We start from the raw sequence: 105,549 nt of genomic DNA, 5'->3' as shown, positions 1-105,549 counted from the left end.
CTAAATGATGATTTATCTTTTTATTATTTTCAATTTTATCATCAATTACACTCAAAATTCTGCCAATTTGAATTTGCTCCTCTAATGGAGGACATAGAATTTCATAATTCTTAACAACATCTAGCTGAACTCTTTGTCTTCCAGAAGTTCCTACCATTGATTTGATAGCAACTTCTCTAACCTTTGGGTCAAGCATTAGATAATAAACAAAATTTTCATCACTAATACCTTTTTTGGCTCTTGCTACGATAAATTCTGTTGAACCAAACCCTATTTCATCTTCATCCAGTAAGTTTACCTTAGCTGTTTTCCCATTTTCAAGACTGGGCGTAATACGGGCTATTAAAGTATCGCCATTTCTAAATTTTGTACCTCCTTTAAATTCTAATCTCTCAAACTCAGAAATATCACGAGTGAATGGTTCTATTTTTTCCATTGCTATTTTTTTAGAAATGCTTCCCTTAAGCAACTGTTCTTTTGGATTAAAATCTATGATTTCTGAAAGCTTTACCCATTTCCAATCGTTCAATTATCACTCCTCCTTATCCTATGTATTTACGATGCGAATTTTTGACATTCACTTGGTTGACCATGGCATAGTGCATAGTCGTGTCTATCTTGACATGACCTAGTAGGTGCTGAACTTGCTCGATGGGCATGCCTTTATCTATTGCTCTTGTTGCTAGTGTTCGTCTGAATTTATGTGGGTGAACTTTTTGAAGGTTAGCCCGTTTTCCAATCTCTCTCAATCTCGTCTCAACACCACCTATCATCAATCGGTCGTAGGGATAAGCTAATGACACAAAGAGTGCAGAGCTGTCATCTTTCCGACTATCGAGATAATTGATTAAGTGTATCTTTGTTCTTGCATCAAAATAAACAATCCGTTCACTATTTCCTTTACCAAACACCAAACACTCACGCTCATAAAAGTTGATGTCCTCACGATTAAGTCGAACCAGCTCTCCAACACGCATGCCAGTTGAAGCAAGCAAATCAATCATGGCTAAGTCACGAATATTGTCACAAGTATCTCTAAGCAGCTCTAGACTTTCATCCGATAGCGTTTCCTTGATAACCTTATCCGTCTTAATCTTGTGAATACGTCTCACTGGGCTTTTTAAAATGTAATCTTCATCTTCTAGCCAGCTAAAGAAACTACTAAAAATACGTCGCATGTTATCAATCGTTACTTTGCTAGATTGGCGTTCTTTTTGGTAGTTGGCAAGGTAAGTTCTTAAATCACTGGTGCTTATCTGCCTGATTGGTTTATCCAACTCGGCTACCATTTTCTCAATAACCATTTTATAGTATTTTAATGACTTTTCACTGCACCCCTCAATCCTCTTAGCAGAGATAAAAAGGTGCAGTAATTTTGGGTTAGATGTTTCATCAACCTTTGAAACATTCTCCGTCATTACGACATTAGCCAAGTTAGCCGCTAACACTCTCTCCAACTGCTCTAGTTGCTCCATTGTCAGATGTTCTTCCATAATACTGACTACTTGTGTGATTATTTTGTCCTTCATACCTTACCTACCTTTCATTTACATTGTAGTACAGATAAGGTGAGCGGTAAATCATCATTTAGCAGAACAAATTTCACTGATATATAATTTGGCTATTACCACTCAAAAAGTTACAACAAAAACTATTGATGAGGTTACAGTAAAAAATGAAGATATAATTGCTGTATCTAAAATAAATTCTAATAACTACGTTTCCACAACAAATATGATTTCTGATAAGTCTGGTATAAATAATAATATCACGCTTCCATCAACTCAATACGTTAAAGCATTTCACCCAAAAGATATATTGATTTCAAATATTAGACCATATTTCAAAAAAATTTGGTATTCAAATAAATCGGGTGGTCATTCCGCTGACGTCTTGAATTTTAGAGCTAATACAGCAATAATTAGTCCCGAAATACTTTGGGCATATTTATATCAAGATAGTTTCTTTGACGCGGTTACTAAATCAGCAAAAGGGACTAAAATGCCGCGTGGTGATAAAAACGCAATAATGAAATTTAAAATAAGTATACCTGCTAACTCTAAAGAATTGACTACAACTATTCGTCCCATATTGTCTCTTATTGCGGAAAATAATAGACAAAACTACAACTTAGAAAATTTAAAAAGTTCTTTATTACCTAAACTTCTATCAGGCGAACTTTCTGTTAATCAAGCTACTAAATGATGATTTATCTGTCATCTTAACTATATTTTAAAGGATATTGAAAAATGAAAGTAAGTATTTTTGATAAGGATATTTTAAAGCAGTTTTCTAATATATGTGCTACGATTACTGCGATTTTATCGGCCGTATTGATTTTTTTTGATATTCCTAATCAATGGAGGATTACTTCTGGCGTTGTATACGTTGTATTTCTTAGTGTTATCTATATCTTTTTATGGATAAGGGCAAATAGATTGAGACAAATTGATATTAGAATAGGTATTACAACCGTTGTTATAAAATCAGGCGATATTTTTAAAGAAGATGGGCTAAAAGCAATCGCTTTCAATGAATATTTTGATACGAGAGTTGATGATAAAATAATTGCTAAGAAATCTTTGAACGGACAGTTTATTTTAAATCATATTGATGATGTTGATAAATTAAATTCCGACATTGAAAGTGATGATGATTTAAAAAATAGTATTATAGGGAAGAAAGTAAAACGAAAGCAAGGAAAAACGACTAAATACAAGTTAGGAAGTTCCATTTTGATAGATGATGAATATATTTTAACTGCTTTTAGCCGATTTAATAAAAATAATCAAGCAGAACTGACTATTCAGGAATACGTCAATTTTCTTTTAACGTTTTGGAATGAGATTAATAGATTGTATGCTCAAAGGTCAGTTACAGTTCCAGTATTTGGTGCAGGAATAACGAGATTTAAAAATGGTTTTGAAGATATTGATATTAATGAACTACTGCGTATCATGGTTTGGACTTTCAAAATCAGCAAAATAAAATTTGCGTATCCTGCGAAGTTAACTATTATTGTACATGATGACTTACTTAGTCAAGTGAATTTATATGAATTAAAGGAGAATGAATAATGACTTATCGGAATAAAACTTATGTTGCTTTTGATGGTGATAATGATATGCGCTATTACCAGTTAATGAAAGCTTGGAAACAAAATGACAATACGTCATTTAATTTTTATGATGCTCACGATATTAATAACTCTAGGGATTCTAGTCAGGAAGAATCCATTAAACGACAACTTCGTGAAAGAATGGCTAATAGTAAGGTTTTTGTCCTATTGATTGGTGAACATACCAAATATTTAAGAAAATTTGTAAAATGGGAAATAGAACTTGCTATTAAAAAAGGCTTACCAATTATCTGTGTCAATCTGAATGGGAATAGAAGTAAAGATTCATTATGCCCATCAAGTTTAGATGGACAGTTAGCTATATTTATTCCTTTTGGAAGTAAAATTATGCAGTATACTCTTGAAGACTGGCCGAGTTCACATGAGCAATATCGAAAAGAAGGCAAAACAGGAGCTTATTCTTATAAAGATATAGTTTACCAACGATTAGGCATTTAAATTTAGAATTTATCTAGGAGACAGATCTTATGGGATTCACTGAAAACAACTACGAAAATGCGGTTATGGAGCTTTTTCGTGATAGTTTAGGGTATTCATCTTTTTATGGTCCTGATGTCGGGAGGGACTACCGCGATAGTCTTTTTCGTGATGTGCTTTATGTAGCCTTGGAGAAACTAAATCCCTACTTACCGAGCTCTGCTATTGATTTTGCTATCAATAAGTTGCGTGATTTTGAGAGCGGCACACTGTTGCAGAAAAATAAAACTTTCATGGATTATCTCCAAAATGGGGTGCCTGTCACTTATGTTAAAAATGGCGAAGAGGTTTCGGACATTGCTTACCTCGTTGACTATGATAATACTGACGCTAATAGCTTTATTGTCGCTAATCAATGGACAATCGAGGAACATAGTGAGAAACGACCAGACATTATTGTTTTTCTCAATGGTCTACCTATTGTGGTCTTTGAGTTGAAAAGCCCGTCACGTGAGGAAACGGAAGTTTCAGAAGCTTACAGTCAGCTCCGCAACTACATGAAGGAAATTCCATCTTTATTTTATTACAATGCCTTTTTGGTCATGAGTGACATGGCAACATCAAAGGCAGGGACTATCACAGCTGGTGAAGATCGTTTCATGGAGTGGAAGACGACTGATGGCAATTATGAGGATACACAGTTAGCAAACTTTACAACCTTGATTGAAGGCATGTTTGCCAAAGAACGTTTGTTGGATATCCTTAAAAACTTTATCTGTTTTTCAGGTGATGCCAAAATTTTAGCGGCTTATCATCAGTATTTTGCCGTGAAAAAAGCAGTTCGTTCTACCTTAAAAGCTACGCAGACTGACGGGCGTGGTGGTGTCTTCTGGCATACGCAAGGCAGCGGCAAGTCCCTTTCGATGGTTTTCTATGCTCATTTGTTAGATAAGATATTACGGTCGCCAACAATCGTTGTCCTGACGGATAGAAATGATTTAGATAATCAGTTGTTTAAGCAATTTGACCGCTGTTCTCAATTTTTACGCCAAACACCAGTACAAGCGACAAGTCGTAAACATCTTAAAGAACTATTATCTGGTAGGCAAGCGAACGGGATTATTTTCACAACCATGCAGAAGTTTGAAGAATCATCGGAAGCCTTGTCAGAACGACATAATATCGTCGTTATGGCTGACGAGGCACATCGTGGTCAGTATGGTTTAGAAGAAAAGATTGATCCCGCAACTGGTAAGTTTAAAATCGGGACAGCGCGCATCATCCGTGATAATCTCCCCAATGCGACCTATATTGGTTTCACTGGAACACCTATTTCAAGTAAAGACAAATCAACAACAGAAGTATTTGGGGATTATATCGATATTTATGATATGACACAGGCTGTTGAGGACGGTGCAACTAGACCTGTCTACTATGAGAGTCGTGTCATACATCTCAACCTTGATGAAAAAATCTTGCAGGAGATTGATGCCGAATATGACGTGTTGGCAGAGCAAGCCGAAGATTCTGCCATCAATAGAAGTAAAAGAGAACTTAGTCGACTGGATAGTGTTTTAGGTGCTGACCAGACCATTTCGGCGCTAGTGACAGATATTATCACCCACTACGAAGATAATCGTGAAAATGAATTGACGGGGAAGGCGATGATTGTCGCATATTCGAGACCTATTGCGATGAAGATTTATCATAAGATACTTGACTTGCGTCCTGATTGGGGTGATAAGGTTGGTGTTGTGATGACTTCTAGTAACAAAGATCCCGAAGAATGGCATGATCTTATAGGCAATAAAAAGCATAAAGAAGAACTGGCTAAAAAATTTAAGGATGATAATAGTCCTTTCAAGATTGCTATCGTTGTTGATATGTGGCTAACTGGTTTTGATGTTCCAAGTCTTGCGACCATGTATGTCTATAAGCCGATGTCTGGTCATAATCTCATGCAGGCTATTGCGCGTGTTAACCGTGTCTATAAGGATAAAGAAGGTGGTTTGGTCGTTGATTATGTTGGTATCGCCTCAGCTTTAAAACAAGCTATGAACGATTATACCAATCGCGATAAAGGCAATTTTGGAGACACCAATATTGCTGCGACAGCTTACCCTAAATTTCAAGAAAAGCTTGAAGTTTGTCAAGATATGTTCTTTGGCTTTGATTACACCGCTTTTAAAGATGAAAATGCAACGAATCTGATGCGTGCTAATGTCATCACGGGTGGTGTCAACTTTATCACTAGTAGAGACAAGGATAAGGAGAGTTTTTTACGGGAGGCTACTCTCTTAAAGCAAGCCCTGCAGCTCTGTCGTTCCTTACTAACGCCAGAGGAACGCTATGAAGCAGCTTATTTTGAAGCTGTTCGAACAATATTAACGCGTATTGTTAATCCTCGAAAACCTCTATCGGTCAAAGAAATTAATGCTAAAATCAGTGAGTTGCTAAAATCAAGTATTAAGAGCGAAGGTGTTATCAATCTATTTGCAGATTCTGAAAGAGATTTTTCATTGTTTGATCCTAAATTCTTGGACGAAATTGCAAAGATGAAAGAAAGGAACATTGCGGTTGAATTGTTGAAGAGGTTGATAAGAGAACAAGTTCATATTTATAAGCGAACAAATGTTGTTCAATCTGAGAAATTTTCAGAGATGCTTTCCAGAGCTATGAAAGCCTACTTAAATGGTATGTTGACAAATGAGGAAGTTATCGAAGAATTAAAACGCATGGCGTCGGAAATGCAAGCAGCAAGTGATGAAGGAAATGAACTAGGACTTAGTCCAGAGGAAATAGCTTTTTATGATGCGATTACCAAACCTGCTGCTGTTAAAGATTTTTATGATAATGACCAGTTAGTTGCCCTGACGCGGGAGCTGACAAACGAATTGCGGAGAAGTCGCACGATTGATTGGCAGAAAAAGGAATCTGCTCGCGCTAATATGCGACGGATCGTTAAGAGACTTTTGAGAAAATACAAGTATCCTCCAGAAGGGCTTGAAGATGCCTTGTCAACAGTTATCACACAATGTGAGTTATGGGCGGATAGTTAATAGAATTCAGGAGAAATACATGAATCGAACCTTACACTACTACCAATTTTCACCAGAAACTCAATACTTGGATAGAAAATCAGCACGCAAGAAGCCACAGGAATTACTCAAGCATCTGATTGCCTTTGCCAATGCGGACGGCGGTCAGTTGGTGGTTGGTATTGAAGATGAGAAACAGGACAACATTATCACTGGTTTCAAGGATGGCAGAGCTTATCCAATAGACGATTTCAAAAAGATTGACCGTGAGATGCGTGACACTCCTCTGGACTTATCTTTTGAAGAAATCCCTGTGGTTAATCACAAGGGAGAAGATGATTTAATTTTGGTTATATCAGTTGAATTGTCATCAAATCGAGTGATTGCTGCGCCTAATGACGAGGTCTATCTGCGTCAGGGAGATGAAACTGTTAAACTAAGTTATGAGCAACGTACTCAGCTTAGCTATGATAGGGGACAACGTTTTTTTGAAGATGAAACTATTCCTGATGCGACCCTGGAAGACATCGATGACAACTTGGTTCAGGATTTTAAAAATCGGTTTGATATTTCAAACCGTTCGACAGAAGAAATCCTTAAAGCACGGCGTTTTCTCGTGAATGGTAAACTGACCAAGGCAGCAATTCTACTCTTTGGTAAATATCCGTCAGCGTTTTTCCCACAAGCTCGTGTTCGCTTTCAACGTTTTGATGGGACAGATGTGGGAACGGGCAGTAGTTTCAATGTCATCAAGGAAGTGACTTTTGATGATGCACTTCCGACTTTGATTACCAAGGCGCGTGATTTTATTCGAACTCAGCTTAGAGAATTTCAGTATCTGAATGATGAGGGGCAATTTCAAATCTTGCCTGAATATCCTGAGTTTGCTTGGTTCGAAGGTGTTGTCAATGCAGTAACTCACCGTGATTATTCTGTCTACGGAGATCACATTAGGGTGATGATGTTTGATGACCGATTGGAAATTCATAGTCCAGGAAAGCTCCCAAATATTGTTACCGTTGAGAATATCAAACACGAACGCTTTTCAAGAAATCCGAGAATTTCCAGGACTTTGACTGAATTTGGTTGGGTTCGTGAGATGAACGAGGGTGTCAAGCGTATCTATTCTGAAATGGAATCAGCTTTTCTTCATGAGCCTAAATACTCAGAACCAGGAAACAAAGTGGTCCTAACTCTTGAAAATAATATTGTCAGTCGTCATCTTCGTACACGTGACAGCCTAGAAAAACAGTTCTCTGATTTTAGTAATTTAAACGCAGATGAGCAGGTTATTGTCCACTATATGTACAATTCTGGCGAGAAAATGACAACAGCAAAGGCGATTGAAATTACTGGTAGAAGCCGTAAATTTATTGTAAAAACTATGAAAAACTTACAAGAATTGGGCATCCTTAATTGGTACGGCGCAAACAAAAATGATAGACATCAGTACTATACTTTAGTTGACAGATAGTTTATCCTTTATGAAGTAGGATACAGTAGGATACAGTAGGATACAGTAGGATACAGTAGGATACAGTAGGATACAGTAGGATACAGTAGGATACAGTAGGATACAGTAGGATACATTGTTGCTAGGGCACCAAATTATTCAATATGTTGGATAATTTTGATTTAAGTTAAAAGTATCTAGATGAGAAAGGGGAAGAGGAAGAGATGATTTTTATTAGTTATAATCACGGAGATCAAGATGTAGTAGATATGATTGCTAAACGATTAGAGATTGAGTTTGGACGAGATAATATTTTCTATGATAAATGGTCTATGCAACCAGGAGATAGTATTATAGGCAAAATGGATGAAGGACTTGAAAAAGTTACAACATTTTTTTATTTTCTATCATCAAATAGCTTGAATAGCAATATGGTCAAAAAAGAATGGCAAGCGGCTCTAACTAAGTCGCTCTATGAGGGAGTTAAATTTGTCCCAATAAAGGTTTCTGATTGCAAGATACCAGCTATTTTAACAGATGTATACTATATTGATTTATTTGGTCAAGGATTAGATAATACTATTGAACAAATGCGAAGTGTGATAAGTGGCAGTTCGATATATACACCCTTACCTGATATAGAGAATTTACAAGTTTCTATTAAATATATATCAACTTATGAGGTTGAGTTTAAAATTTTTACTACACATTTTGTGGAAAGTGATGCATCTTTTGGTTTTGTTTGCAAAAATCCAATTGAGTCATATGAAGTTCGTCCCTTAACAGAAACGATATATCGGAGTATGCAAGGGGAAACATATAAGAAATTAAGTGATGGTAGAGAGAAAGCGTTTAAAATGCAAATTGGAATTCTGCAGCGTTCTATTACGCCAAATCAACCTTTTATAGGCAAGTTGGTCTCTAAGCAATTACCATTACAGCTAGAAGGTATTTTGCATATAAAGTCATTTGAACCGGTAAATTTTAGGGAATTAAAGATAAATATTGAGCAGTGACTAGTATCTAAAATAACTCGAGTCAGGGAATAAAAAAACAAGTCATTCTATGACGACTTGCTTATCCATTTCTCAACTACATAAGCTCCGAAAACGAGATTTTGGTAATCTAATGGTAATCCATTGTTTGTAGGATTAGGTTATAAGTGTTTATTTTCAATGAAAATAAAGTTTGAAAACTTAATTTAATAAGCTTTTACAGATATTTAATTTTTGTTACCCAAAACCAGGTCTTAAGAAAGCACGTAAAGCTTCACAATTCTCAAAACGTTAATCAAAACCTTATTATACCAACGATTACAGCTACTTTTTGGTGTCAGTTGGTGTTAATTATAATGATAAGTCGTTTAAGAGACTTAAAGCATCGGCATCTTGCTGATGCTTTTTTTCTGGCATCAGCTCAAGATAATAGTTCTGAGTTGTCAGAATACTATTGTGTCCGAGTCTACGAGAAATATAATCTAAACTAATATCTTTTGAAAAAAGGAAAGAAGCGTGAGTGTCACGCAAACCATGAAAAGTTGTTTTGCTCAGGTCTAGTTTCTTCAAAAGTTGTTGGAGTTGGCTTGCTTGTCTGAATCCGTTCCAGTCGAAGATATAATTCTCTTTTTTATCTGCTAGAGACATTAGAGCGAAGTAAACATCTTGGTTGATAGAAATATCCCGTTTTGAGTGTTTCGTTTTTAGTTGAGTATCATCACTAATAGGACTGATTGACCTGCGTATATTGATACCATACTTAAAAATATCTTCTTTCTTCAATCCAAGTAATTCTCCTCGCCTTGCCCCAGTTTCTAGGGCAAGAAGTACAAGGATGTTGAACTCGTCATCTTCTTGGTGGTCAAGGCAATATGTTCGGAGTGTCTTAAACTCTGTTACAGATAAGGGAACATTTCGCTTAGGTTGTTCTTGTCCTCTCGCTTTTAGGAGTGAGGCAAAGTCATTTGTAATCAATCCTTTAGCATAGGCATATTTGAGTGAACCTCTGATTTTTAAGACAAGTTCTTTGGTTGTCTTTTTGGAGTGAGTTTCAGCGTATTTATCAAGCTTCTTTTGCATGACTAAATCATCTAAGTGTTTTAGTCGCATTCCCTCAAATAGTTCGTCCACGATTACAAGAGTTCGCTTATAATTGACGAAAGTAGCTTCACGAACCTCATTCTGTTTTACAGAGTTAACCCAGTTACGATAAAAGTCAGTAAATAGGGTAGAGCGTTCAGCAATATCTTTCCCTCGTCCTTTTTCCAACTCCATTTCAAGAGCCCATAGTTCAGCATCTTGTTTGTTAGAGAAAGTCTTGGTTTCTCTTTTGTATTGTCCTTTCTTGTAGAGTGATACAGTTGCACGGAAAGAATTTCCACGTTTAGTAATTGTTGCCATTTTATCAGCCTTTCTATATGAAAAATGATTGATAAAATAGACTAGTCACATATAGGATATATGAAAAATCTTATTTTATCAATCGTTATCCGTTAATCACAGTGATTTTCGATAAATTTTACAAGCTTAGATTTTAGGTATCGCTCCTGCTTCCCAACCATAAAACATTGAAAGTCTGGGTGATTTCTGATGTATTTGTCGAATGATTTAGGGTCGATTCCAAGTAGTTCAGAAGCTTGTTGCCTAGTTAGTAGAAGTGGTCGAGTGTTTTGAATCATCAGTTTAACTTCCTTTCTTTGTTTGATTTCGTTGTGGATTGCAACGCCGTGAATCAAGATACTTTGCAAAGAAGTAGGTACGTTCAATGATGAGTCCAAGAAGTGGTGTGTGATTAGCACGAGCATACCAAACCAATTCTTCAAACTCAGTGAAGTCATTCTGCTCAATAATATCCACGACTTCGTGCATGAACTCATCTGAGTTCATTTCTACAAGAAATTTATTAAGGTTGAAGCCACAACCCACCTCAATGCCATTCACATCATACTGGGTTTTGTCTTTATTTTCAGCATGAGTGAAATAATCGAAGAGACCCTTAGGAGATTGGACAACCTCCACATGGGCAGGACCATTCAATTTATCCTTGATTAACTCAGATACTTGCTTGTAGCTCTTGAGTGAATCAAAGAAGAATGCTCCGTGTTTGTGAGCTTTTTTCAGTTCTCCTGTTTGTCGATTGATGTCTTTGTCGTGCCAAGGGCTCAGAATGAAGGGGATGTGCAATTCTTCTAATACCTCAAGATAGTCAGTAGGGCAACTCTCTTTGTAGAACAGGAATGTCCACTTGCTTGAGCGTTGTTCTTTTGCCATATATTTACATGCCTTTCTAATTTTGATTACTGATTATTGGATAATTGGGGGTCGTAGTAACCCCCAATTATCTTGTTCAATGGAAAAGAGGGAGCTATTTGGCTACTGCTTAACGCAAGCCATAGCCCCCTCTTTTACCGTCTTTTCCCAACTAACCAAAGGCTATTGCGAACCCGATTAGGTGCAGAGAAATAGTAGTCAGGATGCTGGCTAGAGACTTCTTCTTTCAACTGGGAAGTCATATCTCCCAAGACTTTTTGCCCTTGCTGGTCTCTAGGGACTTTGATAAAGACGGTAACTTCATCTTTTCGGATGTCTACCACGCTCTTATGAGCACAGCGATTGAAACTACCATTGATTGGATTGTAGGTGGTAATGGTCTGGTTGTCTATGGTGGTGACCTTCTCTGACTTTTCTCGTTGAGTCAGGAAGTTACGGAGCTTGAAGGTGTGGTAGATAGATTTGAAATAGTTGAAAAGATTATCGAATCGGATACGATTCAAAACTTCAAGCGTAACGGATGCAAACAAAGTACCGAGTAAGTAACTCATAGCCATATAAGCGTAATGGCTACCCATTGCTAGATAGCTATTGATTTGAGAGAGGTCAAGTGCGATAGGAAGTGTTAAGTCAAGAGTGCTTGCTAGAAAGCTTAATGACCATCCAAGGAAACCTGTTAGGAGTGAAAACAGCATCAAGTAGATATTGAAGTTGTAAGTCCTCATAAAGAATGATTTTTTCATCATTAGTGAATGCCCTCCGTTGTGTAGTATGTTGGACAAAGTAAAGGAAGCACTTGATAGGGATGTTCATTATCAATCACCTGAATCAACCCAGTGCCGTGTCCAGTAGGAATGACAATGCCTTCGGGGTCGAGGTCAGGGAATAAGAATTGGGTTGTTTTCTTATTGATATTGCCAATCTGGATGAGAACATTGAGTTGCTCACGAACAGAAATTGGGATAGTTGTGTGGTCGAAACGCTGGCTAACAAGGAGTAAGTGAATCTTGGTAGCTCGTCCCAGTAGAGCAATTTGCGATAAGAGGGAGAAGAAGGACTCTTTGATGGTCTTATTGACACCCTCTGAGAGAGCCAGCACCTCGTCCATGACGATAGTGAGATGGGTGAACTTATGGCGGGGGTTGTCATATAGAATTGCCTGACGTTGTTGAATCAGATTCAGGCATTGACTCAAACGCTCATTGACCTCAGATACAAAATCAGACTTAGAGCGATTTTCCACGGGGTGAATGACTGCAATTTTGTGTTTACGTGCCCAACGGCTTGGACTATCGAATTTGGGGTCTACGATAATTAAATCAGACTGATTTTTTAGCACAGACAGCAGATAGGTGAGTGCGTAAGACTTACCTGAGCCACTATTGCCACAGATTGCCATATGGTTGACCTTATCAAGATTGAGAGAAAAGTTTTCCATAATTGGAATTTGATTTTTTGGAAGTTCAGCCGTATATTTGTCAAGGTCAGGAATGACCAAGCGTTTTGAGATGCCTACCTTCCACGGAAAGTAGAGTCCACGCTGAACATGAATATCATCTGTCTTGAGTGGAACAAAGTAAGTTGCGTTCTGCTTCAAAAGCGTATAGTGGGGGTACAAGGATGCGTTGGCAATCAAGAAGATTTTGTTATAGAGTTCATCATCTAGGATATAGGCACAAGGAAGCCTAGGGATGAAGATGAAGCCATCCTCTTGAATGACGATATTGAAGCTATTAGTATAGCTCGTTTCTCCTTGTATCAAAGCCCCCAGACACATGTTCAGACTCTGTAGCAAGTAGGATTGCAGGGCGGTATCTGCTTTTGTTGTCATTATTTGACCTCCTTGATACAGGTAGCTCTAAAATATACATTGTAGTGAACTTCAATAGCTTCAAAATTTTCAAATTCAACCAAGCTTAGAAACTCAGGAAGTTTGACCTTGTCTTCAAATTTAACTTGGAAGGGTTCGAGCCCCTCTTGGACAAAGGTTGCTTTGTAGGCGATAATTTCGCCAGTAGGCTTTCCATCCTCAAAAAGTTGTTGGGGTTCAAGTTTTGTGCTCAGGCTGTGAATTGGCTTTGTAGGTTTCACGTAGTCAGTTGCAGTTGTGGTAGAGTAGCCACCCTTCTTGTGTTTTGTTTTAATTGCCATATTATTTACCTCCATATGGTCTTTGAAAGTTGTTAAAGTGATTTGCTCAGTTTGAGTCGTGAGCTGGACTGTCTTAGCTAAGTACACCTCTATGGTACGTTATTTTGAGAAGTCACACTTTCAAGAATTTTGAAAGTGTAACATTTAAAGTTGTGCTACGAGTACTACAAATTCAATTAACCATTCAGCCAAGCTATCAGCGATTTGGTAAGAGCTTTCTTCCTCAGGAAAATCAGGGACGAAATCATATAGGGCATCTGCTAAGGCTGAGAGATTCTGTTGAATATCCTTCTCTTTTACTTGGAAGAGTTGTTTTGTAGAGCTGAATCCATCACTAAGAATTAGTTTTGTAAGTTGGATAATGAGTAACTCACAGAAGTCAAGATTAGGAAAGAATACACTTTTTACATTGGGAAGACCTAGCGTTTCTTGCAGAGCATCCGCAGTATCTAAGGAGAGGTTTCGTTTCCCTTTTAGGATTTGGCTAATTGCAGGGGCAGAAATCAATCGGATGTCATCATCAAAATAGTAAGACACTTCGTTTTGAGGGATTTCTTGTTCAATCAATTGTTGCTTGATAGATTCTCCGAGCGATTCACAATAGAGGGTTTTAACTTTAGCTTTTAGCATAAGTTGTCCTTTCCAGACCTCAGACGGAAAGAAACATACGAGCTATTACAGTTATCGAGTGAGTGTAAAAAAGCACACCAAAGACACGGTGAAACAGTAATATGCAGAATCAACCTGTTATTGGCTGATTTTCATATTGTTTCATTCCGTCCTTTGGTGGCCACCATTTGGACTATTTATATTTATAAGCTAATCTTAACTCTTTGCAGGATATAAATATATAACTTGTCAAGTCACTATCATCAAGCTTGATATAACGGAATTTCTTGCTGTTTTTCTCTGAAATATTGAACTAAAATACCCCGAAAAAGGACTTGTCAGGTCATTTTTTTCTTTTAGCAGTATTAAATTTTTTTCTCAAGTCCTTCGTGGTATAATAGAACAGTAAAGAAATCAGTTGACAAGGAGATTGAGAACTTGATACCATTAGCAACAAGCAACAAGCAACAAGCAACAAGCAACAAGCAACAAGCAACAAGGTAGTTTTCTACCTCTTTTCTGCGTGTACGAAAACACCCTCTTTTTTGAGAAAGGGGGTGTTTTGTAATGTCTAAAGATTTTATCGAACGCCCTCGCAAGAACGAGAAAGATAGAGCTATCACCTATGTACAGGAACTTCTGAAACAGGCTCGTGAAGATAGACGAAATGAGGATGTTGATAAACTGGAAAATCTTATCCGCTTGCTCAATACTAAGAAATATGGTTTGGTCTGGGAGGAACATGCCGAATTGGTCGAGGAGGAAATGAAAACAAAGATTCCTGTCTTCATTGAGGACGAGACCAAGAAAATTGTGGGGAATCCTGAATCGGAGGACTATAACTTCCTGCTTGAAGGGGATAACCTTCATAGTCTACATCTCTTGAAAAAAACGCACACAGGAAAAATTGATGTGATCTATATTGACCCGCCTTATAATACAGGAAATAAAGATTTTATTTATAATGACAAAATTGTAGATAAAAACGATGGCTATTCTCATTCAAAATGGTTGAGTTTTATGAGTAAGAGGTTGGAAATTGCTAGGGAACTACTCAGCGATGAGGGGGTTATATTCATAAGTATAGACGATAATGAACAAGCACAACTAAAACTACTTTGTGATGAAGTGTTAGGGGCGGAGAATTTTGTAGGAGAATATATAAAACAATCAAAAGTAGGAGGTGGTAATGACAGTAAGTTTATTGTAAAAGAACATGAGTATTGTTTGTGCTATGCAAAAAATATCAAAGTGACTGCTCCTATGAATATTGAACATGATGATTCATATTTAAAAAGATATAAGGAAGAGGACGAATATGGGCGATATTTTTGGGATACATTTGCTAGACCAGGATTAAAAAATCCAATCATCTACAATATAATTGCGCCGGATGGAACCAAGATCAATAATGGATGGATACGCTCGGAGGAGCGTTTTAAGAAAGAATATTCGGAAGGAAAAATAAGGATTACAAAGAAAAAGAATGGGGAATGGAGTGTTCAATTCAAACAATATTTAAATCCAAATGGAAAAAGACCGAGAAGTATGACAATGGATTTTGGGGGTACAACTGAAGGAGATAAAGAAATTAAAAGTATTTTTGGCAGAAAAGTATTTAGTTACCCTAAGTCAGTCAAATTTTTGTTAACGCTTATTTCTACAGTTAAAGATAATAATATTTATATTTTAGACTTCTTCGCTGGCTCTGGCACCACCGGTCACGCAGTTATGCAACTAAACAAAGAAGACGGAGGAAATCGTAAGTATATTCTTTGCACAAACAATGAAAACAAAATCGCTGAAGAAATTACCTACAAACGACTATCGAATATCCAAGAAGAATTACCACACAATCTCAAGTACTTCAAGACGGATTTTGTAGTTAAGGAAGACTTTCCTGATGTCACCCTTGAGTATGAGTTGCTTAACTATATTACTCCTCTAGTGGAGTTAGAGTTCGGAATCGATATTTCAAATCCTAAGGTGCAAATTATCCTATCCGAAGAACAGTTAGATGCGATGCACGAGACCGATTTTATTGAAGACTCAACTCTCTTCTTCCATCCCGAGATCTTCTTTGATGCCGATCAGGAACGAATCCTTCGTGAGAAAAATATTACAAAACAGGAAATTCCACATTACTACTTCGGAAAGGAGATGTGGTCATGATTGGATTAAAACAATTCCAACAAAAACTAGTTGATAAACTCTTGAGATTTACAGCACCTGAGTATGAGTTTGATGAGATGGTCATTAAGTCGCCAACAGGATCGGGTAAGACGATTACCCTTCTTGATTGGGTCAATACCTATATTTCAAGTACACATGATAACGTAGCATTTGTATGGTTTACGCCTGGAGCAGGAGAACTTGAAGAACAGAGTCAGGATAAGGCGAAGCATTTCTCATCTATTAAGGCACAGTCAGTGGATGATGCCTTACTGCAAGGATTTGATAAGGAAAGTGTTACCTTTATTAACTATGAGCGTGTTATCGGTAAGAAGTCGAAAGCCATGCTTTCGGATAGCGAGCGTGATAATCTTGAAGATAAGATTGAAAAGGCTGTCGCAGCAGGTCGTCATTTTATTCTTGTCATTGATGAAGCACATCGTAATGATACCAAACAGGCGAGAGATATTATTGCACGCTTTAATGCTTCAAAAACTGTCAAGGTTTCTGCTACCATTGAAGCCCCCAATATGCCTGACAAGATAGAGTTCTATGAGGTGATGGAAGAAGAAGTTATTGCATCAGGATTGATTACAAAATCGGTTGTCGTCAACGAAGGACTTGAAAACTATCTTGACGAGAGTCAGCATATTAGTGAGGAATTTGAACTTCTCTTTGAAAGTGCTGAGCTGAAGCGTAAAGAAATTGTTCAGGGTTATGCTGAACATGGCGTAACAGGAGTCAATCCCTTGGTGTTGGTTCAGTTACCTGATAAATCGGATTCAGAACCTGAGTTAGTAAGTCGTATTGAAACCTATATCCAAGAAAAACTTCACAAAACTTATGAGGATGGAAAACTTGGTATTTGGTTGGCAGACCAGAAACGAAACTATCTCAATGTACAAGAACTAGATAATGAAGTAGAATATCTTATTATCAAACAGGCAATTGCCACAGGTTGGGATGCTCCACGAGCTAAGATTCTGATTAAGATTCGTGAAAACATGGGTGAAGCCTTTACTATTCAGACTATTGGTCGTATCCGTAGGATGCCCGAACCTTTCAAAGGGCATTATGATGTTGATGTATTGGATAATGCTTATCTTTATACTTTTGATGTGGACTTCTTGAATGGTGCATTTACTCAAAAAGGAGTAGGAGCACCTACGCCACTTCTGAATCGAAAAGATATAGCTAAAGATTTCCATTTAATCAGCGAGCGAGTACTTGATTTGCATGAAGGACAAAATGAAAAAGCTATACGTGAAAATCTCTATCAAGGTATGGTTCGTGAATGGAATCTGACAGAAGATGTTGAATCAAATAAGCAAAAGTTAGAAAATCAAGGACTTCAATTTGGAAGTTCCATTGTTAACACCTATAAACAAGGTCGTTTTGATACGTTGGAACATTCTGACCGCCTTCAAGATAGAGAAAGACGAGTAGAAGCAGACTATCGTGCTAATCGTCTTGACTTGCTTCATGCTTACCATGAACTTGACCGAGTTACTCACTTGAAAGTAAGTCAGGTTGAAGCTCTTCTGAAACGCTTCTTCATGGATGATAAGCGACCAAACCAGCAAAAACTTTTGACGTTGGAACCTAGCGAATGGACAGCCTTTATCTTAAATAATTGGCGTGCTCTGCGTGAAGTCTTTAGACAAGCTGATATTCAGCCAACCATCAGTATGGGACTTGTAGTACCTCAGGAGAATGATTTCTATATTCCGATGACAGAACGTTATTCCTATAATCCAAAATTGGAACATATTGATACAATAACCAATATCTATGAAGGTTATACAAATAGCGTTCTCAAAGGAAGTGAAGCTGAACGTCTTTTTGAAGAGTACATTGAATCACACGAAGATGCTGTTGAGTTTGTCTATAAGAACGGTGATAAAGGAAGTCAATATTTTTCAATTGTCTATTATACAGCCAGCTCTTCCCATCATTTCTATCCTGATTATATTGTCAAAATGAAGAAAGGCGATGTCTATATTGTAGAAACCAAGGGTGGAGAAAGTGCTAAAGGTGAAGATAAGAATATTGACGAGTATGCACCATTGAAATACGAAGCCTTGAAAGCTTACCTTGAAAAATATAATTTAAAAGGGGCATTTATCCGTGATATTTCAGGCACTCTTCGCTATTTGAATGAAGGAGCATGGAAAGATGATATGACAGATTGGCATTCCATTGACGAGCTATTTGGATTTTAGGAGGAAACTTGATTTCTTTTAGCAAATATATAGAAAAAACATTCTATAATGAAATTTATGACGCAAGTGAGAAATATTTCCTAGGCAATCTTGAAGAACTAGGTATTACCTATGATTATGACGGTGAAGTAGAAGTTACAGATGTAGACTTCAAGTATGTTTATGCTGGACATCATGGAGATGGCGAAATTGATATAGATATTTTGACGGATGTCTATGCAGTAGTAACTGAACGTACCAATCATTATGAGAATACCATCGAAAAGAATCGTTGGCTTCGTGTATCTGCTATTGGAAAGCCTGATGCAGGAATCAAAAATTTTAAAATTGTAAAAGTTGATACCTATGAGAGGGGGACATATAGTACCTTTAAATATCCTCTCTCTGATAAACTTGTTCCATTTATTTGGAAGGATGATTTGGATAAGGTGGCAGAAGCAATTTTGAATAAATATGACCGAAATGCCTTGCTGACACCTACAAGAGTTGAACCTGAATATATTGTTCAACAAATGGGGCTTCAATTAAAGTATGATTCCATTACGGAAGATACTTCAATTTTTGGACAAATCTATTTTCAAGATAATCCTGAAAATGGTATCTCTGCAGGAACAGTGGTTATTGATGAAAAGCTTCCTCAGATACGAAATCTTGGAGTTGTGAGAAATACGATTCTTCATGAATGTGTACACTGGGAGTTGCACCGTTATGCTTTAGAATTAGCAAGAGCTGAGGAAGAGGAACTTTCTGTTCTATCTACAACAAATGACATTAAGGATGAAAAAGCTTATGATATGATTGGTTGGATGGAATGGCACGCTGAATCAATTGCACCTAAAATCTTGATGCCTAAAGAGATGTTTATTCAAGAAGCAAGGAGTAGACAGCAACGGTTACTAGAGTTGAGTCAAACCCAAGATATTCTTGATATTCTTAAAAAATGGATTGATGAATTAGCTCAGTTTTTCGGAGTTTCTCGTCTATCTGCTAAAGTTCGCTTGGCAGAATGTGGTTTTGAAGAGGTGAAAGGTGCATTTATTTATATAGATGATGCCTATGTTCCAACTCATACATGGAAGCAGGGATATTTAGAGGATAATCAAACTTTTTCAGTAAATCTGATTCAGCTTGGTCTTCAATTATTATCTCAGCCAGTCTTGAAAGAGCGTGTTGAGAAAGGTGAATTACTCTATGTAGAATCCCACCTCTGTATCAATGATGCCAAGTATCTTTCATATGATATTGCAGGAACTCCATTCCTAACGCCTTATGCAAGGCATCATATGGATGAATGTTGTATTGTCTTTGAAATTTCGTCAAGCACTCGAATAGGTCGCTCTACTTCTTTAACCTTGTTACTCAATCGTGATGCAGATTCTGATATTCAATTTACGATTAGTTATCCGAAGGATAAGAATAATTGGCTCGAACAAGTTGATGTTCACATTGATGATACACTGGAAATTATGTTAAAGCTTAGTGGGATGAATAGTTTTGCTCCTGCATTAGTAGAAGTGATGAAATGGCGAGATGTTCGAAATCAGGAACTGGCTGATGAAACCAATCTCGGATTGAAGGCTATTTCCAACTTGAGGAATGGAAAGACTGAACCCAAACTTGAAACGGTGATTGCCATTTGTATTGGTATGAAATTACCACCAAGTATCAGTAAAATGCTAGTTGAACTATCAGGAAGAACACTTCGTGTAGGAAATCAGCAAGAAATGTTGTATGAGTTCATTCTTAATTGCACAGCAAGCTGGGATGTGAATATGTGTAATACACTATTGGTCAACAAAGGCTTCAAAGAGCTTGTTCCTGATAGAAGTGGCTTATAAAATAAATTAGAGAGGCCTTACATTATGGTAGCACAAAGTAAATATTTGCAGACTCTTATCAAAGATGTTATGGATAACTCTGATTCCAATGACTGGGACTCAGCAGTCTTAGAGTGGGAGATTTTAGATGTAGAAGAGGATGAACGATTAGAAGAATCATGTATATGTGGTAAAGAACATCTTCGTTACCTTTTTACAATTGAAAATCAATTGAATGGTAATGTACTTTATCCTATTGGTAGTTCTTGCATTAAGAAGTTTGAGCGTGATGATTTGAAATATGAAGTGGATGTCAAAGAACAATTATTTAAGTTGTTACACGCAGTAGAAGATAATGAATTTCTTCAATTATCATCAGAATTTTTCAGTCGTAAATTATTGCGTTATTTATTTGAAGTTGGAGCATTTAAAGCAACGAAATGGAATAACTTTGAACCAGAAAAAGATTATGAATTCATGATTGATATGTTCAATAAACGTAATCGAACTGAGAATCAAAATAAAAAAGCCGTGGCTATTATTCTGACATCAATAAAACCATTTCTACAAGAAGAATTAGCTCATAAGGTAAAAAAATAGATAAAGGCAGGTGCGAACCTGCCTTTTGGATTCCTCTGCTCAATCGGAAAGACTACGCTTTTCCGACAGTTTAGAGGAATGAAATTTGATGAAGTGACTAGTCTATTTTATGGTGTTAATTGGTGTTAATGCTATCCATTTTTATGGATTTTAAAGGGTTTGGGAGAAGCATCCTTCCTATTAAATGTTGATATAAAGAGATTTGTTTGGTGCTGCTCTCCGTAAAAAATTAAAGTTTTGTTCTCAAAACGTTAATTATCAGCGATATATCAACGTTTTAGAGCACTCAAGAGTTTACCTCATGGGTGCTTTTTTCGTAATTTTTTGAAAAGTTCACCTTAAAATTTACCCTAAATTTTTTTAAGGTTTCGGTAGGCGATTTCTCCCATTGCTACTGGGACTACGTTAGATGTATTATATACGTTTTTGTAGTTGATGTATCGCTATGAGTTAGAGCTTCGAAAATTATTTCAATGGAAGTACCTGCTTGTTTAGCGAGCGTTATACCTGTATGTTTCGTCACTTACAGTATAGTCCATTTGGCCTTTTTATTGTATGTTGAAATTAACTAGCACCACGGGTTAAAAATATTTATAGTTAAAAAGTATTTAGTCAAGACGTTGATATAAAATTATGGTAGAATAAATGTACGTACAAAAAGAAAAAGAGATAGCAAATGGAGACAAAGTATCAGAAAGTAGCAGATGATTTATTAAGAAAAATATTAGATGATAGCTATGCGATTGGACAGGTGATACCAACGGAGCATCAGTTATGTGATATTTACCAAGTTAGTCGTCACACAGTAAGGCAGGCGCTTAGATTGTTGATTCAGCAAGGCTATTTGAGAGCGGAAAAAGGTTCAGGAACGTTTGTTTTGGACTATAGAAATGCTCAGATAGAAAGACCTACATCAACAAAAACGATTGGTGTTATTACAACTTATCTATCAGATTATATTTTTCCGAATATCATTGAAGGAATAGAAGAGGTTCTGAGAAAAAACGGCTATTCGCTCATGTTGGGTGCAACTAACAATAATCCAGCACTAGAGGAAGAGAGCTTAAAACAAATGATTACACAGGGAGTCGAAGGATTCTTAATTGAACCAACATCTAGTAATGAGTATAATCCCAATATAGCCTATTATGCTCAATTAAAGGAAGCTGGAATTCCTGTTTATTTTTTAAATGCTTATTATGATATTCTAGATTTACCTTATGCTAGTTTAGATGATTTTTCGGCAGGATATGAGGCAACGAAATTTTTAATTGACCGTGGGCATCGAAAAATTGGTTTGATTACTAAACTAGATGATATGCAGGGGAAATTGAGAATGAAAGGATTTGTCAAAATGCATGAAGTTGCAAAGCTCTCCTTTCAGTCAGATGATATTGCTACTTTTACCACGCAAACACAGACATCAAATATCAATGAGTATGTTAATCGAGTCTTGCAATCAGATAATCCACCGACAGCATTTGTCTGTTATAATGATCAAGTAGCCAGTCAATTCATTCAATTAATGGAGGAGAGGGGAAAAAAGATGTTCTGGGATTTCTCAGTGGTGAGTTATGATAATTCTTATCTCGCTGAGGCTCATCAGCTCACAAGTGTCAGTCACCCTAAGAAAATTTTAGGAAGAGATGCCACAAAACAATTACTTGGTGCCATTGAGAAGAAAAAACAGATGAAGATTATTCAATATCCAGCGGAAGTTATTGAAAGACGCTCAGTAAGGGCACTCTAAACTAAAATGTATAGTAAGTATAAAGTCAAAGGCAAAATAGCACTTTGGCTTTTTTGAATACTTAAACTTATTAAGTAATAACGCATCTCAAAAAAATGTTCGAACAAATTTACGTAAACGGTTTACATGTACGAACATAAGTGATATAATCAATTCGAAAATGAAAACGAATTCAATTAAGGAGGATTTTATGGGAAGCATTATTGATGATTTGATGAATGGTCGAACATCTTTAGGGGTTGAGTTCGGTTCAACTCGCATCAAAGCAGTCTTGATTGATAGTCAGAAGCAACCAATTGCCTCTGGTAGTCATGATTGGGAAAATCAACTAGTAGATGGTGTTTGGACTTATTCATTGGACAATATTTGGAAAGGGTTGCAATCTTCTTACCGTGAACTTGTTCAAAATGTTAAAAAAACTTATCACGTTGATTTAACGCGGATTGGGCAAATTGGCTTTAGTGCTATGATGCACGGTTATCTAGCGTTTGATGAAGAAGACGATTTATTAGTACCATTTCGGACTTGGCGAAATACAATTACTGGCCAAGCAGCACAGGAACTGAGTCAATTATTTGACTTTAATATTCCAGAGCGTTGGAGTATCGCTCACCTATATCAAGCAATTTTAAACCAAGAGGCTCATGTTTCTCAAATAGCATATCTCACTACGTTAGCAGGCTACATCCACTGGCAACTGACAGGTGAAAAAGTTTTGGGAGTTGGAGATGCTTCTGGGATGTTTCCAATTGATTCGACAACTGGCGATTATAACAGCATTTTTCTCAATCAATTTGCTGAATTGACGCAACAGTATCAACTCCCTTGGGATTTGAAAGCTATTTTGCCGAAAGTGCTATCCGCTGGAACAGTGGCTGGAACATTGACAGATAGGGGTGCCAAATTATTAGACCCAACAGGTCAACTCCAAGCGGGAAGTCAGTTATGCCCGCCAGAAGGTGATGCTGGGACAGGAATGGTAGCGACAAATAGTATCAGACAGCGGACAGGAAATGTATCTGCTGGGACATCTATTTTCGCCATGATTGTCCTTGAAAAAGAATTACAAAACCGTTATTCAGAAATTGATATTGTAACGACACCAGTTGGTGACGCCGTAGCGATGGTACATGCGAATAACTGTAGTTCAGATATCAATGCTTGGGTTAAATTATTTAAAGAGTTTTCAGCTTTGTCAGGGCAAGAAATATCAGATGATGAGCTGTACCCATTACTCTTTAATGCAGCCTTAAAGGGTGAGAAAGATTGTGGCGGTCTATTAAGTTATGGTTATTATTCAGGCGAAAGTATTACTGGATTGACTGAAGGACGTCCACTTCTTGTCAGAACTCCAGAAAGTCGTTTTACAGTGCCTAACCTTATGAGAAGCCATATCCTGTCTGCTTTCACAACTTTAGCGATTGGCATGGAGATTCTTGTGGACAAAGAGGCAGTTGCAATTGATAAACTGTTAGGTCACGGTGGTATTTTCAAAACCCCTCAGGTTGCCCAACAATTGTTGGCGGGAGCTATGTCAACTCCGGTTTCTGTTATGGAAACAGCTGGAGAAGGTGGTGCTTGGGGAATTGCACTCTTAGCAGATTATCTAACGGCAACTGAAACTTCATTGGAATTTTATCTTGATGATGTCGTATTTGTCAATGCTGCTGTTCAAACGGTTCAACCAGAAGTAACTGATGTTGAAGGATTTAAAGCGTATCTTGAGACTTATAAAAATGGCTTGCCAGTGGAAAAATTAGCAGTTGAAAAAATATAGGAGGCTATATGCTAGAAGAATTAAAAGAAAAGGTATTTCAAGCAAACTTAGAACTACCCAAGCGAGATCTTATCAAATACACTTGGGGAAATGTCAGCCAAGTTGATCGTGAATCAGGTCTCTTTGTGATTAAACCATCTGGAGTTGATTATGATGTCATGACAGCAGATGATATGGTTGTTTGTGACTTTGATGGTAACGTAGTGGAAGGGAACTTACGCCCATCATCTGATATGCCAACTCATGCTGTACTCTATAAAACATATCCTGAAATTGGTGGTATTGTACATACCCATTCGCCTTGGGCAGCCAGCTGGGCGCAGTCAGGTTTGGATGTTCCAGCGATGGGAACAACTCACGCAGATACTTTCTATGGGACAGTACCTTGTGCGCGTTTCCTAAGCAAGGAAGAATTAGATGCTGGTTATGAGCATGAGACAGGTAACGTCATTGTTGAAACATTCACTAAACGTGGCTTGGATCCAGTGGCTGTACCAGGAATTTTATTGCAAGGACACGGTCCATTTACTTGGGGGAAAGATGCTGATGATGCGGTCATGCATGCTGTTGTTTTAGAAGAAGTTTGTCGTATGAATGCCATCACTCGCTTTTTGAACCCATTTGCACCTGAGTTACCACAATATGTGTTAGATAAACACTATCTCAGAAAGCATGGGAAAAATGCTTACTATGGTCAAAAATAATATTATCTAAAAAGAAAAAAGGAGTTTATTATGCTAGAAGCAAAAAAAGAATTTTGGTTTGTTGTAGGGTCACAACATTTGTATGGTGAAGAGGCTCTTGAAGAAGTTAAAAAGCATGCGCGTGAAATGGTTGCAATGTTAAATGCCAGCGGTAACTTGCCATACCCACTTGTTTTCCAAGAAGAATTGGCTGTATCAGCTGATACTATCACAAAATTGATGAAAGAAATTAACTATCGTGATGAAGTTGCGGGTGTTGTGACTTGGATGCACACTTTCTCACCTGCAAAAATGTGGATTCGTGGGACAAAATTGCTCCAAAAACCACTCTTGCACTTAGCAACGCAATATAATGAATCTATTCCATGGGCAACCATTGATATGGACTTTATGAATTTGAATCAGGCAGCTCATGGTGACCGTGAATATGGCTTCATCAATGCTCGTCTTAAGAAAAATAACAAGGTTGTTGTCGGCTACTGGAAAAATGAACCAGTCCAAAAACAAATTGGTCAATGGATGGATGTTGCAGTTGCTTACAATGCTGGTTTTGAAATCAAAGTTGCCCGCTTTGGAGATAACATGCGTAATGTCGGTGTGACTGAAGGGGATAAGGTAGAAGCACAAATCCAGTTTGGTTGGACTGTAGATTACTTTGGCATTGGTGATTTAGTTGAAGTGATTAATCAAGTGACCGATGAAGAAGTGGAAGGGCTTTTTACTGAATACAAGGAACTTTATGACTTTGATTACGGCAACTATGATGTTGACACTTGGGAACACCACGTGAAAGTACAAGCACGTTATGAAATTGCTCTAAAACGCTTCTTGGATGCGGGGGGTTACACTGCATTCTCTGATAACTTTGAAGATTTACACGGTATGGAACAATTACCTGGTTTAGCGACTCAACGTTTGATGGCGCAAGGATATGGATTTGCAGGTGAAGGTGACTGGAAAACAGCGGCTCTTGATCGTTTTATGAAAGTCATGTCTCATAATCAAAATACAGGATTTATGGAAGATTACACTTATGAGTTGGCTCTTGGTAAAGAGGCTGCGCTTCAATCACATATGCTTGAAGTTGATCCATCCTTAGCTGTTAATAAACCTAAAATTGTCGTATCTCCACTAGGAATTGGTGGTAAAGCAGACCCAGCACGTCTCGTTTTCGATGGTAAAGCTGGTGACGGTGTCGTTGTGTCAATGGCAGATTTTGGAACGCATTATAAATTATTGATTAATGAAGTAAAAGCATTTGAACCAACGGAGCCTGCTCCAAACTTACCAGTAGCACGCGTCCTATGGGAAGTGATGCCCAACTTCCAAGATGGAGTCAAAGCATGGATTGAAGCTGGTGGAGGCCACCATACAGTTGTCTCACTTAATTTAACATCAGATCAAATCATTGCCTGGGCAAAATTAGTCGGTCTAGAATATGTGTTGATTAAGTAAAGGAACGTAGGTTTGTTAACAATAGCAAAATTGGCTGAAGCTTCAGCCAATTTCTTTAGAAAAACACGTGATAAAACTCACAAAAAATAAAAAGGAAGACAAACATGACAGATTTTAATTCAACAGAATACCTTTCAAAAGTTGATGCATGGTGGCGTGCAGCCAACTACATCTCAGTAGCACAGATGTATATGAAAGACAATCCCCTACTTCGTCGTGAAGTTACAGCAGAGGACGTTAAAGTACACCCCATCGGACACTGGGGAACAATCTCAGGACAAAACTTTATCTATGCACACCTTAATCGTGTCATCAATAAATATGACCTTGATATGTTCTATATCGAGGGACCAGGACACGGTGGTCAGGTTATGGTGTCAAACTCATACATTGATGGTTCTTACACCGAGCGTTACCCACAAATCACTCAAGATGAAGAAGGATTGAAACAACTTTGTAAAATATTCTCTTTCCCAGGCGGTATTGCCTCTCATGCCGCACCTGAAACACCAGGCTCTATCCATGAAGGTGGTGAACTTGGATACGCTCTTTCTCACGCGACAGGCGCAATCTTAGATAACCCAGATGTCATTGCAGCAACTGTTATTGGTGACGGGGAAGCTGAAACTGGCCCGTTGGCTGCTGGTTGGTTCTCAAATACCTTTATCAACCCAGTAAATGATGGTGCTGTTCTACCAATTCTTTACCTCAATGGTGGTAAAATCCACAATCCAACCATTATGGCTCGTAAGACGGATGAAGAATTAACACAACTCTTTAATGGTTTTGGTTGGAAACCTTATTTTGTCGAAGGAACAAATCCAGATCTTGTTCATGTTCAAATGGCAGAGACCCTTGATAAGGTGATTGAAGAAATCAAAGCCATTCAAACAGAAGCTCGCAAGCACCCAGCAGAAGAAGCTAGTCAACCAGCTTGGCCAGTATTGATTGTCCGTATTCCAAAAGGTTGGACAGGGCCAAAAGAATGGAATGACGAACCAATTGAAGGTGGTTTCCGCGCTCACCAAGTTCCAATTCCAGTAGAAGCTGGTCATATGGAACACATTAACCATTTGACTGGTTGGCTTAATTCTTATCGGCCAGAGGAATTATTTGATGAAAAAGGTTATGTGAAAGAAGAGATTCGTGCTATTTCACCAAAAGGTGATCGTCGTATGTCCATGAACCCAATTACTAATGCGGGTGTTGTGAAAAAACTTGACTTAGCGGACTGGCGTAAACATGCCATCGATACCTCAACTCCAGGGGCTGTCATGAAACAAGACATGATTGAATTTGGTAATTATGTGGCTGACCTAGTAGAAGCTAACCCAGATAACTTCCGTATCTTTGGCCCAGATGAAACCAAATCAAATCGTCTCAATAATGTCTTTAAAGTGACTAATCGTCAATGGCTTGGTCGTCGTGATGAATCTTACGATGAGTGGATTTCACCAGTGGGGCGCGTTATTGATTCACAGCTTTCAGAACACCAAGCAGAAGGTTTCTTAGAAGGCTATATCTTGACAGGTCGCCATGGCTTCTTTGCGTCATATGAATCCTTCCTACGTGTCGTTGATTCAATGATTACGCAACATTTCAAATGGATACGTAAGTCTAAGACACACACCAACTGGCGTAAGAATTACCCAGCCCTCAACTTGATTGCGACTTCGACGGTCTTCCAACAAGACCATAATGGTTACACTCACCAAGATCCAGGCCTTTTGACTCACTTAGCAGAGAAGACACCGGAGTACATCCGTGAATACTTACCAGCAGATAGTAATTCACTTTTTGCGGTTATGGAAAAAGCTCTCGCAGACGAAGATAAGGTTAATGTGATTGTCACTTCTAAGCATCCGCGACCACAGTTCTACTCAGTCGCAGAAGCAGAAGAATTAGTTCGTGAAGGCTATAAAGTCATTGACTGGGCATCAAATGTCTCACCAGATGAAGAGCCAGATGTTGTCTTTGTGGCAGCAGGAACAGAACCAAACTTGGAAGTTTTGGCAGGTATTTCTATCCTTCATAAAGCCTTCCCAAAACTTAAGATTCGCTTTATCAATGTGGTTGATATTCTGAAACTGCGTTCACCAAAAGTGGATCCACGAGGCTTGTCAGATGAAGTCTTTAACAAACTCTTCACGACTGATAAACCAGTTATCTTTGGATTCCACGGCTATGAAGGCATGATTCGTGACCTCTTCTTTGACCGTGCCAACCATAACGTTTATATCCATGGATACCGTGAAAATGGTGATATCACAACCCCATTTGACATGCGTGTAATGTCAGAGATGGACCGCTTCCATATTGCTAAAGAGGCGGCACAAGCTGTACTAGGAGACAAGGCGTCAGCCTTTGCCCAAAAAATGGATGACAAAGTTGCTTACCATACCGCATATATCCGTGAAAACGGAGATGATATCCCAGAAGTCCGTGATTGGAAGTGGGAGAATATCGGTAACTAGTGAGTTAGTGCTACTAGGCGAATGAGTTTATAATCTAATAAAGAGAGGCGAATGTTAGTCGTTAATATTATCGAGTCTCATCTTTCTTTATACTAGCATTTTCTGACAATCATTAAGGAGAAAATGTGATGAGAGAGGTTCTGTTAAAAAATGTAACCGTTGAATCTGAATTCTGGAAAAACTATTTAGAGCTCATTAAACAGGAAACCATCCCGTATCAATTAAGTGTATTAAAGGATGCTATTGATGTGGATGTCCAAGCCGAATGAAAAGATGAAACGTTACCATTTGGAAAGAGTCATGCCATTGAAAACTTCAAAATAGCAGCAGGAATATCACAAGGAGAACATTTTGGATGGTTTTTTCAAGATAGCGATGTCTATAAATGGCTGGAGTCGGTAGGGCTATTGCTCCAGAACACAGAAGATTCTCAGCTAGAAGCTCAGGCTGATGATGTTATTGCTATTATCGAGAAAGCTCAAGAAAAAGATGGTTATCTTAACACTTATTTTCAGTTGAAATTTCCACAGCTAAAATATCGTCAGCTGTATTTTAGTCATGAATTGTATTGTGCAGGGCATCTAATAGAGGCTGGGATAGCTTACGATAAGGGAACTGGAAAATCTAAGCTGTTAGATATTGCCAAACGCTTTGTGAAGCATATTGAAGATCACTTTGGTTATGAAAATGGAAAAATTCAAGGTGCAGACGGTCATCAAGAAATTGAGTTAGCACTGGTTAAATTATATGATTACACAGGTGATAATGCTTACCTTAGGTTAAGTCAATTTTTTATTAATGTGCGTGGTGAAGATCCAGAGTTTTATCAGAAAGAAATTGAATCCAATCTTAAATTAGGTCTCTCTACGGACAGTTCTCGTGTAGATTTGACTTATTTACAGGCTTTTACACAGCCAAAATATCAAACAAAAGCAGTGGGGCATGCTGTTAGGTTGCTTATATGGCTACTGGAATGGCGAAAATTGTGAATCGAGACTTTGATAATGAGCTTTACCAAGCCTGCTTAGCTATTTGGGATGATATTGTTAATCGTAAAATGTATATAACTGGTGGCGTAGGCTCAACAGTTTTTGGAGAGGCTTTTATAGGTGCTTATGATTTGCCAAATGATACAATGTATTGTGAAACTTGTGCGGCAATTGCACTGTTAAATTTTGCTTATGAATTATTCCAACAGTCTCCAAAAGCTGAATATCTAGATGTTATTGACCGCTTAATTTATAACGGGATTTTATCGGGAGCCTCGCTAAATGGGAAACAATTCTTCTATGTGGATCCTTTAGAGGTTGATGTTGATTCTTGCCATCATAATCCAGGGAAAGGTCATGTCAAAACTCAAAGACCAGACTGGCTAGGATGTGCTTGCTGTCCACCTAATTTTACCAGGACAGTTGCATCGATAGGACGCTATGTTTATCTAGAAGATGATAATAGAATATTTGTTAATCTTTTTATGGCAAGTCGATTATTAGGAGAAGACTATACTATCGAACAAAAAACGGGATTCCCGTTCGAAAATAGAGTTGATATTTCCTATCATGGGCCAGAAAAAATAGACTTTTGATATTTTCAAAACTTTTTCAATAAATGATTTTCTTCATACGTTTGTCCTGTGAATGAGCAAGAAAACTTGCAAAAGCTTCAAAATGTGCTATAATACTCTATGGAGCAACAGTCGTGCGTGAAGTGGGTCAGGGGAGGAATCCAGCAGCCCTAAGCGAGGTCGATTGTGTGCTCTTTTTATTTTGATAAAATGAAAAGAAGATGTGTCCATGTGAACGCATCTTCTTCTTTTTCTAATTTTCAATGTTAAGGGCATTAGCAACATTGTATTTTTTCTGTAAATAATAACGAGCTCCAAAAGCTAGGGCACCAATGATAGCGAGTGCAGGAATGGATAGGATAGGATTAATGCTAGCTGGGATAAAAACACTTGCTAGTGTAAAAATTACTAGCCAAAGGGTTGTCACCCCAAAGAGAATGCCCATACTTTTGGCCCAGTGAGGTCGATTTCCTGCAGCAATATGGCGGTAGATGAAGTAGTAAATGGCATACATGGCTGCTCCACCAGTCATTGTCAGGATGAGGAGGGTCAAAATGCCGTAGCCAGTTGCTGATTTATTGAAAGATTGTAAAACAGCATTTAACAAAGAGAATGCCCCGAGGAAGAGAAGGGTTGTGTCCAGCCACATGAGCCAGGGGTTGGTATTTTTTGTAGCCTTAGCAGCTTTCTCCTGCCCTGCTTTTGGGGTGAAAGAGGCAGCCCAGACAGTAGGAGCACCCAAGAGAGTACGAGCAGGGATGCCTTTTTTCTGATTTTCTTCAATTTGTGGCAAGACGTCTTCTAGGATGGTTTTTATCTCGGCATCAGATTTTCCGTCTTGAATCAGCTGATGGGTAGCAATTTTTATAAATTCTTGATTTTTTTTGGTTAAGTTTTCTAGTTGCATAAGAACCTTTCTAAAGAGATGGGAGAGTAATAACTAAACTAATGGGTTAGAACCATTTTTTTCTGAAGAAGTAAATAACCACGCAGGATGAGCCTAGAGCAGCGATGGAAGCAATAATCCAAAAGGCATTAGGGAGTCCGTTAAGTGGCATGGTATTGTCCTTAAAGTTCATTCCGTAAGCTGAGAAGATAACGGTTGGAATGTCTAGGGCCATGGTCATCAAGGCCAGCGTCTTCATGATGGTGTTCTGATTATTACCGATGATGGAAGCAGAGGTTTCGGTCATGACATTGAGGACGTTTTCGTAAATGCTAGCCATCTCGATGGCCTGTTGGGTCTCGATGAGAGTATCTTCAAGCAGGTCTTCATCTTCAGCATATTTTTTCAAGCTGGAGGCATTCCCGGTTAATTTTTTGACGATTCGTTCATTGATTTTCAGAGAAGCTTTCAGATAAATGATAGACTTCTCCAATTCCATCATGTCAATCAGTTCTTCATTTTTTGTTGCTTTTTCAAGTTCAGCTTCGATTTTATCAGACTGCCTGTCAATGGAACGCAGGGCTGTTAGAAAGATTTCAGCATTTCGATACAGTAGCTGAAAGACAAATCGTGTTTTCATATAGGTATAGAAGTTCCGCACCCGCCGATTTTTGAAATGATCAAAAAGGGGAATATCCTCTAAGCAAGTAGTGATGACTGCATCTGGCGCTACGATGATACCAAGAGGGATGGTCACGTAATAGTTGCGACCGTTGCGTTCTTCCTGCATTGGTACGTCTACGATAATCAGGGTGTAGTTATCTTCCACGGAAATACGGGAGCTTTCTTCCGCATCGAGTGGTGCTCGCAAGTCGGTGATGTCGATATTGAAGCGTTCTGCAATTCTTACCGAATCTTCCTGGGAAGGATTGACCAAATTGATCCAAGCACCCGGCTCAAATGTGTCAATTTCTTTGAATTCGTTCATCGTTGACAAAAATATTTGTTTCATCAAGACCCCTCCTTTGGATAGATTTGGCCCAGTGGGCATACAGTTTATTATACTATAAAATAAGTCTTTTGTGGGAACTCTTTTGGGAAATTTGTTATAATGGAAAGATAGACGATGCTTCAAGGCTTGATACAAAGAGAGGGTTGAATATGGTTTACCTCTTTCTTTGAGGACAATTAAAACTCTCTAGACTGTTAAAGTCTTCCTTGTTTTTTAGAAAGGAATGAACCCTGCCCTAAAGCTTGTGTGAAAAGGATAACTGAACGGGTATAGGCAACCTGTTTGAAGTTTCTATGTTCACATTGTATTTTACGGGCTCGGTATCTTAGATATGCAAGATAAGTTAGTTATTCATGGGGCTCGTGCCCATAATTTAAAGAATATTGATGTGGAGATTCCGCGTGATAAGCTAGTTGTGGTGACGGGTTTATCGGGTTCGGGGAAATCTTCTCTGGCTTTTGATACGATTTATGCGGAAGGGCAACGCCGGTATGTGGAATCCTTATCGGCTTATGCTCGTCAGTTTTTGGGAAATATGGAAAAACCAGATGTGGATTCTATTGATGGTCTCAGCCCTGCCATTTCCATTGACCAAAAAACGACTAGTAAAAATCCGCGCTCGACGGTTGGAACAGCAACAGAAATTAATGATTATTTGCGCCTGCTTTACGCTCGTGTTGGTATTCCTTACTGTATCAATGGGCATGGAGCCATCGCTGCTTCCTCGGTAGAACAAATTGTGGATGAGGTTTTGGAGTTGCCTGAACGGACTCGGATGCAGGTTTTGGCACCTATTGTTCGTCGCAAAAAAGGGCAACACAAAACGATTTTTGAAAAGATTCAAAAAGATGGCTATGTGCGTGTGCGCGTGGATGGTGACATTTATGACGTGACTGAAGTTCCTGAACTATCTAAAAGTCAGATGCACAATATTGAGGTTGTTGTTGACCGTTTGGTCAATAAGGAGGGTATTCGTTCTCGTCTCTTTGATTCGATTGAGTCTGCCCTGCGGTTGGCGGACGGCTACTTGGTCATCGATACCATGGACGGAAACGAGCTCTTGTATTCAGAACATTATTCCTGTCCTGTTTGTGGCTTCACGGTACCTGAACTTGAGCCTCGCCTTTTCTCATTCAATGCGCCCTTTGGTTCTTGTCCGACCTGTGATGGTCTTGGCATGAAGCTAGAAGTCGATCTTGATTTGGTGATTCCTTTCCCTGAAAAAACGCTGCGCCAAGGAGCGATTGAGCCTTGGAATCCTATCTCATCTAATTATTATCCGATGATGTTGGAGCAGGCCATGACACAATTTGGGGTGGATATGGATACCCCGTGGGAAGACTTATCTGAAGAGGATCGAGAACTGGTCCTCTATGGTTCGGGTGAGCGTGAATTTCACTTTCACTATGAAAATGACTTTGGGGGAATTCGAGACATCGATATTGTCTTTGAAGGAGTGATCACGAACATCAATCGACGTTATCACGAGACAAGCAGTGACTACACCCGAAATGTCATGCGAGCTTATATGAACGAGCTCAAATGTCAAACCTGTCACGGTCACCGACTCAACGAGGCCGCCCTTTCGGTACGTGTTGGCGGGGAAAAGGGACTAAACATCGCAGAAGTTTCTGACTTGTCTATTGAAGATCACCTATCTATTGTAAAAAATCTCAAATTGGAAGGAAATGATAAGCAGATTGCTGGGCCGATTCTCAAAGAAGTGACTGATCGCCTGACCTTCCTCAATAATGTGGGGCTTAACTACTTGACTTTATCTCGTACGGCGGGAACCTTATCTGGAGGAGAGAGTCAGCGGATTCGTTTGGCAACGCAAATTGGTTCTAATTTGAGTGGTGTCCTTTATGTCTTAGACGAGCCATCTATTGGACTTCATCAGCGAGATAATGACCGTCTCATTTCCAGTCTTAAAAAAATGCGTGATTTAGGAAATACCTTGATTGTCGTTGAGCATGATGAAGACACCATGATGCAGGCTGATTGGCTGATTGATATTGGACCAGGTGCAGGTCAATTTGGTGGTGAGGTTATTGCTTCTGGAACACCGGAACAAGTAGCTAAAAATAAAAAATCAATTACAGGTCAATACTTATCGGGCAAGAAAACCATTCCAGTTCCCCTTGAGCGTCGAGGTGGGAATGGGCGCTTTATTGAAATCAAAGGTGCCAGCGAAAATAATTTGAAAAATATAGATGTTAAGTTTCCGCTGGGTAAATTTGTAGCTGTGACGGGGGTTTCCGGTTCAGGAAAATCAACCTTGGTAAACGGTATTTTGAAGAAAGTCATTGCTCAAAAAATCAATCGCAATTCCGACAAACCAGGGAAGTATAAGTCTGTTGAAGGAATTGAACATATCGAGCGCTTGATTGACATTGACCAGAGTCCAATCGGACGGACACCGCGGTCAAATCCTGCGACCTACACCGGTGTTTTTGACGACATTCGTGATTTATTTGCCCAAACCAATGAGGCCAAAATCCGTGGTTACAAAAAAGGTCGTTTCTCTTTCAATGTCAAAGGCGGACGCTGTGAAGCTTGTTCGGGAGACGGCATTATCAAGATTGAAATGCACTTCTTACCTGACGTTTATGTTCCCTGTGAGGTTTGCCATGGTACGCGCTACAATTCAGAAACCTTGGAAGTCCGTTATAAGGACAAGAATATTGCTGAAATTCTGGACATGACGGTTGATGACGCGGTGGACTTCTTTGCAGCTATTCCAAAGATTGCTCGCAAAGTTCAAACGATTAAGGATGTGGGGCTTGGTTACGTCACTTTGGGGCAACCGGCAACGACGCTTTCAGGTGGAGAGGCTCAGCGCATGAAATTGGCTAGTGAACTCCACAAACGTTCAACCGGTAAATCTTTCTACATTTTGGATGAACCAACGACGGGACTGCATACGGATGATATTGCTCGGCTTCTTAAAGTCTTGGAACGCTTTGTCAACGAAGGAAATACAGTTCTTGTCATCGAGCATAATTTGGATGTCATTAAGACGGCAGACCATATCATTGACCTTGGTCCAGAAGGAGGTGTCGGTGGCGGAACTATCATTGCTACCGGCACTCCAGAAGAAGTCGCAAAAGTTTCTGAAAGCTACACGGGCCAATACTTGAAAATGAAATTATAAAAAAAATTCCTTCTCAAAATGAACTGCTCCCCAAGTTAGATTTTTTCTGTCTAACTTGGGGAACACGGTTCAAATGAGAGGGAATTTTATCATGTTCCTATAAAGTCTTCCTTAAATGGGTGTCATCATAAAAAAGATAGCCGTGTTTGGGATAAAAGGAATAGGAAGCTATCCAGTCTTTCTTGGGTTGTCCCAGATGGACATGGACGATAGTTTTTCCTATTTCTCTCAAATAATCTTCAGCAAAAGTTAGTAATTGACCACCAATGCCTTGTCGTTTAAGGTTAGCTTTGACAAAGAGCCTGTGCAGAATTACCTGAGACGACTGTGGTATATAAGAATAGGCAACCGATCCGATAACCCTATCTCGTTCATCCAGAGCGATCCAGAATTTATCGCCTTTTTCCAGATAGGTTACCTCAATATTCAGCAAATCGGGATTGATACTAGGAATTCGTCCTAGCGCATCCTTGGCTTCTAATATCATAAAAATCAAGTCGTCACGATATTTCGCTTGATAGTCAATAATCTTCATAAAAGAACTCCATCAACAAGAAAAAACCTTCTGTCGAAGGCTTTTTCCACATTATCTACCCCCTACAACGATTTCCTACAATTTTTTGTGTTAAAAATAGTCAAGAATGCTGATTTTAAAGGCTTTTTGTTTTGCTAAATTTTTGAAAAATTATTGTTAGAAAAATAATGTGGGACAAAAAGGGGACAAGGAACTTAACTCCCAGACTTAATTTTCTTTCCAACTTTCTCCAAATAACTCATTGCCGTTTCGAGATAGAAACAATACTTCATTATCATTTATTATTTTTATAACTTCATCATCATCAAAACTAATTTTATCAGTAAGAGCAATAAAAATTTGTCCTTTATTATATTATCTGTTAAAAGAAAATGGTGACCAAAGGGTGACCGTTTTCTTTTTGACAGTAGTAATGAATTATTTGGGATCCTATAACCATATTTTCGAATTAAATTACGTCCTATGACAGATGTCCTACAATTTAACGATAATGTATTAATATGATGTGCTATATCAAATATTATTAAAGTGTATTGTCAAGCTTGAAAAAAGAATACTGGAAGGATACAATGGAATAAAACAGTTCTTGAAATGGGAAAAATTCCGAAATGAAAACGATCTAGAGGATATTCTTAGCGATGAGAACTTTTTAATCTGATAATGTTTTAATAATTTATAAAGCTATAGACTTTTGAGGAGGATAAAAGTGGAACATATTTTAATTAGAGAGCAAGTAATGCCAAGTTTGGATAGTCTTCTCAACCTATACAATGATGTTTCATGGACTGCGTATACTTCCAATCCAAATCAGTTAGAACTTGCATTGAAAAACTCTTTAAAAGTATGGACTGCTTGGGATGGAGATCTGTTAGTAGGATTAGCACGAGTTATTGGAGATGGTAGTACAATTATTTATATTCAAGATATTCTTGTTTTGAAAGCTTATCAAGGAAGAGGAATAGGAAGTCATTTTATTACAACAATTTTAGATGAGTATGAAGACATAAGACAGATTATTTTATTAACTGAAGATAATCAAATAACAAAAAAGTTTTATGAGAAGAATGGACTTAATCAAGTAGGTAAATATGATTGTGTTGCGTATATGAAATAAGACAGCACAAAATTATGTAACTGGTTTAAAATAAGAGGTGATATTAAGTAAAGTAGGAGATAGTCATTATGAGGGATGAGCAAGAAATATATAATTTGGTTTTAAACATAGCAAATCGAGATAAAAGAATCGAAGCTGTACTATTGAATGGATCTCGGGCTAACCCAGATGTACCGAATTTCAAAATAGAGGACTAGGAACACAAGTCATTAATATACTAGAAAATAAAGTAAAACAATATTCGGAATCTTTGTATCTAGAAGTGGCTTCAAGAAGTTTGAAAGCAATGAAATTATATAGAGAGTTAGGCTTTGATTGTCTAAACTCAATTACTATTCGTAAAGATTTTCAAAAAGAAAATTTTGAAGTAATTGAACGTCAGAAAATTTCAGATTTTCAATTTGACATCAAAAAATATAATAAATAATTTCGGGGGCAAATGATGGGACAAAACAACCTTAGACAAGCAAAAAATCCTTTAAATAAAGGCTTTTTTATGTATAGTATGATACCCCCTACAGGGCTCGAACCTGTGACCCATGGATTAAGAGTCCACTGCTCTACCAACTGAGCTAAGGAGGCATGAAAGCTGTATTGGCACCGGTGATTCACGTTTTGTATTGAACCCGCGCAATAAAGCAGGTGGGCAACTCGCTCCTCCTTAGTTGTTTCCGCGTGAAACGGCCTACATACTGGAGTAAGACTTTTGTTTCCCGAAAAATACAAAAAATAGTCGGTCAACACATTGATGTGAATTCGTATGCCACAGCAATTATTTCTGTACCCTTATGATACCACTTTCTCAAAAAAATTCAAGGGTATTTTTTAACTTTTTGCAACCGCTTGTTACAAGCCTGTCGAGGTGACTGATTTGGGTGATTAGCTTTGCACCTATACTATAGAGTTTGTCAAGGAAGTGACCAAGTATAGTGATTCAGTAGATGCTGATAGCTGGCAATGACAGAATCAAGCCGAGAAGCGTCCAACGATTAGTCGAAAGAAAACCGTGCTTTGTCGCGGTTTTTAGTGTATAATCTTAACTATGAAAAGAGATTTTAAAAATGTCAAAAGACTTGTGATTAAAATTGGGACCAGTTCACTGGTGTTGCCAAATGGAAAGATAAACCTTGAAAAAATTGACCAACTGGCCTTTGTCATCTCTAGCCTGATGAATAAGGGATTAGAGGTGGTCTTAGTGTCCTCTGGTGCCATGGGCTTTGGTTTAGATGTCTTGGGGCTTACTAAGCGACCTAGTAAGATGGCAGAGCAGCAGGCAGTATCAAGTGTAGGTCAGGTGGCAATGATGAGTCTTTATTCGCAAATTTTTGCTCATTATCAGACCAATGTCAGTCAAATTCTCTTGACCCGTGATGTCGTTGAATTTCCAGAGAGCTTGGAAAATGTAACCAACGCTTTTGAAAGTTTGCTGGGTATGGGGATTGTCCCTATCGTTAACGAAAATGATGCGGTTTCTATTGATGAAATGGATCACCAAACCAAGTTTGGTGATAATGATCGCTTATCTGCTATCGTTACGAAGATTACTAAGGCAGACCTATTGATTATGTTGTCTGATATTGATGGGCTGTTTGATAAAAATCCGACCATCTACGATGATGCCAAACTGCGCAGCCATGTGCCTGAAATCACCCAAGAAATTTTAGGGTCGGCAGGTGGTGCTGGTTCAAAATTTGGCACGGGAGGGATGTTGTCGAAAATTCAATCAGCGCAAATCATCTTTGACAGCAAAGGTCAGATGGTACTGATGAACGGAGCCAATCCACGTGATATTCTGCGTGTGTTAAATGGAGAAAATTTGGGAACTCTTTTTAGCCAGAAATGAGGTAAGTATGACTTATATTGACATTCTAGGAAAAAATGCCAAGGAAGCGGCACGCGATTTAGCAAATTTGTCAACTGCGGAGAAAAACACAGTTCTATTAGCTGTGGCCAAGGCCTTGGTTGAAAAGGCGCCAGTTATCTTAGCTGAAAATGAAAAAGATATTGTTGTCGCAAAAGAACATGGCATTTCTGACATTATGATGGATCGCTTGAGATTGACGGCGGATCGCATTGAGGGAATTGCTGAGGGTGTTCGCCAAGTAGCAGACCTTTCTGACCCAATCGGTCAAGTTGTTCGTGGCTACACCAATCTGGATGGATTGAAAATTGTTCAAAAACGCGTACCTCTAGGCGTTATTGCCATGATTTTTGAGAGCCGTCCAAATGTCTCAGTTGATGCTTTCTCATTGGCTTTTAAGACCAACAATGCCATCATTCTACGTGGCGGACGTGATGCTCTTAACTCAAACAAAGCTCTGGTTGGTGTTATTCGTCAGCTTTTGGCGGAGAAAAACATCAATCCAGACGTGGTTCAGTTGGTGGAGGATACCTCTCACGCCGTTGCAGAAGAACTGATGCAGGCGGTAGATTATGTTGATCTCCTCATTCCACGTGGTGGGGCCCGCCTTATTCAGACGGTTAAGGCAAAGTCCAAGGTGCCAGTCATCGAGACGGGTGTCGGAAATTGCCACATTTATGTGGATGAATTGGCCGATTTAGATATGGCGGTCAAGATAGTCCTTAATGCCAAAACCCAGCGCCCAAGCGTTTGTAATGCGGCCGAATCTTTAGTTGTTCATAAAAACGTAGCAGAGCGCTTTTTGCCACTTTTGGAAGAAAGCGCCAATCGAACTCAGCCAATAGAATTCCGTGCTGATGATGCTGCGCTAGCCATTTTCAAAACTGCTGTGCCTGCAAGTGAAGAAGACTATGCGACTGAATTTTTAGACTACATTATGTCAGTCAAAGTGGTAGCTTCGCTTGAAGAGGCCATTGACTGGATCAATACTTATACTAGCCATCACTCAGAGGCTATTGTAACAAGAGATATTGTAGCGGCAGAAAGATTCCAAGATCAGATAGATGCAGCAGCAGTTTATGTTAATGCTTCGACTCGTTTTACTGACGGTTTTGTCTTTGGACTTGGAGCTGAAATTGGCATTTCTACTCAAAAAATGCACGCTCGTGGACCAATGGGACTCGAGGCTTTGACCTCTACAAAATTTTACATCAATGGTCAGGGGCAAATTAGAGAATAAGTAGTAGTTTGTGTCAATCAATGCTATCAGGAAAGACATTTAAAGGAAAATTTAGAAAGTGAGGTCTGATGAACTGGCAAGATTATTTTTCCAGTGCTCAAAAAAGTCAGCAACCCTCTCTGGAGGATGGTGTTCAGAATATACCGCTTGAGACGGGCTGGCTACAGGTTCCAAAGGCGGATTTGACAGAACGTGAGCTGTTTTTACTGGATTTGTTATCTCAAAACCTCCCGTCAGAAAATCAGGCTAGCGATCCTTGGCTTAATTTTTTGATGGGTAAGGATTCCCAGATTCCTGAAAGTTACCAAAGTTATCAATTTCTTTATTTGGAGCACTCTCAGGCTTTCACAGAGGACTTGCTTAATCTGCTGGATCAGCTTCTTTTAGGACGGGTAGCGACTTTATCACTAGGACAACATCGTACAGCCCTGCTTTTGACCCAGGAACAAGACAACGATGTCACCAGTCTTTTGCAGGAACTCTTGGTGACTATTGAAAGCGACTTTGGTCTGTCGCTCAGCCTTTTTCTGGGTAATAGCTGGACGCGGCTTGATAGTGCGAGTCTGAGGCAACTTTTTCAGGCGGAAAACGCCCTCTTCAGCGACTATCTGCAAGGGCATTCGTCGGAAAAAATGCAGAGCTTTGCCAAAATCTTACTGTGGGCTTTGAGCAATGGGCTGGAAGTCGGAGTGTTTAAAGAGACTCTGAATTATTATTTGACACTGCAAAATGATGTTCCAGATATAGTAGTAGCCTTGTGGGAAAGTCATGGCAATCAGGTGCAGGCTGCCCAAAAACTTTATCTGCACCGCAACAGCCTCCAGTATAAATTGGACAAGTTTCAAACCTTATCCGGGCTCAACCTGAAAAAATTGGACGACTTGGCTCTGTGCTACTGGTTATTGTTAGAAAATTGAGGGTCTAGGTTAGGCTCTTTTTTTCTTATTTGGTAAAAACATTTTCTTAAGACTATTATTTTTTACAAAACAAAAGAACGAAAATTGTATAAATATTTGACATACAGCTTTTAAAACTGTATAATGAAAGCGGAAACAAGTTGGTATAGATGAAATGAAAGGAGGATAAAGACGGAAACGATAATAGTTCTATATTGACTTGGAGACATATTGCTGACTAACCAAGATTTGTTCGAAAAGTTGACTAACTCTTCAACGCTACGGTTTTAGTCTGTAGTTGAAGTTTTCGCCTCGTTTTTCGACCAAGTCACGTTTCAAATTAGTGAGAAGAAAAGAAATGAAAAACTACACAAAAATACTTTCTGTATTTTAGTTCTACTGCTTACGCAAATCATTTTGAGATTAATATTGAACAAAATGGCAATTCTTATGACTTGAAGGCACCTATCAAGGTTCCTAAGCAGAATATTTTGCAAGATACTGATGATTCTCTCATCTATTAAAATTGATGAAATGGCAATACTGACAAGTGATAATGGTGATTCTTATTCAGTAGATGGTATTGTAGATAGCAGGATTATTAAAGAAGAAGCCTCTAGTATGACAGGTATTACTGACTATCAAGTGGACTTATCTAGTGCGACAAAGATGGAAGGGGATGACGAGGGAATGCTAGACGATCTCTATTCATTTTTTTCAAATAAAGTGTATACAGACAGTAATAATACATCAAGTAATGAAATATGGGATTCAACCATAAGTGTTAAACTTAAGATGACTGTACATTGGCGTAAATATGATTCTGGACATATGAATATCACAAAAGTCACTGGAGGGTATACTATATCGGATCGTACGGTATCAGTCACTGATTCAAAGGTTTTTGTTACTCAAGGGCAGTGGTCGGAAGGTCAGACTAGAACTTATCGTCCAGGCACTAAGAGTAGTTGGAGCTATTCAACAGGACTTTCAAAGGTAGCTAACCACGGTTGGACGACCCCTAAGAGTGTAGAATATACGGCTTATCTCAAGCGTAATCAATCAACTTGGTCGGTGGAATTGTATAGCGCCTTATAGCATAGTTTAGCTTTTCAAAAGAATAGGAGGATTATTATGACATATTTTAAAAAGTATTATCCTGAACTCCTTTTTCTAATGAGTTATTGCCTGCCCTTCTATAAAGTGATTTCCATCAATGACGGCGTGAAAAGTGTCTATTTTCTTTATGGTTTTAATCTCATTGCTAGATATTATCCTGCTTTTCTAGTATCGGTGATGTGCTACCTTCTTTTTAAAAAATATAAGAAGCCTTATCTGAAAAAATTAGCTATTATTTCCTATCTATTCTTTATTGCCTTAGGGATTACGGGTGGAGATATATTAAATGTACCGCCGCTACAGTATTATTCTTTATTCACTTATATTGTTTTTAATTATTCTTTAATAGGTTTTCATATCAATTTCTTACTCTATCTGTTGCTATCTTATCGATTGCTCTTTGTAAGGGGAGATGTATAGAATATCATTAGCAGTGATTTATTGTGAAAAAGAGGGACATTTGACCTTTGTAATGCTCCTCTTTTTACTTTGGGGGCATCTTCTTTTGTGCACCTTGCCCAAAAAACTGTTGTAGCTGACCATAGTCCTATGAAAGCGTTTTTGCTATACTTAAATCATCATAAAATAAGGAATAGGAAAGATCTTATGACAACTCTTAAACTCAATAACATCTACAAAAAATATCCAAAAAGCACTCACTACTCTGTTGAAAATTTCAATCTTGACATCAAAGACAAAGAATTTATTGTCTTTGTAGGGCCTTCAGGTTGCGGTAAATCAACAACTCTTCGTATGATTGCTGGTCTTGAGGATATCACTGAAGGTGAATTTTACATTGATGACAAACTCATGAACGATGAAGCGCCAAAAGACCGAGACATCGCCATGGTTTTCCAAAACTACGCCCTCTACCCACACATGACTGTTTACGATAATATGGCTTTCGGTCTTAAACTGCGTAAATATTCTAAGGATGACATTGATAAACGCGTGCGCGAAGCGGCTGAAATTCTTGGTTTGACTGAGTTTTTGACTCGTAAGCCAGCTGACCTTTCTGGTGGTCAACGTCAACGTGTTGCCATGGGACGTGCCATTGTCCGTGATGCCAAAGTATTCTTGATGGACGAACCATTGTCAAACTTGGATGCCAAACTTCGTGTGTCAATGCGTGCTGAAATTGCCAAAATCCACCGCCGTATCGGAGCAACTACTATCTATGTTACCCATGACCAAACAGAAGCGATGACACTTGCTGACCGTATCGTTATCATGAGTTCAACTAAAAACCCAGAAGGTTCAGGAACTATTGGACGTGTTGAACAAATCGGTACGCCACAAGAGCTTTACAACGAACCAGCTAACAAATTTGTAGCAGGATTTATCGGAAGCCCAGCAATGAACTTCTTCACAGTAACATTTGACGGTGGAGTGCTTCGTAGCGAGGATGGTATCGAACTTGCTCTTCCTGAAGGACAAGCTAAGAGATTGGAAGCAGCAGGTTACAAAGGTAAAAAAGTTATCTTTGGTATCCGTCCAGAAGATATTTCAGGAAATCCACTTGTAAAAGATACTTATCCAAATGCAACCGTTAAAGCAGAAGTTATGGTATCAGAACTTCTTGGAAGCGAAACAATGCTTTATGTTAAAGTCGGTTCAGCTGAGTTTGCTTCTCGTGTTGATGCTCGTGATTTCCACAATCCAGGTGAACAAGTCGAGTTGACTTTCAATGTATCTAAAGGACACTTCTTCGACGCGACAACTGAAAAACGTATCAAATAAGACACTCCTAAATCCAACCCGCAGGCAACTGCGGGTTTTTCAGTTTCTCGAAAGAGGTTAGGAAAGTCGATTTCAGGACAATCCTAGATTATATCAGGTCTAGTTGTTTAATATAACATAATACCCATTGTGCTAGTTAATTCTAGCCAAATAAAAAAACTTTGCGTATCATAAACTCAAAACAACCACGAAATGAGGGAATGATATGCAAAGCCAACATTATTATCTCGCAAATCCCAATCAAACACAAGTTATTTTTTCAAAAATCTTGACCCAAGTTCTCGCTTTATATGAGCGATTTGTTCCCTATGAGGTTCGAAATCGGCGAAACATCCACCTACAAAAACAGTCTGATGTCGTTGTTATCGCTAGTTATCTTTGGGCAATTCAAGAGGGCTGCAGGACGGCAAGTGCTATTTACCGTGCCATTCGTCATAATCTCTTCCCTGACAACTTCCCAGAACGCTCACGATTTTGCCGTATCTGTCAAAATCTTGCTCAAAGTATTCAGCGTATGCGCTATTTTATGGTCTTAGATCTTTGTCAAACCTGCTCGTTCGGCTTGATTGACAGCTTTCCTTGTGCCCTATGTTACCCCATTCGCAACATGAGAGCTACATTGTTATCAGAGGTGGCAGATATTGGCTATAATGCGACTAAGAAAATCCATTATTATGGCTTGAAATTTTCAGTTCTTGTCAGCGATAGTGGGTTCCCTATTGATTATGTTGTCACACCCGCATCTATTTATGATGGCGATGTTGCTTTGGAGCTACTTGAAAATAGCCCATTTCCAATCGTTTATGGAGATAAAGGATATGTGGATAGACAGACAAAGGCAGCGTTAGCAGACCGTGGTATCCAGTTAATTTCTCAACTCAGAAAAAACATGGTGGGTTATTCATGGCTAGAAAATTACAAAATAAGTCGATTGAGAAAATCAGTGGAGACTGTATTTTCTAGTTTAGAGCAGTTTGGAATGGAGGCTTTACGTTGCCGAAACATTCAGGCGCTCAAATTTAAGACAGAGGCAATATTACTTATCTATTCTCTTTTGCTTAAAAGCAGTCATACTGAATTTGGTATCAGTTTAAAATATTCCCTTGCTTACGCTTGATTAACTAGCACAATGGGTAACATAATATCACTGGCGCTGTACCCCAATAGTGGGATAGGAGAAAACCACATTTATGAGACCGTTTTTTTGTAATCTAAAGGAGACTGGCTCTTTAATCTCTGTTGACTTCCAGTTTCATTATAAATGTGTTACGGATGTCTAGAGTTAAGCCGTATTTATTTAGCTGGTGATGTTTTTCTGGGAAAATCAAATTTTGATACCTGTCATTGGACAAATAAAAACGTCAATAGATTTTCTTATAACCTAATGTAATTATAGGTATCACAGGCTTATTCTAAGTGACTACTCCAATTCAAGAAATATTGTATAAGCAGGAACTGGGTAATAGTGACATACTTTCTGAAATGCACATCATATTGCGTCACCCAAATTTTAGACAGAAACTTCTCCTTTATGCTATAATAAAGGCTATGACTAATGACTTTTATCATGTGACAGTGCTTTTGCATGAGACGGTAGATATGCTTGATATCAAGCCAGATGGTATCTATGTTGATGCAACTCTTGGAGGAGCGGGGCACTCGTCTTATCTACTTTCAAAACTCAGCGATAAGGGGCACCTTTACTGTTTCGACCAGGATCAGAAAGCTATTGATAATGCCCAGGTTAAGCTCAAAAACTACATTGACCGAGGTATGGTTACTTTTATTAAGGATAATTTTCGATGTCTGAAAAGCAACCTTAATCAGCATGGTGTCACAACCATTGATGGAATTCTTTATGATTTAGGTGTTTCCAGTCCTCAACTTGATGAGCGTGAGCGTGGTTTTTCCTATAAGAAGGATGCTCCGCTTGATATGCGTATGAATCGGGAGGCGAGCTTGACCGCTTATGATGTGGTCAATAGTTACTCATACAACGACTTGGTGCGTATTTTCTTCAAGTATGGTGAGGATAAATTTTCTAAACAAATTGCTCGAAAGATTGAGCAAGCTCGTGCTGTAAAACCGATTGAAACCACCACCGAGTTGGCTGAGTTGATTAAGTCAGCTAAGCCTGCCAAGGAACTAAAGAAAAAAGGCCATCCAGCCAAACAGATTTTTCAAGCCATTCGTATTGAGGTAAATGACGAGCTAGGCGCAGCGGACGAATCCATTCAGCAAGCCATGGACTTGCTTGCGGTTGATGGGCGAATCTCGGTTATCACCTTTCATTCTTTGGAAGATCGCTTGACCAAGCAATTATTCAAAGAGGCTTCCACCGTAGATGTGCCAAAAGGCTTGCCTTTTATTCCAGATGACCTGAAGCCAAAGTTTGAATTGGTGTCGCGTAAGCCTATTTTACCTAGCCAAGAGGAACTGATTGCCAATAATCGGGCTCACTCGGCCAAACTACGTGTGGCTAAAAAAATACATGAATAAGGACAAAACTTATGCCAGAAGATAAGAGACAAGAAGCGCTGAGTCAGATTCTCCAGAGACGAATACGTCAATTCACCAGACTTGAAAAGGCCTTCTATGGCACGGTCATTTTGACAGCCATTGTGATGGCGATTAGCCTCATCTACCTTCAGAGCCGTAATCTTCAACTCCAGCAAACTATTTCAGAGCTCAATGGAGAGCTTAATCTTAAGCAAACAGAGTACAACAACGCCAAACAAGAAGTCAATGAACTGTTGCAACGCGAACGAATTATCAAGGCAGCTGAAGAAGCAGGGCTTGTTCCAAGGTCAGAGAATATTCAAAAGGTTGACTAGCTTATGAAAAAATTGATACAACTCTTTTTGAATTACGTTGTCGGAGACCGAAAAAATCCAGCTACCAATCGAAAACGAGTGGGTCAAAATCTGATGATTTTGAGCGTTTTCGTCTTTTTTGTCTTTTTGATTAACTTTGCTATCATTATCGGCACCGATAGTAAATTTGGTACAGATTTATCAGAAGGTGCGGCGCAAGTTTACCAATTACAGGTTACCCAGCAAGCCAAACGGGGCACGATCTATGACCGGCACGGGAATGTTATTGCAGAGGACTCAACTACCTATTCAGTTTATGCTGTCATGGATACTTCTTATGTGGATGTTTATGGCAATAAACTCTATGTTAAAAAATCTCAGTTTAAAGAAGTAGCTGATATTTTTAACAAACACTTGGGAATGGACAAGGATTATGTCATTGGACAACTAGAGCAAGATAATCTTTCGCAAACAGCTTTTGGTGTACAGGGAAATAATTTGAGCTATAGCACCATGTCAGCCGTAGCTGAAGAAGTTAAAAAAGCAGGAATTAAGGGTGTGGATTTTTATACCAATCCAGGACGCATGTATCCAAACGGAACCTTTGCTTCTCACTTTATCGGGCTTGCTCAGTTGGTTGAGGACGAAAAGACTGGAAGTAAGTCTTTTGCCGGTGTTACAGGCATGGAATCAGCCCTAAACGAAGCATTATCTGGAACGGATGGCATTATCAGTTATCAAAAAGATAAAAATGGTAATGTTCTTCTGGGGTCATCAACACCAGTCAAGGCAGCAATCAATGGAAAAGATGTCTACACGACCCTCTCCCAACCCTTGCAGGTAACTTTAGAGACTCAGATGGATATTTTGGCAGAAAAAGCTAGCGCAAAATACATTAGCGCGACCCTCGTCAATGCTAAGACAGGAGAGATTCTAGCAACCAGCCAACGCCCAACCTTTAATGCCAATACACTGGAAGGATTAGATGAAAAAAATCTAAGAACATGGAATAGCCTTCTCCATCAAGCGAGCTTTGAGCCAGGATCAACTATGAAAGTTTTCACTCTGGCCTCTGCTATTGATAACGGCAGTTTTGACCCCAACCAGACCTACTTCAGCGATAAGTATGAAATTGCAGATGCGGTTATCAAGGACTGGGATGTCAATATGGGGCTTTCTGAAGGGAATTATTTGACGATAGCTCAAGGTTTTGCTCATTCTAGTAATGTTGGGATAGTTTACCTACAACAAAAAATGGGTCAAAAAACTTGGACTGACTACTTATCAAAATTTCGTTTTGGGACTAGAACTCGCTTTGGTATGGCTGGTGAGGAAGTCGGAAGCCTACCTGAAGATAATGAGGTGACCGTAGCCATGTCAGCATTTGGTCAAGGGCTCAACGTGACTCAGATACAAATGCTCCGAGCCTTTACATCTATTTCTAATAATGGTATCATGCTGGAACCTCATGTCATCAGTCAGATCTACGACCCTAATAGTGAGTCAAGTCGTACTGTTTCTACTGAGGTAGTCGGAAATCCTATTTCTGAAAAGGCGGCCAAAGATACCCTTAACTACATGGTGACTGTCGGGACGGACCCCGTTTGGGGAACCTTGTATTCTTCTCTTTTGGGAGGTCCTGCCATCACAGTAAACAATGAGACCGTAGCGGCCAAATCAGGAACCGCTCAGATTGCTGATGAAAAGCATGGTGGCTATTTAACGGGAGAAACTGATCTGATTAACTCAGTTATTGCTATGGTACCGTCAGACGATCCCCAATTCATGATGTATGTGACAGTGCAACAGCCTGAGACCTGGGGAGGTATGGGATTTTGGAGAGACGTTTTCACGCCAGTTCTCGAAGAAGCCATGCTGATGCAAGAAGATTTAACGAAGCCCATCACACCCGTTAGTGACAAAGTGACAACTTACAAGCTTCCTAATTTTGTCGGAGAGCCCTCGGGAGATTCAGCCGACATTCTACGCCGGAACATCGTTCAGCCTATAATTGTCGGAAATGGGGAGACGATTACTAAGATGTCTGCAGAAAAAGGCACTAAATTAACTGAAAATGCTCAACTTCTGCTCCTGACCGACTCAGTCAAAACCGTACCAGACTTGTATGGATGGACCAAGGAAAATATGGATATTTTTGCTGAATGGCAGGGCATAACTGTAACTTATAAAGGCTCAGGAAGCACTGTCGTCAAACAGAGCGTCAAAGCGGGTGAAGATATTTCTAAGATTAATAAACTTACGATTACGTTAGGAGACTAATATGTTATTAAGCATCGTAGCAGGATTCGTTGCCTTCGGGTTGACGGTTCTTGCCATGCCACATTTTATCCGATTTTTCCAAATCAAAAAAATCGGTGGTCAACAAATGCACGAGGATGTCAAACAACATCTAGAGAAAGCAGGAACCCCAACCATGGGAGGAACCGTTTTTCTTGTGGTGGCTGTACTAGTCATTGCCATTTTCTTTGTCATTTCAAACCTGACTGCTGACACAGCAACACCCTGGACTGCTGTTACTGGGATTTTAGCTGTTTTAGCCATCTATGGAACCATCGGTTTCTTAGATGATTTCTTAAAAATCTTCAAACAAATTAACGAAGGTCTGACTTCCAAGCAGAAAATGGCTGCGCAGATTATCGGTGGTCTCTTGTTCTACTTCGTGCACGTTCAAGCTAGTGGCCATGATAGTCTAAATGTCTTTGGTTACCAGCTTCACCTTGGAGTTTTTTACCTAGCCTTTGTTCTGTTTTGGATTGTTGGTTTCTCAAATGCGGTCAATTTGACAGATGGAATCGATGGTCTAGCTTCAATTTCTGTTGTGATTAGTCTCTTAGCCTATGCAGTGATTGCACATATGCAAGGTCAATTAGATATTTTTCTGGTTATTATCACTATGATTGGTGCTCTTCTCGGCTTTTTCACATTCAATAAAAAACCAGCCAAAGTTTTCATGGGTGATGTCGGATCCTTAGCTCTGGGAGCAATGTTGGCAGCTCTGTCTATCGCTCTGCATCAGGAGTGGACTCTGCTAGTTATCGGAATTGTTTACGTTTTTGAGACCAGTTCGGTTATGCTGCAGGTATCTTACTTCAAGTACACCAAGAAAAAATATGGTGAAGGTCGTCGGATTTTCCGCATGACACCATTCCATCATCATTTGGAACTTGGTGGACTTTCTGGAAAAGCTGAGCAGTGGAGCGAGTGGAAGGTTGATGCCTTCTTATGGGCCGTTGGCGCACTTGCTAGCCTGGTCACACTAGCTATTTTATATCTATAAAGTCAAAGTCAGCTGGCAAAAGCTGGCTTTTTTTACTTACAATGCCAGCCTAGCTCTGCTATTTTGCAATTAAAAAATCAAAATAATTATTCTTTACGAATGATATAAGTGAAGCAGTAATGTTGATAATGTTGACAGAAAGCGATAAAAGGTGGATAATGAAAGCACTGAGGAGGAATATCAATGAAAAAGAAAATGTACAAAGTCAAGAAACGCTGGGTTGTTGCTAGCATTGCAACAGCGGCTTTTTTAGCGCCAGCTAGTTTGATTCAAGCCGATGAAACGACGACAGTCAAGCAAGAAACAAGCCTTGCTAGCCCTGTTTCATCAGAAAGCACCAGCACAGAAAGCCCTTCAGCTACTCCAGAAACCAGTCAGGTAAGTACCGAAGCTATCACAGTTAGCCCTGAAGCAGCTCAGTCAGCCCCAACCTCAACTTCAACCGAAAGCACAGAGGTAGAAACAAAAGCAGAAGTTTCAACGGAAGCTCAAACTACTGTCACTTCAGAAGCTAAGGAGTCAGAAACTCCCAAAACTAGCGAAGCTAGCACCGAAAGAGTAGCTCCAAAGGCTTTAAAGGCTCCAAAAGTGGTCGAGACCTCCCCTCTCTCAGCCACTCCAAAAGCGCAAGATATGACAGTGACCTACACAGGAGAGGTTCCCAAAACCAGTGAAGTCCGTGTTGCTGTCTGGTCGCAGATTGGTGGCCAAGATGACCTCAAATGGTACACCCTTCAAAACGGTCAGGCTACCGTTCCCTACAACAATCACTGGGAGTATGGACTCTATCACCTCCATGCCTACCTTCGCGATAAGGCGACAGGCAAGATGACTTTCGCCAAATCAGAAACCATCACCCTAGCGCAACCTGCCCTAAAAACCACAATCACAGCCACCAGTCAAACCAGCTTTGAAGTGACCGTGTCAAATGTTCCGGCCTATTTCCACAAACTCTACATTCCCATCTGGTCAGCCACCAATGGTCAAGATGACCTCAAGTGGTACGAGGGACAAAAGCAGAGCAATGGCACTTACAAGGTCTCTGTAGATATAGATAATCACAAGTCTTCAACAGGCCTCTACCACATCCATTACTACGAAGGAAAACCAAATGGCAAGAAAACCTATGTTGGTCAGGCTAGCTATAATCAGCCTGTTCCCAAAGCGCCAGCCTTGTCTGTCAAGGTCCTCAATGATCGTAGCTTTGAAGTGACTATTACCAATGTCCCAGCCAAATACAGCAAGGTGCTCCTGCCAACTTGGACGTCAAAAAACGGTCAGGATGACCTCAAGTGGTACCAAGCTCAAAAACAAAGCAACGGTAGCTATAAGGTGACCGTATCCTTAGATCATCACAAATTTGAGACAGAGAACTATCAGCTCCACCTTTACGGGGAAGTTGCTGGCAAGAAAACTTTCCTGGCTGGCAGGACGCATAGCCAACCTAAAATGGCTGTGCAGACGACGGTCTCCAAAGTCACAGACGGTCAATTCACCGTCAGCGTCACAAATGTGCCGAGCTACATAGATCAGGTTCGTATTCCGACTTGGACGGACAAGAATGGTCAAGACGACATCAAGTGGTATGTGGCAACCAAACAAGCCGACGGCACATACAGCTTGACGGTCAACATCAAAGACCACAAGTACGAGACAGGCCTCTACCACATTCACGTCTATGGCAATGCTGGACAGGTTAAGTGTTTTTTTTTAAATCATCATTTAGAAGAGATGATAGATGCAATCTTTTTAAGGTATATTGAAAGTAGTAAGCAATTAGAAGTAAAGAAACTTGGTGAGTTGTTTGATACCAAAACAGCTACCTTTAATCCAGCTAAAGCAAGTGAAGAAAAGGTAAACCACTTTAGCTTACCCGCATTTGATGCCAGTCAATACCCATTAGTTGATGAAACGAATAATATTAAAAGCAATAAAAATATTATTAAAGAGTATTCGGTTTTATTTTCAAAGCTAAATCCATCAACAAAGAGGGTATGGGTGCCATTTACAAACCAAGACTTAATTAGTGTTTGTTCGACAGAATTTGTTTCTTTAGCAGGAAAAGATAAAATTGAGCAGGCTATTTTATTCGCCATAATCAATAGTCAAATTTTTCAGGACTACTTTGTAGCTCATGCTACTGGGACGACTAATAGTAGACAACGAACGAAACCAAGTGTAGCTTATGAATTTGAGATCCCATATAATAAAAATCTGCTTTATCAGTTGGGAAGAACACTCTCCCCATTATTAACACAGTTAGAAGATAATTTACATCAAATTCACAAAATTACTCAAATAAGGAATGAACTTCTTCCCAAGCTCTTATCAGGCGAACTTTCTGTTAATCAAGCTACTAAATGATGATTTATCTGTTTATTAAGTTGAATTTTTTTGTCATATGAGTTCAAAATATTCGCTATTTCCCGTTGTTCTTCTATCGGTGGAACTGGAACTAGCATTTTACGAAACTCAGTCTTATTAAATTTGGGTTGGGCACTCCCAGATATAATGGCAGAAATCATATGTTGCCCATACCTACTCTTTAGCCAATGAAAATAAAAATCATCACAATACTTTGTTCTTAGCATTACAGAATTGGGAGCCAAAGCCATTTTCATATTCAAATTAGGAGTCTTAAATACAGTTCCCACATTTGCACCAACATTAGAAATAATAATTTCACCACCAAATAACTGACTTTTCTTTAAAAAATCATACGATGATTTATTTATATAAACAAAGTCACCCGAAAAACTTTTATTAAAATCTACTAGCCGAATTAGAACAGCATAATCAGGCTCTGAAAGATATTGGACATTATTTTTTAAAGATGCAAAACTTCCATTAGCAACATAGTCTGTCACTACTTCAGCAATTTCTTCTATGCTCTTTATCTGCCAATGGCTAGGTATTTCTCCAAAAGGAGCTGTCTTATATCTCAAACCCAATCTCCTCCAATCGTTGTTTGATTTCTTCTTCTAGGACATGAGACTGTTTAAACAGTTCAGACAGTTCTGTGGTTAAGCGTTCCATTTTCTCTTCAAAGGGTTCGCTATCTTCCTCCTTGTCTTCAATTCCAACATAACGTCCTGGTGTTAAGATATAGTCTTGATCAGCAATGGCCTTGGTCTCAACGACAGCACAAAAGCCTTTTTCATTTTTCAATGTCCCTTCTTGAAAATACTCAAATGTCTTAGCAATCTTTTGGATGTCATCGGCCGTAAAATCCCTATGTTTACGATCAACCATGTGACCTAGATTTCTAGCATCGATAAAGACTGTTTTGCCTTTTTGTTTTTTATTTTTAGAAATAAACCAGAGGCAAGCTGGAATCGTCACGCTGTAAAAGAGTTGGGCAGGGAGTGCTACAATACCCTCAACTAAATCATCCTCGATAATTGCTTTTCGGATGTCTCCCTCGCCACTCTGTGTTGATGACAGCGACCCATTTGCCAAAACAAGACCAATTTTCCCATTAGGAGCCAAGTGGTGGATCATGTGTTGTATCCACGCATAGTTGGCATTACTATCAGGAGGTGTGCCGTATTTCCAACGAACGTCATCTGCTAGCTTATCTGCTCCCCACTTCTTCAAATTAAACGGAGGATTTGCCATGATATAGTCCGCCTTGAGTGTCGGGTGTAAATCGTTGGTAAAGGTATCTGCTTGATGAGGTCCAAAATTGGGTTCAATACCGCGAATAGCCATGTTGATTTTTGCCATTTTCCACGTATCAGCATTGGCTTCTTGACCATAAATGGAGAGGTTGTTAATATTGCCGCTATGATTTTCAACAAATGTCTCTGATTGGACAAACATACCACCAGAACCACAGGCTGGGTCATATACACGACCGTTAAAAGGTTTTAAAATCTCAACAATTGTTTTAACAATGCTTGTTGGTGTGTAAAATTCCCCACCATTCTTACCTTCATAGGCAGCGAACTGTTCCAAACAGTATTCATACGTTCGACCGAGCAAGTCTTTTTCATTACCATGATCATACATGTTGATATTTGTAAAAATATCAACAACTTCACCCAGTACACGCTGATCCAAATCAGGCGAGGCATAGACTTTAGGTAGAACACCACTCAGCGATTTGTTTTCACGCTCAATCTCACGCATGGCATCATCAATCGCAAGACCAATTTCAGGGGTGTGTGCTTTTTCCGCAATGTAAGCCCATCTTGATTTTGGTGGGATAAAGAAGATGTTTTCAGAAACGTATTCATCGCGGTCTTCTTCAAATCCTTCATCTTCTTTGAGAAGATAATTATATTTAATTGTAAACGAATCGGAAACGTACTTTAAGAAAATCAAACCAATTATCACTTTTCGATAATCAGCTGCTGAAATATGACCACGTAAAGAATCTGCCGCATCCCAGAGCTCCTTTTCGAAGCCAATATTAGCACTCGTATTTGTATTTGCCATTTTACACTCCCAAATTGTTTTGTTTTCTCTATTATACCATTTTCAAACCCTTATCTCGAACTATTTCTCAAGGGGCCTGGGGATTCTCCCCAGATATAAAAAACGAACATCACCTCAAAAGGGTCACACTGACCTTTGCTGATGTTTGTTTTTTACGATAGTGTGTATACACTATCTGAGCTCGCAAAGACCTTTTAACATTCTAAGGACATAACCGTACTTTATACGGTGCCGCACATTGTCCGTACAAGGATTTTTTATGACGACATAATAAAAAACACTGACCACCATCAGCGTTTTTGCTATCTTATTTTAAAACTATGCTGCCAAAATTACTGGAGTACTATCACTTCTTAGCTACTCGTTGCTTATCTTCCCTGATTTGCTTCTCTACATGTTCAACAAGTTCCTCCATCAGCTGACCTAATTCCATCAAGTCTTGCGGAGAGATTTTCCCAAACTGGGTCGCACTCTTGGCAATAGAATTAATTGTTCTGCCAATAAATAGCAATCTATTCGTCAGAGTCTGATATTCCGGAAAGCTTACTAGCCATGTTTCAAAATCAGGTTTCAACAATTGCTTTCTAGCAAAAATAGAAAAGTTTGAAAAGCCATCTTGCTTCATTCGCTTTAACAATTTTTGATTTTCTTCTTCAGACAAAAAGACTTGTTTAACAACATTTCTAATTCTATTTTTATCCATTAAGCTCCCTTAGATAATAATTTCCGTTTCTTTTTATTGTGGTAACGAGTTAACTCCTTTTCATAATGTGAAACTAACCTTCTGCTATAGTCCATAGCTCTGTAGACTTGACTATCTTGAGACTGCTCTGCAATTTTAGATAATTGCCTTAAATTATTTTGAATACGTCTTAGAGAATAAATCAATTCATCAAACTGAGATTCATCAAATTGAATAAAGAGTGACGTTTCCTTAAAAAGCACCCGACGAGCGTAATTAGAGAATGTTTGTAAGCCTGTATCATTTACTAGTTGATTAAGTACTTCATTCTGCAATTCCGTCACATAAAACTTCTTTAATATAGTTCTAATACGTTCAGACATGACGAACCATCCCTAAATACCTGTCTGCCTGATTAGTATCATATCGTTTCAACTCTCCTACCAGTTCTAAATAATCAATCATTAATGCTTCTGATAAGTTCGGAAAATCATTCTCTGAGGTCTGACAAATGATTTCAATCTGATTGGTGATTTCTCTAATAGAAAAGCTGTAGTCTTCTGACTCCCCTTCATAGTCTCTCTTGAGAGCCTGATAGCGGTCGTACTCCTCTTGTGACTTAAATCCAGCCACTAACATATTTTCTAATTGATAATATACTGTCATCACTAGTTATCCTTCTAATCTTTCCATATATCCATAGCTGCTATGAAATCTTCAGATACTTCCACATTTGAAATTTCTAATGGACGGTAGTCTTTTTCAGACGCTATCACTTGGTCAGCAGTTATAAACCCTCTAGCTTCCCAATTCATTAGTATCCCTTTGACATAACTCATGTTTTGTTTTTTTGGCTCAAGCTCAGCTGTTTTGTGAATAGCTAACTGCAATAAAGAATCACTAACTGTTAATCCTTCTAGTAATACTTTTTCCTGTCGGGTTAATTCTCGATGCCATAGTGTTTCCATTAACCAGATGTCATCAGTCAGTCGTGATGAGATTGGATCATTATCTAATCCTATCTTATCTTGACTTAACTTATCTTTCCCTATCCTATCTTTACTTATCTTATCTTTAATTATATTGCGGTTCCCATCTGGATCCAGACTGGCTCCAACTTGGAGCCTAGTATTTTGAAGATAATTAATCAAGCGTGGACCTAAATTTAAATTCTCCAACAACTGATTATCCTTCAGATAATCTATAAGAAGTTGACGATGACTACTCGGTGTGTAACGATCTGCTTTGATGGTATTCTGCTCAAAGAAATCCTTGATAAAGTAAACCATTTCATTGTTTAACAAGAGTAAATACTGCTTAAGAGTTAATAAATTCAAACTGTCCTCATTAGCGTTGATCATTCGCATAACAGGAAAAGCTTCAACAATACCATCATCATCTGCATTGACTACCAAGTGACAGTAAAGCGCCTGCGCTTCAAGTGGTAGGCGTAAAAATCGTTGTGTCTGTACTACCGTTTTACTCAACATTCGTCTATTAGCCATCCTTTACCTCATCTTTCATATTGCTTCAACTAACGTGTAACCGCACGTTTATCGTACAGAGTCACACCATCAATAACCATTGTAGGCATTCCTTCACGCGTCCACTTTTGAAGGGTTGTCGTTGACACATCAAGCCATCTAGAAAGGGCTGCCATCCGAACCATAGGTTTATATAATTCTTTATCCTCTAGCGCTCTTTCAATAGCTGTAGAAACCATTTCATCATAATGTGCCCTTAATTGTTTTTCCAAAACCTTGGGAAGTTGAACAACTAAAGTCGCTTCTTCAGACATATTATTACCTCGTTTCTATTTCTCAATTAAATAAACTCCGAAATTTGTATATTTTATTATACATTTTAAATTATAAATACTTTTTGTATTCTTGTCAAGTGGCATTATACTTTTTGTATTAAATGTGTTAAAATATCAACTAGGAGGTAACTATGACTAATAATATAGCTAAACTTATCGAAGAAAGTGGCAAAAAAATAAAAAGTATCAGTGAAACACTAGATATATCCTATCCAACATTATCTAGCTATAACCAAGGAATACGAAAGCCAAAAAAAGAAAATGCTCAAAAACTGGCTGACTATTTTGGTGTCTCAGTAGCATACATCCTTGGGATTGATGATGAGAAACACGCTCCATCAAAACTGAAGATAGTCGCTGATAGTTTTAAAATATCCGAAATTACTTCTGTAACGCCTTTTAAGAGTGATATGGAAAAACTTAAGAAAAGTATCGAGCTTGGAGAAATTCATTTGTCTATGCCCTTAAACGAGGTTTTCTCAGATGACTTTAGACGTATTCTTTCTAACTACTTGGTGGATTATGAAGAAACGTTTATCAATGACTTAATTAAGTTTATGAATAACCAAGGCCAAAAATCGGATATTTGGAAAACGTGGATACAAACTGAAGAGTTTCAAATTAGACGAGCAGATCGCGACAGAAAATAGACTAATATTTCTCAATTACATAAGCTCCGAAAACTTAGAAACGGAGAACTGTTATGTCTGTACACAAGTACCAATCTACAAAAGGAATCACCTATTTTGTTAAAGTTTACCTTGGTCTAAACGACTACGGTAAGAAAAAATATTATACTAAACGAGGGTTCAAGACGCGTAAAGCTGCCAAAGCTCATGAAACTGCTGTTAATCATCAGTTGAATAGTGGAACTTTTGTCCATATTACTGCTCAAACAACCTACACTTACCAAGAGCTTTATCAAAGATGGTATGAAGCTTATAAAGATACTGTTGAAGCAACTACTGCAGTCAAAACTGCCGACCTTTATCGCCTACATATTCTTCCTGTTTTTGGAGAAAAGAAAATTTCAAAAATCAGTCCTTTAGACTGTCAAACCTTCATCACTGACAAAGCCAAGACATTCAAAAACATGAAGCAAATCAAATCTTATACTTCTAAAATATTTGAATTTGCCATTAATATGAATTATATTGAACGAAATCCCATGAGCAAGGTTATTATGCCTAAACTCAAAAAAACTGTCAGTGAGAACTATTGGACAGTTAACGAATTGCATCAATTTTTGACAATTATTTTGGAAAATGAACCCTATAAACATTATGCGCTATTCCGATTATTAGCTTATAGCGGATTACGCAAGGGAGAACTATATGCTCTCAAGTGGGAAGATTTTGATTCTGAAAATCAACTATTAACAGTTAGCAAAAGTTTAGGAAGAATAGATGGTCATGCCATTGAAAAAGGAACTAAAAATACATTCTCTGTACGCTCTATATATCTTGATGATGAAACCTGTTCTATCCTCAACAAATGGAAACAGGAAACTAGCAGAGAAAAGTGGCAATTATCAGTACAGCCTCTTTCTCTCGACAAAGAATTTATGTTTACATACTGCAACCGAGATGGTGAGATAGAACCCTTACACGCTGACTATATCAACAATATTCTAAAACGTATTATACGTAAGCATAATCTTAAAAAGATTAGCCCACATGGGTTTAGACACACTCACGCAACCTTGATGATTGAAATGGGAATTGACCCAGTCAATACTGCTAAACGCTTAGGCCATGCAAGCAGCCAGATGACTTTAGACACTTATAGCCATGCTACAAAAGCTGGTGAAAAACAGTCAATTACAAAATTTGCAGAGTATCTTAATAAGGCTAAATGAACTAGATTTATTGCTCAGCCTCATATTGACCAAAAACCAAGTCTCGAAAGATTACCAAAAGGATTACCAAAGTACTTTTTTCATCAAAAAAACACCCAAGAAATAAACTCTTGAGTGTCCATAAACGTTGATTTGTAGCCGTTTCTTAACGTTTAGAGAACTGGCTAGCTTTACGTGCTTTCTTAAGACCTGGTTTGGCTAACCTAGTAACTAAACTAGCTCAAATAGCTTTAATCAAGCCATTTTTGACTACCAAAGACTTACTAGTTCTCAACTAATTTCAAGTAATTTCATCTAAATAGGGCAAATTTATTCTACAAAATAAACCAATACGAGTCAGGTATATCAGTAATTTGCCTAACAAAAAAGAAGTTATGACTTGCTTTTTAGAGTAAAAATGGTACAATGAAATAGAAAAGGGTGTCGCAAAGAACAACACCCAATGTAAAGCCGTTTAAGACGGTGGTTACAATCTTTATTCTATATAAGATAGCTCGTCAGACTGCCCAAAGTACAGACGGCTATTTTTTTGTCGTTTTAACAAGTTCAAGTATCAACTTTACAAGCGAGATAACGAAGTTACCAGCTACAAACATAAGCGTCAATACTTCAAAAGTCGACAAAATGTTGGTCGCTCCTTTCTAATAGGATTTTACTGGTTATGCACATAGGCACCACCTACCTTTCGAAATAGCAACCACCGTCTTTACTTCTTTACGATACTAGTATAGCATTTTGCAATATTATTTCAATCATAACATTAGTAAATTTGCTATTATTGAATTTTAATTGTACAATTTATATAAAAAGGAGAAAAAAATGAGCAAATTTCAAGTACGAATTTCAGCAGAATCAGCATTTTACATTCGCGAACTACGTAAAATTTATGAACAAGAATCTGACACACACATTACTAAAGCAATTATTATTGCCAAAGCCTTTGATTCAACACAAAACGTTACTAACTGGAAAAAAGTTGTACAGGATAATTCAATTCCTCTAAACAATATTTATCCTGTTGAAGAAAAAGAGTTAAAAATAAACGTGGATATCAGTGATAGAGTAGCCTCAGGGATTAAGCAGTATAAAAACATTCTCCCCTCTGCTACAAATACTAGAAGTGTTACACTTGGGGTCTGCCTAAAGTATATCTTAAAAGCTGCACTACTTTCATATCAAACACAAAATGATGAACTGATATCTGAAGACGCATTTGAGAAACAATTTATAGAACTTCAAAAGAATCTATCGGAAATTGTCGCTCCTGTTAACTACGATACTTTGACAAATCTTCTTTGGGATTTTAAGAATAAATTTATTAAGTATTAATTTCACCACAATCAATTGAAATTTTTAAATAAAAAATGTACAAAAAAAATGTATTTTTGTGTTGCGTTTTTGTGTTTTTGTGTTATAATAGTTTACAAATAGAACACTCAATCGTATTTTTTACATTGAGATTCTTGATTATAAAAAAATATACGGAGGCCGAAGATGAAAATAGGCACATTTAATTTTGAAAATTATAGAAATTCAAATTTAGTAGATAGCAATACTGGCAACGCAAAAAAACTTTTGGAAAGTGATTTAGACATTATTGCTATATCAGAAATCTACAATCACCAAATCAAATATCTAGAAAGTGAAAAATATAAGGTATTTTCTCCTTTACACTTACTAGAACTTAATAAGCCACAGTTGACCACTGTAATCATGGTAAAGTCAGAAATTCTAACAAAATACAATCTAAAACAAGTTGCTCCCCTTTTGACAGAGCACCCACTTCAATATCGAAATTTAAGATTGGTTGGGGACAAAATCGATATTAATAGCTTTTATCTCCCTACTGGTGCACCTAACCAACGGTCAAAAGAATATGGGATTAACACGATTCTCGATTATATAAAAGATTGGTCTAATTCAGATAATATCAATCTTGCGTTTGGTGATTGGAATATTAACGACGGAACAGAATCATTAAAAAACTATTTCGATTCGTACAAAAATAAATTCTCAAGTGACGAAAAATACAATCAGTTAAAAAATTCATGGACAGAGCTATCGAATAAATATAATGGATGGAATATAGCCAAAGAAAAAGTAGGAGATAAAATTACATGTATTGATAAAAAATCTCATGTTGATTTTATTTATTCAAATAGACCTATTTCAAAGATAGAACACCTTGAAAACTATATAAAATCAGACCACAAAGCAGTAATTGCTGAACTAAAATTATAAATCGAAAATACATGCTTCCCTTATAGCGGACGATAAAAAGACAAAATTTTCATTAGAAACTATGGGGAATCTTTGTCACTTCTAAAAATAATCCTACTTTATATGCAACTTACTACTTAAACTAAGTGAAAAGATATGATAAGCCCTAAAATTTAGGGTTTATTTTTTTATTTTTTTAAAAAAATGTACATTTTTGGAATTTTTTTTGTAAAAACTATTGAATTTTTTAAATTTTGTTGTATAATGTATTTTGTAGAAAGGAAATGTACAAAAAATTGACCTTTGAAAATTTAATAGTTCGAAGCCCTTTTAATTTTTAATACTGGAGGAAAAAATATGAAATTTGAACAATGCATTCACACTTTTAAAAAAGGCGATATCTTCTTTGAGGATAACCAAATTCCAATCAATAACTTTTGGCAAATCATTGATATCAAGCAAGTGGTTACGACCACATTAAGCGGTTCAGAGATATTAGAAAAAAAGAAAATTACGTTAACAATGGCACACATTGGCTTTGAGACTATCGATTCTCATGAGAATTTTGGAAAACGAACAATCGAGCCAATTCCGAATGGTTTTACCGATACTACTAGTTATGACCAACAAAGAAAACAAGTAATCTCAGAAAAGCCATTAAAGAAATTTTCTAAAACGTTAGATTTTGAGAATAGCACCTCAGACCAGCCAAAGTTCTCTACTGCACATCTCAAACTTGTCCGATACACTGATGGGATAACTTTAACCCAAGATGAGGAATGGTTCGAAAACCGATACAACCTAAAATAAGGAGAAGATGATGACTCAATTAGCTTTTACACACAATCCCAATGCCCTGATAGTATCACTTGATGATACTATCCCTACGGCTAAAAGTATTATCCTCGATTATTCAGAACAAGATATCATTTTTCCTGTTCTAGATGAGTACTCAAACAAAAACAAAGACTTTGAATTTATTTTCGGAAATGATATTCTTCTCATCCCTGACCCAAGAGAGACCCTTGGAAAAAAATTTCAAGCCTTTTTTAATAATGATATGATTCCAACAGAATCCCTCGGTAGTTGGTTTGTTTGTTTTGGAATTATTGAAAAGAATGACCAATTTATCGTTGCTGGAGATATGACATTACAACATATTTTAAATGCCAAAAAACACCTTACTTTAAGGTACGGTAATAAAACTATCCACCCGAAATTTATCTAAGGAGATATCATGAAATTTATTCACAATCGAAATCCTACAATTTCTCTTACAAAACGCAACATCAACTGGATATTCTACTCAAAAATAGCTAAATATATAGCTTATATCATGCTAATAATTAGAATAAACATACTATTCAACAATCTCAGCCCTTTGAATATAATCATGTTGCTATTTTCTGTTGGACTAATTTATATCTTACAAAAACTTTCTTTGCGAATTTACAAGCGATATAAACCCAGAGATACCTTACTTTACTTCTTAAAAGCAAATAATTTATTCACAGAAAAAAAGATAGATGGCAAAACCTATATCGCTACCTCTGCTATTTTAGGCTGGAAAGAAACCGAAAATAAAATTATTATTACTGCTTATAAACAAGGTGACGCCTATTCCAAGCGTTTAGAGAACATAGATATAGAACTATCTGCTTTAATTGGACTTCCGCTTGAGAATAAAATCATCCGACCTTCGACAGTCGAATACCACTACTACACTATTAAACCTACTAGACTTCGGACTAACACTTTTTCAACGATAGCAAATAATGACCTTACTATTCCACTAGGATATGGAGTTACTTATAACCCTAGTGAATGCCCGCATATAATGATAGCTGGCGGAACTGGCTCTGGAAAATCTATTCTAATTTCATATTTCATTTTAGAAATATTAAAAAGACACTCCGAATTATTCATAGCTGACCCCAAAAATTCTGACCTCGGAAGTTTATCACACTATCTAGGTTCGGAAAGAGTTGCTACTTCTCCTAGTCACATTGCTCGTATTGTCCGCTTAACCGTTCAAGAAATGAACCGGCGGTATGAGTATATGAGAGAAAACTTTAGGTATGGTGCTAACTTTTCAGACCACGGTTTCAAAATGACTTGGTTAATTTTTGACGAAATGGGCGCTTTTCAAGCAAGCGGAACAGATAAAAAATCAAAAGAAATTATCCAAGAAGTTATGGACGGAATAAAACAGATTATTCTCCTCGGAAGACAAGCAGGAGTATTTATCCTTGTATCAGCTCAACAAGTTAATGCTGACACACTCAATACTGATTTAAGAGATAACCTCGGATTACGTATTGCCCTTGGAGCTAACTCTTCAGAGGGCTATCGAATGGTCTTCGGTTCTGCTACTCCAGTAAAACGACAACCCATCGAAGTTAAGGGAGCTGGCTATCTCTATATGCAAGGCTCTGGAAAGGAATCTGCCGAATATTGGGAAAGCCCATATCTAAATCCAAAAGAGTTCGACTTTATTAGCGAACTTCAAAAATTGATACACTAACTCAAAATACTATCAATCCTTGTATGTGAGTAATTCAGTTTACTGATTTACTCATAGGAAAGGATTCATCATCGCTTGCGATGACAAAAGAAAGGAATATTTATGAAACTAAATGATTTTTTAAAACCAGAACTACTTGGCAACAAATTCTTTGCAATAAAAGGGCTTACCGAAGTGCATGACCGTGAAACTCAAAAACTCTCTGCCTACCGTGTGAATATTTCCATCCAAGATGAATCCTCAGATTTCTTTATGGAGATGATTCAAGTGAAGGTAAACACCACTACCCCAACAATTTCTTACGAAGAGATGTCCAAAAATAAAACTCGTGAGGTTATTTTGAAAGACTTGAATGTTGGACAATTTAATGGTAACCTATGGTTTACCTGCTCCGATATTTTGCCGGTAATAAAATAAACTCCAAGAGGTAATACATGAAATTCTACACTTATACTGACTTTGACAAATCACACCTGACTTTTTCTGAATGTCAAACTATTCATGAACAAATCCTAAACTCATCCAATAAGCTTGACAGCGAATTTCAAGAGTATTGGATAGAGCTCTTAACTTATTGTATTGAATATACAGAGGCACGAGCAAAATGGTTACTACTGTCACGAGAAGAAAAATTGGATTTTGATTCTACCAGAACTACTATTCATAACAAAGTAATCCATAACCTAAAACTAATTAAAGCACTTGCTCTTGAAAATAATAAAGATTGTAGTTGGTACGAAAAGTTTCAAGAGGACCGAAAACGTATCGGTGATTTTGCCAACTACTTGGTATATGCCTATGCTATTAACGCTAGATGATTGAGGTTACTTATGATATACTTCATCGCTGACACTCACTTTTATCATGAAAATGTTATAAAATTTTCCAATCGCCCCTTTATAAACGCTGATGAAATGAATAGAAAGCTCATCAGCAATTGGAATCAAGTTGTAACTGAAAATGATGAAGTCTATATTCTCGGCGACTTCCTTTTTCGAGGAAAGGCCGAGCAAGCAAATGAAGTTTTAACAAGCCTAAATGGCAAGAAGTACTTAATCAAAGGGAATCATGAACATTATCTTGATTCCCCTGATTTTGACCAAACCTTATTTGAATGGGTTAAAGATTACTACACATTTCGATATAAAAAAAGAAAATTCATTTTATTTCACTATCCCATACTGGAATGGGAAGATTATTTTCATAACTCGATCCACTTGTACGGACATGTTCATAACAATAGAACCGACTATTTCAAAGACATATTAGGAGACCGTGCAATAAACGTAGGTGCTGATATGATTAATTTTACACCTATTAGCATTGAACAAATCCTAGATATTGTAAAGGAGTGATGATATGACTAAAACAATCCTCATCGGCGACACACACTTAAAAAATGGACTAATCCTGCCAATCATTGATAATATCATTGAAAATCATTCTGTAAAACAAGTTATCTTCATGGGGGACTACCTTGACACAAGAATTCAAGGGCAACAAAACAATGCAAAGCTTTATGCTAAAGACTTGATTTATTTAGTTGATTGGAAAAAGAAAGCTACTGAAAAAGGAATTTCATGTACATTTCTAATAGGGAATCACGACATCTTCTACTATCTGGGAATCCCTACTTCCTTTACTTTGACTAATCAAGAAGCTTTTGAAGCTATCGGAGATACACTAGAGGAACTTGACCTACAAATCGCTTTTCAATTAGACGATTACCTTATTTCACATGCCGGTTATAACTTCTTATTTGATGTAGAGGATTGGCACTTTTCTAGATTGTCCCTAGAGAACGAGGATGAATTGATTCGTTTTGCTAGTGCTATTGGTCCAATGAGGGGCGGTCAAGATTTAGCTGGTTCTCCTGTATGGGCTCATATTGAAGAAATTGAAATAGCACCCAATCCCGAATACCCAAAACAAATTGTTGGACATACTCCTCAAACCTCTATTGACTTGTCTAAAAATATAATAGGAATTGATACTTTTGCGATTGATGAAGAAATGAATTTTTTTGGAAACGGGGATATTCTCCTCTATGATTCTGAAATCAAGGAGTTTTCTGTTATTGCTACTAAGTGGAAATCTGTTGAAACTTTTGACAGATTGAAAAAGTATATCGGAGGAAAATAATGGCTATTTACTATGCAATGAGTGATATTCATGGATATCTTGATGAATTTTTAGTGGCTCTCGAAAAAGTTGATTTAACTATGTCGGAAAATCACTTATTTATACTTGGAGATTATATAGATAATGGGGAATACTCTTATCAAGTCCTTGAAAAAATTAGAGAGCTCGAATCTAATTATCCTAACCAAGTCACGGCACTCTTAGGAAACCACGATGAGTGGTTCTAACATTGGCTAATTAACGAAGATGTAAATGCTGAATATTTTCCTGAGACCATTAAAAGTTTCTTTTCATTAGAGGAATTGACCCAGCTTTTCCAGAAGAATCCTAGTCAGTTTGAAGAAGCTATCCGAGATGAAATTAAATATAATCCAAAATTCACTCCTTTCATGGAGTGGTTTAAAAGAAAATACCAAGAACCTAGATATATTGAAACAGATTGGCAAATCTTTGTTCATGCTGGTATCGATGAAGAAGCAGGTGTTTTTTGGAAAGAGGGAACTGACCCTAGTATATTTACAAATAAATTCCCTGTTACAACCGGAAAATTTTCAAAAGATATTATCTCAGGACATGTTGGTTCTTTTCAAGTCGCCGATAATAAAGATTATCTGGGAAAAATTTTCTTTGATGAACACAATCACTACTTTATAGACGGAACAGTTGACCAGAGCAAAGTCATCCCTGTTCTTGAATTTGATACCCTAAACCAAACCTATAACTACTAAATTTTTTTCACAAGAAAAACTGCCGACTGGTCGGCAAGCTGGAAGCGTGTTTAGCGGAGCGATTCTTGTGATAAAAATTCAGAGGAGCTTGCTCCTCTAGTTTATTTATTATATAGGCAAACGTTACGAGAAAATGAGGTGATTTTGTGAGTTACAATCGCAAAATTATCCGAACTTCCTCGTACCTTGAGATTTGGGAATATAGTTCCCCTATTTTCTCAAGTGATAATACTGATATTGAAACCAATCAAGTTAGTTTAAAAGATAAGAAAAAACGTAGAACGTTTGATGAACTTACACCTGATGAACAAGATGAAAGATTAAACCGTATATCAAAGACACGTAAAAATTCAAAATGGAAACTCCAAAGACTAATAGATAGCAATTATGATAATAAAACAAGTTTCCTTACCCTTACTACAAAAGCAAATATTCAAGACCGAACAGAATTTAATACAATGTTTGACAAGTTTATCAAAAGATTGAACTACTACATTTACAATTCTAAACGAAGGCAACTAAAATATATCTCAGTATTAGAACGACAGAAAAGAGGAGCGTGGCATGCACACATTCTTCTTTTTAATTTCCCTTATGTTCCTCACAAAGACTTATTAAGGATTTGGGGACACGGGGCTGTTCGGATAAACAAATTAGACAGCCTAGATGATTCTTCCAATGCTGGTAGATATGTCGCAAAATACATGGAAAAAGGCATAGGGCAAGAATTGTTAGAGAGCTTAGGAAAGAAAGCTTTTTACTCCTCTAGAAACCTTAAGCAACCTGAGGAAATAAAGCTTTTAACAAATGAAAATGTAGAAGACCTTATCCAAACTGATGACATCCTTTACGAAAGTACCTACAACAGTAAAGTTTTCAGAAAAGGACATTTTGTAAATAACAAGGTCAAGTATCGAAAAATCAAAATTGATAAGGAGTAAGGAAACATGCAAGTGATTTTACCAACAGAACAAGTACAAGAAATTCAATCAATGATTGCGAATCTACTACAACATGAGATCTCTCATTTCAAGGAAGATCTGGGATTAGATAGCCCTTATCTCAATAAGGTACAAACTTGCCAATATCTAGGTATTTCAAATAATACATTAGATAGCTGGATTCAAAAAGGGCTTCCTGTAATTAAAATCGGCAAAACAGTCCGTTTTAATAAAAATGAGATTGATAGATGGCTTTGTAAAAAAAGCATGCTATAATATTGCTAATGATATATCCTGACTCTAACCAAGGAGAACATCATGACTGTTACTAAAACAAGTAGTAATACCTACAACTTAAAAGTGTATATTCCAAAAGAAATCCGTTCAAAAATGGGCATAAAAGGAACTCACTTTGTCAAACGCTATAAAACACGAAAGGAGGCTAAAGAAGCTGAGCTTGATATTTTAACTAAGATACATCAACTTGAAAACGGAGAAAACCTCGTCTTCTCTAAAGATGGAAACATCTTATTTTCTGACTTCTATAAGCATGTTTGGTGGGACTCTTATAAAGCTGGACAAACTACTTCAACAACTAAACCGCCAACACAGGTAACTATTGACAATACTGAAACTGTTTTTAGAAGGCATATCTTACCAATGTTTGCAAATTTCTCGATAGATTTTCTCAATCAGAATAAACAAGTTGTCCTTAATCTCATGACGGCTAAAGCCGAAGAATATGCAAACTTTAAAGTCATTCGTAGCTACGTAAATTCAATCTTCGATTGGGCTGAGGAACTTGAATATATCGAAAGCAATAGATTATCTAAAACTATTAAACGTATCAAGGCAACTAAGAAAATTAAACTCCAAGAATCCAAGATAGAAGAGGAATTGTATCTTTCTAGCGAGGAGTTACAAGAATGGTTTGAAGCATTTAAGGAAGATTTAGACAATGACAAAATATCGTTGAAAGACTATGTCTTATTTTTTACAACCTTTATTCTAAACGATAGAAAATCCGAATCTTATGCCCTGCATTGGAAAAACATTGATTTAGACAAGGCAGAAATTAACCTGAAAAATGCTCTTGATAAATATAAAAACTTGAAATCTACAAAAGGAAACAAGAAAACAATTTTCTCTATCCCTTATTACCTTGTAACACTCCTATCCCAATGGAAAATACAACAAAAACAAGAGTTAGCACAATTTGATATTATGCAAACTCCTGACCAGCTAGTATTTACTTATATCGATACAAAAGGGAATGTCAATAGCCCTTTACACGTTGATTATCTGAACAATAAAATGAACTCAGTAAGGAGACGCCATCCACGCTTAAAGCATGCCACACCACATAAACTAAGGCATACAGGTGCTACACTTGCTAGACAGGCAGGAATGAGCCTAGAAGCCATTTCTGAGGCTCTGACACATAGTGACACTATCACAACAAAAACCTATGTAAACACCTCAAACGTTGTTCCTCTATCTGCTGGCACCCTCGCCTATCAACATATTCAAAATAAATAGGGTAAATTTAGGGCAACTTTTAGGGCAAACTTTCGTAAAAAGCATAGAAAAAAGCACCCATGAGGTAAACTCTTGAGTGCTTTGAAACGTTGATTTCTCGCGGATAATTAACGTTTTGAGAACTGACTAGCTTTACGTGCTTTCTTAAGACCTGGTTTCTTACGTTCAACCATACGAGCGTCACGTGTAAGAAGGCCTGCGCGTTTCAATGAATCGCGGAAGTCTGGGTCTACTTGAAGAAGTGCGCGAGCGATACCGTGACGGATAGCTCCTGATTGACCAGCGTAACCACCACCTACAACGTTAACGAAAACGTCGTATGAACCTTGAGTTGAGGTAACTGCGAAAGGTTGGTTGATGACCAAACGGAGGTCAGCGTGTGGGATGTACTCTTCTACATCTTTTTTATTTACAGTGATTTTACCAGTACCTGGAACCAAACGAACGCGTGCAACTGCGTTCTTACGACGGCCAGTACCTGCATATTGTGCTTGTGCCATGTTTTATTTGCTCCTTTCCTCTTAGATAAGTCCTGAGATATCAAGTACTTCTGGTTGTTGTGCAGCATGAGTGTGCTCGCTACCAACAAATACTTTCAATTTCATACCTTGTGCGCGTCCAAGAGTGTTGTGTGGAAGCATACCTTTAACTGATTTCTCAATCAGGCGAACAGCATTTTTAGAACGCAATTCACCAGCAGTGATTGATTTCAAGCCACCTGGGTGAAGTGAGTGAGTGTAGTACACTTTATCAGTTGCTTTTTTACCAGTCAATTTAACTTTTTCAGCGTTAATAACGATAACAAAATCACCTGTATCAGTATGTGGTGTGAAAGTTGGTTTATTTTTTCCGCGAAGTACGCTAGCAACTACTGCAGAAAGACGTCCAAGTGGCACATCAGTAGCGTCTACGACATACCATTTACGTTCAACTTGGCCTGGTTTAGCCATAAAAGTTGTTTTGTTCATGATTTCTCCTATATATAGTGCGATTATTTGTTTACAAGTGCGGTGGGTGTTCCGTCCCACCAAAGGTATTTGGAAGGTTCCGGGGCCTTTCAAATGGGGTAAACAATACCGTCTAATATCATATCAAAAAAACAGAACCAAAGCAAGTACTTTGAGTCTGTTTTTCCTTTTATGGTTCGGAACTATAAGAAAGCTAAATTTCAAGTAGAAGTTAGCCACTCAAGATAAATTGCCTAGGTGACATGTAGTTCAAACATTTTTTAGGATAGTTATTTATCCAATTTTCGATGAAAGCGACCTGTTTGTGGGTTGTTTTCATTGTGCCTTTTGGGAGCCAACGTCTGATAAGCCTGTTATGATTCTCATTCGTGCCCCTCTCCCAGGAGGAGTAAGAGTGAGCGTAATAGATGTGTTCTTCGGGGAAAACATCAGAGAGGCGGTTAAATTCTGTCCCATTATCGGCTGTAATGGATGCGATGGTATAGTGTTTGAGAATACTATCGACTGCCTGATTGACGGAGTGAGCGGTCTTATCAGGAATCAGTCTAATGAGCCGATGGCGACTTCTACGGTCTGTCAATGTGAGCAGGCACTGTTTTTTCTTCTGCGTGAGAATGACTGTATCAATCTCATAGCGGCCGTTTTCAAGGCGTTGATTAATGTGGTCAGGTCGTTCCTCAATCGACTTTCCAGCTAGCTTGAAGCGAGATCTTGCTTGTTTCTTTTGCGCTTTTGGCTTTCTAGCATAGAGTAAATCCTTGTAGGTCTGTCCTAATTGCCCATGATGAATCCAGTAGTAAATGGTGGATGCTGGAACATCTACTTTTTTTGATTTGACCATCATCTCAGGAGAGAATTTTTTCTTGATGTAGTGCAGAATTTTCTCCTTCATTGGCTTGTCTAAGCGACACTTTCTGACAGAACGTTCACGTGCCTTCTCATACTGATTTTGAGCATAATTAGCAGAGTAGACCATTTCAAATTTTCCTTTTCGCACTTTTGGCGAACGAAACCACGCTTGATGTCATTGTTAATGGTTTGTGGAGCTTTTCCAAGCAAACGCGCAATCTCAAGGTTGGATTTTCCTTCTATTCTCCACTATTCAATCAAGCGACGCTCCGCTATTTTCAAGTACTTGCCTTTTGAGGTATAATAAGTGTGCATCTTAAAGAGTCTCCTTGTGTTTGTGGTGAACTACAAGTCTATCTCTTTGAGATGCTTTTTCATTCTCTTAGCTGGCTAACTTCATTTTAGAAAATGACGGAACTATAAGAAAAAGGAACCCATTTTATTAGGTTCCTATAGCGATTCTATTACGATCATCACTTTGAATTTTTAGTGAGCTAAGTATAGCGTTATGTTTTATTTAATCTGATATAAGAGGCTATAATCCAGCCGATGTATAATATTAGCAAATAAATATAGGAATTTAAAATTAAATCAAAAAAATTTATGATGTTTAATTTGGTTACGACAATTGAAAAAATAAATATTAATCCTAATGTTTGGTTAGCATTATTAAAAGATTTAATTAGTTTATTGGAATCCAGCATTATTTACACCACCCCAAAGATAATTGAAATCGAACCAAATTCCATCTTTTATTTGACTTGATCCAATTCCTAATAAAGCGCATGCTATTTCGACGGCACGACTAGGAGCGTATATTCCTCCAATAGCAAAGCCTGCTTGGAGAGCTAAACTTAAATTATTTGCGTCAATATAAATTCTTACATAATTCCAATAAAATTCAATTGCGTTTTTGCCAGGGGAACGAAAAAGTAGTTCTGTAGTACCAATTGTTTTATTATAACTATTTGTAAATATACCTTCTTCTCTTTCTGCTTGTGAAATTTTAAAGTTAGTATCTGCAATTTGCAGTTTTGCTAGATATTCAACTTCTTTAGAAAGTGTGTTTTCTTCATTTAAAACAAATCTATTGTCTTTGATAGTAACAAACTGATCTACTAATTGTGTTTCAGATTCTGTTAAAGTTCGGCTGACATTGACAGTTTCAGTATTTTCATCAGCTAGTACTTGTGTCGCTGGAACACTTGAGAAAACTAATGGACTGATTGTTATACCTAAGATAGCTAATGTAGCTAGTTTTTGAGAACGTTTTTTCATGATAAATTTCCTTTCTAAAATATTGATTTTTTTGTTGAGACTAGTCTTTACACTCATAAAATACTACTATTTCAAAAAAATACAAGTCTTTTTTTTAAAAATTATTTATAGTATAATAAAAATGATAACGCTTAAAAAATAAAAATGCTGGTGCAAAATGCATCAGCTTTTTAAATTGGGTTCGGCATTCGACTGATTCCACCGGAGGGTATCAGTTTTGAGAATGAGCCGAACAAATCACGCAGTCAGTTACTTGAGTCATAACTACCAGAGAAAACGGGTGATTATGATTTCTTTATGCATCAAAAATATTCCCGACTTCAACGGTGACTTTATTATTCTTAACATCAATTTCTGAAACACTAAGCAAAGACTTATAGGCAAAATTCTCGCGAGTTTCTTGAGTGTTGTCTGCAAAGACTGCCACACCTACAAGAGTTGAGTCAAACTCGTTCAAAAGACTCGTCATACCTGTAATAGTCCCTCCACCTTTCAAAAAGTCATCCACGATAAGGACACGGCTGTTTGGTTTTAAGCTGCGCTTAGATAAGAACATTTTTTCGATACGATCGCTTGATCCCGAAGCGTAGTTGACTGAGACTGTAGATCCTTCGGTGATTTTCAAATCACGACGTACAATAACGAAGGGAACATTGAGAACATTTGCGACAGCATTTGCCAAAGGAACCCCCTTGGTAGCTACAGTCATGACAGCGTCAATCTTCTCTCCTTGAAAGGCATTAGCAATAATACGACCAACATTTTGCAGAATAGATGGTGTACTAAGTAGGTCTGACAAATAGATATAGCCTCCTGGCAGAATACGATCGCTCTCTGAAAGGCTCTGACAAAGTTCCTCAACGATAACACGCGCCTCACTCTCAGCGATACCAGGTGTGAAAATGACGCCTCCGCTAGCGCCAGTAACGGTATCAATCTGACCAATACCTGCTTCTTCAAAGGCTTTTTTGATAATGGAAATATCCTCTGAAATAGAAGATTTAGCCGCCTCATATTGCTCCGCAAAAGTATTTAGACTTGTTAAAATATAGGGGTTGTTAATGAGGTAGTTTGCAATAACTACCATGCGTTCGCTACGACGTAACTTCATAGGCTCCTCTTTCTTATCATCTTTTCTGTTATTATACCATAAGACACATAAAAAGCGAACATTTCACTTGAAAAACGTTCACTTTTTCGTTTATTTTAGTATTTTGGCTTGTAGAAAGAGCGATTATCCATAGCAAAAATCTTACTGGTCATCTCACCTTCTGAAATGCGGCTGAGAGCTGTCGTCATCATCATCATTTCGGCATCTATGTTATCAATCATGTGGAGAATCTCAGCTTCCATAATCCGTGGACGAACGGGACTACCATATTCTAATTGCCCATGGTGGCTAAGAATAACATGACGAAGCACTGTCACTTCTTCCTTGTCATCATCAATTTGTAGCTCTGCTATTGCCTTTGTGATTTCCTCATTGATAAGGGCAATGTGCCCAATCAGATTGCCACGTACTGTGTACTCTGTATTATCAGGACCAGATAACTCAATAACTTTAGCCAAGTCGTGGAGCATGATGCCCGCAAAGAGCAAGCTCTTATTAAGGTCTGGATAAATATCACCGATAGCGTCTGCTAAACGCACCATAGTTGCCGTATGATAGGCAAGACCTGTCTCAAAGGCATGATGATTGGTTTTGGCTGCTGGGAAAAGGTAAAACTCTTTGTCGTATTTACGATAAAGATTTCTGACAATTCGTTGCCAAGTGGCGTTTTCAATGCGAAACATAACCTGTTCTAAATAGTCCTTGACATCACTGGCCTTGACAGGTGGTTTTTCCTTGAACTCTGATGGGTCAGAAGGTTCCCCATCTCTCGGATTTCTGAGAGTAATTTGGTTAACCTGTGGTGTCCCATTGTAGATTTCACGGCGTCCCTTCATAAAGACTACCTTGCCGGCCACAAATTCTTCGACATTATAAGGCTGAGCGTCCCAAAGATTTCCTGAGATTTCTCCTGAGTCATCTTGGAATGTAAAAGAAATATAATCCTTACCAGCACGCGTTTTTCTGACTTCAGCTGATTTGATTAGGTAAAATCCTTCAAAAAGCTGGTCTTGTTTCATCTTAGCTATTTTCATTGGTATCCTCATCTAGAAAAATCTGGTCATCTTCAATCGGAAGATTGAGCAGGGACTGAGTCGCCTGATCTTGGTAGGTTTCAACAGTATTTAGGGCTCTGATAATGGCATTTGTTCGTGTCGTCAGGAGGCTATCCACAGTTTTTGAAGCTGTATTGAGTTGCCGCTGCGCTTTGACTAACATGCCTCCAAACTTGCCAAATTCACTCTTAACATTACCCAAAATCTTGCTGATATCGTCAGCATTTTTTTGGATGTTCAGGGTTTTAAAGCCAACTGATAGGGAGTTGAGAAGGGCAGATAAGGTCGACGGTCCTGCCACTACGATATTTTCTTCACGGCGTAATTTATCAAAGAAGTCTGCATTACGCACCACCTCTGAGTAGAGACCTTCGGTTGGTAAAAACATAACGCCAAAATTGGTCGTCTCAGGCGGATTGAGGTACTTGGTCTGAATATCCTTGGCAAAACGCTTGATAGAACCCAGAAGTTTTTTGCGGTGCAGATCAATCTGTTCCTTATCACCGGTCTCGTAGGCTTCTTCCAGACGATAGTAATCCTCCAAAGGAAATTTGGAATCAATAGGCAGATAAACATAATCGTCCTGACTGGTTCCTGGGAGCTTGATGGCGTACTCAACACGCTCGCTCGAGCTAGAGACTGTGGCAAATTCTCGTTCGTACTGACTTTCAGTCAAGATATCTTCGATAATCTGTCCCAACTGTAATTCACCTAAAATACCGCGAGTTTTAGTATTCGAGAGAACCTTGTTGAGTGCCCCAACATCTTGAGCGACGGTTTTCATTTCGCCCAAACCTTGATTGACCGACTCCAATTGTTTAGAAACCGTCTCAAAGGAGGCTTGCAGACGATTCTGCAAAGTTTTTTCCAACTTTTCTTCAACGGTTTGGCGCATTTGCTCAAGGCGTTCTTCGTTAGAAGACTGCAACTCTTTCACCGACTGGGTCAAGTTTTGGTTTATCATGGCCAGACGTTGGTCAGATTGGTTGCGATTTTCCGTTAGATTTTCATGAAGGACATCTCGTAAGTCTGTCAGCTGATGATAGAGATCTGACTGCAAACGGTTGACGTGTTGGGCAAGAGCTAGCTCTTGTTCTTTAGAGAGATGTGACAACTGGTAGGAGATCTGCTCGGATAGGTTATCCGCATGGTTGTCCAGTTGTTTATCAATGTTCGATTTTAATTCTGCTACTTTTAGCCATATGACCAGCGACACCAGGAGGCTAGTAACAGCTATGATTAGTAAAAAAAGTTCCATACTAGCTCCTATCTCGCGTTCGGAGGACGACCAGATAGCCCGACGGCACAGTCACCTCTATAGGATTATTCGTAAATTCATTGCTGGAGTAGATTTTCTTTCTGAAAAAGTTGCTGGCGCTCAGCTCATATTTGGCACCTGAAATTTCCAACTTCCCCTCGCCCTCCAGCATAAAGGAGATGTATCTTTCGTTTTTTGGAAAAAGCTGGTGCTTTCCAGCTGACAGGTAGGAGATATGATTTTGTGAGTCTACTAGACTGATTTGAGCCATAAAAGGAGCTAGCGCAGGGTCCGAAGGCAGAAAGAGATTAGATACAAGGTGATCCAAACGGCCACCAAAAGCTCCAAAAATCGTCACTTGCGCTTCTGGGTAAGCCTCAAAAATCAGCTTGAGAGCTAATTCCGTATCTGTATCTTCTTTTTCCGCAGGTGCTAATGTGAATTGTTCAGCGGCAGCCTGAATGCCTTCCCGTTCTAAAACAGAAACCGAATCAAAATCCCCAATCGCCCAGTCCAGCGGCAGCTTTTTTTCCAAAAGAGTAAGGCAGGCCCTATCGACAGCCACGTATAAGTCAAAAGCTGTCTCAATAGGCGACCAGTCCCCACCTGCTACAAGGGCAATCTTAGGCGTCAAGAGCATGTCGCAAAGTCCCAACCTGAGCCACCAAGTCGTTTGCTTTAAAGAGGTAAGAGCCCGCTACAAAAACGTTGGCTCCGGCTACCGCACAGGCTTTGATAGTGTTATCATCAACGCCACCGTCAACTTCAATATCAAAAGTCAAACCTTTTTGGTCACGAAGTTCAGCTACACGCGCCACCTTTTCGAGGCATTCAGGGATAAAGGCCTGACCCCCGAAACCTGGGTTAACCGTCATGATGAGAACCTGGTCAACCAAATCAAGAACTGGAATCAGAGCTTCGACCGGTGTTCCTGGATTAATTACCACACCAGCTTTCATGCCAGCAGCCTTAATTTTTTGCAGAGCACCGTGGATATGGATGGTGGCTTCTGTATGAACGGTCATGATATCCGCACCAGCGTGTGCCATGGCATCCACATAACGCTCAGGATTGACCACCATGAGGTGAACATCAAAAACTAATTTTGAATGCTTACGCATGCTAGCAACCACATCAGCACCAAAGCTGATATTTGGCACAAACTGACCATCCATGATATCAATATGAACGTACTCAGCATCAGTCTCTTCGATACGACGGAGCTCGCTGGCAAAGTTAGCGTAGTCTGCTGCTAAAATTGAAGGAGCAATTTTGTAGTGTGACATGAAAAACCTACTTTCTTTTGATAACTTTTTTATAAACTTCACGACGATTTTCAATTTCCGAGAGAAATTGAAGGTAATTATCATAGCGTACTTGCCAAAGTTGACCGGCTTCCAGAGCTTCCTTAACGGCGCAGCTCGGCTCATGGGTGTGGGTACAGGAGCGGAATCTACAGTCTCGGCTAAGCTCTTTCAGCTCCGGAAAAGCGGCTGTTAAGTCTTCAGCCGTTGAGACTTCGTAGTCTAAAGAAGAAAAACCGGGCGTATCAGCAATTTTACCATCATAAACGTTATAAAGACTGACCGCGCGCGTGGTGTGGCGTCCCCGTCCTAAACTGTCTGAAATTTCTCCTGTTGCCAGTTCGAGGTCGGGAGCAATTTTATTGAGCAGGGTTGATTTTCCGACGCCTGTCTGTCCCATAAAGACGGTGATTTTATCTTTCAACAGCGGCAGCAAGTCGTCCAAATTATAACAAAAATCATAACCAATGGCTTCATAGTGATGGCGAATATCATCCATTTCAGCCCTGCTTTTCAACAAATCTAGCTTAGAAATATAGACCACAGGCTGGATATTTTTGTGCTCCAAGAGAACTAAGAAACGGTCCAAAAGATTGCTATTAAAATCTGGCTCTTTGGCCGACATGATAACCACCGCCTGGTCTATATTAACAATGGGAGGACGCACCAATGCATTCTTTCGCTCATGAATGGCTAAAATGTAGCCCTCGGAATTTTCCTCAGCAGAAAACTCCACCTCATCACCGACATAAGGTGTCTGACCTTTTTTGCGAAAATTTCCCCTCGCTCGCGTCTGATAAACTTGCCCTTGCGCCTCTACATAGTAAAAGCCAGCCAGAGACTTAATAATTTTTCCTTGCAAATGAACTCCTTATAGGGTTTGATAGTACTATTTTACCAAAAAATACTAAAAATGAACGGCCTAAACCGCTCATTCTTAACTTTTGATTGCTTTTGGTAATAAGGCTAGACCCAAAACCAAGCTGAGACTTCCTAAAACCAGAAAAGCAGTTGAGCTGTCAGAACTAAATAGCCCGATGGCTTGGAGGGCAAAAGCTGCGCCACCACCTCCCAAATTACAGCCTAGAAGGACAAGAGTCGTTGCCTTTCCAAGCTGATGGGATGGAAACCTTTCAGAGACTTTATGAAAAACGAGGGTGACCCCTAAATTGTAAACAATCCCCGTCACGACCGCCCCAAGTCCAATCATAAAGAGGGAATGGCTCTGCCAAATAACCAGCATGCCAAGCCCTAATAGAATAGCCACGGCTGGCATAAACCACTTTTTAAGGAGTGATAGAGCTTGTCCGAAAACAGTTCCTGCAACAATTCCCATCAACATCATAGCAGTCAAGATAAAACTAGCTTGACTGGCTGTCCCAATTTTAAGACTTTCTACGAAAACTGGAATACGAAGGGTGTTGGCCGTGTTAAGCAAAATGACAAAGCCTGCATAAAAGGCTAGCGAAACCAGATAGAGGATTTGTTTTCTTGTAAGCGTTACTTTATGGTTGGCTACTTCTGTTCGTACCTCCTGTTTATCCTTTGGTACAAAGATAAGATAGAGTCCCAGCATGATGAGACCAATCAGATAAACGAGATAGGATTTTTCCCAGCCCAGCGTCAGTAACTGACCTGCTAAAAATGTCAAGGTAGCAGAACCTAAGACCTCCGAAGAACCCCGCAATCCAAGAAGCTTGGTCCTCTCCTGTCCCTGATAATAGTGGCTGATAATATTGATAGCATGGGCATTCATCAGGCCGACACCAAAACCCAAAATCAAGCGCGAAGCAAAGACCAGCGGATAAAGCTGGGTTAGAGTCGGCAAGACACCACCAAAACTAACCATTAAAAGACCCGTGATGAGAGCTTGGCGTTCAGAAAAGAGGCGGTTAATCAACGGTGAGGCAAGAAGGACTCCTAAAATCATCAAGGATGACAAGGAAAAGAGCAACTCCACCTGAGCTGTTGAATAGCCTAAATTCCCATAGTAAACCAGCATATCTGGTAAGGCCGATGAGACCGCAAAAGGGGTCACCAGCATGAAGGAAAGCCCTAAAAGGCTGACCTTTTTCATCAATTCTTTCATGTTTTCTTTCTATAATTCTTCTGCTAAGGAGTCTATATCTTCCTGAGTGGTTGACCAAGAGGTAGCTAGACGAATGACTGTGTGATTTTCGTCGTATTTTTCCCAAAAACTATAGACGACGGATTGACCTAATTTTTCCAATTTACGATTTTCCATAATCAAAAACTGCTGGTTGGTCGGACTTTCCAGATAAAAGCGATAACCTTTTTCCTTGAGGAGAGCTCTCAGCTGCTTAGCCAGGAAAATGGCAGAGCGGCCAATCTCAGTGTAGAGATTATCTGCAAAGAAGCGGTCAAACTGCACACCAAAAAGACGACCTTTTGCCACTAAAGCCCCGTGTTGCTTGACGATAGCGGTAAAGTGCTTGGGCATGTTTTGCTTGGTGAAGACGATAGCTTCTCCCGCCAGGGCTCCCATCTTGGTACCACCGATATAAAAGACATGGCAGAGCTTAGAAATGATTGGCAGCGTCAGCTCATTTTCTTCAGCTCCTAAAGCGTAACCCAGACGAGCTCCATCCATAAAAAGGGGAATCTGATAAGCATCGCAAATATTGGATAAGGATTCAAGCTCAGCTTTTGTATAAAGCGTACCGTACTCAGTAGGATGAGAAATATAGACCATGCCAGGAAAAACCATGTGTTCATGGTTACCATCAGCGTAAAAATCTTCCAAATGTTTTTTCACATCCTGAGCTGAAATCTTGCCCTCCTTATGAGGCAAGGGTAGAACTTTATGACCTGAAAATTCAATCGCCCCAGCTTCGTGAGTGGCAATATGCCCCGTCTCAGCAGCCAGAACTCCCTCGTAGGAAGTCAAGAGACTGTTGATAACCAGTTGATTAGCCTGAGTACCACCTGTCACAAATTGAACCTGGGCTTGAGGGCAGGCGCACGCCTTGCGAATCTTATCTGCTGCGCTTTGCGTGTAGGAGTCAGTGCCATACCCTGATAAATTGATGTGATTAGTCTCCACCAAGGCCTGCAACAGAGCTGGGTGGACACCCTCATTGTAATCATTTTCAAAATGCAACATAAATCAATATACAAAGCCGTTAAGCGATGCAAAAGAAAATAGAAAAGGCAACGAAGATACCTATATTTTTTTCTAAAACATCCTAGGCGTGCTCAATGATACACGCTCACCAGCTTTCCTTTCCTTATTTTTTAAAATAGAAGTCTCAACACAGCCATGCTGGCGCAACCAATCAAAACAGTCAACATAACATTCTTGGTTCGCAACATCACTATAAATGTCGGTATGATAGCCATCAGCTCTGCCAATTTCACAGAAGGTGAGCCTCCAACCTCTGTCGTCACGACGCTTGATAAAATCAGAGCAAAGATAATTGAAATAGGCAGGTAGTTGAAAAAGCGGATGACTTTGTCGGGAAGTGTAACCATCCTAACGATAACATAGGGCAAACCCCTAGGTAACCAAGTGACTACGGTCGCCAGCAAAATGGCTACAAACAGGTAAGTTCTAGTCATCAGTCATCACCCCCACAAGGCATGCGGTCAGAGTCGCTACAAGCACCGCCAGAGAACCCGTCATAAAATAACCCGCCAGCAAATAAGTCACCATGACCGTTAGCAAAACCATACCAATTTTCTTTAGGGGCAAACGTTTGGCCATGCCCGCTAACTGTCCTGAAAAGATGGCCACAAACATGGCTATGAGGGCAAAGTCAATGCCTAAAGCGGCTGGATTTGGCAAGAGTTTTCCAAGTGCAGCTCCCATAGTGGTCGCTAAGCACCATGAAGCATAAGAAGCGAAATTGTTACCATACATCCAAGCTAGACTTGCCTGCCCCGCTGTGACCTTTTGCCCTAAAAGAACCCCATAGCTCTCATCAGTCATAAAAGAGCCAATTAGTACCTGTTCCCATAGCTTGTCTTTTGGAAAAAGCGTTGCAGTGTGCAGATTCATAAGAAAATGACGGAGATTGGTCAAAAAAACCGTCAAAGCAATACTGGCTAAATCAGCCCCAGCCAAAAGAAGGGCACAAAGTACAAACTGGCCAGAACCCGAATAGACAAAAAGACTGGTCAAAAGGGTCTCAAAAGGCGATAATCCTGTCTCGTTAGCTACAATCCCATAAGCCAGACCAATAGACAAGTAGCCCAAAACCGTCGGAACCGCAGCCCTAGCTCCCAGACGCCACTCACACTCTCTCATAAAAACCTCTCGTTTCTATATTGTTCCTATTTTAACACAAAGAAAAGGGCTTGGAAAGTTCCAAACCGCTTTCAATTAAATATAGAGGACTGTGAGATTAGAGAAAACTAAATCACCTCTGATGTGCAAAATCTTATCGGTTTCTGCCTTTGGTGGCTGACAATCAACTCGGCTGAAGACATTGTCACTTTGAACATCAACTGCCCAATTCCGAGGGAGGTACAGGGTAGCGCTACCAAAGACTACATCTAGATTAAAGCTTGCCTTATCGCCTAGAATGACCGCATTATCGAAATAAATGCTTGAAGTACTAAATACGATATCAGCATCGCCATGAACAAAATTATCATCATTGATGTAACGAGTACCAGAGCCCATGCCCTTGCCAATCAAAGCTTCAACTCTGCCATTTTTCCTCACATAGCCCTGCCATTTCCCCCACCGAGGAAAAATAAGCTGAAGACCAATGTAGATTAAAACGGCAGCTAAGATAAGATGCCAAGTGCCAATCACGAGCCAGTGATACTCACTGTTTAGGGTAATAAAGGCGACCGCTCCCCCTGCATAAGCTAAATGAATGTCTTTTCTAAAAAGATAGGTCACACTTTCAATAATAGCATAGACAACTAAAAATAACTTCCAAAGAGGCAAACCCAAGCTTGGCAACTGGTCTCTAAAAATAATGAGCCCTGCTGCGCCAATCAGCACCAGTCCCCAAAAGATGTTTTTTTTGCTGTTCATAACTTACCTCATTTCCTGTAATTTTTCTTTTAAAAATTGATAATAATGTCGCGAGACATGCACCTGCTTGTGGGTTTCGTAAAAACGAATAGTTGATGTCCCCGAGAAAGACTTATCCAGAGAATAAATCTGTTTGATATTGACAATGGTACTTTTTGCCACCCGACAAAAATAGCTGGGCAGGTAGTCTTCAAGCTCATAAAGCTCAAGTTTGACCTCGTAAGCCTTACTTCCAGTATGCCCAAAAATCTTATCCCCATCTGTCTCAAAAAAGAGAACATCTATCAAATTGATAAAATATTCGCTACTTCCCTTGTAGAAAATCAGAGGAGGACGACTGACCTGAGCTAAAACCTGCTGGAGATGCTCCACCTGGGCAGATAGGTGACTAGCCTTAATCACAACTTCAACATCGTCTAAACTGTCATCTATTTCAATTTTAACTTTCATCATGTCCTCCTTTCATTTTTTATTATAGCAGGGCTTTTTCAAATAACAAGAGCTTTTGGGTAAGTGGTCACTTATTGCCAGTAAGTCGTCAAAAAAAGAATCCAAACTTGCATGGATTCTTTCAGTCATTTTAGAAAAGGTTACCAAGGAAAGAACCTCCACCATCATCTCCGCCTCCTAGAGAGATATGGCTACCCACAACACGAGAGAAGGTTTCGATATTGAGACTTTGCACGTAAATTTCACCGTAACCTCGGAAAGTATTAACAATCCCCTCTCCTGTACCAATGGACTGTAAAAAGCCATTTTCTAGGTGAATATCATAATCTAGTTCCTTGCTCCAAGCTACTACATGAGCGTTATCAATGGTAATACTATCGCCATTGAGGACAAGTTTTTTGATGGAGCCAAAGCTATTTGCTAATAGAGTCCCTTCTCCCTCAGTCGTCATGACAAAGAGACCGCCTTGCCCGCCAAAAAAGGCGCGACCAACTGACTGGCGTTCCATCTTATACTGAGCAGAACCGTCCAAAGCTAGAAAGGCACCATCATTGAGTCGGTACTGTTTGGCCCCCAGTTCCAAAGCAATGACCTGACCAGGCATTGAAGGGGATAGAGCCAGTTTGCCATCATTAGCGTTCGAGACTGCCTGAGTGATAAACATAGACTCTCCAGATGTCATTGAGCGACCGATAGCTCCTATTAACTTGCCAAGACCCGAGTCCCCACGAGCATTCAGACGGGTGTTTAGGGTCACACTGGGTGTATGATAAACCATCGATCCTTGCTGGATGTAGGCTGACTCACCTGCTTCAAGATCAATTTCTACCAGTGGAAATTGCATATTGCTGTCAATTGTGTATTTCATTCGATTATCCAATTTGAACCTCTTTCTTTTTGAAAATAGCTGTGCTTTTTGTGTTAATTCTATAAGACAATTATATTGTATTTCTAACAACTTGTCAAAGAAAAACCAAATCACTTTTTAAGACTAAAGTCATTAGCCGCCTCTGGCTTTTTCAAAAAAATCAGCCTCAAGTGAGACTGACCAGATGACTAGCGATCAAAGAAATAAGAAAGCACAGCGATGACGATAGCTGCCCCAAAAACAGAGGGAATAATCGCCATACCTGCAAGGCTAGGTCCCCAGTTTCCAAAGAGACTCTGTCCTACCCAAGAACCAGCTAGACCAGCTAAACTCGTTCCAATACAGCCGTATTTACGTTCTGTAAAAATCCCAGCTAGTGAACCAATTAGAAAACCAACTAATAAGGACCAAATCATAGTAATATACCCATGACTCTTGTCTTAGCCATCATTTCCAATCTAAAACGCGTGCTTGTCCCATACTTATCTTGCTAAGCAATTAAGCATTCCTTTCACTATTATTATAATCAATCTAGGTAGCAATGGTAAGTTTGGCAGCTAGGGTGACATGCTTTTTCGACGACCTGAACCAACGCTTCTAAACTGCAGGCGATCGTAGAAGCCATCGGCCTCTGAAATCAAATCAATTCGAGTTTTGGGGTGCCTGATGCTAATTTCCGAAATCATTTGACTGGCGTAACCCTTACAACGATGATTCTCAGCTACCACTAATTCACAGAGATAGGTGGTCATCAGCTTATCGGTCAAATACCTGACAAAGCCGACAATCTCTCCTTCATTTTCTAAAACTAGCCAGTAGGAACTCTCCACAAGTTTCTGGATTTTATCAAGTGTAAAACTTTCCCAACCTTCTTCTTGGTACAAGCGATAAATTTACCCACAATCTTCTGGGATAGCTTCTCTAATGATCATTTGTCAAATACTTTCTTTAAAACTTCGCCAACCGTTGTCACTCCGATGACCTGAATATCTTTTGGCACCTCAATGCCTTGCAGGGCATTTTTAGGAGCATAAACTTTGGTAAAGCCAAGCTTTGCCGCTTCGTTGATGCGTTGCTCGATACGTGTGACACGACGGATTTCCCCAGTCAGGCCAATTTCACCGATGAAGGCTTCTTGGGGATTGGTCGGCCTTTCCTTATAGCTTGAGGCAATAGCTACCGCGACAGCCAAATCAATCGCTGGCTCATCTAGTTTCACTCCCCCTGCTGACTTAAGATAGGCATCTTGGTTTTGCAAAAGAAGTCCGCAACGCTTTTCTAAAACAGCCATAATCAGACTGACGCGATTAAAATCTAAACCCGTTGTGGTGCGTTTGGCATTTCCAAAGACTGTCGGTGTCACCAAGGCTTGTACTTCCGCCAAAATTGGACGACTACCTTCCATTGTCACGACAATAGCAGAGCCTGTTGCTCCGTCCAAACGTTCTTCTAAGAAAACTTGGCTGGGATTAAGCACCTCAACCAGACCTCCCGATTGCATTTCAAAAATGCCAATTTCGTTGGTTGAACCAAAACGATTTTTCACAGCACGCAGAATACGGAAAGTGTGATGACGTTCCCCTTCAAAATAAAGCACCGTGTCCACCATATGTTCCAACATACGCGGTCCAGCCAGTTGCCCCTCCTTAGTCACATGACCAACGATAAAGGTTGCAATATTATTTGTCTTGGCCAGTTGCATCAGCTCTGCCGTCACTTCACGCACTTGCGATACCGACCCTTGAACCCCCGAAATATCAGGGCTCATAATGGTCTGAATAGAGTCTATGACGAGAAAATCAGGTTTAATCTGTTCAATCTGGCTACGTACAGCCTGCATATTGGTCTCAGCATAGAGGTAAAACTCATTATCAATGTCACCCAGGCGCTCACTACGCAGTTTAATTTGCTCTGCTGATTCTTCCCCAGAAACGTAAAGGACTATACCCTTATTAGCTAGTTGGGTGGAGACTTGAAGTAAAAGGGTTGATTTCCCGATACCGGGGTCACCACCGATAAGAACCAAACTACCAGGAACCACACCGCCACCCAATACACGGTTAAACTCTCCCATATCTGTCTTGGTGCGGGCGTAGTTAATCGAAGAAACATCCTTAAGCTTGGTTGGTTTGCTCTTTTCACCGGTCAAACTAACACGGGCATTTTTGACTTCCTGAACTTCAACTTCTTCCACAAAAGAAGTCCACGACGAACAGTTTGGACAACGCCCAAGATATTTGGGCGAATGGTAGCCACATTCTTGGCAAACAAAAGTTGATTTTTTCTTAGCCATTTTACTTACCTGTCGAGCCAAAGCCACCTGTACGCACGCCGTCTGCCTCATCCCCATCAGCAACCAAGAAAGGCATAAAAACACCTTGGACGATGCGCTCTCCGACTTCTAGGACCACTGACTCATCTGTGATGTTTTTCATCTGTGCAAAAATGTGGCCTTCGTTGTTAGGGTTATCGTAGTAGTCGCCATCAATCACTCCGACGGAGTTTATTAGCACCAAGCCTTTTTTCCGAGGATTAGACGAGCGATCATAAAGGTAGAGAACTTCATTTGGCTGCATGTAGGCTTTGACGCCTGTCGGTACCAGCTTAATCTCCCCTGGTGCAATGGCGGTTGCCACCGCTACTTTTAAATCATAGCCTGCTGCGTGAGCTGTTTCACGCTTTGGCAATAAGTTTTCATCTGTAAACTGGCTAACCAGTTCAAAGCCACGAATTTTAGTCATTTGTTTTTCTTTCTAATACCATTTAGTTAAGGTTTCACCTAGAAGTGATAAGAGCCCAATTAGTAGGCTTATCACAAGCGATATATCCAGATTGTAAAAGCATTGCCTCGTATGATGAGACATCAGAGTAGGTGGGCAACAAAAACTAGACTTTCGACAATCAGCGCTGTTCTCACCTTTTTCATCAGATAAAGCTCACTTTTCTCTGTTATACTTTTCTCTATTATAAAATATTCGTAAGGGAAAAGCAAAAGCACCACAAGGGCGCTTTGATTAATTTTCTTTAAGGACCAACTTCCCTTTTTTGAGCACATAAATCTTATCTACTAAATCAAGAATCCGTTCGTCGTGGGTGACCATAATAGCTGCGGTATTCTTTTCTTTGACTTCTTTGCGGAGCAGTTCGGCAATTTGGCGACCTCTCGCTTCGTCAAGGCTAGCAGTTGGCTCATCAGCTAGAATCAGACTTGGCTGAGTGATAAAGGCTCGGGCAATGGCTGCACGCTGCTTTTGACCCCCAGACATATCCTTAGGAAATTTCTGAGCACAGTCAGAGATTCCTAGCTCCCCCAGGAGAGACAGGATATCTTCCTTGGTTGCGGAGGCGTTTGCCATCTTGACCACCATCTCCAATTGGTCATAGATAGTTAGGTAGGGTAACAACTGATGATTTTGGAAGATAAACCCCAGATAGTCGCGTCGAAGACGTGTCCACTCTTTTTTGGAACTTGAACCAATGCTCTGTCCATCAATGATGAGCTCGCCCTCATCTGCTGATAAAAGACAGCCGACGATAGAGAGCAGGGTCGATTTCCCAGAGCCAGATGGTCCAAGGATGGCTACCAACTCACCCTTTTCAAGGACGAGGTCAATACCATCCAAAATCTGGCGTTGTTCACTACCATCTTGATAAGATTTTCGAATATTTTTAAGTACCAAAGGTTGAGTCATTAGGCGTCACCTCCGTTGATAATCATGAGCGGGTCAACTTTGGCAATACGGCTAACAGAAAGCAAACTTGCTACAATCGTCACCAGCACAAAGACCAGGGATAGAATCAGAACATCCGTCAGGTTAAGGTAGAAAGGCATTTTAATTGGTAAGACGCTTGCCATTCCAAGAGCTAGAGCATCACCGACAAGGGCTCCAAAGAGTGCAAGCAAAGTGACTTGACTCAACTGTTGATAGGCGATTCTCCCCATGCTCATACCCAGAGCCTTCATCACACCAAACTGTTGACGTTTTTCAAGGCTGATAATATAGAAGAAGACTGCTAGGATAATAGCGGAAGCTACCACCAGCACCCAGGTAATCATGCTTAAAGTTCCTTGCTCAGCTGCATAGCCAGGAATTTTTTCAATTAGCGCAGCTTTTTCGTAAACAACAAGACTGCCAAGATTCGCTTCGTCGAAAATCTGATCAGAAGTCACTATAGCTTGAGGTGTCCAAGTGTACTTGGGATTGGTCGCTTGAGCCAGTGCCACATAGGTAGCCTGACTGATATAGCCGATACCTGTATGCCCGTAAAGGGCACCTGAAGTGAAACCAACTACTGTCAGCTCAAGTTCACTCTTGGTGTCCTTGATGCTATCACCCAGTTTAATGCCGTCAGCTTGGAAGCGATTATCCAATACAATTTCAAAATCTTTGTTGCTGAGCGCTTCTCCCTCAATCAAATTAGGGGAAAGCTTACTCTTGTCCTCTAGGATAAAGTAGGTAACATCAAGATTTTCTTCTGTGGTATCCGCCGTCAGCTGACTACGTGAAATAGCTAGTTCTTCCTGAGTTTTCAAATCCAAATCAGCAACGGTCTTTAGATTTTCCTCCGAAAGGCTAGAGAAAGGGATAATCCCATCCGCTTCCTCCTGCAAGATAATCCGCTCAATAGGCATATTATCAATCCCAGCGCTAACAAATCGTCCCAAGCCATTAGTCAAACCTGACAAGAACATGACCATAAAGATCATGAGAATAACCAGACCTTCTACTAGGAGATACTTCTTTTTAAAAAAGAAAAGTTCCTTTAATGCAATTTTCATGTTTCTCCCCTATTCCTAAACCAACCTACTCAAAGACAAACTGGTTGTGGTAAAGCTCTGAGTAGAATCCTTTTTGTTTGAGTAGTTCGTGGTGGTTGCCTTGTTCCAAGACCTTGCCATCCTTAAGGACAATGATTTCATCCGCATTGAGGATGGTTTTGAGGCGGTGGGCAATGACAAAGCTAGTCCTACCAGCAATGATTGCTTCCATAGCATTTTGAATTTTTGCCTCAGTTACCGTATCCACATTTGAAGTTGCTTCGTCCAAAATCAATACTTGCGGGTCCGTCAAAAGGGTTCTAGCAATAGAAATCAACTGCTTTTGACCAGTCGAGAAAACATTCTCATCGTCAGTGACAAAGGTATCGTAACCATCTGGCAGCCCCATGATAAAGTCATGGATGTGGGTAGCACGCGCAGCCACTTCCACCATTTCTTGGGAAATCTCATCATTGCCGAAACGGATATTATCGGTAATGGTGCCAGAGAAAAGAACGGATTCTTGTAAAACGATGCCGACTTTTTCACGGAGGCTATCCAAATCGTATTGACGAATGTCGCGGCCGTCAAACTCAATGGAACCAGCATCCACATCGTAGAAACGGTTGATAAGGTTCATGATGGTGGTCTTACCGGATCCGGTTGGACCAACCACCGCAATCATCTTGCCTTTTGGCGCAGAAATACTAACATTATCCAGAACTTTTTGGCCTGGTAAATAACCAAAGTCGATGTTTTTGATTTCCACACCTTCTTTTAGCTCAGTGAAAAGCGGAGCTTTTTGAGGGCGAATTTCCTCAGGCTCATCAAACATTTCTTGGACACGATGGGCTCCCGTGAAGGCCAGTTGCAATTCCGCCCAGCTAGAAGCAATCTGCATCATTGGTTGGTAATATTGTTGTGAATATTGAACAAAGGTAACTACCAGCCCCAGCGCCACAGCTGAATCCATTGAGGAATCGTTGAGGACGATATTTGAACCAGCAAAAATAACGATGGCTGTGTTGACCAGACTCATCCCATTCATGAATGGAAAGAGAATCCCACCAAAAAGACGACCCTTGAAGGTTGTTCGACGGACTTCCTCATTGAGTTCCAAAAAACCATCAATGGTTTCTTCCTGAACACCTTGGACGATAATGGCTTTTTGTCCAGAAATTTTCTCATCCATGTAGGCATTAAGTTTGGAAACTGCTGCTTGTTGTAGATTGGTGTATTTGCGAGCCAAGCGAATGATAATTACTAGCGCAAGTAAGGCTACGGGAGTTGAGGCGATAGTTACCAGCGCTAGCCTTGTATCCTGACGGAACATCATCCAAACCATACCAATATAAAGCGCACCGTTTGACAAAATTTGAATCATGGATTGGTTAAAGGCGTTTTGGATGTTGTCCAAATCAGAGGTAAAGCGAGACAGAATGTCACCATCCTTATGACGATCAAAAAAGGCAATCGTCAAACGCTCTAGTTTTCCAAAAAGACCTTTACGCATACGGTTTGTCGAATGAGCTACAATTCGCGTCAAGAGTAAGCTGTAAATCAGATTGGCCACGACTGTCGCAGCATAGGCCAGAAAGAGACTGGACATGACACTTTGAAAATCAGCCAGGTCTGGCTTGAAACCTGTCTCCCCTGCCTGCTGAGCGACAAAATATTGCTGACCAATTTTGCCCAACTCAGCGATAGCATCTCCTAGTAAAACCGGAGTCTTTACTTGCAAATATGTCGCTACAATAATAGCTAGGAAAATCACGACAAAAGTCAATTTGTAACGTTTAAAATAAAACCAGAAAAATCGAGCTGTCTTCATTAATCTTCCTCCTTCCCTTTTTGAGTTTCATAGATTTCACGGTATACAGCATTGTTTGCTACCAATTCTGCGTGAGTACCCTCGCCAATCAAACGTCCTTCGTCAAGCACCAAAATCTTATCTGCCTTGACTACAGAAGAAATTTTTTGGGCGATGATAATGGTTGTGGTTCCCTTTAAATCGTGATTGAGTGCTTCTTGGACCAACTTTTCAGACTTGGCATCTAGGGCTGAGGTTGAATCATCCAAGACTAGAATCTTGGGATCACCGATTACACCACGGGCAATAGACATCCGTTGTTTTTGCCCACCAGAGAAGTTATTTCCCCGTTCTTCGACCTCACTTTCATAAGTCTCATCCAAGCGGTCAATAAATTCTTTAGCCTGAGCAATTCCTGCAGCTCGCTCCAACTTAGCTAAAGTCGCATCAGGCGCCCCTTGACGCAGATTATCTGCGATGGTTCCTGAGAAAAGAATAGCCTTTTGTAAAACGATAGAAACCGTCTGACGAAGTGTCTTTTGATTGATATCTTTCAAATCACGGTCACCAATGGAAACCGTTCCTTCTTGTGGATCAAAAAGTCGTGGAATCAGCTGCGCCAGCGTAGATTTACCAGCACCAGTGGCACCAACCACACCAACCATTTGACCGGGCTCAATCTCAAAAGAGATATTTTTCAAGGTAGGTTCTGTATCATGCGGATAGGTAAAGCTGACATTGTCAAAGACAATTTTTCCAATTAACTCCTCATCAGGACTGTCCACAAAGGTCATGGCTGGTTCGGTCTCCAAAACTTCGTTAATCCGTTTGATGGAAATAGCCGCACGCGAAGCCTGCATCCCCATGAAGCTGGTCATGATAATGGCAAACATGATTTGCATGAGATAACTCATGAAAGAGGTGAAGCTACCAATAACTTCCATATTGTCTGCCACCATGTCCGACACAAGGTAGAGCGAAGCAAAAATAGCCATGTAGGAAATAAACATCATCAAGGGCTGTAGGACAGAAAAACCATAGCCAATAAAGAGGTTAAGATCCAACAATTCATTAGACGTCTCTTTAAACTTGGCGTATTGATTTTTCTCCTGAACGAAGGATTTAACCACGCGGATACCACGTAAGTTTTCCTTAGCAATACTGTTCATCTTGTCCATTAAGATTTGGAATTTCCCAAAACGTGGCCCCATTTGGCTCATCACAACTGCCATGACAGCCGCCACCAAAATCACCATGACAATAATCATCCACCAAAGTTCTGGAAGTATTCTAACTGCCATGAAAAAGGAACCGATAAAGAGCAGAGGCACGCGCATCAAAATCGTAAAGAGCATCATAACCAAGTTTTGAATTTGGGTGACGTCATTGGTCATACGAACCACCAAATTTCCAGCGTTAAATTCTTCAATGTTGGCATATGAAAAACTTTGAATTTTGCGGAAGGTTTTCTCACGGATATCAGCAGAAACACCTTGGGCAATCTTCGCAGCCACAATCGTATTAGCAAGACCAGCCACCAAACCAATTCCTGCAATCACTAAAAGCCATTTTCCTACACGAAAAATCTCATCTTGATCATTCATCAAGACAGCCGTTAAGACCTCTTTCAGGTAACTAGGCTGCAAAAGCGTCGTGATAACAACTGTTGATACCAAAAGGATCGAACCGAGCGCATACCACTTATAGCGTAAAATCGCTTGTTTAAGCATCTTTATTCTCCTTATAATTTTTAATATTTTCCTTCAGCTGTTCTGCCCACTGCATAACCTTCTGAAAGTCCTCTTTTTTGATATTTTTAAACAAAGAGCTGTGCAACTCTTGGTGAAAATCCGCTAAACGGTTTACCTTATCCTTACCAAGAGGGGTCAGGACAATCTGCTTATAGCGCTTGTCTTCTACCGATGGTATGACCTGAACAAAGCCATTTTTCTCCATCCGTTTGACTAGATTGCTGGCAACTGATTTTGAAATTTTCATCTCTTTTTCAATATCTTTGATAAAGGTCTCTGTATCCTGCCTACCGTGCAGATAAAAGAGCGCCCAGCCTTGCGGACCAGCCAAATGTTCAACGCCCTTTTCCTTGGCAATTTCATCGCAAACTTGCTCAAAATGATTGAGCAAGTTACGCAAATCTGGAATAGGATTTCCCATCTCAATCTCCTTCCCTTATTTTTTGAAAATAATTCGCATGAGAACTATTATAGTTCCTGTGAGAACCATTGTCAAGAAAAGGCTCCGCAATTTTTCAAAAAGAGGATTAAAGAAAAAAGTGGAAGCCTTTGCCTTTTAAAAGCCAAACATATCATCTTATGGTATAATGTAAATGGTACTATGACAAGTAAAGGAAACACTATGGAAAAGCAGAAAATTGCCATCCTTGGTCCTGGTTCTTGGGGAACAGCTCTGGCGCAAGTTCTCAACGACAATGGGCACGAGGTTCGTATCTGGGGAAATATTCCTGAACAAATTGACGAAATCAACGAAAAGCACACCAACAGCCATTACTTCAAGGATATTGTCCTAGATGAGGGGATCAAAGCTTATAAGGATTTGGGTCAAGCTCTTGATGGAGTTGACGGTATCCTCTTTGTGGTTCCAACCAAAGTAACCCGCCTAGTAGCTAAGCAAGTTGCAGAAATTCTGACACATAAGGTCATTGTTATGCATGCCTCAAAAGGCTTGGAACCTGGCAGTCACGAACGCCTATCAACTATCCTAGAGGAAGAGATTCCTGCCCAATACCGTTCTGAAATCGTAGTTGTATCTGGACCAAGTCACGCCGAAGAAACCATCGTCCGTGACATCACCCTAATCACAGCCGCCTCAAAAGATTTAACCGCTGCTAAATACGTCCAAAGCCTCTTTAGCAACAGCTACTTCCGCCTCTACACCAACACTGATGTCATTGGTGTGGAAACAGCTGGCGCCTTGAAAAATATTATCGCCGTTGGTGCCGGTGCTCTCCACGGTCTCGGCTACGGTGACAATGCCAAAGCAGCCGTCATCACACGCGGTCTGGCTGAAATCACTCGCCTCGGTGTTAAAATGGGAGCTGATCCGCTTACTTACAGCGGCCTATCCGGTGTTGGTGACTTGATCGTTACAGGGACATCCATCCACTCTCGTAACTGGCGCGCCGGTGATGCTTTGGGACGCGGTGAAAAACTCGAAGACATCGAACGCAATATGGGCATGGTTATTGAAGGAATTTCTACTACAAAAGTCGCCTACGAAATCGCGCAAGAACTTGACGTCTATATGCCAATCACCACAGCTATTTACAAAACCATCTACGAAGGTGCTGACATCAAAGAATCTATCCTTGGTATGATGCAAAATGAATTTAAGTCTGAGAATGAATTTTAAGGAGTTAATCATGCAAAAAAAAGTCAGAAAAGCTGTTATCCCTGCTGCTGGACTGGGAACTCGCTTCCTACCAGCAACCAAGGCGCTTGCTAAAGAAATGTTACCAATCGTTGATAAACCAACGATTCAGTTTATCGTTGAAGAAGCCTTGCGCTCTGGTATCGAAGATATCCTTGTTGTCACCGGTAAATCCAAGCGCTCAATTGAAGATCATTTTGATTCAAATTTCGAACTTGAATATAATCTTAAAGAAAAAGGTAAGAATGACCTTCTCAAATTGGTTGACGAAACTACTGGTATCCGTCTTCACTTCATCCGTCAGAGTCACCCGCGTGGCCTTGGTGATGCAGTCCTTCAAGCTAAGGCATTTGTAGGTAACGAACCCTTTGTAGTCATGCTTGGTGATGATTTGATGGATATCACAAACACCTCAGCTCTGCCATTGACCAAGCAACTGATGAACGACTATGATGAGACTCATGCTTCGACCATTGCGGTTATGCCGGTTCCTCACGAAGAAGTTTCTGCCTATGGGGTCATCGCTCCTCACGGTGAAGGGGTTAATGGCCTTTACAGTGTTGACACTTTTGTAGAAAAGCCTGCGCCTGAAGATGCTCCAAGCGATTTGGCTATCATTGGTCGCTACCTTTTAACGCCTGAGATTTTTGAAATCTTGGAAAAACAAACACCTGGTGCTGGCGGTGAAATCCAACTGACTGATGCCATTGACACCCTCAACAAAACCCAACGTGTTTTTGCCCGCGAATTTAAAGGTAACCGCTACGACGTTGGCGACAAGTTTGGCTTCATGAAAACCTCAATCGACTACGCCCTCCAACACCCACAAGTCAAAGACGATTTGAAAGACTACATCATCGAACTTGGTAAAAAATTAGAAGGCAAGTCAGCTGAGTAAGACAAATAAGACTGGGACACATCACGATGCTTGTCCCAGTCTTTTTAGCTATTCTCTAACGAGGCTCTCAAAGTCTCGTTTTTATTATTTATCCCAGTGAGACGCAAAATCAAACTAAGCAAATCACATGCTGATGGATCTCAAAGTTTAACACTATAGCCATCCGAAACTATTATGATTACCAAATGATGACACGTTCGCTAGGTTCACGCCACATAGCGTCACCTTTTTGGACACCAAAAGTCTCATGGAAATCATCAAAGTTTGGCACTTGGACATTCGTCCGAAGTTTTCCTGGGGCATGAACGTCGACATTGACTAGAAGTTGCAAGTATTCTTCACGAGCTTTCATGCGCCAGATGGTTGCAAAGTTAGTGAAGTAATCTTTGGCTGAAAAATCAGCTTCTTTCTTAGCCGCTTCAAGGGCTGCCGCAAGTCCACCCAAGTCTGCTACATTTTCAGATACAGTTAGCTGGCCATTGACCTTGCTTCCTGCAAATGGGATACCATCAAATTGGGCAACAACCTTATCCGTCCGCTCTTTGAAAGCTGCATAGTCTTCATCTGTCCACCAGTTGTTGAGACTACCATTTTCATCAAAGGAAGCTCCATTAGTATCAAAAGCATGAGAGATTTCATGAGCGATAACGGCTCCGATACCACCATAGTTAGCTGATGAGCTTTGCTCCAAGCTATAAAACGGCGCCTGCAAAATGGCTGCTGGAAAGACGATTTGATTTTGTTGCGGATCGTAGTAAGCATTAACCATATGGGCTGGCATGTGCCATTCGCTGCGATCAACAGCCTTGTTCCACTTGCTCCAAGTATGAGCAATTGAGATTTTTGCCAAATTCTGGGCATTTTCAATCAGGGATAAACTGTCATCAATAACCTTCTTAACATAGGTTTCTGGTAATTTTTCAGGATAACCGATATGAGGTGTTATAACATTAAGTTTAGTAATTGCCTTGTCACGGGTTTCAGGCTTGAGCCAGTCATTTGCTAAAAGGCGTTCCTTGTAAACGTCAATCATGGTTGCCACTTTTGCTTCCACATCAGCTTTTGCTTCTGGCGAGAATTTCTCACCCGCATACCAGAGACCCAAAGCCTGATTGAAGGGACCTTGCGCCAAATAAAAAGCAGCTTTCTTCTGATCCATAGCCTGTGGCGTTCCAGAGAGAGCACGACCATAGGCCCCCGCAAGAATACGGATGTCCTCTGTTAGATAAGAAGTGTAGCTAGTCGCTGCGCTTTCAACTAAAAGAGCCTTGAGGAGTGGCCAATTCTTTTCAGAATAATATTCAGCAGCAAACTCTGTCCAGAAACGTTCTTCTGGCACGATAACCTTGTCAGGTAAGGTTCCCAAAATCTCTGTAAAGATGGTATCAAGCGGTAATTCGGGCACCAATTTTGTAAAGTCTGCCCAGTCATAAGGGTGATAAAGTTCTACATATTTTGAACTTTCCTCAGATGATAGCACATACTTAGCTACCTGATCATCTAGCTCAATGATTTTATCCAGCATATCTTTAATCTCATCTGGTGTAAAATCAAATTTTGCTAAAAGATTTTCCTCACATTTTCGCCAAGTGGCAAGGAGTTCCTTACCTTTTTCATTGTCATCAGCATAGTAAGTCGTATCTGGCAAGATTGTATGTGGGGCATAAGCCCAGAGGACGTTATTTTTAGCGTCCATAAAGTCTGGAGAAACGCCAAAAGGTAGAAGATTAGGCTTGCCTGCCATTTCATATTCGGCTATCCGCGCAGCAAATTCTTCAAAAGAGGAAAGCTTTTGGTATTCTGTAATCAGAGGTTCAACTGGCTTGACACCAGCTGATTCGCGAGCATCAAAATTGGCCACTTGCTTGTGAAATTTAACGAAATTCTGCAAGATGCTATCCTCTGGAACATTTTCACCTGCCAACCACTGATCTGTGGTTTCAAGCATCAGGTCTTCAATCTCGTCAGCTAAATCAGAAAATCCACCAGTTCTAGGTTTGTCGTCAGGAATGATGGCCGTTTTTTCCCATTCGCCATTAATAGCATCGTAAAAGTCATCTTGTAAACGTGACATAATCGTCTCCTTTTGTCTGTGATAGGTCTATTATAGCAAAAAAACGCTTCCTTGAAGCGTTTTAATTCGTTGTCATACGAGAGAGGAATTCTTTTCGAGTTCTTACCTTCTCTTTCCAGCAAAATTTCACTCTAAAATAGGACTTTCTTTCGCATATCCTATACTGATTTTGAAAAGTTTAAAGTTACATAATCTGAGGCTCTAGCCAACCGACCCTTCCATTTCATAGGCTATCAAGCGGTTTAGCTCGACGGCGTATTCCATTGGGAGTTCTTTGGTGAATGGTTCAACAAATCCCATGACAATCATTTCAGTAGCTTCTTGTTCTGATAAGCCACGGCTCATGAGGTAGTAGAGCTGTTCTTCTGAAATTTTTGAAACTTTTGCTTCATGTTCTAAAGCAACTTGTGAATTGTGGATTTCATTGAAGGGGATGGTATCCGACTTAGAGATGTCATCCATGAGGATGGTGTCACATTCGATATGAGAAACTGATTTTTTGGAATCTTTGTTAAAAGTGACCTGTCCACGGTAGTTGACCACGCCTCCATTACGTGCAATAGATTTTGACACGATAGATGACGATGTATGCGGAGCATTATGAATCATTTTAGCTCCCGCATCCTGATGTTGCCCTGCATTTGCAAAAGCGATAGAAAGCATAGTCCCACGCGCCCCTTCGCCGTCAAGGAGAACGGATGGGTACTTCATGGTCACTTGGGCACCAAGGTTTCCGTCAATCCACTCAACCGTCGCGTCTCTCTTTGCTGTCGCACGTTTTGTTACCAGATTATAGACATTATCTGACCAGTTTTGGATAGTGGTGTAACGCATGTAGCTGCCCTCTAGAGCAAAGATTTCTACGATAGCAGCGTGAAGACTAGCTGTAGAATAAGTCGGTGCTGTACATCCCTCAACATAGTGAACGCTTGCCCCCTCATCAACAATAATAAGGGTACGTTCAAACTGAGCTGTCGCTTCATTGTTCATTCGGAAGTAGGTCTGAAGAGGAATCTCACACTTGACGCCCTTTGGCACGTAGATAAAGGTTCCACCTGACCAGAAAGCTGAATTAAGAGCTGCAAATTTATTGTCTGTTGGCGGTACTAATTTTGAAAAATACTGCTTGAAGAGGTCTGGATAGTCTTTCAGGGCTGAATCCGTATCGGTAAAAATGATACCTAACTTATCGTACTCCTCTTTCATATTGTGGTAAACCACCTCTGACTCGTACTGAGCAGAAGCTCCTGCAAGATAGGCACGCTCCGCTTCAGGAATACCAATGCGTTCAAAGGTCTCTTTGATTTTTTCAGGAACCTCATCCCAAGAACGCGCTGGTTTATCCGACGGTTTTTGATAGTAAGTCAAGTCATCAAAATCAATTCCAGATAAATCTGGCCCCCACTCCTGCATAGGCATCTTGTTAAAGGTTTCCAGAGATTTGAGGCGGAATTCCAACATCCACTCAGGCTCTCCCTTGGCAGCTGACATATCACGAACTACTTGCTCGCTAATGCCCTTTCCTGTCGAGTAAATAGGAGTCACATCATCGTGGAAACCGTACTTGTATTCCCCGAGGTCAATCGGTTTTGGTTCTACTTTTTCTTCAGACATGAGTTGTCCCTTCTTTCATTTTCAGTTATTCGGTAGATTCACCGCACTTCTGGCACGATGCCTTCTCGCTTCGTTCAATAGATTTCTTAAGTGCATTCCAAGCAAGCGTGGCACATTTAACACGTTGTGGGAATTTCGACACACCTGCCATAAATTCGGCGTCACCGAGAACCTTGGTATCTATATTATTTTGTCCTTGCACCATGGCTGAGAAGATTTCTGCTAATGCCAAAGCGTCAGACTTGCTTTTCCCGATAACGGCATCACACATCATGCTAGACGATGCTGTCGAAATAGTGCAACCTTCTCCCGCAAAAGCAATATCCTTAATGATATCACCGTCAAATTTTACGGTCAAAGCAATCACATCGCCACAGGTAGGGTTATTGAGCTGGATAGCTTCAACCCCCTCTAACACACCGTGGTGATGGGGGTTTTTGGAGTGATCAGCAACCACTGCCATATATAAAGAATCTAATCTAGAGAGTGCCATTAAAGAACTCCTTCGTTTTTTGGATAGCATCAAGCAACTTGTCGCAATCCTCTTTAGTATTATAAATATAAAAGCTTGCGCGGGCAGCTGACGAAATTCCCAGGTGATTGATAAGCGGTTGAGCGCAGTGATGACCTGCACGCACAGCCACACCCTCATAATCCAGAGCCGTTGCCACATCGTGCGGGTGCAGTCCATCAATGTTAAAAGCAATAACACCGGCATGTTCTCTTGGATTCTTTGGCCCGTAAACCGTCACTCCCTCAATAGCCTGAAATTTAGGCAGGACGTAATCGACCAATCCCTGCTCGTAAGCATGGACATTGTCCATGCCGAGCCCTACCAAGTAATCAATAGCCGCACCCAGTGCAATAGCGCCCGAGATATTTGGTGTTCCTGCCTCGAACTTCCAAGGCAGTTCCTTCCAAGTGGCTTCTTGCTCGTAAACAAAGTCTATCATCTCACCGCCAAATTCAACTGGATTCATGAGATTGAGAAGGTCTTCCTTTCCATAGAGAACGCCGATTCCCGTTGGTCCCATCATCTTATGTCCTGAAAAGGCAAAGAAATCACAATCCAAATCCTGCACATCAATAGTCATGTGAGGCGCCGATTGAGCTCCGTCCACTACCATATAGCCTCCGACTTGATGAACCAGCTCTGCGATTTCTTTGACTGGATTGACACATCCAAGGACATTAGAGACATGAGCCAGGCTAACAAACTTGGTTTTAGGCGATAGCTTTTCCTTTAAATCTTCCATGTCTAGCCTGCCATCTCTGAGATAGACATAGACCAACTTAGCACCCGTTTGCTTGCAGACTTCTTGCCAAGGGATGATGTTGGAGTGATGCTCCATAATCGAAATCAGAATTTCATCACCTGGTTGTAAAATCTGACCTGCAAATTTAGCTACCCAGTTGAGGGCAGTTGTGGTGCCTCGGGTAAAAAGGACTTCCTTGGTTGATTTGGCATTAATAAAGGCACGGATTTTTTCACGCGCTGCCTCATAATCAGCCGTCGCACGCTCTGCTAGAGTATGCACACCGCGGTGGACATTGGCATTATTGGTTTCATAATAATGTTGGATGGTCTCTAGCACCTGTTTGGGCTTTTGAGTTGTTGCAGCGTTATCAAGGTAAACCAAGGGTTCGTCATTGACCATTTGGTCTAAAATTCCAAAATCTTGACGAATTTTTTTAGCGTCTAACAACGACATGACCTCCTTTGAACATGTGGGTAAAAACTTGATAGCTGACTGGTCTTATTCCAATCACTAACGTTTATCCAATTTTTTATCTAGAACTGCAATCATTTCCTCACGGACTGCTTGGACTGGAATCTCAGTAATTACGGCTCCAAGGAAACCACGGATGACCAAGCGCTCAGCCGTTTCACGATCCAGACCACGACTCATCAAGTAGTACATATCTTCTGGGTCAACCTGTCCAATCGACGCAGCGTGACCAGCGGTCACTTCGTTTTCATCAATGAGAAGAATTGGATTAGCATCCGAACGCGCCTTGTCAGAAAGCATGAGAACACGGCTTTCCTGCTGGGCATCTGCTCCCTTGGCCCCTTTGATAATGTGTCCAATGCCGTTGAAGGTAAGGGTTCCACGCTCTAAAATAACACCGTGTTGTAAGATGTGACCGACAGAATTATTTCCATAATTTGTCACGCGAGTATCAATCCCTTGAACCTGACGACCACTTGAAGCGGCAACAACTTTCAGATTTGCGTGACTACCATTTCCAATCAAGTCTGAATCAAAATCAGCAATAACATTGCCTTCATTCATGACACCCAGTGCCCAGTCGATGCTAGCATCTTGAGCCAAACGGCCACGGCGGCTGATGAAGGTTGTCACCCCTTCACCTAGTCGATCGATAGCTGCGAACTTGATTTGACTGCCTGCACCAGCGATGACTTCTACGGAGATATTCGCAGATGTCTCAGCTCTGCCGTTTCCAATGGTCTCAAATCGTTCCAGATAGCTAACTTTTGCATGCTTGCCCGCGATGACGAGGATGTGCTTGTTAAAGGGCACAGCTGATGAACTATCCTGGAGGAAAATACCCTCGATAGGAACTTCAACCTCGACATTGTCTGGCACGTAAAGAACTGCTGCACTGTTAAAATAAGCCGTGTTGTAAGCAGCCAGTTTGTGCTCATCAAAAGCAACAGCCGTCCCAAAATGTTGCTCAATCACTTCAGGAATTTCCTCAAGAGCTGAGTAAAAATCCGTGAAAACCACACCTTGATTCATCAAATCAGGCGACAACTGCTCAAGAACTGTTTGCGTACCAACTTGAACCAACTTAGGATTGTCGCCAAAAGCTGTGAAATCAGGAACATTAGCCCCCATCTCATCCTCTGTGATGGTTCCGTCTCCCAAATTCCAGCGGTGAAATTTAACACGCTCAATAGTTGGAAGAGGTAGCTCTTCTAGTTTTGCAAAAGCTGCTTGTCGGCGTTCCTGTAGCCAAGCAGGTTCTGCTTTAGCTTGTGAAAAAGCTAAAATCATTTCTTTCGTCATTTATCGTCTATCCTTTATCTCTCAAAAAATCAGCAAGAATAATGTCATAATGGTCAGTTTTAGCCACTTCCCCAGTCGGTACAAAGCCCTGCTTTCTCCAAAAAGCCTCAGCAATCGCATTAGTCGCCACATAACCAAGCCTAAGCCTAGCAAAGTCCTGCGTCAATACCTGAATGGCCTCTTGAAATAACTGACTTCCAATCCCTTTACCATGGTAGTCCCCATCCAACATAAATAAGCCAATAAAAACTGTCTGACTATCTGGATATCCCTCTACCAAATCCAGTACTGCAACCAACTTCTCTTCTAAAAAATAACCTAGAAACTGTTTCTGTTCAGAGGAAATAGCTGGAGGGAGTTTACGCATATCATTCAGTACCGATGATAAGGTCGGCTGTGGGGGACAATGTTTAAAAAAGTAAGGATTGCTCTTATATAAGGCCAAAACAACCAGACCGTCGCTTTCACTAAGCGGACGAACCTTATAGTAGGTCGACAGCTTCTTGCAATTAACCATTAGGACTCCTTATTCGACCTCTTCGTGGTAGTCGATGCCTAGCTCCTCAGCAATCTTGACATACCCTTCTTTTTCAAGACGAGCAGCAAGCTCCGCTCCGCCAGAAAGCACCACGCGCCCCTCCATCATGACATGAACCACGTCAGGTGTGATGTAATTAAGCAAGCGTTGATAGTGGGTAATAATCATGGCACCAAAGCCCTCACCACGCATTTCATTGACTCCTTTTGATACCACCTTAAGGGCGTCAATGTCTAGACCTGAGTCTATCTCATCAAGCAGGGCAAACTTAGGCTCAAGCATAAGTAGCTGCAAAATTTCGTTGCGTTTTTTCTCACCACCTGAAAAGCCTTCATTGAGGTAACGCTCTGCCATTTCCTCTTTCATACCAAGTAGTTCCATTTTTTCATCCAATTTGGTGATGAAGTCGCGGACAGAGATTTTATCCTCCTCTTCTTTTCCTGCATTCATAGCTGCGCGGATAAATTCAGCATTAGTGATGCCTGGAATTTCAGATGGGTACTGCATAGCCAGAAAAAGGCCCATGCGTGCACGCTCATCAACTTCCAACTCAAGGATATTTTCTCCATCAAAGAGGATTTCTCCTTCTGTCACTTCATAGTTTGGATTTCCCATGATGGCTGCTGATAGGGTTGATTTCCCCGTTCCATTTGGTCCCATGATAGCTGCAATTTCTCCTGTTTTTAGGGTTAAATTGACACCTTTCAGGATTTCCTTGTCCTCGATTGAGACATGCAGATTTTTGATTTCAAGTACAGACATGACCGTCTCCATTTCTAAATTTATAACGTTTCTATTATAGCAAAAAAGCCCCTAAAAGGCTTCTTCCCTGCTTATTTCTTAGACCTTTTCTCCAAAACTTCCTTGCGGTAGCTAGGATTTCCAATGAGTTTTAAAAGATGGAAAAGCGGCGTTCGCCCCTCTCCCCAAATTTCTAGCCCTTCAATAAGAACCTCAAGACCAAAGAGAACACCCACCATGAGGAGCACCCCTCCCAGACGAGTAGAGACATTCAAAAGTAAGGCTATTAGAGAAAATAGCAGAGCAATGGCATAGACAACAAGCACCGCACTTCTATGAGAAAATCCCATAGCTAGCAGGCGATGATGTAAGTGCATTTTATCAGGCTCGTAGAATTTTTGACCGGACAAGGTGCGACGAATAATCGCCACGAAAGTATCAACAATAGGGACTCCGAGAATAATGACTGGCGTGACAACAGCAACGGCAGTGGCATTCTTAAGCCCTTGCAAGGACAATACCGAAATCATGAATCCAATAAACAAAGCACCCGTATCTCCCCCGTAGATCCATGCCGGATGGTAGTTATAAGGGAAAAAGCCGACAATCGAAGCTACTAAAACGAAGATTGTCAAAGTCAAAAAAATATTAGCCTCCGCCAAAAAAAAGTTGGAGACCACACCCATGGTCAACAGGCTAATAATAGAGACTCCACTAACCAGACCATCTAAACCATCCATAAGATTAACCGCATTGGTCACACCAACAATCCAAAGGATAGTTGCAACAAAAGTCAAAAGAGGATTAAACTCTAATAGCGGACCCCCAAAAGGAATTTTAAAGGAATCAAAACGAAATTCTGTAAAATACCAAATAATGACTGCCGCAATAACAATGCCAATTAATTTTTTCTTGGCCGATAGCTCGTAAATGTCATCAATCAGACCAGTCGCTGCAACGATTAGGCCACCAATAACAACTGGTAAAATATAATCAAAATAGGTTTGATAATGAATATGTCCTGTCACAACTAGAGGCATAAAAAAGAGAACTGTCATGACAAAAGAAAATACTACTGCCAAACCGCCTCCGCTAGGCATAGGAATTTTATTGATTCGCCGAGCGTTCGGTTGGTCAACAGCACCAATTTTAAAGGCCAACAGACGAACAATCGGTGTCGCAAAGAGCGATAGTAAGAAAGCCCCAATTAAGACTAGTATGTATTCAAGTGAGAAGGCTACCATTACGCCACCTCAATCCCCTTAAGCAAAAGTACAGCATCATCCATCATCAGCTGAATGCCGTGTTCTTGCAGATAGGCGCGAGTCTTACTAGCTTTTTGGGCATGCTCCATCAAACGGGCAAAAACTAGATTTGAGTAGTGAGAGGGCTGATTTTCAAGAGAGACCAAAACGGTCATGTAATAACGTCCATCTGCCTTATAGAGCTCTGAAGCCTCCGTTGGAAAATCAACTGTCTGAACAAAACTCACAACCGCTTCAATATTTGGAAATTCAAGCACGTAGTGAACATAGTCTTGGCTTTCTTCTTCTGTCTCATCAGACACGATTGCTTCTTCTTCCTCTACTTCCGCTAAATGTTTGTGAGCGGCAACATCACCCTTTTCAAACATTTTCTGTTCCAAGGTTTTGAAAAAATCCTCTGGCGACATTTTCGACACATCACCAAACTCAGCCAAATCCTCAAAATTTAACTCTTGGTTAAGCTCCGATTTCGTCACAAAGACATCTAATCGGTCTTTTCGAGGAGTGACACGAAAAGAGAGCATACCACTCTGCTTGAAATTATCAGGCAAATCCAGCTCGTCCATGACCGAATAGAAAAACTCCTCTGTTTTTTCTTGGGGGATTAAAAAGTCGTGCAATTCCATACCACGCTCTTCCAAATCCTCCATACTGATTGTAATTTTTAATGTTGTTTCATTAATTTGTTTCATTTCCATTAGGCTTACCTCGCACGGGTCTAGTTATTTCATTATACTAGAAAGGCTTAGAAATAGCAATTTCTGGGGTCTCAAGCAAAAACCAGCCCAAGGCTGGTCAGTAATTTAAGCGAAGATAAATGAAAGCCCGGCATAGGCAAGAAGAATCAGCCCAAGCACGATACGGTATTTCCCAAAAATCTTGAAAGTGTGATTTTTGACATAATCGGTCAGGAAGCGGATAGCGTAATAGCTGACCACAAAGGCCGTCACGCTTGCAACAAGTAGGAGGATAATTTGTGACATCGCCAGACTATTGCCATCAATAAAGAACTTTACAGCTTTCAATCCACTATAACCAAACATGGTCGGAATAGCAAGAAAGAAAGTAAAATCGGCAGCCACACTTCTGCTGGTTCCCAAAAGGATACCACCCAAAATGGTCGCTCCAGAACGGCTAGTACCAGGAACAATACTAAGCACTTGGAACATCCCAATGTAAAGGGCTGTCAAGTATGACATTTTTGACAGGCTTGTCACTTTTGGTGTTTCTTTTTGCTTATCTTCCAAAAGGATAAAGGCAATCCCGTAGATAATCAACATGAGAGCAACGGTGGGCATGTTTTGGAAGTGTTTTTCAAACCAACTGTCAAAAGGCAGGGCAATCAAAATAGAGGGTATGCAGGCAATCGCAACCTTGACCCAAAGTTGCCAGGTTTTCTGCACTTCTTTCTTGGTTTTTCCAGGTTGGAAAGGATTGAGGCGTTTGAAGTAAATCACGATAACAGCTAAGATAGCTCCTAACTGAATAACGATGTTGAACATATCCATAAAATCCTTATTTTGATCACTAAAGTTGATAAACTCCTGTACCAAAATCAAGTGACCTGTACTGGAAATGGGGAGCCACTCGGTGATCCCTTCAACAATCCCAAAAAAGATGGCTTTTAAAATTTCAAAAAACATAAATACTCCTTAATTGTTTACATTATTATAGCAGATTTTGCAGTTTTTAGAAGGAACCGCCGCCACCGCCACCGCCACCACCAGAGAATCCGCCACTACCGCTACTTCCGCCTGATGAGACAGAAAAATTGGAAGCTACGCTGGCATTATTAGACGTCGTCACAAAATGATTGGTTGACAAAAGCATCTGGTGGCGCAAGAAGCGTAAATCAAGATTTTCAAACTGCTCTGGTAGCCTAATATGATTGACCCGAAGATATTTTTCAACCTTATCCGCATAGCCAAAAAGCGCTGCATAGACCAAAAGACGATTCCAGACCACTAGCCCTTCAAGCTCCACTGCTTTAAAGGTGTTAATTTCCTTAATCATCCTCCTGAAGCTCTGCCATTGCTCCCAACGATGGGCTCCATCCGCTGTAACAACTCCTAACTCAGTATAAGGCTTAGACAAA

105 protein-coding genes, 1 tRNA gene, 2 other RNA genes and 5 pseudogenes (1 of these 113 cut by a window edge) are annotated in these 105,549 nt (G+C 39.7%); 52 read left to right on the top strand and 61 right to left on the bottom strand.

Going from position 1 to position 105,549, the window contains the following annotated elements:
• Both G576_RS0102325 and xerA read right to left on the bottom strand, forming a co-directional pair.
• Positions 1 to 529, bottom strand: a 529-nt coding sequence (locus G576_RS0102325) for a restriction endonuclease subunit S (protein WP_027973204.1), incomplete at its 3' end; no start/stop codon positions are given.
• Positions 530 to 542: 13 nt separating this feature from the next.
• Positions 543 to 1,529 carry a site-specific tyrosine recombinase/integron integrase gene (gene xerA / locus G576_RS0102320; RefSeq protein WP_027973203.1) on the bottom strand — a complete coding sequence of 329 codons (987 nt, stop codon included), beginning with the start codon at positions 1,527 to 1,529 and terminating at the stop codon, positions 543 to 545.
• Between the two features lie 88 nt (positions 1,530 to 1,617).
• Between xerA and G576_RS12140 the strand changes: the two genes are divergently transcribed.
• The 6 genes from G576_RS12140 to G576_RS0102290 all read left to right on the top strand — a co-directional run bounded on the left by G576_RS12140 (position 1,618) and on the right by G576_RS0102290 (position 9,063).
• A complete protein-coding gene (locus G576_RS12140) occupies positions 1,618 to 2,205 on the top strand; it encodes a hypothetical protein (protein WP_051177957.1) in 588 nt (195 codons plus the stop codon).
• A 44-nt stretch (positions 2,206 to 2,249) separates the two neighbouring features.
• Positions 2,250 to 3,077 carry a macro domain-containing protein gene (locus tag G576_RS0102310; protein ID WP_027973202.1) on the top strand — a complete coding sequence of 276 codons (828 nt, stop codon included), beginning with the start codon at positions 2,250 to 2,252 and terminating at the stop codon, positions 3,075 to 3,077.
• Positions 3,077 to 3,577, top strand: a complete 501-nt coding sequence (locus G576_RS0102305; RefSeq protein ID WP_027973201.1) for a TIR domain-containing protein — start codon at positions 3,077 to 3,079, stop codon at positions 3,575 to 3,577. Before G576_RS0102310 ends, G576_RS0102305 begins: the two co-directional genes overlap by 1 nt.
• Positions 3,578 to 3,606: 29 nt before the next feature.
• Positions 3,607 to 6,615, top strand: coding sequence for a type I restriction endonuclease subunit R (locus G576_RS0102300; protein ID WP_027973200.1), 3,009 nt, complete (start codon positions 3,607 to 3,609; stop codon positions 6,613 to 6,615).
• 19 nt (positions 6,616 to 6,634) lie between these two features.
• A complete protein-coding gene (locus G576_RS0102295) occupies positions 6,635 to 8,068 on the top strand; it encodes an ATP-binding protein (protein WP_027973199.1) in 1,434 nt (477 codons plus the stop codon).
• Positions 8,069 to 8,271: 203 nt separating this feature from the next.
• Positions 8,272 to 9,063 (top strand): toll/interleukin-1 receptor domain-containing protein, encoded by a 792-nt coding sequence (locus G576_RS0102290; RefSeq protein WP_027973198.1) that lies wholly within the window; start codon positions 8,272 to 8,274, stop codon positions 9,061 to 9,063.
• A gap of 330 nt (positions 9,064 to 9,393) precedes the next feature.
• Here the strand turns inward: G576_RS0102290 and G576_RS0102285 are convergent, their stop codons facing one another.
• The 7 genes from G576_RS0102285 to G576_RS0102255 all read right to left on the bottom strand — a co-directional run bounded on the left by G576_RS0102285 (position 9,394) and on the right by G576_RS0102255 (position 14,094).
• Entirely contained in the window at positions 9,394 to 10,443 is a 1,050-nt protein-coding gene (locus G576_RS0102285) for a site-specific integrase (protein WP_027973197.1), read from the bottom strand.
• 92 nt (positions 10,444 to 10,535) lie between these two features.
• The gene (locus tag G576_RS13860) at positions 10,536 to 10,721 is read right to left on the bottom strand and encodes a helix-turn-helix domain-containing protein (RefSeq protein WP_000615732.1); all 186 of its coding nucleotides are present in this window, start codon (positions 10,719 to 10,721) and stop codon (positions 10,536 to 10,538) included.
• 4 nt (positions 10,722 to 10,725) lie between these two features.
• Entirely contained in the window at positions 10,726 to 11,313 is a 588-nt protein-coding gene (locus tag G576_RS0102275; RefSeq protein ID WP_027973196.1) for a replication protein, read from the bottom strand.
• Between the two features lie 134 nt (positions 11,314 to 11,447).
• Entirely contained in the window at positions 11,448 to 12,059 is a 612-nt protein-coding gene (locus G576_RS0102270; RefSeq protein WP_027973195.1) for a hypothetical protein, read from the bottom strand.
• Positions 12,059 to 13,144: a helicase HerA domain-containing protein gene (locus tag G576_RS0102265; RefSeq protein ID WP_027973194.1), complete on the bottom strand. Its 1,086-nt coding sequence runs from the start codon at positions 13,142 to 13,144 to the stop codon at positions 12,059 to 12,061. Before G576_RS0102265 ends, G576_RS0102270 begins: the two co-directional genes overlap by 1 nt.
• Positions 13,144 to 13,464 (bottom strand): hypothetical protein, encoded by a 321-nt coding sequence (locus tag G576_RS0102260; protein ID WP_027973193.1) that lies wholly within the window; start codon positions 13,462 to 13,464, stop codon positions 13,144 to 13,146. Before G576_RS0102260 ends, G576_RS0102265 begins: the two co-directional genes overlap by 1 nt.
• Before the next feature lie 144 nt (positions 13,465 to 13,608).
• Positions 13,609 to 14,094 carry a helix-turn-helix domain-containing protein gene (locus G576_RS0102255; protein ID WP_027973192.1) on the bottom strand — a complete coding sequence of 162 codons (486 nt, stop codon included), beginning with the start codon at positions 14,092 to 14,094 and terminating at the stop codon, positions 13,609 to 13,611.
• Between the two features lie 546 nt (positions 14,095 to 14,640).
• On the opposite strand from G576_RS0102255, the gene G576_RS0102250 reads away from it, so the two are divergent.
• Genes G576_RS0102250 through G576_RS0102235 form a run of 4 tightly spaced genes read left to right on the top strand, consistent with a single transcriptional unit; the run spans position 14,641 to position 20,884 of the window.
• Entirely contained in the window at positions 14,641 to 16,245 is a 1,605-nt protein-coding gene (locus tag G576_RS0102250; RefSeq protein ID WP_027973191.1) for a site-specific DNA-methyltransferase, read from the top strand.
• Positions 16,242 to 18,467, top strand: a complete 2,226-nt coding sequence (locus tag G576_RS0102245; protein ID WP_027973190.1) for a DEAD/DEAH box helicase — start codon at positions 16,242 to 16,244, stop codon at positions 18,465 to 18,467. The genes G576_RS0102250 and G576_RS0102245 overlap by 4 nt, the downstream gene beginning before the upstream one ends.
• Positions 18,468 to 18,475: 8 nt before the next feature.
• Positions 18,476 to 20,305 carry an XRE family transcriptional regulator gene (locus G576_RS0102240; protein WP_027973189.1) on the top strand — a complete coding sequence of 610 codons (1,830 nt, stop codon included), beginning with the start codon at positions 18,476 to 18,478 and terminating at the stop codon, positions 20,303 to 20,305.
• 24 nt (positions 20,306 to 20,329) lie between these two features.
• Positions 20,330 to 20,884: a hypothetical protein gene (locus tag G576_RS0102235; RefSeq protein ID WP_027973188.1), complete on the top strand. Its 555-nt coding sequence runs from the start codon at positions 20,330 to 20,332 to the stop codon at positions 20,882 to 20,884.
• A 350-nt stretch (positions 20,885 to 21,234) separates the two neighbouring features.
• Here the strand turns inward: G576_RS0102235 and G576_RS13160 are convergent.
• A pseudogene (locus G576_RS13160) lies at positions 21,235 to 21,401 on the bottom strand (site-specific integrase); the annotation flags it as partial.
• Positions 21,402 to 21,560: 159 nt separating this feature from the next.
• Between G576_RS13160 and G576_RS0102230 the strand changes: the two are divergent.
• From G576_RS0102230 to ffs, 9 genes are all read left to right on the top strand, one after another.
• Positions 21,561 to 22,634, top strand: coding sequence for a GntR family transcriptional regulator (locus tag G576_RS0102230; protein ID WP_027973187.1), 1,074 nt, complete (start codon positions 21,561 to 21,563; stop codon positions 22,632 to 22,634).
• A gap of 190 nt (positions 22,635 to 22,824) precedes the next feature.
• Entirely contained in the window at positions 22,825 to 24,411 is a 1,587-nt protein-coding gene (locus G576_RS0102225; protein WP_027973186.1) for a xylulokinase, read from the top strand.
• An 8-nt stretch (positions 24,412 to 24,419) separates the two neighbouring features.
• A complete protein-coding gene (locus tag G576_RS0102220) occupies positions 24,420 to 25,115 on the top strand; it encodes an L-ribulose-5-phosphate 4-epimerase (RefSeq protein ID WP_027973185.1) in 696 nt (231 codons plus the stop codon).
• A 30-nt stretch (positions 25,116 to 25,145) separates the two neighbouring features.
• Positions 25,146 to 26,570 carry an L-arabinose isomerase gene (gene araA, locus G576_RS0102215; RefSeq protein ID WP_027973184.1) on the top strand — a complete coding sequence of 475 codons (1,425 nt, stop codon included), beginning with the start codon at positions 25,146 to 25,148 and terminating at the stop codon, positions 26,568 to 26,570.
• Positions 26,571 to 26,656: 86 nt separating this feature from the next.
• The gene (locus G576_RS0102210) at positions 26,657 to 29,044 is read left to right on the top strand and encodes a phosphoketolase family protein (protein ID WP_281168615.1); all 2,388 of its coding nucleotides are present in this window, start codon (positions 26,657 to 26,659) and stop codon (positions 29,042 to 29,044) included.
• Between the two features lie 128 nt (positions 29,045 to 29,172).
• Complete coding sequence (locus tag G576_RS14075; protein WP_342664544.1) at positions 29,173 to 29,313, top strand: hypothetical protein; 141 nt, start codon at positions 29,173 to 29,175, stop codon at positions 29,311 to 29,313.
• Between the two features lie 36 nt (positions 29,314 to 29,349).
• The gene (locus G576_RS14070) at positions 29,350 to 30,033 is read left to right on the top strand and encodes a beta-L-arabinofuranosidase domain-containing protein (protein ID WP_342664546.1); all 684 of its coding nucleotides are present in this window, start codon (positions 29,350 to 29,352) and stop codon (positions 30,031 to 30,033) included.
• On the top strand, positions 30,006 to 30,629 hold the full coding sequence (locus tag G576_RS14065; RefSeq protein ID WP_027973181.1) for a beta-L-arabinofuranosidase domain-containing protein: 624 nt from the start codon (positions 30,006 to 30,008) through the stop codon (positions 30,627 to 30,629). Before G576_RS14070 ends, G576_RS14065 begins: the two co-directional genes overlap by 28 nt.
• Positions 30,630 to 30,725: 96 nt before the next feature.
• Positions 30,726 to 30,811, top strand: an RNA gene (gene ffs, locus G576_RS13150) — signal recognition particle sRNA small type.
• 50 nt (positions 30,812 to 30,861) lie between these two features.
• On the opposite strand, the gene G576_RS0102190 is transcribed toward ffs, so the two are convergent.
• Together G576_RS0102190 and G576_RS0102185 are read right to left on the bottom strand one after the other, a co-directional pair.
• Entirely contained in the window at positions 30,862 to 31,515 is a 654-nt protein-coding gene (locus G576_RS0102190) for a DUF1129 domain-containing protein (RefSeq protein WP_027973180.1), read from the bottom strand.
• Between the two features lie 46 nt (positions 31,516 to 31,561).
• Positions 31,562 to 32,506 carry a magnesium transporter CorA family protein gene (locus tag G576_RS0102185; protein WP_027973179.1) on the bottom strand — a complete coding sequence of 315 codons (945 nt, stop codon included), beginning with the start codon at positions 32,504 to 32,506 and terminating at the stop codon, positions 31,562 to 31,564.
• Between the two features lie 331 nt (positions 32,507 to 32,837).
• Between G576_RS0102185 and uvrA the strand changes: the two genes are divergently transcribed.
• Positions 32,838 to 35,660, top strand: a complete 2,823-nt coding sequence (gene uvrA / locus G576_RS0102180; RefSeq protein WP_027973178.1) for an excinuclease ABC subunit UvrA — start codon at positions 32,838 to 32,840, stop codon at positions 35,658 to 35,660.
• 97 nt (positions 35,661 to 35,757) lie between these two features.
• Here uvrA and G576_RS0102175 read toward each other — a convergent pair whose 3' ends face one another.
• Positions 35,758 to 36,195 carry a GNAT family N-acetyltransferase gene (locus G576_RS0102175; RefSeq protein WP_027973177.1) on the bottom strand — a complete coding sequence of 146 codons (438 nt, stop codon included), beginning with the start codon at positions 36,193 to 36,195 and terminating at the stop codon, positions 35,758 to 35,760.
• 706 nt (positions 36,196 to 36,901) lie between these two features.
• Here G576_RS0102175 and G576_RS0102170 point away from each other — a divergent pair.
• The 3 genes and pseudogenes from G576_RS0102170 to G576_RS12130 all read left to right on the top strand — a co-directional run bounded on the left by G576_RS0102170 (position 36,902) and on the right by G576_RS12130 (position 37,736).
• Positions 36,902 to 37,309 (top strand): GNAT family N-acetyltransferase, encoded by a 408-nt coding sequence (locus tag G576_RS0102170; RefSeq protein WP_245563002.1) that lies wholly within the window; start codon positions 36,902 to 36,904, stop codon positions 37,307 to 37,309.
• Positions 37,310 to 37,377: 68 nt separating this feature from the next.
• Positions 37,378 to 37,503, top strand: a pseudogene (locus G576_RS13145) (aminoglycoside 6-adenylyltransferase); the annotation flags it as partial.
• A gap of 14 nt (positions 37,504 to 37,517) precedes the next feature.
• The gene (locus G576_RS12130; RefSeq protein ID WP_342664545.1) at positions 37,518 to 37,736 is read left to right on the top strand and encodes a GNAT family protein; all 219 of its coding nucleotides are present in this window, start codon (positions 37,518 to 37,520) and stop codon (positions 37,734 to 37,736) included.
• An 82-nt stretch (positions 37,737 to 37,818) separates the two neighbouring features.
• Here the strand turns inward: G576_RS12130 and G576_RS0102155 are convergent.
• A tRNA-Lys gene (locus G576_RS0102155) sits at positions 37,819 to 37,891 on the bottom strand.
• A non-coding RNA gene (gene ssrS, locus G576_RS13140) (6S RNA) lies at positions 37,892 to 38,084 on the bottom strand. It lies immediately after the preceding tRNA gene.
• 267 nt (positions 38,085 to 38,351) lie between these two features.
• Here ssrS and proB point away from each other — a divergent pair.
• From proB to G576_RS0102095, 12 genes are all read left to right on the top strand, one after another.
• Positions 38,352 to 39,152: a glutamate 5-kinase gene (gene proB, locus G576_RS0102150; RefSeq protein ID WP_027973175.1), complete on the top strand. Its 801-nt coding sequence runs from the start codon at positions 38,352 to 38,354 to the stop codon at positions 39,150 to 39,152.
• Positions 39,153 to 39,159: 7 nt separating this feature from the next.
• The gene (locus tag G576_RS0102145) at positions 39,160 to 40,410 is read left to right on the top strand and encodes a glutamate-5-semialdehyde dehydrogenase (RefSeq protein WP_027973174.1); all 1,251 of its coding nucleotides are present in this window, start codon (positions 39,160 to 39,162) and stop codon (positions 40,408 to 40,410) included.
• Between the two features lie 68 nt (positions 40,411 to 40,478).
• Positions 40,479 to 41,327, top strand: coding sequence for a helix-turn-helix domain-containing protein (locus G576_RS0102140; RefSeq protein WP_027973173.1), 849 nt, complete (start codon positions 40,479 to 40,481; stop codon positions 41,325 to 41,327).
• A 483-nt stretch (positions 41,328 to 41,810) separates the two neighbouring features.
• Positions 41,811 to 42,404, top strand: a complete 594-nt coding sequence (locus G576_RS12940) for a hypothetical protein (RefSeq protein ID WP_051177954.1) — start codon at positions 41,811 to 41,813, stop codon at positions 42,402 to 42,404.
• A 36-nt stretch (positions 42,405 to 42,440) separates the two neighbouring features.
• Entirely contained in the window at positions 42,441 to 42,845 is a 405-nt protein-coding gene (locus G576_RS0102130; protein ID WP_027973172.1) for a hypothetical protein, read from the top strand.
• A gap of 186 nt (positions 42,846 to 43,031) precedes the next feature.
• Positions 43,032 to 44,165, top strand: coding sequence for an ABC transporter ATP-binding protein (locus G576_RS0102125; RefSeq protein WP_027973171.1), 1,134 nt, complete (start codon positions 43,032 to 43,034; stop codon positions 44,163 to 44,165).
• A 205-nt stretch (positions 44,166 to 44,370) separates the two neighbouring features.
• The gene (locus G576_RS13135; RefSeq protein WP_027973170.1) at positions 44,371 to 45,282 is read left to right on the top strand and encodes an IS982 family transposase; all 912 of its coding nucleotides are present in this window, start codon (positions 44,371 to 44,373) and stop codon (positions 45,280 to 45,282) included.
• A gap of 431 nt (positions 45,283 to 45,713) precedes the next feature.
• A complete protein-coding gene (gene rsmH, locus G576_RS0102115; RefSeq protein WP_245563001.1) occupies positions 45,714 to 46,664 on the top strand; it encodes a 16S rRNA (cytosine(1402)-N(4))-methyltransferase RsmH in 951 nt (316 codons plus the stop codon).
• 11 nt (positions 46,665 to 46,675) lie between these two features.
• Positions 46,676 to 46,999, top strand: a complete 324-nt coding sequence (gene ftsL, locus G576_RS0102110) for a cell division protein FtsL (protein WP_027973168.1) — start codon at positions 46,676 to 46,678, stop codon at positions 46,997 to 46,999.
• 3 nt (positions 47,000 to 47,002) lie between these two features.
• On the top strand, positions 47,003 to 49,258 hold the full coding sequence (gene pbp2x, locus G576_RS0102105; RefSeq protein ID WP_027973167.1) for a penicillin-binding protein PBP2X: 2,256 nt from the start codon (positions 47,003 to 47,005) through the stop codon (positions 49,256 to 49,258).
• 1 nt (position 49,259) lies between these two features.
• A complete protein-coding gene (gene mraY, locus G576_RS0102100; protein ID WP_027973166.1) occupies positions 49,260 to 50,276 on the top strand; it encodes a phospho-N-acetylmuramoyl-pentapeptide-transferase in 1,017 nt (338 codons plus the stop codon).
• Between the two features lie 183 nt (positions 50,277 to 50,459).
• Positions 50,460 to 52,640 (top strand): GBS Bsp-like repeat-containing protein, encoded by a 2,181-nt coding sequence (locus G576_RS0102095; RefSeq protein ID WP_027973165.1) that lies wholly within the window; start codon positions 50,460 to 50,462, stop codon positions 52,638 to 52,640.
• Here G576_RS0102095 and G576_RS0102090 read toward each other — a convergent pair.
• From G576_RS0102090 to G576_RS0102060, 7 genes are all read right to left on the bottom strand, one after another.
• Positions 52,625 to 53,221, bottom strand: a complete 597-nt coding sequence (locus tag G576_RS0102090) for a restriction endonuclease subunit S (RefSeq protein WP_027973164.1) — start codon at positions 53,219 to 53,221, stop codon at positions 52,625 to 52,627. The two genes, G576_RS0102095 and G576_RS0102090, sit on opposite strands and share 16 nt — an antisense overlap.
• Positions 53,211 to 54,716, bottom strand: a complete 1,506-nt coding sequence (locus G576_RS0102085; protein ID WP_027973163.1) for a type I restriction-modification system subunit M — start codon at positions 54,714 to 54,716, stop codon at positions 53,211 to 53,213. Before G576_RS0102085 ends, G576_RS0102090 begins: the two co-directional genes overlap by 11 nt.
• 346 nt (positions 54,717 to 55,062) lie before the next feature.
• Complete coding sequence (locus G576_RS0102080; RefSeq protein ID WP_027973162.1) at positions 55,063 to 55,419, bottom strand: hypothetical protein; 357 nt, start codon at positions 55,417 to 55,419, stop codon at positions 55,063 to 55,065.
• Entirely contained in the window at positions 55,419 to 55,781 is a 363-nt protein-coding gene (locus tag G576_RS0102075; protein WP_027973161.1) for a plasmid mobilization protein, read from the bottom strand. The genes G576_RS0102080 and G576_RS0102075 overlap by 1 nt, the downstream gene beginning before the upstream one ends.
• Positions 55,774 to 56,064, bottom strand: a complete 291-nt coding sequence (locus G576_RS0102070; protein WP_027973160.1) for a DUF5962 family protein — start codon at positions 56,062 to 56,064, stop codon at positions 55,774 to 55,776. Before G576_RS0102070 ends, G576_RS0102075 begins: the two co-directional genes overlap by 8 nt.
• 14 nt (positions 56,065 to 56,078) lie before the next feature.
• Positions 56,079 to 56,903, bottom strand: a complete 825-nt coding sequence (locus G576_RS13855) for a DnaD domain protein (RefSeq protein ID WP_027973159.1) — start codon at positions 56,901 to 56,903, stop codon at positions 56,079 to 56,081.
• Between the two features lie 29 nt (positions 56,904 to 56,932).
• On the bottom strand, positions 56,933 to 57,196 hold the full coding sequence (locus G576_RS0102060; RefSeq protein ID WP_027973158.1) for a hypothetical protein: 264 nt from the start codon (positions 57,194 to 57,196) through the stop codon (positions 56,933 to 56,935).
• Between the two features lie 152 nt (positions 57,197 to 57,348).
• Here G576_RS0102060 and G576_RS0102055 point away from each other — a divergent pair, with 152 nt between their 5' ends.
• Entirely contained in the window at positions 57,349 to 57,867 is a 519-nt protein-coding gene (locus G576_RS0102055; RefSeq protein ID WP_027973157.1) for a helix-turn-helix domain-containing protein, read from the top strand.
• 53 nt (positions 57,868 to 57,920) lie between these two features.
• Positions 57,921 to 59,075, top strand: a complete 1,155-nt coding sequence (locus tag G576_RS0102050; protein WP_027973156.1) for a site-specific integrase — start codon at positions 57,921 to 57,923, stop codon at positions 59,073 to 59,075.
• Positions 59,076 to 59,220: 145 nt separating this feature from the next.
• Here the strand turns inward: G576_RS0102050 and rpsI (G576_RS14120) are convergent.
• A pseudogene (gene rpsI / locus G576_RS14120) lies at positions 59,221 to 59,295 on the bottom strand (30S ribosomal protein S9); the annotation flags it as partial.
• 301 nt (positions 59,296 to 59,596) lie between these two features.
• A complete protein-coding gene (locus G576_RS13850; RefSeq protein WP_245563005.1) occupies positions 59,597 to 59,671 on the bottom strand; it encodes a hypothetical protein in 75 nt (24 codons plus the stop codon).
• Positions 59,672 to 59,894: 223 nt separating this feature from the next.
• Here G576_RS13850 and G576_RS0102045 point away from each other — a divergent pair, with 223 nt between their 5' ends.
• The 13 genes and pseudogenes from G576_RS0102045 (at position 59,895) to G576_RS0101985 (ending at position 69,169) form a co-directional block, all read left to right on the top strand.
• Positions 59,895 to 60,404, top strand: a complete 510-nt coding sequence (locus G576_RS0102045; protein WP_027973155.1) for a hypothetical protein — start codon at positions 59,895 to 59,897, stop codon at positions 60,402 to 60,404.
• A gap of 165 nt (positions 60,405 to 60,569) precedes the next feature.
• Complete coding sequence (locus tag G576_RS0102040) at positions 60,570 to 61,316, top strand: exonuclease/endonuclease/phosphatase family protein (protein ID WP_027973154.1); 747 nt, start codon at positions 60,570 to 60,572, stop codon at positions 61,314 to 61,316.
• Between the two features lie 336 nt (positions 61,317 to 61,652).
• Positions 61,653 to 62,105, top strand: a complete 453-nt coding sequence (locus G576_RS0102035) for a hypothetical protein (RefSeq protein ID WP_027973153.1) — start codon at positions 61,653 to 61,655, stop codon at positions 62,103 to 62,105.
• Positions 62,106 to 62,115: 10 nt separating this feature from the next.
• Positions 62,116 to 62,523: a hypothetical protein gene (locus G576_RS0102030; protein WP_027973152.1), complete on the top strand. Its 408-nt coding sequence runs from the start codon at positions 62,116 to 62,118 to the stop codon at positions 62,521 to 62,523.
• A gap of 9 nt (positions 62,524 to 62,532) precedes the next feature.
• Complete coding sequence (locus G576_RS0102025; RefSeq protein ID WP_037618235.1) at positions 62,533 to 63,819, top strand: FtsK/SpoIIIE domain-containing protein; 1,287 nt, start codon at positions 62,533 to 62,535, stop codon at positions 63,817 to 63,819.
• A gap of 102 nt (positions 63,820 to 63,921) precedes the next feature.
• Complete coding sequence (locus tag G576_RS0102020) at positions 63,922 to 64,236, top strand: hypothetical protein (RefSeq protein ID WP_027973150.1); 315 nt, start codon at positions 63,922 to 63,924, stop codon at positions 64,234 to 64,236.
• A gap of 17 nt (positions 64,237 to 64,253) precedes the next feature.
• Positions 64,254 to 64,637 carry a hypothetical protein gene (locus G576_RS0102015; RefSeq protein ID WP_027973149.1) on the top strand — a complete coding sequence of 128 codons (384 nt, stop codon included), beginning with the start codon at positions 64,254 to 64,256 and terminating at the stop codon, positions 64,635 to 64,637.
• A gap of 12 nt (positions 64,638 to 64,649) precedes the next feature.
• Positions 64,650 to 65,174: a metallophosphoesterase gene (locus G576_RS0102010; RefSeq protein WP_027973148.1), complete on the top strand. Its 525-nt coding sequence runs from the start codon at positions 64,650 to 64,652 to the stop codon at positions 65,172 to 65,174.
• 4 nt (positions 65,175 to 65,178) lie between these two features.
• Positions 65,179 to 65,961, top strand: a complete 783-nt coding sequence (locus tag G576_RS0102005; protein ID WP_027973147.1) for a metallophosphoesterase — start codon at positions 65,179 to 65,181, stop codon at positions 65,959 to 65,961.
• Positions 65,961 to 66,689 (top strand): annotated as a pseudogene (locus G576_RS12110) (metallophosphoesterase). Before G576_RS0102005 ends, G576_RS12110 begins: the two are co-directional and overlap by 1 nt.
• Before the next feature lie 146 nt (positions 66,690 to 66,835).
• The gene (locus G576_RS0101995; RefSeq protein WP_027973146.1) at positions 66,836 to 67,630 is read left to right on the top strand and encodes a rolling circle replication-associated protein; all 795 of its coding nucleotides are present in this window, start codon (positions 66,836 to 66,838) and stop codon (positions 67,628 to 67,630) included.
• Positions 67,631 to 67,636: 6 nt separating this feature from the next.
• Positions 67,637 to 67,906, top strand: a complete 270-nt coding sequence (locus G576_RS0101990; RefSeq protein ID WP_027973145.1) for a helix-turn-helix domain-containing protein — start codon at positions 67,637 to 67,639, stop codon at positions 67,904 to 67,906.
• A gap of 42 nt (positions 67,907 to 67,948) precedes the next feature.
• A complete protein-coding gene (locus G576_RS0101985; protein WP_027973144.1) occupies positions 67,949 to 69,169 on the top strand; it encodes a site-specific integrase in 1,221 nt (406 codons plus the stop codon).
• A gap of 107 nt (positions 69,170 to 69,276) precedes the next feature.
• Here the strand turns inward: G576_RS0101985 and rpsI (G576_RS0101980) are convergent, their stop codons facing one another.
• The 26 genes and pseudogenes from rpsI (G576_RS0101980) to G576_RS0101855 all read right to left on the bottom strand — a co-directional run bounded on the left by rpsI (G576_RS0101980) (position 69,277) and on the right by G576_RS0101855 (position 92,059).
• On the bottom strand, positions 69,277 to 69,669 hold the full coding sequence (gene rpsI, locus G576_RS0101980) for a 30S ribosomal protein S9 (protein ID WP_018164140.1): 393 nt from the start codon (positions 69,667 to 69,669) through the stop codon (positions 69,277 to 69,279).
• Between the two features lie 21 nt (positions 69,670 to 69,690).
• Positions 69,691 to 70,137 (bottom strand): 50S ribosomal protein L13, encoded by a 447-nt coding sequence (rplM, locus tag G576_RS0101975; protein WP_024391353.1) that lies wholly within the window; start codon positions 70,135 to 70,137, stop codon positions 69,691 to 69,693.
• Positions 70,138 to 70,348: 211 nt separating this feature from the next.
• Positions 70,349 to 71,301, bottom strand: a pseudogene (locus G576_RS12105) (IS30 family transposase).
• 372 nt (positions 71,302 to 71,673) lie between these two features.
• Entirely contained in the window at positions 71,674 to 72,264 is a 591-nt protein-coding gene (locus G576_RS0101965) for a hypothetical protein (RefSeq protein ID WP_027973143.1), read from the bottom strand.
• A gap of 295 nt (positions 72,265 to 72,559) precedes the next feature.
• Positions 72,560 to 73,375, bottom strand: a complete 816-nt coding sequence (gene purR, locus G576_RS0101960; protein ID WP_027973142.1) for a pur operon repressor — start codon at positions 73,373 to 73,375, stop codon at positions 72,560 to 72,562.
• Between the two features lie 95 nt (positions 73,376 to 73,470).
• Positions 73,471 to 74,409: a 3'-5' exoribonuclease YhaM family protein gene (locus G576_RS0101955; RefSeq protein WP_027973141.1), complete on the bottom strand. Its 939-nt coding sequence runs from the start codon at positions 74,407 to 74,409 to the stop codon at positions 73,471 to 73,473.
• Complete coding sequence (locus G576_RS0101950; protein ID WP_027973140.1) at positions 74,396 to 75,688, bottom strand: DNA recombination protein RmuC; 1,293 nt, start codon at positions 75,686 to 75,688, stop codon at positions 74,396 to 74,398. The genes G576_RS0101955 and G576_RS0101950 overlap by 14 nt, the downstream gene beginning before the upstream one ends.
• Position 75,689: 1 nt before the next feature.
• Positions 75,690 to 76,328: a thiamine diphosphokinase gene (locus tag G576_RS0101945; RefSeq protein ID WP_037618226.1), complete on the bottom strand. Its 639-nt coding sequence runs from the start codon at positions 76,326 to 76,328 to the stop codon at positions 75,690 to 75,692.
• Entirely contained in the window at positions 76,312 to 76,974 is a 663-nt protein-coding gene (gene rpe, locus G576_RS0101940; protein WP_027973138.1) for a ribulose-phosphate 3-epimerase, read from the bottom strand. Before rpe ends, G576_RS0101945 begins: the two co-directional genes overlap by 17 nt.
• Before the next feature lie 7 nt (positions 76,975 to 76,981).
• Complete coding sequence (gene rsgA / locus G576_RS0101935) at positions 76,982 to 77,854, bottom strand: ribosome small subunit-dependent GTPase A (protein ID WP_027973137.1); 873 nt, start codon at positions 77,852 to 77,854, stop codon at positions 76,982 to 76,984.
• A gap of 75 nt (positions 77,855 to 77,929) precedes the next feature.
• Positions 77,930 to 79,081, bottom strand: a complete 1,152-nt coding sequence (locus tag G576_RS0101930) for an MFS transporter (RefSeq protein ID WP_027973136.1) — start codon at positions 79,079 to 79,081, stop codon at positions 77,930 to 77,932.
• 9 nt (positions 79,082 to 79,090) lie between these two features.
• Positions 79,091 to 80,116 (bottom strand): threonine aldolase family protein, encoded by a 1,026-nt coding sequence (locus tag G576_RS0101925; RefSeq protein ID WP_027973135.1) that lies wholly within the window; start codon positions 80,114 to 80,116, stop codon positions 79,091 to 79,093.
• 131 nt (positions 80,117 to 80,247) lie between these two features.
• Positions 80,248 to 80,571, bottom strand: coding sequence for an AzlD domain-containing protein (locus G576_RS0101920; protein ID WP_027973134.1), 324 nt, complete (start codon positions 80,569 to 80,571; stop codon positions 80,248 to 80,250).
• Complete coding sequence (locus tag G576_RS0101915) at positions 80,564 to 81,259, bottom strand: AzlC family ABC transporter permease (protein ID WP_027973133.1); 696 nt, start codon at positions 81,257 to 81,259, stop codon at positions 80,564 to 80,566. Before G576_RS0101915 ends, G576_RS0101920 begins: the two co-directional genes overlap by 8 nt.
• Positions 81,260 to 81,334: 75 nt before the next feature.
• Positions 81,335 to 82,000, bottom strand: a complete 666-nt coding sequence (locus G576_RS0101910) for a LiaF transmembrane domain-containing protein (protein WP_027973132.1) — start codon at positions 81,998 to 82,000, stop codon at positions 81,335 to 81,337.
• A 3-nt stretch (positions 82,001 to 82,003) separates the two neighbouring features.
• Positions 82,004 to 82,450 carry a LytTR family DNA-binding domain-containing protein gene (locus G576_RS0101905; RefSeq protein ID WP_027973131.1) on the bottom strand — a complete coding sequence of 149 codons (447 nt, stop codon included), beginning with the start codon at positions 82,448 to 82,450 and terminating at the stop codon, positions 82,004 to 82,006.
• Between the two features lie 130 nt (positions 82,451 to 82,580).
• Positions 82,581 to 83,318: a TIGR00266 family protein gene (locus G576_RS0101900; RefSeq protein WP_037618222.1), complete on the bottom strand. Its 738-nt coding sequence runs from the start codon at positions 83,316 to 83,318 to the stop codon at positions 82,581 to 82,583.
• A 188-nt stretch (positions 83,319 to 83,506) separates the two neighbouring features.
• On the bottom strand, positions 83,507 to 83,734 hold the full coding sequence (locus G576_RS0101895; RefSeq protein WP_037618219.1) for a GlsB/YeaQ/YmgE family stress response membrane protein: 228 nt from the start codon (positions 83,732 to 83,734) through the stop codon (positions 83,507 to 83,509).
• A 141-nt stretch (positions 83,735 to 83,875) separates the two neighbouring features.
• On the bottom strand, positions 83,876 to 84,202 hold the full coding sequence (locus G576_RS12100) for a GNAT family N-acetyltransferase (protein ID WP_245563000.1): 327 nt from the start codon (positions 84,200 to 84,202) through the stop codon (positions 83,876 to 83,878).
• Positions 84,203 to 84,246: 44 nt separating this feature from the next.
• On the bottom strand, positions 84,247 to 85,611 hold the full coding sequence (radA, locus tag G576_RS0101885) for a DNA repair protein RadA (RefSeq protein ID WP_037618216.1): 1,365 nt from the start codon (positions 85,609 to 85,611) through the stop codon (positions 84,247 to 84,249).
• A 1-nt stretch (position 85,612) separates the two neighbouring features.
• Positions 85,613 to 86,059 (bottom strand): dUTP diphosphatase, encoded by a 447-nt coding sequence (locus G576_RS0101880; RefSeq protein WP_027973127.1) that lies wholly within the window; start codon positions 86,057 to 86,059, stop codon positions 85,613 to 85,615.
• Positions 86,060 to 86,332: 273 nt separating this feature from the next.
• Positions 86,333 to 87,010, bottom strand: a complete 678-nt coding sequence (locus G576_RS0101875; protein WP_027973126.1) for an ABC transporter ATP-binding protein — start codon at positions 87,008 to 87,010, stop codon at positions 86,333 to 86,335.
• On the bottom strand, positions 87,010 to 88,098 hold the full coding sequence (locus G576_RS0101870) for an ABC transporter permease (RefSeq protein WP_027973125.1): 1,089 nt from the start codon (positions 88,096 to 88,098) through the stop codon (positions 87,010 to 87,012). Before G576_RS0101870 ends, G576_RS0101875 begins: the two co-directional genes overlap by 1 nt.
• Before the next feature lie 25 nt (positions 88,099 to 88,123).
• Positions 88,124 to 89,908, bottom strand: a complete 1,785-nt coding sequence (locus G576_RS0101865; protein ID WP_027973124.1) for an ABC transporter ATP-binding protein — start codon at positions 89,906 to 89,908, stop codon at positions 88,124 to 88,126.
• Positions 89,908 to 91,617, bottom strand: coding sequence for an ABC transporter ATP-binding protein (locus G576_RS0101860; protein WP_027973123.1), 1,710 nt, complete (start codon positions 91,615 to 91,617; stop codon positions 89,908 to 89,910). The genes G576_RS0101865 and G576_RS0101860 overlap by 1 nt, the downstream gene beginning before the upstream one ends.
• Positions 91,610 to 92,059 (bottom strand): MarR family winged helix-turn-helix transcriptional regulator, encoded by a 450-nt coding sequence (locus G576_RS0101855; protein WP_027973122.1) that lies wholly within the window; start codon positions 92,057 to 92,059, stop codon positions 91,610 to 91,612. Before G576_RS0101855 ends, G576_RS0101860 begins: the two co-directional genes overlap by 8 nt.
• Positions 92,060 to 92,260: 201 nt before the next feature.
• On the opposite strand from G576_RS0101855, the gene G576_RS0101850 reads away from it, so the two are divergent.
• Positions 92,261 to 93,274, top strand: a complete 1,014-nt coding sequence (locus G576_RS0101850; RefSeq protein ID WP_027973121.1) for an NAD(P)H-dependent glycerol-3-phosphate dehydrogenase — start codon at positions 92,261 to 92,263, stop codon at positions 93,272 to 93,274.
• A gap of 10 nt (positions 93,275 to 93,284) precedes the next feature.
• Positions 93,285 to 94,190, top strand: a complete 906-nt coding sequence (gene galU / locus G576_RS0101845; RefSeq protein WP_027973120.1) for a UTP--glucose-1-phosphate uridylyltransferase GalU — start codon at positions 93,285 to 93,287, stop codon at positions 94,188 to 94,190.
• Positions 94,191 to 94,368: 178 nt separating this feature from the next.
• On the opposite strand, the gene G576_RS0101840 is transcribed toward galU, so the two are convergent.
• The 11 genes from G576_RS0101840 to G576_RS0101790 form a co-directional block, all read right to left on the bottom strand.
• Entirely contained in the window at positions 94,369 to 96,264 is a 1,896-nt protein-coding gene (locus G576_RS0101840; RefSeq protein WP_027973119.1) for a M13-type metalloendopeptidase, read from the bottom strand.
• A gap of 201 nt (positions 96,265 to 96,465) precedes the next feature.
• Complete coding sequence (sufB, locus tag G576_RS0101835; RefSeq protein WP_027973118.1) at positions 96,466 to 97,878, bottom strand: Fe-S cluster assembly protein SufB; 1,413 nt, start codon at positions 97,876 to 97,878, stop codon at positions 96,466 to 96,468.
• Between the two features lie 25 nt (positions 97,879 to 97,903).
• Positions 97,904 to 98,371 carry a Fe-S cluster assembly sulfur transfer protein SufU gene (sufU, locus tag G576_RS0101830; RefSeq protein WP_027973117.1) on the bottom strand — a complete coding sequence of 156 codons (468 nt, stop codon included), beginning with the start codon at positions 98,369 to 98,371 and terminating at the stop codon, positions 97,904 to 97,906.
• Positions 98,358 to 99,590, bottom strand: coding sequence for a cysteine desulfurase (locus G576_RS0101825; protein ID WP_027973116.1), 1,233 nt, complete (start codon positions 99,588 to 99,590; stop codon positions 98,358 to 98,360). The genes sufU and G576_RS0101825 overlap by 14 nt, the downstream gene beginning before the upstream one ends.
• Before the next feature lie 57 nt (positions 99,591 to 99,647).
• Positions 99,648 to 100,910, bottom strand: a complete 1,263-nt coding sequence (sufD, locus tag G576_RS0101820) for a Fe-S cluster assembly protein SufD (protein WP_027973115.1) — start codon at positions 100,908 to 100,910, stop codon at positions 99,648 to 99,650.
• A gap of 7 nt (positions 100,911 to 100,917) precedes the next feature.
• Positions 100,918 to 101,427 (bottom strand): GNAT family N-acetyltransferase, encoded by a 510-nt coding sequence (locus tag G576_RS0101815; RefSeq protein ID WP_027973114.1) that lies wholly within the window; start codon positions 101,425 to 101,427, stop codon positions 100,918 to 100,920.
• 9 nt (positions 101,428 to 101,436) lie between these two features.
• Entirely contained in the window at positions 101,437 to 102,210 is a 774-nt protein-coding gene (gene sufC, locus G576_RS0101810; protein WP_027973113.1) for a Fe-S cluster assembly ATPase SufC, read from the bottom strand.
• A 71-nt stretch (positions 102,211 to 102,281) separates the two neighbouring features.
• Positions 102,282 to 103,433: a glycosyltransferase family 4 protein gene (locus G576_RS0101805; RefSeq protein WP_027973112.1), complete on the bottom strand. Its 1,152-nt coding sequence runs from the start codon at positions 103,431 to 103,433 to the stop codon at positions 102,282 to 102,284.
• Positions 103,433 to 104,152 carry an adaptor protein MecA gene (gene mecA, locus G576_RS0101800; protein ID WP_027973111.1) on the bottom strand — a complete coding sequence of 240 codons (720 nt, stop codon included), beginning with the start codon at positions 104,150 to 104,152 and terminating at the stop codon, positions 103,433 to 103,435. Before mecA ends, G576_RS0101805 begins: the two co-directional genes overlap by 1 nt.
• A 105-nt stretch (positions 104,153 to 104,257) precedes the next feature.
• Positions 104,258 to 105,097 carry an undecaprenyl-diphosphate phosphatase gene (locus G576_RS0101795; protein WP_027973110.1) on the bottom strand — a complete coding sequence of 280 codons (840 nt, stop codon included), beginning with the start codon at positions 105,095 to 105,097 and terminating at the stop codon, positions 104,258 to 104,260.
• Between the two features lie 46 nt (positions 105,098 to 105,143).
• Positions 105,144 to 105,549, bottom strand: the 3' portion of a protein-coding gene (locus G576_RS0101790) for a DUF2207 domain-containing protein (RefSeq protein WP_027973109.1). Its footprint extends 1,502 nt past the window's final position; 406 of the gene's 1,908 nt are visible here — the last part of the coding sequence; the start codon falls outside the window, past its right edge; it ends in the stop codon at positions 105,144 to 105,146.

Origin of the sequence: Streptococcus porci DSM 23759 (genome assembly GCF_000423765.1) — a bacterium.
Taxonomy (GTDB): Bacteria; Bacillota; Bacilli; order Lactobacillales; family Streptococcaceae; genus Streptococcus; species Streptococcus porci.
Note: the sequence above shows the minus strand (reverse complement) of the source record. Positions and strands in the feature narration are given on the sequence as shown.

What these genes read in the sequence shown, in the direction of transcription:
- G576_RS0102050 (WP_027973156.1), top strand. Translation starts at nt 57,921, where the DNA reads ATGTCTGTACACAAGTACCAATCTACAAAAGGAATCACCTATTTTGTT.
- G576_RS0102220 (WP_027973185.1), top strand. Translation starts at nt 24,420, where the DNA reads ATGCTAGAAGAATTAAAAGAAAAGGTATTTCAAGCAAACTTAGAACTA.
- G576_RS0102070 (WP_027973160.1), bottom strand. Translation starts at nt 56,064, where the DNA reads ATGACAGTATATTATCAATTAGAAAATATGTTAGTGGCTGGATTTAAG.
- G576_RS0101905 (WP_027973131.1), bottom strand. Translation starts at nt 82,450, where the DNA reads ATGAAAGTTAAAATTGAAATAGATGACAGTTTAGACGATGTTGAAGTT.
- G576_RS0102300 (WP_027973200.1), top strand. Translation starts at nt 3,607, where the DNA reads ATGGGATTCACTGAAAACAACTACGAAAATGCGGTTATGGAGCTTTTT.
- galU (WP_027973120.1), top strand. Translation starts at nt 93,285, where the DNA reads ATGCAAAAAAAAGTCAGAAAAGCTGTTATCCCTGCTGCTGGACTGGGA.
- G576_RS0102015 (WP_027973149.1), top strand. Translation starts at nt 64,254, where the DNA reads ATGAAATTCTACACTTATACTGACTTTGACAAATCACACCTGACTTTT.
- G576_RS0101900 (WP_037618222.1), bottom strand. Translation starts at nt 83,318, where the DNA reads ATGAAATACACAATTGACAGCAATATGCAATTTCCACTGGTAGAAATT.
- G576_RS14065 (WP_027973181.1), top strand. Translation starts at nt 30,006, where the DNA reads ATGGCTACTGGAATGGCGAAAATTGTGAATCGAGACTTTGATAATGAG.
- pbp2x (WP_027973167.1), top strand. Translation starts at nt 47,003, where the DNA reads ATGAAAAAATTGATACAACTCTTTTTGAATTACGTTGTCGGAGACCGA.
- G576_RS0102030 (WP_027973152.1), top strand. Translation starts at nt 62,116, where the DNA reads ATGACTCAATTAGCTTTTACACACAATCCCAATGCCCTGATAGTATCA.
- G576_RS14075 (WP_342664544.1), top strand. Translation starts at nt 29,173, where the DNA reads ATGAGAGAGGTTCTGTTAAAAAATGTAACCGTTGAATCTGAATTCTGG.
- G576_RS0102085 (WP_027973163.1), bottom strand. Translation starts at nt 54,716, where the DNA reads ATGGCAAATACAAATACGAGTGCTAATATTGGCTTCGAAAAGGAGCTC.
- purR (WP_027973142.1), bottom strand. Translation starts at nt 73,375, where the DNA reads ATGAAGTTACGTCGTAGCGAACGCATGGTAGTTATTGCAAACTACCTC.
- G576_RS0102285 (WP_027973197.1), bottom strand. Translation starts at nt 10,443, where the DNA reads ATGGCAACAATTACTAAACGTGGAAATTCTTTCCGTGCAACTGTATCA.
- G576_RS0102020 (WP_027973150.1), top strand. Translation starts at nt 63,922, where the DNA reads ATGAAACTAAATGATTTTTTAAAACCAGAACTACTTGGCAACAAATTC.
- G576_RS0101925 (WP_027973135.1), bottom strand. Translation starts at nt 80,116, where the DNA reads ATGTTGCATTTTGAAAATGATTACAATGAGGGTGTCCACCCAGCTCTG.
- G576_RS0101865 (WP_027973124.1), bottom strand. Translation starts at nt 89,908, where the DNA reads ATGAAGACAGCTCGATTTTTCTGGTTTTATTTTAAACGTTACAAATTG.
- G576_RS0102125 (WP_027973171.1), top strand. Translation starts at nt 43,032, where the DNA reads ATGACAACTCTTAAACTCAATAACATCTACAAAAAATATCCAAAAAGC.
- G576_RS0101805 (WP_027973112.1), bottom strand. Translation starts at nt 103,433, where the DNA reads ATGGTAGCCTTCTCACTTGAATACATACTAGTCTTAATTGGGGCTTTC.
- radA (WP_037618216.1), bottom strand. Translation starts at nt 85,611, where the DNA reads ATGGCTAAGAAAAAATCAACTTTTGTTTGCCAAGAATGTGGCTACCAT.
- G576_RS0102260 (WP_027973193.1), bottom strand. Translation starts at nt 13,464, where the DNA reads ATGGCAATTAAAACAAAACACAAGAAGGGTGGCTACTCTACCACAACT.
- sufD (WP_027973115.1), bottom strand. Translation starts at nt 100,910, where the DNA reads ATGACGAAAGAAATGATTTTAGCTTTTTCACAAGCTAAAGCAGAACCT.
- G576_RS0102080 (WP_027973162.1), bottom strand. Translation starts at nt 55,419, where the DNA reads ATGGATAAAAATAGAATTAGAAATGTTGTTAAACAAGTCTTTTTGTCT.
- G576_RS0102290 (WP_027973198.1), top strand. Translation starts at nt 8,272, where the DNA reads ATGATTTTTATTAGTTATAATCACGGAGATCAAGATGTAGTAGATATG.
- G576_RS0101985 (WP_027973144.1), top strand. Translation starts at nt 67,949, where the DNA reads ATGACTGTTACTAAAACAAGTAGTAATACCTACAACTTAAAAGTGTAT.
- G576_RS0101965 (WP_027973143.1), bottom strand. Translation starts at nt 72,264, where the DNA reads ATGAAAAAACGTTCTCAAAAACTAGCTACATTAGCTATCTTAGGTATA.
- uvrA (WP_027973178.1), top strand. Translation starts at nt 32,838, where the DNA reads ATGCAAGATAAGTTAGTTATTCATGGGGCTCGTGCCCATAATTTAAAG.
- rpe (WP_027973138.1), bottom strand. Translation starts at nt 76,974, where the DNA reads ATGTCACACTACAAAATTGCTCCTTCAATTTTAGCAGCAGACTACGCT.
- sufU (WP_027973117.1), bottom strand. Translation starts at nt 98,371, where the DNA reads ATGGCACTCTCTAGATTAGATTCTTTATATATGGCAGTGGTTGCTGAT.
- G576_RS0101990 (WP_027973145.1), top strand. Translation starts at nt 67,637, where the DNA reads ATGCAAGTGATTTTACCAACAGAACAAGTACAAGAAATTCAATCAATG.
- G576_RS0102305 (WP_027973201.1), top strand. Translation starts at nt 3,077, where the DNA reads ATGACTTATCGGAATAAAACTTATGTTGCTTTTGATGGTGATAATGAT.
- G576_RS0101875 (WP_027973126.1), bottom strand. Translation starts at nt 87,010, where the DNA reads ATGACTCAACCTTTGGTACTTAAAAATATTCGAAAATCTTATCAAGAT.
- mecA (WP_027973111.1), bottom strand. Translation starts at nt 104,152, where the DNA reads ATGGAAATGAAACAAATTAATGAAACAACATTAAAAATTACAATCAGT.
- proB (WP_027973175.1), top strand. Translation starts at nt 38,352, where the DNA reads ATGAAAAGAGATTTTAAAAATGTCAAAAGACTTGTGATTAAAATTGGG.
- araA (WP_027973184.1), top strand. Translation starts at nt 25,146, where the DNA reads ATGCTAGAAGCAAAAAAAGAATTTTGGTTTGTTGTAGGGTCACAACAT.
- G576_RS13135 (WP_027973170.1), top strand. Translation starts at nt 44,371, where the DNA reads ATGCAAAGCCAACATTATTATCTCGCAAATCCCAATCAAACACAAGTT.
- G576_RS0102055 (WP_027973157.1), top strand. Translation starts at nt 57,349, where the DNA reads ATGACTAATAATATAGCTAAACTTATCGAAGAAAGTGGCAAAAAAATA.
- G576_RS0101895 (WP_037618219.1), bottom strand. Translation starts at nt 83,734, where the DNA reads ATGATTTGGTCCTTATTAGTTGGTTTTCTAATTGGTTCACTAGCTGGG.
- G576_RS0102005 (WP_027973147.1), top strand. Translation starts at nt 65,179, where the DNA reads ATGACTAAAACAATCCTCATCGGCGACACACACTTAAAAAATGGACTA.
- G576_RS0102035 (WP_027973153.1), top strand. Translation starts at nt 61,653, where the DNA reads ATGAAATTTGAACAATGCATTCACACTTTTAAAAAAGGCGATATCTTC.
- G576_RS0101920 (WP_027973134.1), bottom strand. Translation starts at nt 80,571, where the DNA reads ATGACTAGAACTTACCTGTTTGTAGCCATTTTGCTGGCGACCGTAGTC.
- G576_RS0102265 (WP_027973194.1), bottom strand. Translation starts at nt 13,144, where the DNA reads ATGACAACAAAAGCAGATACCGCCCTGCAATCCTACTTGCTACAGAGT.
- G576_RS0102310 (WP_027973202.1), top strand. Translation starts at nt 2,250, where the DNA reads ATGAAAGTAAGTATTTTTGATAAGGATATTTTAAAGCAGTTTTCTAAT.
- mraY (WP_027973166.1), top strand. Translation starts at nt 49,260, where the DNA reads ATGTTATTAAGCATCGTAGCAGGATTCGTTGCCTTCGGGTTGACGGTT.
- G576_RS0101795 (WP_027973110.1), bottom strand. Translation starts at nt 105,097, where the DNA reads ATGTTTTTTGAAATTTTAAAAGCCATCTTTTTTGGGATTGTTGAAGGG.
- G576_RS0102255 (WP_027973192.1), bottom strand. Translation starts at nt 14,094, where the DNA reads ATGCTAAAAGCTAAAGTTAAAACCCTCTATTGTGAATCGCTCGGAGAA.
- G576_RS0102060 (WP_027973158.1), bottom strand. Translation starts at nt 57,196, where the DNA reads ATGTCTGAAGAAGCGACTTTAGTTGTTCAACTTCCCAAGGTTTTGGAA.
- sufC (WP_027973113.1), bottom strand. Translation starts at nt 102,210, where the DNA reads ATGTCTGTACTTGAAATCAAAAATCTGCATGTCTCAATCGAGGACAAG.
- G576_RS0101945 (WP_037618226.1), bottom strand. Translation starts at nt 76,328, where the DNA reads ATGCTCTTGACGCCTAAGATTGCCCTTGTAGCAGGTGGGGACTGGTCG.
- G576_RS0101955 (WP_027973141.1), bottom strand. Translation starts at nt 74,409, where the DNA reads ATGAAAATAGCTAAGATGAAACAAGACCAGCTTTTTGAAGGATTTTAC.
- G576_RS0101855 (WP_027973122.1), bottom strand. Translation starts at nt 92,059, where the DNA reads ATGGGAAATCCTATTCCAGATTTGCGTAACTTGCTCAATCATTTTGAG.
- G576_RS0102010 (WP_027973148.1), top strand. Translation starts at nt 64,650, where the DNA reads ATGATATACTTCATCGCTGACACTCACTTTTATCATGAAAATGTTATA.
- rplM (WP_024391353.1), bottom strand. Translation starts at nt 70,137, where the DNA reads ATGAACAAAACAACTTTTATGGCTAAACCAGGCCAAGTTGAACGTAAA.
- G576_RS13860 (WP_000615732.1), bottom strand. Translation starts at nt 10,721, where the DNA reads ATGATTCAAAACACTCGACCACTTCTACTAACTAGGCAACAAGCTTCT.
- G576_RS0102245 (WP_027973190.1), top strand. Translation starts at nt 16,242, where the DNA reads ATGATTGGATTAAAACAATTCCAACAAAAACTAGTTGATAAACTCTTG.
- G576_RS0101870 (WP_027973125.1), bottom strand. Translation starts at nt 88,098, where the DNA reads ATGAAAATTGCATTAAAGGAACTTTTCTTTTTTAAAAAGAAGTATCTC.
- G576_RS0101860 (WP_027973123.1), bottom strand. Translation starts at nt 91,617, where the DNA reads ATGCTTAAACAAGCGATTTTACGCTATAAGTGGTATGCGCTCGGTTCG.
- G576_RS0102075 (WP_027973161.1), bottom strand. Translation starts at nt 55,781, where the DNA reads ATGTCTGAACGTATTAGAACTATATTAAAGAAGTTTTATGTGACGGAA.
- G576_RS0102225 (WP_027973186.1), top strand. Translation starts at nt 22,825, where the DNA reads ATGGGAAGCATTATTGATGATTTGATGAATGGTCGAACATCTTTAGGG.
- G576_RS0102275 (WP_027973196.1), bottom strand. Translation starts at nt 11,313, where the DNA reads ATGGCAAAAGAACAACGCTCAAGCAAGTGGACATTCCTGTTCTACAAA.
- G576_RS0101850 (WP_027973121.1), top strand. Translation starts at nt 92,261, where the DNA reads ATGGAAAAGCAGAAAATTGCCATCCTTGGTCCTGGTTCTTGGGGAACA.
- G576_RS0102295 (WP_027973199.1), top strand. Translation starts at nt 6,635, where the DNA reads ATGAATCGAACCTTACACTACTACCAATTTTCACCAGAAACTCAATAC.
- ftsL (WP_027973168.1), top strand. Translation starts at nt 46,676, where the DNA reads ATGCCAGAAGATAAGAGACAAGAAGCGCTGAGTCAGATTCTCCAGAGA.
- xerA (WP_027973203.1), bottom strand. Translation starts at nt 1,529, where the DNA reads ATGAAGGACAAAATAATCACACAAGTAGTCAGTATTATGGAAGAACAT.
- G576_RS12940 (WP_051177954.1), top strand. Translation starts at nt 41,811, where the DNA reads ATGATTCTCTCATCTATTAAAATTGATGAAATGGCAATACTGACAAGT.
- G576_RS0102040 (WP_027973154.1), top strand. Translation starts at nt 60,570, where the DNA reads ATGAAAATAGGCACATTTAATTTTGAAAATTATAGAAATTCAAATTTA.
- G576_RS0101815 (WP_027973114.1), bottom strand. Translation starts at nt 101,427, where the DNA reads ATGGTTAATTGCAAGAAGCTGTCGACCTACTATAAGGTTCGTCCGCTT.
- G576_RS0101915 (WP_027973133.1), bottom strand. Translation starts at nt 81,259, where the DNA reads ATGAGAGAGTGTGAGTGGCGTCTGGGAGCTAGGGCTGCGGTTCCGACG.
- rsmH (WP_245563001.1), top strand. Translation starts at nt 45,714, where the DNA reads ATGACTAATGACTTTTATCATGTGACAGTGCTTTTGCATGAGACGGTA.
- G576_RS0102235 (WP_027973188.1), top strand. Translation starts at nt 20,330, where the DNA reads ATGGTAGCACAAAGTAAATATTTGCAGACTCTTATCAAAGATGTTATG.
- G576_RS0101825 (WP_027973116.1), bottom strand. Translation starts at nt 99,590, where the DNA reads ATGTCGTTGTTAGACGCTAAAAAAATTCGTCAAGATTTTGGAATTTTA.
- G576_RS0101930 (WP_027973136.1), bottom strand. Translation starts at nt 79,081, where the DNA reads ATGAAAGAATTGATGAAAAAGGTCAGCCTTTTAGGGCTTTCCTTCATG.
- G576_RS0102250 (WP_027973191.1), top strand. Translation starts at nt 14,641, where the DNA reads ATGTCTAAAGATTTTATCGAACGCCCTCGCAAGAACGAGAAAGATAGA.
- G576_RS0102095 (WP_027973165.1), top strand. Translation starts at nt 50,460, where the DNA reads ATGAAAAAGAAAATGTACAAAGTCAAGAAACGCTGGGTTGTTGCTAGC.
- G576_RS0101910 (WP_027973132.1), bottom strand. Translation starts at nt 82,000, where the DNA reads ATGAACAGCAAAAAAAACATCTTTTGGGGACTGGTGCTGATTGGCGCA.
- G576_RS0102175 (WP_027973177.1), bottom strand. Translation starts at nt 36,195, where the DNA reads ATGAAGATTATTGACTATCAAGCGAAATATCGTGACGACTTGATTTTT.
- G576_RS0102140 (WP_027973173.1), top strand. Translation starts at nt 40,479, where the DNA reads ATGAACTGGCAAGATTATTTTTCCAGTGCTCAAAAAAGTCAGCAACCC.
- sufB (WP_027973118.1), bottom strand. Translation starts at nt 97,878, where the DNA reads ATGTCTGAAGAAAAAGTAGAACCAAAACCGATTGACCTCGGGGAATAC.
- G576_RS0102145 (WP_027973174.1), top strand. Translation starts at nt 39,160, where the DNA reads ATGACTTATATTGACATTCTAGGAAAAAATGCCAAGGAAGCGGCACGC.
- G576_RS0101840 (WP_027973119.1), bottom strand. Translation starts at nt 96,264, where the DNA reads ATGTCACGTTTACAAGATGACTTTTACGATGCTATTAATGGCGAATGG.
- G576_RS0102025 (WP_037618235.1), top strand. Translation starts at nt 62,533, where the DNA reads ATGAAATTTATTCACAATCGAAATCCTACAATTTCTCTTACAAAACGC.
- G576_RS0101880 (WP_027973127.1), bottom strand. Translation starts at nt 86,059, where the DNA reads ATGACTAAAATTCGTGGCTTTGAACTGGTTAGCCAGTTTACAGATGAA.
- G576_RS0101950 (WP_027973140.1), bottom strand. Translation starts at nt 75,688, where the DNA reads ATGGAACTTTTTTTACTAATCATAGCTGTTACTAGCCTCCTGGTGTCG.
- G576_RS0102270 (WP_027973195.1), bottom strand. Translation starts at nt 12,059, where the DNA reads ATGATGAAAAAATCATTCTTTATGAGGACTTACAACTTCAATATCTAC.
- G576_RS0102130 (WP_027973172.1), top strand. Translation starts at nt 42,441, where the DNA reads ATGACATATTTTAAAAAGTATTATCCTGAACTCCTTTTTCTAATGAGT.
- G576_RS0102230 (WP_027973187.1), top strand. Translation starts at nt 21,561, where the DNA reads ATGGAGACAAAGTATCAGAAAGTAGCAGATGATTTATTAAGAAAAATA.
- G576_RS0102190 (WP_027973180.1), bottom strand. Translation starts at nt 31,515, where the DNA reads ATGCAACTAGAAAACTTAACCAAAAAAAATCAAGAATTTATAAAAATT.
- G576_RS0102045 (WP_027973155.1), top strand. Translation starts at nt 59,895, where the DNA reads ATGAGCAAATTTCAAGTACGAATTTCAGCAGAATCAGCATTTTACATT.
- rpsI (WP_018164140.1), bottom strand. Translation starts at nt 69,669, where the DNA reads ATGGCACAAGCACAATATGCAGGTACTGGCCGTCGTAAGAACGCAGTT.
- G576_RS13855 (WP_027973159.1), bottom strand. Translation starts at nt 56,903, where the DNA reads ATGGCTAATAGACGAATGTTGAGTAAAACGGTAGTACAGACACAACGA.
- G576_RS0102185 (WP_027973179.1), bottom strand. Translation starts at nt 32,506, where the DNA reads ATGAAACAAATATTTTTGTCAACGATGAACGAATTCAAAGAAATTGAC.